The sequence below is a fragment of the Burkholderia sp. GbtcB21 genome (genome assembly GCF_019091065.1).
GTDB classification, from domain to species: Bacteria; Pseudomonadota; Gammaproteobacteria; order Burkholderiales; family Burkholderiaceae; genus Burkholderia; species Burkholderia pyrrocinia_C.
Genome location: NZ_JAGXKA010000011.1, coordinates 80029 through 193507 on the forward strand (window position 1 = coordinate 80029; position 113479 = coordinate 193507).

General features: G+C 67.5%; 103 protein-coding genes and 2 pseudogenes (2 of these 105 running past the window's edge). 44 read left to right on the forward strand and 61 right to left on the reverse strand.

Going from position 1 to position 113479, the window contains the following annotated elements:
* From KVT39_RS23315 to KVT39_RS23325, 3 genes are all read right to left on the reverse strand, one after another.
* Positions 1 to 296: the start of an OpgC domain-containing protein gene (locus KVT39_RS23315; RefSeq protein ID WP_105390575.1), read on the reverse strand. It extends 829 nt beyond the left edge of the window; only the first 296 of its 1125 coding nucleotides appear in the window; its start codon is at positions 294 to 296; its stop codon lies beyond the left edge, outside the window.
* Positions 297 to 737: 441 nt separating this feature from the next.
* Entirely contained in the window at positions 738 to 1637 is a 900-nt protein-coding gene (gene rarD / locus KVT39_RS23320; protein WP_131947986.1) for an EamA family transporter RarD, read from the reverse strand.
* A 16-nt stretch (positions 1638 to 1653) separates the two neighbouring features.
* A complete protein-coding gene (locus KVT39_RS23325; RefSeq protein ID WP_034181598.1) occupies positions 1654 to 1950 on the reverse strand; it encodes an acylphosphatase in 297 nt (98 codons plus the stop codon).
* A gap of 213 nt (positions 1951 to 2163) precedes the next feature.
* Here KVT39_RS23325 and hpnA point away from each other — a divergent pair, with 213 nt between their 5' ends.
* Positions 2164 to 3171, forward strand: a complete 1008-nt coding sequence (gene hpnA, locus KVT39_RS23330) for a hopanoid-associated sugar epimerase (RefSeq protein ID WP_217590304.1) — start codon at positions 2164 to 2166, stop codon at positions 3169 to 3171.
* 108 nt (positions 3172 to 3279) lie between these two features.
* A complete protein-coding gene (locus tag KVT39_RS23335) occupies positions 3280 to 4671 on the forward strand; it encodes a phage tail protein (RefSeq protein ID WP_217590305.1) in 1392 nt (463 codons plus the stop codon).
* Between the two features lie 120 nt (positions 4672 to 4791).
* Here the strand turns inward: KVT39_RS23335 and KVT39_RS23340 are convergent, their stop codons facing one another.
* A complete protein-coding gene (locus KVT39_RS23340) occupies positions 4792 to 5979 on the reverse strand; it encodes a glycosyltransferase (protein ID WP_131946591.1) in 1188 nt (395 codons plus the stop codon).
* 397 nt (positions 5980 to 6376) lie between these two features.
* Here KVT39_RS23340 and ispH point away from each other — a divergent pair, with 397 nt between their 5' ends.
* Both ispH and hpnH read left to right on the forward strand, forming a co-directional pair.
* Entirely contained in the window at positions 6377 to 7318 is a 942-nt protein-coding gene (gene ispH / locus KVT39_RS23345) for a 4-hydroxy-3-methylbut-2-enyl diphosphate reductase (RefSeq protein ID WP_034181594.1), read from the forward strand.
* Between the two features lie 12 nt (positions 7319 to 7330).
* Positions 7331 to 8491 carry an adenosyl-hopene transferase HpnH gene (gene hpnH, locus KVT39_RS23350; RefSeq protein WP_034181593.1) on the forward strand — a complete coding sequence of 387 codons (1161 nt, stop codon included), beginning with the start codon at positions 7331 to 7333 and terminating at the stop codon, positions 8489 to 8491.
* A gap of 222 nt (positions 8492 to 8713) precedes the next feature.
* On the opposite strand, the gene KVT39_RS23355 is transcribed toward hpnH, so the two are convergent.
* From KVT39_RS23355 to KVT39_RS23365, 3 genes are read right to left on the reverse strand one after another with little or no spacing between them, the layout of a single operon-like run.
* The gene (locus tag KVT39_RS23355; protein ID WP_217590306.1) at positions 8714 to 9202 is read right to left on the reverse strand and encodes a hypothetical protein; all 489 of its coding nucleotides are present in this window, start codon (positions 9200 to 9202) and stop codon (positions 8714 to 8716) included.
* A complete protein-coding gene (locus tag KVT39_RS23360) occupies positions 9199 to 9402 on the reverse strand; it encodes a hypothetical protein (RefSeq protein WP_217590307.1) in 204 nt (67 codons plus the stop codon). Before KVT39_RS23360 ends, KVT39_RS23355 begins: the two co-directional genes overlap by 4 nt.
* Positions 9403 to 9416: 14 nt before the next feature.
* The gene (locus KVT39_RS23365) at positions 9417 to 9794 is read right to left on the reverse strand and encodes a hypothetical protein (protein ID WP_034181817.1); all 378 of its coding nucleotides are present in this window, start codon (positions 9792 to 9794) and stop codon (positions 9417 to 9419) included.
* Positions 9795 to 10285: 491 nt separating this feature from the next.
* Here KVT39_RS23365 and KVT39_RS23370 point away from each other — a divergent pair, with 491 nt between their 5' ends.
* Together KVT39_RS23370 and KVT39_RS23375 are read left to right on the forward strand one after the other, a co-directional pair.
* Positions 10286 to 10639 carry a DOPA 4,5-dioxygenase family protein gene (locus tag KVT39_RS23370; RefSeq protein WP_072440019.1) on the forward strand — a complete coding sequence of 118 codons (354 nt, stop codon included), beginning with the start codon at positions 10286 to 10288 and terminating at the stop codon, positions 10637 to 10639.
* 119 nt (positions 10640 to 10758) lie between these two features.
* Entirely contained in the window at positions 10759 to 11190 is a 432-nt protein-coding gene (locus KVT39_RS23375; protein ID WP_217590308.1) for a nuclear transport factor 2 family protein, read from the forward strand.
* Positions 11191 to 11295: 105 nt separating this feature from the next.
* Here the strand turns inward: KVT39_RS23375 and KVT39_RS23380 are convergent, their stop codons facing one another.
* The 3 genes from KVT39_RS23380 to KVT39_RS23390 all read right to left on the reverse strand — a co-directional run bounded on the left by KVT39_RS23380 (position 11296) and on the right by KVT39_RS23390 (position 14410).
* Entirely contained in the window at positions 11296 to 11916 is a 621-nt protein-coding gene (locus tag KVT39_RS23380) for a hemolysin III family protein (protein WP_034181589.1), read from the reverse strand.
* 196 nt (positions 11917 to 12112) lie between these two features.
* A complete protein-coding gene (locus tag KVT39_RS23385; protein ID WP_006480280.1) occupies positions 12113 to 12319 on the reverse strand; it encodes a YbdD/YjiX family protein in 207 nt (68 codons plus the stop codon).
* Positions 12320 to 12331: 12 nt separating this feature from the next.
* On the reverse strand, positions 12332 to 14410 hold the full coding sequence (locus tag KVT39_RS23390; protein WP_034181588.1) for a carbon starvation CstA family protein: 2079 nt from the start codon (positions 14408 to 14410) through the stop codon (positions 12332 to 12334).
* Between the two features lie 269 nt (positions 14411 to 14679).
* On the opposite strand from KVT39_RS23390, the gene dapF reads away from it, so the two are divergent.
* Entirely contained in the window at positions 14680 to 15510 is an 831-nt protein-coding gene (gene dapF, locus KVT39_RS23395; RefSeq protein WP_217590369.1) for a diaminopimelate epimerase, read from the forward strand.
* 208 nt (positions 15511 to 15718) lie between these two features.
* Here the strand turns inward: dapF and KVT39_RS23400 are convergent, their stop codons facing one another.
* The 3 genes from KVT39_RS23400 to KVT39_RS23410 form a co-directional block, all read right to left on the reverse strand.
* A complete protein-coding gene (locus KVT39_RS23400; protein WP_034181586.1) occupies positions 15719 to 16147 on the reverse strand; it encodes a PRC-barrel domain-containing protein in 429 nt (142 codons plus the stop codon).
* A gap of 149 nt (positions 16148 to 16296) precedes the next feature.
* Entirely contained in the window at positions 16297 to 17427 is a 1131-nt protein-coding gene (locus tag KVT39_RS23405; RefSeq protein ID WP_034181585.1) for a 3-deoxy-7-phosphoheptulonate synthase, read from the reverse strand.
* A gap of 190 nt (positions 17428 to 17617) precedes the next feature.
* Entirely contained in the window at positions 17618 to 18934 is a 1317-nt protein-coding gene (locus tag KVT39_RS23410; RefSeq protein WP_217590309.1) for a lipase family protein, read from the reverse strand.
* A gap of 404 nt (positions 18935 to 19338) precedes the next feature.
* Between KVT39_RS23410 and KVT39_RS23415 the strand changes: the two genes are divergently transcribed.
* Genes KVT39_RS23415 through KVT39_RS23425 form a run of 3 tightly spaced genes read left to right on the forward strand, consistent with a single transcriptional unit; the run spans position 19339 to position 21612 of the window.
* Positions 19339 to 19893, forward strand: a complete 555-nt coding sequence (locus KVT39_RS23415; protein ID WP_105390637.1) for a hypothetical protein — start codon at positions 19339 to 19341, stop codon at positions 19891 to 19893.
* Positions 19894 to 19909: 16 nt separating this feature from the next.
* Positions 19910 to 20347: a hypothetical protein gene (locus tag KVT39_RS23420; protein ID WP_254640619.1), complete on the forward strand. Its 438-nt coding sequence runs from the start codon at positions 19910 to 19912 to the stop codon at positions 20345 to 20347.
* Entirely contained in the window at positions 20347 to 21612 is a 1266-nt protein-coding gene (locus tag KVT39_RS23425; RefSeq protein WP_217590371.1) for a hypothetical protein, read from the forward strand. Before KVT39_RS23420 ends, KVT39_RS23425 begins: the two co-directional genes overlap by 1 nt.
* Before the next feature lie 90 nt (positions 21613 to 21702).
* Here KVT39_RS23425 and KVT39_RS23430 read toward each other — a convergent pair whose 3' ends face one another.
* Positions 21703 to 22410, reverse strand: a complete 708-nt coding sequence (locus KVT39_RS23430) for a YceH family protein (protein ID WP_217590310.1) — start codon at positions 22408 to 22410, stop codon at positions 21703 to 21705.
* 433 nt (positions 22411 to 22843) lie between these two features.
* On the opposite strand from KVT39_RS23430, the gene KVT39_RS23435 reads away from it, so the two are divergent.
* The gene (locus tag KVT39_RS23435; protein WP_217590311.1) at positions 22844 to 23608 is read left to right on the forward strand and encodes an SDR family oxidoreductase; all 765 of its coding nucleotides are present in this window, start codon (positions 22844 to 22846) and stop codon (positions 23606 to 23608) included.
* Positions 23609 to 23633: 25 nt separating this feature from the next.
* On the opposite strand, the gene KVT39_RS23440 is transcribed toward KVT39_RS23435, so the two are convergent.
* The 3 genes from KVT39_RS23440 to KVT39_RS23450 are packed head-to-tail and all read right to left on the reverse strand — an operon-like array spanning position 23634 to position 26061.
* Positions 23634 to 24338, reverse strand: coding sequence for an MOSC domain-containing protein (locus KVT39_RS23440; RefSeq protein ID WP_217590312.1), 705 nt, complete (start codon positions 24336 to 24338; stop codon positions 23634 to 23636).
* Entirely contained in the window at positions 24335 to 25231 is an 897-nt protein-coding gene (locus tag KVT39_RS23445) for a dihydrodipicolinate synthase family protein (RefSeq protein ID WP_034181578.1), read from the reverse strand. The genes KVT39_RS23440 and KVT39_RS23445 overlap by 4 nt, the downstream gene beginning before the upstream one ends.
* Positions 25232 to 25281: 50 nt before the next feature.
* Positions 25282 to 26061 carry an aldolase gene (locus tag KVT39_RS23450; RefSeq protein WP_034181577.1) on the reverse strand — a complete coding sequence of 260 codons (780 nt, stop codon included), beginning with the start codon at positions 26059 to 26061 and terminating at the stop codon, positions 25282 to 25284.
* A gap of 134 nt (positions 26062 to 26195) precedes the next feature.
* On the opposite strand from KVT39_RS23450, the gene KVT39_RS23455 reads away from it, so the two are divergent.
* Both KVT39_RS23455 and hutC read left to right on the forward strand, forming a co-directional pair.
* Positions 26196 to 26738, forward strand: coding sequence for a helix-turn-helix domain-containing protein (locus KVT39_RS23455; protein ID WP_021158662.1), 543 nt, complete (start codon positions 26196 to 26198; stop codon positions 26736 to 26738).
* Positions 26739 to 26769: 31 nt separating this feature from the next.
* Entirely contained in the window at positions 26770 to 27507 is a 738-nt protein-coding gene (gene hutC, locus KVT39_RS23460; protein WP_034181575.1) for a histidine utilization repressor, read from the forward strand.
* Between the two features lie 50 nt (positions 27508 to 27557).
* On the opposite strand, the gene KVT39_RS23465 is transcribed toward hutC, so the two are convergent.
* Both KVT39_RS23465 and KVT39_RS23470 read right to left on the reverse strand, forming a co-directional pair.
* Entirely contained in the window at positions 27558 to 28406 is an 849-nt protein-coding gene (locus KVT39_RS23465; RefSeq protein WP_105390598.1) for a phytanoyl-CoA dioxygenase family protein, read from the reverse strand.
* Between the two features lie 45 nt (positions 28407 to 28451).
* The gene (locus KVT39_RS23470; RefSeq protein WP_217590313.1) at positions 28452 to 29243 is read right to left on the reverse strand and encodes an ABC transporter substrate-binding protein; all 792 of its coding nucleotides are present in this window, start codon (positions 29241 to 29243) and stop codon (positions 28452 to 28454) included.
* Positions 29244 to 29840: 597 nt separating this feature from the next.
* On the opposite strand from KVT39_RS23470, the gene KVT39_RS23475 reads away from it, so the two are divergent.
* Positions 29841 to 30701 (forward strand): LysR family transcriptional regulator, encoded by an 861-nt coding sequence (locus KVT39_RS23475; RefSeq protein WP_034181572.1) that lies wholly within the window; start codon positions 29841 to 29843, stop codon positions 30699 to 30701.
* Positions 30702 to 30755: 54 nt separating this feature from the next.
* Here the strand turns inward: KVT39_RS23475 and KVT39_RS23480 are convergent, their stop codons facing one another.
* The 3 genes from KVT39_RS23480 to KVT39_RS23490 all read right to left on the reverse strand — a co-directional run bounded on the left by KVT39_RS23480 (position 30756) and on the right by KVT39_RS23490 (position 33740).
* Positions 30756 to 31229, reverse strand: a complete 474-nt coding sequence (locus KVT39_RS23480) for a nuclear transport factor 2 family protein (protein ID WP_175749636.1) — start codon at positions 31227 to 31229, stop codon at positions 30756 to 30758.
* A 56-nt stretch (positions 31230 to 31285) separates the two neighbouring features.
* The gene (locus KVT39_RS23485) at positions 31286 to 32470 is read right to left on the reverse strand and encodes an amidohydrolase family protein (RefSeq protein WP_105390601.1); all 1185 of its coding nucleotides are present in this window, start codon (positions 32468 to 32470) and stop codon (positions 31286 to 31288) included.
* 70 nt (positions 32471 to 32540) lie between these two features.
* Positions 32541 to 33740 carry an amidohydrolase family protein gene (locus KVT39_RS23490; protein ID WP_217590314.1) on the reverse strand — a complete coding sequence of 400 codons (1200 nt, stop codon included), beginning with the start codon at positions 33738 to 33740 and terminating at the stop codon, positions 32541 to 32543.
* 539 nt (positions 33741 to 34279) lie between these two features.
* Here KVT39_RS23490 and KVT39_RS23495 point away from each other — a divergent pair.
* A complete protein-coding gene (locus KVT39_RS23495; protein ID WP_034181568.1) occupies positions 34280 to 34912 on the forward strand; it encodes a glycine zipper 2TM domain-containing protein in 633 nt (210 codons plus the stop codon).
* A gap of 424 nt (positions 34913 to 35336) precedes the next feature.
* Positions 35337 to 35846 carry a GNAT family N-acetyltransferase gene (locus KVT39_RS23500; protein WP_217590315.1) on the forward strand — a complete coding sequence of 170 codons (510 nt, stop codon included), beginning with the start codon at positions 35337 to 35339 and terminating at the stop codon, positions 35844 to 35846.
* Positions 35847 to 35910: 64 nt separating this feature from the next.
* Here KVT39_RS23500 and KVT39_RS23505 read toward each other — a convergent pair whose 3' ends face one another.
* Together KVT39_RS23505 and KVT39_RS23510 are read right to left on the reverse strand one after the other, a co-directional pair.
* Positions 35911 to 37911 carry a glycoside hydrolase family 28 protein gene (locus KVT39_RS23505; RefSeq protein WP_217590316.1) on the reverse strand — a complete coding sequence of 667 codons (2001 nt, stop codon included), beginning with the start codon at positions 37909 to 37911 and terminating at the stop codon, positions 35911 to 35913.
* Between the two features lie 262 nt (positions 37912 to 38173).
* The gene (locus KVT39_RS23510; protein ID WP_034181565.1) at positions 38174 to 38752 is read right to left on the reverse strand and encodes a CS1 type fimbrial major subunit; all 579 of its coding nucleotides are present in this window, start codon (positions 38750 to 38752) and stop codon (positions 38174 to 38176) included.
* A gap of 509 nt (positions 38753 to 39261) precedes the next feature.
* Between KVT39_RS23510 and KVT39_RS23515 the strand changes: the two genes are divergently transcribed.
* Positions 39262 to 40620, forward strand: coding sequence for an aspartate aminotransferase family protein (locus KVT39_RS23515; protein WP_105390605.1), 1359 nt, complete (start codon positions 39262 to 39264; stop codon positions 40618 to 40620).
* A 606-nt stretch (positions 40621 to 41226) separates the two neighbouring features.
* Positions 41227 to 42633 (forward strand): amino acid permease, encoded by a 1407-nt coding sequence (locus tag KVT39_RS23520; RefSeq protein WP_217590317.1) that lies wholly within the window; start codon positions 41227 to 41229, stop codon positions 42631 to 42633.
* A 20-nt stretch (positions 42634 to 42653) separates the two neighbouring features.
* Here KVT39_RS23520 and KVT39_RS23525 read toward each other — a convergent pair whose 3' ends face one another.
* Together KVT39_RS23525 and KVT39_RS23530 are read right to left on the reverse strand one after the other, a co-directional pair.
* On the reverse strand, positions 42654 to 43835 hold the full coding sequence (locus KVT39_RS23525) for a M20 aminoacylase family protein (protein ID WP_217590318.1): 1182 nt from the start codon (positions 43833 to 43835) through the stop codon (positions 42654 to 42656).
* A 29-nt stretch (positions 43836 to 43864) separates the two neighbouring features.
* Entirely contained in the window at positions 43865 to 45097 is a 1233-nt protein-coding gene (locus KVT39_RS23530; RefSeq protein WP_034181562.1) for a diaminopropionate ammonia-lyase, read from the reverse strand.
* A gap of 180 nt (positions 45098 to 45277) precedes the next feature.
* Here KVT39_RS23530 and KVT39_RS23535 point away from each other — a divergent pair, with 180 nt between their 5' ends.
* Complete coding sequence (locus tag KVT39_RS23535; protein ID WP_105390609.1) at positions 45278 to 45754, forward strand: Lrp/AsnC family transcriptional regulator; 477 nt, start codon at positions 45278 to 45280, stop codon at positions 45752 to 45754.
* 76 nt (positions 45755 to 45830) lie between these two features.
* Here KVT39_RS23535 and KVT39_RS23540 read toward each other — a convergent pair whose 3' ends face one another.
* The 7 genes from KVT39_RS23540 to KVT39_RS23570 form a co-directional block, all read right to left on the reverse strand.
* Complete coding sequence (locus tag KVT39_RS23540) at positions 45831 to 47552, reverse strand: tannase/feruloyl esterase family alpha/beta hydrolase (RefSeq protein ID WP_217590319.1); 1722 nt, start codon at positions 47550 to 47552, stop codon at positions 45831 to 45833.
* 28 nt (positions 47553 to 47580) lie between these two features.
* Positions 47581 to 48720: a porin gene (locus tag KVT39_RS23545; protein ID WP_217590320.1), complete on the reverse strand. Its 1140-nt coding sequence runs from the start codon at positions 48718 to 48720 to the stop codon at positions 47581 to 47583.
* A 67-nt stretch (positions 48721 to 48787) separates the two neighbouring features.
* The gene (mhpT, locus tag KVT39_RS23550; RefSeq protein ID WP_131946675.1) at positions 48788 to 49993 is read right to left on the reverse strand and encodes a 3-(3-hydroxy-phenyl)propionate transporter MhpT; all 1206 of its coding nucleotides are present in this window, start codon (positions 49991 to 49993) and stop codon (positions 48788 to 48790) included.
* Positions 49994 to 50279: 286 nt separating this feature from the next.
* On the reverse strand, positions 50280 to 50774 hold the full coding sequence (locus KVT39_RS23555; RefSeq protein ID WP_034181557.1) for a MarR family winged helix-turn-helix transcriptional regulator: 495 nt from the start codon (positions 50772 to 50774) through the stop codon (positions 50280 to 50282).
* Positions 50775 to 51003: 229 nt separating this feature from the next.
* The gene (locus KVT39_RS23560; protein WP_217590321.1) at positions 51004 to 52902 is read right to left on the reverse strand and encodes a feruloyl-CoA synthase; all 1899 of its coding nucleotides are present in this window, start codon (positions 52900 to 52902) and stop codon (positions 51004 to 51006) included.
* 91 nt (positions 52903 to 52993) lie between these two features.
* Entirely contained in the window at positions 52994 to 54445 is a 1452-nt protein-coding gene (locus KVT39_RS23565; protein WP_175749646.1) for an aldehyde dehydrogenase, read from the reverse strand.
* A 42-nt stretch (positions 54446 to 54487) separates the two neighbouring features.
* Positions 54488 to 55315 carry a p-hydroxycinnamoyl CoA hydratase/lyase gene (locus tag KVT39_RS23570; protein ID WP_131946678.1) on the reverse strand — a complete coding sequence of 276 codons (828 nt, stop codon included), beginning with the start codon at positions 55313 to 55315 and terminating at the stop codon, positions 54488 to 54490.
* Between the two features lie 170 nt (positions 55316 to 55485).
* Between KVT39_RS23570 and KVT39_RS23575 the strand changes: the two genes are divergently transcribed.
* Positions 55486 to 56379, forward strand: coding sequence for an amidohydrolase family protein (locus tag KVT39_RS23575; RefSeq protein WP_217590322.1), 894 nt, complete (start codon positions 55486 to 55488; stop codon positions 56377 to 56379).
* 90 nt (positions 56380 to 56469) lie between these two features.
* Here KVT39_RS23575 and KVT39_RS23580 read toward each other — a convergent pair whose 3' ends face one another.
* The 8 genes from KVT39_RS23580 to KVT39_RS23615 all read right to left on the reverse strand — a co-directional run bounded on the left by KVT39_RS23580 (position 56470) and on the right by KVT39_RS23615 (position 66264).
* Positions 56470 to 57372, reverse strand: coding sequence for an SMP-30/gluconolactonase/LRE family protein (locus KVT39_RS23580; protein WP_175749648.1), 903 nt, complete (start codon positions 57370 to 57372; stop codon positions 56470 to 56472).
* A gap of 58 nt (positions 57373 to 57430) precedes the next feature.
* On the reverse strand, positions 57431 to 58450 hold the full coding sequence (araH, locus tag KVT39_RS23585; RefSeq protein ID WP_105390615.1) for an L-arabinose ABC transporter permease AraH: 1020 nt from the start codon (positions 58448 to 58450) through the stop codon (positions 57431 to 57433).
* Between the two features lie 31 nt (positions 58451 to 58481).
* Entirely contained in the window at positions 58482 to 60029 is a 1548-nt protein-coding gene (araG, locus tag KVT39_RS23590) for an L-arabinose ABC transporter ATP-binding protein AraG (protein ID WP_105390616.1), read from the reverse strand.
* A gap of 20 nt (positions 60030 to 60049) precedes the next feature.
* Positions 60050 to 61063, reverse strand: coding sequence for an arabinose ABC transporter substrate-binding protein (locus tag KVT39_RS23595; protein ID WP_034181549.1), 1014 nt, complete (start codon positions 61061 to 61063; stop codon positions 60050 to 60052).
* Positions 61064 to 61136: 73 nt separating this feature from the next.
* Positions 61137 to 62066, reverse strand: a complete 930-nt coding sequence (locus tag KVT39_RS23600) for a Gfo/Idh/MocA family protein (RefSeq protein WP_105390617.1) — start codon at positions 62064 to 62066, stop codon at positions 61137 to 61139.
* A 25-nt stretch (positions 62067 to 62091) separates the two neighbouring features.
* Entirely contained in the window at positions 62092 to 63021 is a 930-nt protein-coding gene (locus tag KVT39_RS23605; RefSeq protein ID WP_152855798.1) for a dihydrodipicolinate synthase family protein, read from the reverse strand.
* Between the two features lie 50 nt (positions 63022 to 63071).
* Entirely contained in the window at positions 63072 to 64433 is a 1362-nt protein-coding gene (locus KVT39_RS23610; RefSeq protein ID WP_217590323.1) for an MFS transporter, read from the reverse strand.
* A 79-nt stretch (positions 64434 to 64512) separates the two neighbouring features.
* A complete protein-coding gene (locus KVT39_RS23615; RefSeq protein ID WP_034181546.1) occupies positions 64513 to 66264 on the reverse strand; it encodes an IlvD/Edd family dehydratase in 1752 nt (583 codons plus the stop codon).
* Positions 66265 to 66378: 114 nt separating this feature from the next.
* Here KVT39_RS23615 and KVT39_RS23620 point away from each other — a divergent pair, with 114 nt between their 5' ends.
* The gene (locus tag KVT39_RS23620; protein ID WP_034181545.1) at positions 66379 to 67329 is read left to right on the forward strand and encodes a LysR substrate-binding domain-containing protein; all 951 of its coding nucleotides are present in this window, start codon (positions 66379 to 66381) and stop codon (positions 67327 to 67329) included.
* A 120-nt stretch (positions 67330 to 67449) separates the two neighbouring features.
* On the opposite strand, the gene KVT39_RS23625 is transcribed toward KVT39_RS23620, so the two are convergent.
* Positions 67450 to 67926: an OsmC family protein gene (locus KVT39_RS23625; RefSeq protein ID WP_034181544.1), complete on the reverse strand. Its 477-nt coding sequence runs from the start codon at positions 67924 to 67926 to the stop codon at positions 67450 to 67452.
* A 135-nt stretch (positions 67927 to 68061) separates the two neighbouring features.
* Between KVT39_RS23625 and KVT39_RS23630 the strand changes: the two genes are divergently transcribed.
* Positions 68062 to 68703, forward strand: a complete 642-nt coding sequence (locus KVT39_RS23630; RefSeq protein WP_217590324.1) for a GntR family transcriptional regulator — start codon at positions 68062 to 68064, stop codon at positions 68701 to 68703.
* Between the two features lie 105 nt (positions 68704 to 68808).
* Here the strand turns inward: KVT39_RS23630 and KVT39_RS23635 are convergent, their stop codons facing one another.
* Positions 68809 to 69843 (reverse strand): LacI family DNA-binding transcriptional regulator, encoded by a 1035-nt coding sequence (locus KVT39_RS23635; RefSeq protein WP_131946690.1) that lies wholly within the window; start codon positions 69841 to 69843, stop codon positions 68809 to 68811.
* Between the two features lie 189 nt (positions 69844 to 70032).
* Here KVT39_RS23635 and KVT39_RS23640 point away from each other — a divergent pair, with 189 nt between their 5' ends.
* The 6 genes from KVT39_RS23640 (at position 70033) to KVT39_RS23665 (ending at position 76946) form a co-directional block, all read left to right on the forward strand.
* On the forward strand, positions 70033 to 71181 hold the full coding sequence (locus tag KVT39_RS23640; RefSeq protein WP_217590325.1) for an ABC transporter ATP-binding protein: 1149 nt from the start codon (positions 70033 to 70035) through the stop codon (positions 71179 to 71181).
* 9 nt (positions 71182 to 71190) lie between these two features.
* On the forward strand, positions 71191 to 73176 hold the full coding sequence (locus KVT39_RS23645; RefSeq protein WP_131946692.1) for a beta-galactosidase: 1986 nt from the start codon (positions 71191 to 71193) through the stop codon (positions 73174 to 73176).
* A 63-nt stretch (positions 73177 to 73239) separates the two neighbouring features.
* Positions 73240 to 74499 (forward strand): ABC transporter substrate-binding protein, encoded by a 1260-nt coding sequence (locus tag KVT39_RS23650; protein WP_131946693.1) that lies wholly within the window; start codon positions 73240 to 73242, stop codon positions 74497 to 74499.
* Positions 74500 to 74553: 54 nt separating this feature from the next.
* Positions 74554 to 75498, forward strand: coding sequence for a carbohydrate ABC transporter permease (locus tag KVT39_RS23655; RefSeq protein ID WP_217590326.1), 945 nt, complete (start codon positions 74554 to 74556; stop codon positions 75496 to 75498).
* A gap of 17 nt (positions 75499 to 75515) precedes the next feature.
* Positions 75516 to 76367, forward strand: a complete 852-nt coding sequence (locus KVT39_RS23660; protein ID WP_034181814.1) for a carbohydrate ABC transporter permease — start codon at positions 75516 to 75518, stop codon at positions 76365 to 76367.
* Positions 76368 to 76559: 192 nt separating this feature from the next.
* Complete coding sequence (locus tag KVT39_RS23665; RefSeq protein ID WP_217590327.1) at positions 76560 to 76946, forward strand: hypothetical protein; 387 nt, start codon at positions 76560 to 76562, stop codon at positions 76944 to 76946.
* 235 nt (positions 76947 to 77181) lie between these two features.
* Here the strand turns inward: KVT39_RS23665 and KVT39_RS23670 are convergent, their stop codons facing one another.
* From KVT39_RS23670 to glcC, 6 genes and pseudogenes are all read right to left on the reverse strand, one after another.
* On the reverse strand, positions 77182 to 77688 hold the full coding sequence (locus KVT39_RS23670; RefSeq protein WP_146120971.1) for a hypothetical protein: 507 nt from the start codon (positions 77686 to 77688) through the stop codon (positions 77182 to 77184).
* 149 nt (positions 77689 to 77837) lie between these two features.
* Positions 77838 to 78152, reverse strand: coding sequence for a hypothetical protein (locus tag KVT39_RS23675; protein WP_034181536.1), 315 nt, complete (start codon positions 78150 to 78152; stop codon positions 77838 to 77840).
* Positions 78153 to 78364: 212 nt separating this feature from the next.
* The gene (locus tag KVT39_RS23680) at positions 78365 to 78748 is read right to left on the reverse strand and encodes a hypothetical protein (RefSeq protein WP_034181535.1); all 384 of its coding nucleotides are present in this window, start codon (positions 78746 to 78748) and stop codon (positions 78365 to 78367) included.
* A gap of 151 nt (positions 78749 to 78899) precedes the next feature.
* A pseudogene (locus KVT39_RS38075) lies at positions 78900 to 79188 on the reverse strand (ATP-dependent helicase); the annotation flags it as partial.
* Positions 79189 to 79305: 117 nt separating this feature from the next.
* Positions 79306 to 79740 (reverse strand): annotated as a pseudogene (locus KVT39_RS23690) (DUF6306 domain-containing protein); the annotation flags it as partial.
* A gap of 252 nt (positions 79741 to 79992) precedes the next feature.
* A complete protein-coding gene (gene glcC / locus KVT39_RS23695; RefSeq protein WP_034181533.1) occupies positions 79993 to 80763 on the reverse strand; it encodes a transcriptional regulator GlcC in 771 nt (256 codons plus the stop codon).
* A gap of 230 nt (positions 80764 to 80993) precedes the next feature.
* On the opposite strand from glcC, the gene glcD reads away from it, so the two are divergent.
* From glcD to KVT39_RS23735, 8 genes are all read left to right on the forward strand, one after another.
* The gene (gene glcD, locus KVT39_RS23700; protein ID WP_217590329.1) at positions 80994 to 82493 is read left to right on the forward strand and encodes a glycolate oxidase subunit GlcD; all 1500 of its coding nucleotides are present in this window, start codon (positions 80994 to 80996) and stop codon (positions 82491 to 82493) included.
* A complete protein-coding gene (glcE, locus tag KVT39_RS23705; RefSeq protein WP_217590330.1) occupies positions 82493 to 83569 on the forward strand; it encodes a glycolate oxidase subunit GlcE in 1077 nt (358 codons plus the stop codon). The genes glcD and glcE overlap by 1 nt, the downstream gene beginning before the upstream one ends.
* Positions 83570 to 83588: 19 nt before the next feature.
* A complete protein-coding gene (glcF, locus tag KVT39_RS23710; protein WP_217590331.1) occupies positions 83589 to 84809 on the forward strand; it encodes a glycolate oxidase subunit GlcF in 1221 nt (406 codons plus the stop codon).
* Between the two features lie 20 nt (positions 84810 to 84829).
* A complete protein-coding gene (locus KVT39_RS23715) occupies positions 84830 to 85234 on the forward strand; it encodes a heme-binding protein (RefSeq protein ID WP_105390632.1) in 405 nt (134 codons plus the stop codon).
* Positions 85235 to 85562: 328 nt separating this feature from the next.
* Positions 85563 to 87737, forward strand: a complete 2175-nt coding sequence (locus tag KVT39_RS23720) for a malate synthase G (protein WP_217590332.1) — start codon at positions 85563 to 85565, stop codon at positions 87735 to 87737.
* A gap of 580 nt (positions 87738 to 88317) precedes the next feature.
* On the forward strand, positions 88318 to 89883 hold the full coding sequence (locus tag KVT39_RS23725; RefSeq protein WP_034181527.1) for a sensor domain-containing diguanylate cyclase: 1566 nt from the start codon (positions 88318 to 88320) through the stop codon (positions 89881 to 89883).
* 174 nt (positions 89884 to 90057) lie between these two features.
* Entirely contained in the window at positions 90058 to 91440 is a 1383-nt protein-coding gene (locus KVT39_RS23730; protein WP_034181526.1) for a cache domain-containing protein, read from the forward strand.
* Positions 91441 to 91472: 32 nt separating this feature from the next.
* On the forward strand, positions 91473 to 92117 hold the full coding sequence (locus tag KVT39_RS23735) for a response regulator transcription factor (protein WP_034181525.1): 645 nt from the start codon (positions 91473 to 91475) through the stop codon (positions 92115 to 92117).
* Positions 92118 to 92202: 85 nt separating this feature from the next.
* On the opposite strand, the gene KVT39_RS23740 is transcribed toward KVT39_RS23735, so the two are convergent.
* Positions 92203 to 92799 (reverse strand): phospholipid-binding protein MlaC, encoded by a 597-nt coding sequence (locus KVT39_RS23740; protein WP_034181524.1) that lies wholly within the window; start codon positions 92797 to 92799, stop codon positions 92203 to 92205.
* Positions 92800 to 93118: 319 nt separating this feature from the next.
* Between KVT39_RS23740 and KVT39_RS23745 the strand changes: the two genes are divergently transcribed.
* Positions 93119 to 95752, forward strand: coding sequence for an MMPL family transporter (locus KVT39_RS23745; RefSeq protein ID WP_105391291.1), 2634 nt, complete (start codon positions 93119 to 93121; stop codon positions 95750 to 95752).
* Positions 95745 to 96746, forward strand: coding sequence for a VacJ family lipoprotein (locus KVT39_RS23750; protein ID WP_034181522.1), 1002 nt, complete (start codon positions 95745 to 95747; stop codon positions 96744 to 96746). The genes KVT39_RS23745 and KVT39_RS23750 overlap by 8 nt, the downstream gene beginning before the upstream one ends.
* 111 nt (positions 96747 to 96857) lie before the next feature.
* Here the strand turns inward: KVT39_RS23750 and KVT39_RS23755 are convergent, their stop codons facing one another.
* From KVT39_RS23755 to KVT39_RS23775, 5 genes are all read right to left on the reverse strand, one after another.
* Positions 96858 to 97565, reverse strand: coding sequence for a phosphorylase (locus tag KVT39_RS23755; protein ID WP_034181521.1), 708 nt, complete (start codon positions 97563 to 97565; stop codon positions 96858 to 96860).
* A 3-nt stretch (positions 97566 to 97568) separates the two neighbouring features.
* Positions 97569 to 99542 (reverse strand): squalene--hopene cyclase, encoded by a 1974-nt coding sequence (gene shc / locus KVT39_RS23760; RefSeq protein ID WP_034181520.1) that lies wholly within the window; start codon positions 99540 to 99542, stop codon positions 97569 to 97571.
* An 11-nt stretch (positions 99543 to 99553) separates the two neighbouring features.
* Positions 99554 to 100807, reverse strand: coding sequence for a hydroxysqualene dehydroxylase HpnE (gene hpnE, locus KVT39_RS23765; protein ID WP_175749665.1), 1254 nt, complete (start codon positions 100805 to 100807; stop codon positions 99554 to 99556).
* Positions 100808 to 100820: 13 nt separating this feature from the next.
* A complete protein-coding gene (gene hpnD, locus KVT39_RS23770; protein WP_105391294.1) occupies positions 100821 to 101669 on the reverse strand; it encodes a presqualene diphosphate synthase HpnD in 849 nt (282 codons plus the stop codon).
* A gap of 289 nt (positions 101670 to 101958) precedes the next feature.
* Positions 101959 to 102291, reverse strand: coding sequence for a hypothetical protein (locus KVT39_RS23775; RefSeq protein ID WP_034181517.1), 333 nt, complete (start codon positions 102289 to 102291; stop codon positions 101959 to 101961).
* Positions 102292 to 102483: 192 nt separating this feature from the next.
* Here KVT39_RS23775 and KVT39_RS23780 point away from each other — a divergent pair, with 192 nt between their 5' ends.
* On the forward strand, positions 102484 to 103368 hold the full coding sequence (locus tag KVT39_RS23780) for an alpha/beta fold hydrolase (RefSeq protein WP_217590333.1): 885 nt from the start codon (positions 102484 to 102486) through the stop codon (positions 103366 to 103368).
* A 51-nt stretch (positions 103369 to 103419) separates the two neighbouring features.
* Here KVT39_RS23780 and KVT39_RS23785 read toward each other — a convergent pair whose 3' ends face one another.
* The 3 genes from KVT39_RS23785 to KVT39_RS23795 are packed head-to-tail and all read right to left on the reverse strand — an operon-like array spanning position 103420 to position 105342.
* Complete coding sequence (locus KVT39_RS23785) at positions 103420 to 104358, reverse strand: GGDEF domain-containing protein (protein WP_034181515.1); 939 nt, start codon at positions 104356 to 104358, stop codon at positions 103420 to 103422.
* Positions 104355 to 104981 carry a chemotaxis protein CheC gene (locus tag KVT39_RS23790; protein ID WP_034181514.1) on the reverse strand — a complete coding sequence of 209 codons (627 nt, stop codon included), beginning with the start codon at positions 104979 to 104981 and terminating at the stop codon, positions 104355 to 104357. The genes KVT39_RS23785 and KVT39_RS23790 overlap by 4 nt, the downstream gene beginning before the upstream one ends.
* Positions 104974 to 105342 carry a response regulator gene (locus tag KVT39_RS23795; RefSeq protein WP_034181513.1) on the reverse strand — a complete coding sequence of 123 codons (369 nt, stop codon included), beginning with the start codon at positions 105340 to 105342 and terminating at the stop codon, positions 104974 to 104976. The genes KVT39_RS23790 and KVT39_RS23795 overlap by 8 nt, the downstream gene beginning before the upstream one ends.
* Before the next feature lie 470 nt (positions 105343 to 105812).
* On the opposite strand from KVT39_RS23795, the gene KVT39_RS23800 reads away from it, so the two are divergent.
* The gene (locus tag KVT39_RS23800) at positions 105813 to 108056 is read left to right on the forward strand and encodes a hybrid sensor histidine kinase/response regulator (RefSeq protein WP_105391364.1); all 2244 of its coding nucleotides are present in this window, start codon (positions 105813 to 105815) and stop codon (positions 108054 to 108056) included.
* 66 nt (positions 108057 to 108122) lie between these two features.
* Here KVT39_RS23800 and KVT39_RS23805 read toward each other — a convergent pair whose 3' ends face one another.
* Positions 108123 to 108677: an NADPH-dependent FMN reductase gene (locus KVT39_RS23805; protein ID WP_217590334.1), complete on the reverse strand. Its 555-nt coding sequence runs from the start codon at positions 108675 to 108677 to the stop codon at positions 108123 to 108125.
* Between the two features lie 367 nt (positions 108678 to 109044).
* Between KVT39_RS23805 and KVT39_RS23810 the strand changes: the two genes are divergently transcribed.
* Positions 109045 to 109644 (forward strand): RNA polymerase factor sigma-70, encoded by a 600-nt coding sequence (locus KVT39_RS23810; RefSeq protein WP_111019232.1) that lies wholly within the window; start codon positions 109045 to 109047, stop codon positions 109642 to 109644.
* Entirely contained in the window at positions 109622 to 109837 is a 216-nt protein-coding gene (locus KVT39_RS23815) for a zf-HC2 domain-containing protein (protein ID WP_217590335.1), read from the forward strand. Before KVT39_RS23810 ends, KVT39_RS23815 begins: the two co-directional genes overlap by 23 nt.
* Positions 109838 to 109960: 123 nt before the next feature.
* Here the strand turns inward: KVT39_RS23815 and arsC are convergent, their stop codons facing one another.
* Positions 109961 to 110320 carry an arsenate reductase (glutaredoxin) gene (gene arsC / locus KVT39_RS23820; RefSeq protein ID WP_217590336.1) on the reverse strand — a complete coding sequence of 120 codons (360 nt, stop codon included), beginning with the start codon at positions 110318 to 110320 and terminating at the stop codon, positions 109961 to 109963.
* Between the two features lie 979 nt (positions 110321 to 111299).
* Here arsC and parA point away from each other — a divergent pair.
* Together parA and KVT39_RS23830 are read left to right on the forward strand one after the other, a co-directional pair.
* Positions 111300 to 111962, forward strand: a complete 663-nt coding sequence (parA, locus tag KVT39_RS23825) for a ParA family partition ATPase (protein ID WP_034181507.1) — start codon at positions 111300 to 111302, stop codon at positions 111960 to 111962.
* 23 nt (positions 111963 to 111985) lie between these two features.
* Positions 111986 to 113047: a ParB/RepB/Spo0J family partition protein gene (locus KVT39_RS23830; protein WP_217590337.1), complete on the forward strand. Its 1062-nt coding sequence runs from the start codon at positions 111986 to 111988 to the stop codon at positions 113045 to 113047.
* A gap of 92 nt (positions 113048 to 113139) precedes the next feature.
* Here the strand turns inward: KVT39_RS23830 and KVT39_RS23835 are convergent, their stop codons facing one another.
* Positions 113140 to 113479, reverse strand: partial view of a replication initiation protein gene (locus tag KVT39_RS23835; RefSeq protein WP_034181505.1) — the 3' end only. It continues 1028 nt past the right edge of the window; the window shows 340 of its 1368 coding nt (coding positions 1029–1368); the start codon falls outside the window, past its right edge; its stop codon occupies positions 113140 to 113142.

Sequence of the window (113479 nt, forward strand, 5' to 3'; positions counted from 1 at the left end):
AACGCGCGGTAGATCTGCATCGCGCGGCGCACGAACCGGCGCTGCGCGGCGCGCGCGCCCTGCCGTTCGGCGATCGCGCCGTACGCGCTCGCGGTCGCGAAGCCGCCGAGAAAGACGAACACCTCGGCCGCGTCGCACAGCGCGAACGCGTGCAGCGTCACGCGCGACAGCACGCTTGCGCCGATGTGATCGACGACGATCATCAACAGCACGAGCCCGCGGAAGAAATCGACTTCGATCAGGCGGCCGCTGCGCGACGGCTGGGCCGCGGCGGACGACGGCATGCTCAACGACATGAGCGCACCTGCGCAACGGCGGCGCAATCGGCGCCTGGGAATGCATCGGGAAGGAGAAGGCGAGCGCGATCAGCGGCGACGCGCGTATGCCCGCATCGCGCCAACCCGGCCGGCCAGGCACGGGGATGACCGTTCATTGGAAAGCTGCATACGAAGGGAAGTCGGTCAGGCCAGTCTAGTGGTCGATCGGGGGAGACCCTAAGTAACAAAGTGCAACCGAATCTTCTGTTCGATTACAACGACGAGGCCGGCAAAATGAAGCGGGCAGCGCCGCCAGATTGACGCCAGCGCGACGCCAGTTTGCGGTCAGCATCGATGCGTTCGATCACGGTTCGACCGCGGTTCGACCGCGGTTCGATCGCGGTTCGATCGTCGAGCGATACGCGATGCGCGGCACGTTCCGTGCGGCCGCCGCACCACGATCAGGATCGAGATCGAAACTTATCTGCGCGCGGGCAAGCGTCGCATCAGCATTGCGCTGTGCCACGCGGTCAGCGCGACGGCGACCCAGATTGGCCCATACGTCGCGAGCTTCGCGACGCTCAGCGTCTCGCCGAGCAGCAGCAGCGACACCGCGACGAGCAGCACGGGCTCGACGTAGCCGAGAATCCCGAACAGCGCCATCGGCAGCATCCGGCTCGCCTTCAGGTAGCTCGCGAGCGCGAGCGTGCTGAGCACGCCGAGCCCAGGCAGCAGCGCGACCCACAGCACCGGATTGCTCGCGACGCGCGTCGTGCTCGCCGCGACCATCGCGAACGCGACCGGGCACAACAGCACGATCTCGATCGCGAACGCGGCCAGCGAATCCGCGTTGATCCGGCGGCGCAGCACGAAATACGGCGGATAGCCGAGCGCGACGACGAGCGTCGGCCACGCGAACGCGCGCGTCGCCCACACTTCGTGCACGACGCCGAGCGCGGCGCACGCGACAGCCGCCCATTGCAGCGGGTCGAGGCGTTCGTGATAGTAGAAGCGGCCGACGAGCACCATCGTCAGCGGCAGCAGGAAATAGCCGAGCGACACCTCGAGCATGCGGCCGTGCAGCGGCGCCCACAGGAACAGCCACAACTGCAGGCCGAGCAGCGCCGCGCTCGCGGGCAGCGCGATCAGCAGACGCCAGTCGCGCATGCCGCGCCGCGCGAGGTCGGCGAGCGCGGGCCAGCGGCCGCGCAACGCGATCAGCGCGAGCGCGCCCGGCGCGGTCCACAACACGCGCCACGCGAAGATGTCGAGCCCGGTGAGCGGCGCGAGCAGCTTCGCGTAAACCGACATCAGCGCGAACAGCGTCGATGCCATCACCGACAGCATGAGGCCGCGCCCGGCGTCCGGATACCCCGTCATGGTTGTTGTGCGCCTGTTACTGCTGCTGGAAACGATCGAAGCGCCTTTCGGTCCGGCGTTCCTCGAACGTCACCTCGGTTACGCGCGCGGCCGGCGGCCCGTGGCGCAGCCACGCGAGCATCCGGTCGATCTGCGCGCCGGGGCCCTGGATCATCGCCTCGACGCTGCCGTCCTCGAGATTCGCGACCCAGCCGCGCAGCTTCAATGAATGCGCCTCGCGCACCGTTGCATGACGGAAGCCGACGCCCTGCACGACGCCGCGCACCCGCACGTAGTAGGTCTCGATCCGTTCGTCCAGTTCATTGCGGCTCATCGCGTCGCCCTCCCGTTGCATTCAAGCCCGGCATTGTAGTCGCGTCGGCCGCTTCGCACACGCGTGCGGCGGCCCGGCCGCGCGCCGCCACCGCGCCGCCACGGAAGCACGGCCCGCCGGGGCGCCGGCGTTGCGTCGCCGCACGCGCCGACCACGTACAATCTCGCCGACGCTCAACCGCCGCGCCGCTCGCGCGCGCCCTGAAGGAAACGCATGACTGATACCTCCCGCGATCTCGTTCTCGTCACCGGCGCATCCGGTTTCGTCGGCTCGGCCGTCGCGCGCATCGCGCAGCAGAAAGGCTATGCGGTGCGCGTGCTCGTGCGCCCGACCAGCCCGCGCACGAACGTCGCGGATCTCGACGCCGAGATCGTCACCGGCGACATGCGCGACGAGGCGTCGATGCGCGCCGCGCTGCGCGGCGTGCGCTACCTGCTGCACGTGGCGGCCGACTACCGGCTGTGGGCGCCCGATCCCGACGAGATCGAGCGCGCGAACCTCGAAGGCGCGGTCGCGACGATGCGCGCGGCACGCGCCGAAGGCGTCGAGCGGATCGTCTACACGAGCAGCGTCGCGACGCTGAAGGTCACGAGCGCGGGCGACCCGTCCGACGAAAACCGGCCGCTCGCGCCCGAGCAGGCGATCGGCGTCTACAAGCGCAGCAAGGTGCTCGCGGAACGCGCGGTCGAGCGGATGATCGCCGACGAAGGGCTGCCGGCCGTGATCGTCAACCCGTCGACGCCGATCGGCCCGCGCGACGTGAAGCCGACGCCGACCGGCCGCATCATCGTCGAAGCCGCGCTCGGCAAGATTCCCGCGTTCGTCGACACGGGGCTGAACCTCGTGCACGTCGACGACGTCGCGCACGGCCACTTCCTCGCGCTCGAACGCGGCCGGATCGGCGAGCGCTACATCCTCGGCGGCGAGAACTTGCCGCTGCAGCAGATGCTGGCCGACATCGCGCAGATGACGGGCCGCAAGGCGCCGACGATCGCGCTGCCGCGCTGGCCGCTGTACCCGCTCGCGGTCGGCGCCGAAGCGGTCGCGAAGTTCACGAAGAAGGAGCCGTTCGTCACCGTGGACGGGCTGCGGATGTCGAAGAACAAGATGTATTTCACGTCCGCGAAGGCCGAGCGCGAGCTCGGCTACCGTGCGCGCCCGTACCGCGAAGGGCTGCGCGATGCGCTCGACTGGTTCCGCTCGGCGGGGTACCTGAAATAACACAAAGCGGCGCGCGGCGCGCCGCCTTGCGCACTTTGTTACACGTCGCGCGCGGACCGGCACGTGTGCAGCGGGTAAAATCGCGGGTCTTACGCAGAGAAGACACGCATGAACCTGAACGATCAGATCGATTCGCTCAACGCGGGCGTCGATCAGCTCCTCCACGATCACCACGCCGCGCAGCAGGCGGCCCGCAGCGCGGAAGCCTTCGCGCGCGCCGCAGCAGCGGAAGCCCAGGCCGCGGCGCAACGTCACGCTGCCGCGGAAGCCGAAGCGCAGGCCGCTGCGCAGCGCCATACGGCGGCAGCCGCCGACGCCGAAGCCGCGCAGCAGCGCCACGCGGAAGCCGCCGCCGCCGCCGAAGCCGCCACCCACTGTCATACGGATGCCGCCGCGCAAGCCGAAGCCGCCGTGCAGCGCCATACGGAAGCCACCGCACGGACCGAAGCACTCGCGCAACGTCACGCGGATGCCGAAGCCGCATCGCAACGACACGCAGCGGCGATCGCCGAAGCGGAGGCCGCCGCGCAACGCCATGACGCCGCCGCGACCGAAGCCGGTGCGGCCGCGCAGCGCCATGCGGCAGCGACCGCCGAAGCCGAGGCCGCCGCGAAGCGTCACACGCAAGCGGCCGCCGAAGCCGAAGCGGCCACGCAGCGCCACACGGCCGCGATCGCCGAGGCCGAAGCGCTCGCGCAGCGTCACGCGGAAGCGATCGCCGAAGCGCAGGCCGCCGCGCAGCGTCATGCCGATGCGGCCGCCGAGGCCGAAGCCGTCACGCAACGCCACGCCGAAGCGATCGCGCAGGCCGAAGCCGCCGCGCAGCGCCACGCCGACGCCACCGCGCAGGCCGAAGCCCTCACGCAGCGCCATGCCGAAGCGATCGCGCAGGCCGAAGCCGCAGCACAACACCACGCGAAGGCCGTCGCCGACGCCGAGGCGCTGGTCGAGGCCGTCGTCAACGAAGCCGCGACAAACGCAGTTGCCGCCCCGGCCGTTGCCGCCGAAACCGTCGAACCGACACCGGCAGGCACGCCGACGGCGGAACCGGCTGTGAACGCATCCGCGTCGGCTGCAGCCGATGCAGCAGCCGACGCCGGAACCGCGATCGTTGCGCCGGCGCAAGCCGAAGCCGCGACTGAAACCGAAGCCGAAGCCGCCGCCGCCCCGGCCGACAAGGCGACGCTGCACGTGGCGCGTCCGTCGCAGCACGAACTCACGCTGACCATCAACGGCGAATCGATCACGCTGCATCCGGAGCAACTCGGTCAGTTGATCGAGGAACTCGCGCATGCGCGCGCGTCGATGCAGCCGGAGCCGCCGCCCGGCATCCCGGCCGGCTGGCGTTTCGTGACGACGAAGAACCCGATGATGGCCGTGCAGAAGCAGTCGAACGGCGACCGCCTGCTGGTCGCCCGCCACACCGGCTACGGCTGGGTTCCGTTCACGTTCTCGCCGGACGTCGTGGTCCAGATGTACATGATGCTGACCCAGCGGTAAGCACCGGCAAGCAGCACCGCCGAAAACAAAACAGCCCGACCGGTTTCCGATCGGGCTGTTTGCTTTCCGGCTGCCGGAACGGCAGCGTCCCGGTCCGCGCGCCGGCGGCGCGCGAAACGCTCAGCGATCCACCGGCGCCTGCACGCGCGCCTTCCACTGGCCGCCCTTGCCGCGCCAGTAGCGCCACGCGGACGCGAACGTCGCGCCGACGTAGAACAGCGCGACGAGCGGCAGCGCGGGCGCCCACAGCGGCGAGCGCCGGTAGTAGCGCAGCATCGGTGCATACGCGGCGCACATCGACGCCCACGCGAGCCACGCCGGCCACGCGCGCGCACCGTATGCGAGCGCCGCGACGGGCGGCACCAGATAGATGATCGCCATCCCGAGCAGCGTGCCGGCCAGCAGCAGCGGCGAATAGTGCAGCTGCGTGAACGCGGTGCGCGCGATCATGTTCCAGATGTCGCGCCAGCTGTCGTACGGGCGCAGCGACACGCTGCGGTCGGCCAGGTCGAGCCGGATCGGATGGCGGCCGCTGCCGCGATGCTTGATCTGCGCGGCGAGGCTGCAGTCGTCGATCAGCGCACCGCGGATCGACTCGATGCCGCCCGCTTCCTCGAGCGCCGTGCGCTTCACGAGCATGCAGCCGCCCGCGGCGCCGGCCGTCCGGTTGCGCGGATTGTTGATCCACGAGAACGGGTAGAGCTTCGCGAAGAAGAACACGAACGCCGGGATCAGCGCCTTTTCCCAGAACGAATCGCAGCGCAGCCGCACCATCAGCGACACGAGATCGCGGTGCTCGGCCTGCGCGCGCGTGACGAGCTGCGCGACGGCATCGGGCGGGTGGCCGATGTCGGCATCCGTCAGCAGCAGGTAGTCGGCCGGCAGGCCGAGCGTCTGCACCGCGGCGATCCCCTGCGACTGCGCCCATACCTTGCCCGACCAGCCGGCCGGCAGCGGCTTCGCGGCCAGCACCGTCAGCCGGTCGGCGCGGTTGATCGCGAGCGCCGCCGCACGGGCCGCGTCGGCGGTGCCGTCGTCGCTGTGGTCGTCGACGATGATCAGATGAAAGTCGCCTGGATAATCCTGCTCGAGCAGCGAAGTCGCCGCGCGGGCGATCACGTCGGCCTCGTTGCGCGCCGGCACGACCGCGACGACGGCCGGCCAGCCGGCGTCGGCCGCGGCGCCGCGCGCGTCGGGCGGCAGCGGCCGCGCCGGCACCGCGCGCCAGAAGCCGCCGCGCGCGACGAGCAGCACGATCCAGATCATCAGCGACAGGCCGGACACCAGGAAAGCGATCGCCAGCATCATCGGCGCGCCTCCGGCCGGACACCGGCATGTTGAATGGGGGTCAGGAACAAAACGCCCGAAACCGCGCGGGCGGCCGGGCAATACGCATAAGAATCGACGGTCATCGAATGGCCTTGAAATGAGCGCGACGCCGGGCAGCCGGAGCGGCCGCCCGCGAAACCGCGTAGTTTACTGGGTTCCGCGCGCGCCAGCGCCGACGCGGCTCTCCCGCAATTGCAACACGGACGACACGGCACCAGAGCAAGGACTTCCCGATAGGGTTAAAATGCGCGATTAATTCGGGGTTCCGGGGCCTGGTCTGGCCGGTTCGTTCCTGCCTTCATAACATCAAGCCGGGGCGATCGAGTTGGTGCCAGCTCCTCGAACCCCGGCGTCTGTCGTCGGAGTTCGCTCACTTATGCGAGTCATCCTTGCCCAGCCCCGCGGCTTTTGTGCGGGGGTTGTCCGTGCGATCGAGATCGTCGATCGCGCGCTGCAACAGCACGGCGCGCCGGTCTATGTGCGTCATGAGATCGTTCATAACCGGCATGTCGTCGAAAACCTGCGTAATAAAGGGGCACGATTCGTTGAGGAACTCGACGAGGTGCCGCACGGCGCTGTCGCGATCTTCAGCGCGCACGGTGTCGCCCAGACGGTCGAGCGCGATGCGGAAACGCGCGGGCTCGACGTGCTCGACGCGACCTGCCCGCTCGTCACGAAGGTGCACGTGCAGGGCCGCCAGTATGTCGCGGCGGGCCGCCGGCTGATCCTGATCGGCCACGCGGGCCACCCGGAAGTCGAGGGTACGATCGGCCAGATTCCGGCCGAGGTGATCCTCGTGCAGAGCGAAGCCGAAGTCGCGACGCTGACGCTGCCCGTCGATACGCCGGTCGCGTACATCACGCAGACCACGCTGTCGGTCGACGATACGCGCGGCATCATCGAAGCGCTGCAGCGCCGGTTCACCGACCTGGTCGGCCCGGACACGCGCGACATCTGCTATGCCACACAGAATCGCCAGGCCGCCGTGCGCGAGCTGAGCGAACAGGTTGACGTGCTGCTCGTCGTCGGCGCGACGAACAGCTCGAACTCGAACCGCCTGCGCGAGATCGGCACCGAAAGCGGTGTGCCGAGCTATCTCGTCGCCGACGGCTCGGAAGTGAAAGCCGAATGGTTTGCGGGCGTGCAGACGGTCGGCCTGACCGCCGGCGCGTCGGCGCCCGAAGAGATGGTCGAGGATGTAATCGGCGCGCTGCGCGCGCTGGGGCCCGTCGATGTCGCGACGATGGCGGGCCGTGAGGAAAAAGTCGAATTCAAGCTGCCGGCGAAGCTCACGCAAGCTGTCGCCCGCGAAGTTTAAGGAGGACATCCCTTGTCTATTCCGCTGCTCCAGCAAGTCCGTGTCGGCGCATACATCGTGCGCCAGCACCTGTCCGGCAACAAACGCTATCCGCTCGCGCTGATGCTCGAGCCGCTGTTCCGCTGCAACCTCGCGTGCAACGGCTGCGGCAAGATCGATTATCCGGATCCGATCCTGAACCAGCGCCTGTCCGTCGAGGAATGCCTGCAGGCCGTCGACGAGTGCGGCGCGCCCGTCGTGTCGATCGCCGGCGGCGAACCGCTGCTCCACAAGGAGATGCCGGAAATCGTCAAGGGCATCATGAAGCGCAAGAAATTCGTGTACCTGTGCACGAACGCGCTGCTGATGGAAAAGAAGATGGACGACTACGCGCCGAGCCCGTATTTCGTCTGGTCGGTCCACCTCGACGGCGACCAGCAGGCGCACGATCACTCGGTGTCGCAGGAAGGCGTGTACGACAAGGCCGTCGCGGCGATCAAGGAAGCGAAGCGCCGCGGCTTCCGCGTGAACATCAACTGCACGCTGTTCAACGATGCGGTGCCCGAGCGCGTGGCGAAGTTCTTCGACACGCTGGGGCCGATCGGCGTCGACGGCATCACGGTGTCGCCGGGCTACGCGTACGAGCGCGCGCCGGATCAGCAGCACTTCCTGAACCGCGACAAGACGAAGAACCTGTTCCGCGAAATCCTGAAGCGCGGCGAAGGCGGCAAGCGCTGGTCGTTCAGCCAGTCGTCGCTGTTCCTCGACTTCCTGGCCGGCAATCAGACGTACAAGTGCACGCCGTGGGGCAACCCGGCGCGTACGGTGTTCGGCTGGCAGAAGCCGTGCTACCTGGTCGGCGAAGGTTACGTGAAGACCTTCAAGGAACTGATGGAAACGACCGAGTGGGACAACTACGGCGTCGGCAACTACGAGAAGTGCGCGGACTGCATGGTCCACTGCGGCTTCGAGGCAACGGCCGTGATGGACACGATCGCGCACCCGCTGAAGGCGCTGCGCGTGAGCACGAAGGGCATCAAGACCGACGGCCCGTTCGCACCGGACATCTCGATCGCGAAGCAGCGTCCGGCCGAGTACGTGTTCTCGCGCCACGTCGAGATCAAGCTCGAGGAAATCCAGCGCGCCGGCAAGGGCAAGCTGCAGAAGCCGGCGAAGCCGGCAACGGCCGCTTAAGCGCGTTTCGCGTCGCGGGGGCTGCGCCTCCGCGCCGGCACGCGGGCATGAATGAAGCGCCACGGAGTTCGCTCCGTGGCGCTTTTGTTTTGGGCCGCTGGATTGTGCCCGCACCACGTTGCCGCGGCGGCCGCGCAATCGTCGACGTCGCGCGATTGCATCGGCCGCGCCGGTGCGGCCGGCCCTGTCTCCTCCATCCTCCCCGTGAAACCTGTCGCGGCACTACGCGACCAGCGATTCGGCCGCGTGCGCGCGCATCTTCTCCGCCGCGTTCGCGACGAGCGCCGGCTGGCCGCTCGTCGCGAACATGCAGACGTGACGCCACAGCTCGGCGAGCCGATGCCGCGTGAGCGTCGCGACGCAGGTGTCGTGCGCCACCAGCACGCGCTCGAGCACCGCGCACTCGTCGTCGCGCAGCGCCCAAGCGCCGCTTTGCGCCGCGCGCGCCACACCCGCATCGAGCGCACGCTCAGCGTCGACGCACAGGTCGATGTCCGCGTCCGCGCACACCGCGTCGTCGATCGCCAGGAACACCAGATAGACGCTCGTGCGCAACCGCATCAGCAGCGCCTCGTTGCCATGCTCGCCGCGCAGCGCGACGAGCGCCATGTGGCATTTCAGCGAGATGTCGCGTGCATGCGCGGGCGGCAGCGGCAGCAGCCATTCACGCGTCAGCGGCACGTGGCGACGGTTCTTCCGGCCGGCCTTCATGATTCGCGCTCGCCGGCGGCAGCATCGCTCGCCGCGAAATCCGGCCACGCGGCACGGCAGGCGATCGTGCCGCGGCCTGCATCGTGGTTGAGCTTCGCACGCCGTCGCGCGGCGCTGCGTTGCGGCGTTGCCCGCCCATCCGGCAACCGGCGCGGCGCCGACGCGCGCACGACGTCGGCGAATCGGGTCGGGCAAGCCATGCGCGTCTCCTGCATCAGAACGTGTTCTCGCCCTTCAGGTAGTACGCGGTCTTCACGAAGAACGCCTTGACCGGATGGCCGCCCTGCGCGTCGCGCGCGGCGCGCGCTTCCATCGCAGCCCGCTCCTCGCGCGACCGGTCGGGCACCGGATTGTGGACACGTTCGAGCGCACGCTGCATCGCGAGCGGATAGTTCTGGTTGCCGGCCGTCGTCGCGCGATAGCCGGCACGCGTCATCTGCATCAGTTGCGCGTCGGTTTCGGCGCGCGCCGCCGACCAGCTCAGCCGCGCGGCATTCGACTGCCAGTCGGAGCCGGCCGACTGCGCAAAGCTGACGGCGGGCAGCGCAACGAGTGCGCAGGAAAGAACAGCAACGGGAACGAGGGATCGCATGGTGGCCTCCAGATGGTTGTCCCCGCATCGATCGCGATCGTCGATGCGTTGAAACCATCGTATGTCGCGCCGCATTCCGCTTGAATAGCCGATTTCGCAATTGATATTTTCGGCTTCGCATTCGGCATGCGATCTGCGTCATTCGCGAATCCCGCCGAACCGGAATTTCCTTATTTCATTCAATTACCTGATTGTATTTTTGCGGGCGATCCGAAACGACGCGCGCACCGCCTTTTCAATTTCCGAAATGATGTGTTGCCTGTGCCACCCCGGCCAGCGCACGTGCCGGCGCGGCTTCCCGCGTGATATCGCGCATGCGGATACCACAAGCCCGGTTTCATCGGATCAAACGGTTCTTCTGATACAGGACAAATCATCGGCTTCGGATTGCCGGATCGCGACAGGACGCATACGGCAAGGACGCGCGATAATCATGCATCGGCCGTTTCGCACGGCGCCTCACGCATTCCCCTTTTTTATCGAGTCCTTCCATGGCTGCCCTCGACACCACCGCCATCGACAGTTGGCACGCGCACGTCTATTTCGATGCGGCCAGCCGCGACGCGGCCTGGGCGTTTCGCCAGGTCGTCGACGAACGGTTCGGCGCGGTCATCGAACTCGGCCGCTTTCACGAACGCCTCGTCGGCCCGCATCCGGCATGGTCGTACCAGATCGCATTCGACGCCGCGCGATTCGACGACATCGTGCCGTGGCTCGTGCTGAACCACGGCGCGCTCGATATCTTCCTGCATCCGAATACCGGCGACGACCTGCGCGACCATCGCGATTGCGCGGTGTGGATCGGCAAATCGTATGTGCTGAATCTCGACGCGCTGGCTGGATAAGGTCCGGCGCGCGGCCGCCTTCAACCAGGGCCGCATCCACGTTTCGGGCCGACGTGAAACGTCTCGCGGCGTCGCGCCAATACAGTGGGTTCCGTTATCGACACTTCAGGGAACCCGCCATGACACACGCCGACGCCGATGCCCGGCGCATCCATGAAAGCTGGCACGCCGCCGTTGTCGCTCGCGACCTCGATGCATTGATTTCGCTGTACGCGGGCGACGCGGTGCTCGAAACGCCGCTCGTCGTCGTTGCGCTGCCCGACCACGGCTCAGGCGTGCTGCACGGCAAGGCCGCGATCGGCGAATTCTTCGCGGCCGGCCTGCGCAATCCGGGCAACCGGCTCGGACGCTGGTACCGGACCGGGTTGTTCTTCTCGAACGGCCGCCAGCTCACATGGGAATATCCGCGCGAAACGCCGGAAGGCGACCAGGTCGATCTCGTCGAGGTGATGGATCTGCGCGACGGGCTGATCGCGCATCATCGCGTGTACTGGGGATGGGTCGGCTTTCTCGCGCTGCAAGCCGCGGCACCGGCGCCCGACCGCGCATGACGGCCGCCGCCGAGCGGGCCGCGCCCATACAGACCGCCGCGCGCCGACAGCGCATTCCCCGGACGCGCCCTTGCTTGTCGTCAGCGGCTCAACGCGGCATTCCACTCACGCGACATACATCGCGACGCTGACGAACTGGCACAGGCTGCCGGCCAGCACGAAAAGGTGCCAGATACCGTGCCCGTGGCGAATACGCTCATCGTTGATGAAGAAGTAAATCCCGGCACTGTAGATCACGCCGCCGGCCACGAGCCATGCGGTGCCCACCGGCGGCAGCGCATGGATCAGCGGGCGCACCGCGACGAGCGCGAGCCAGCCCATCAGCACGTACAGGATCATCGACAGCATGCGCGTGCGCCGCCCGAGCGTCAGTTCCTGCACGATGCCCAGCACGGCGAGCCCCCAGCTCACTCCGAACAGCGACCAGCCCCACGGGCCGCGCAACGTGACCAGCGTGAACGGCGTGTAGCTGCCGGCGATCAGCAGGTAGATCGCCGAATGGTCGCATTTCTGCAGGATCGCTTTCAGGCGCGGGTTGCGCACGCTGTGGTACGCCGTCGAGATCGCGTAGAGCAGGATCAGCATCGCGCCGTACACGCTGAAGCTCACCACCTTGTACGGGTCGCCTTCGAGCGCGCCCATCGTCACGAGCGCCACGAGGCCGGCCACCGACAGCACCGCGCCGACGAGATGGGAAATGCTGTTGAAACGCTCACCGACATGCACGACGTGTTCTCCTGCGGGTCCACCGGGGAAAAATGAGTTCTATGATACCGGCCACCGGACCTTGCCGTGCTGCGCGCCGGCAAACGACGCGGCGATACCCGCGATAGGCGCACCGCCCACCCCGCCAAAGAAAAAGCGCCGCGAAATCCATCGCGGCGCTTCCTTGTAAATCACCGAACCGTTTCACCGGCCCGGTTCAGCAGCACTTCCCTGCTCCCGACCCGTACCGCGCATTCTGACGCTCGCGGAAAAATTCCTCGTACGTCATCGGCTCGCGGTCCGGATGGGTTTCACGCATGTGCGCGACGTAGGTGTCGTAGTCGGGCAGGCCGACCATCAGCCGCAACGCCTGCCCGAGGTAACGCCCCGCACTGCGCAGGTCGCTGCCAAGATCGCTGAACATCGCGGCCTCCCCTTAACGTCCGCTGCCGAGCGCCTGCGCGGCCGGCATCGCTTCGTACGGCGTCTCGCGCACGGTCGGCTTCGACTCGCGGCGCGCGCGCAGCACGGCGATCGCGCCGTACACCGCGATGCTGATGACGACGAAGATGAACAGCCCGGCCAGCGCCGCATCGATGTAGTCGTTGAAGATGATCCGCTTCATCTGCGCGATCGACTTGGCCGGCGCGAGCACCTTGCCTTCGTCCACCGCGGCCTGCAGCTTCGCGGCGTGCGCGAGGAAGCTGACCTTCGGGTTCGCATCGAAAATCTTCTGCCAGCCGGCCGTCAGCGTGCAGATCAGCAGCCATGCCGTCGGCACGATCGTCACCCATGCATAGCGCTCGCGCTTCATCTTGAACAACACGACGGTGCCGAGCACCAGCGCGATCGCGGCGAGCATCTGGTTCGAGATGCCGAACAGCGGCCACAGCGTGTTGATGCCGCCGAGCGGATCGACCACGCCCTGGTACAGGAAGTAGCCCCACGCGGCCACGCACAGCCCGGTGGCGACCAGGTTCGCGGGCAGCGACTCGGTGCGCTTGAGCGCCGGGTGGAACGTGCCGAGCAGATCCTGCAGCATGAAGCGGCCCGCGCGCGTGCCGGCGTCGACGGCCGTCAGGATGAACAGCGCCTCGAACAGGATCGCGAAGTGATACCAGAACGCCATCATCGCTTCGCCGCCGATCACCTGGTGCAGGATGTGCGCCATGCCGACGGCCAGCGTCGGCGCGCCGCCCGCGCGCGCGATGATCGTCGTTTCGCCGACGGCCTTCGCGGTCTGCGTGAGCATGTCGGGCGTCAGCACGAAGCCCCACTGCGTGACGGTGTTCGCGACGGCTTCCGGCGTCGAGCCGAGCACGGCGGCCGGCGCGTTCATCGCGAAGTAGATGCCCGGCTCGATCACGCACGCGGCGACCAGCGCCATGATCGCGACGAACGATTCCATCAGCATCGCGCCGTAACCGATGAAGCGCGCGTTGGTTTCGTTGTCGATCAGCTTCGGCGTCGTGCCCGACGAGATCAGCGCGTGGAAGCCCGACACCGCGCCGCATGCGATCGTGATGAACAGGAACGGGAACAGGTTGCCCGACCATACCGGGCCCGTGCCGTCGACGAACTTCGTCAGCGCGGGCATCTTCAGTTCCGGCGCGACGACCAGGATGCCGATCGCGAGGCCGAGGATCGTGCCGATCTTCAGGAACGTCGACAGGTAGTCGCGCGGCGCGAGCAGCAGCCACACCGGCAGCACCGATGCGACGAAGCCATAGCCGATCAGGATCCACGTGAGCTGCGTGCCGCTGAACGTGAACCATGCGGCGAGCGCGGGCGAATCGTGCACGGTCTGGCCGAACGCGATCGACGCCATCAGCAGCACGAAGCCGATGATCGACACTTCGCCGATGCGGCCCGGACGGATGTAGCGCGTATAGACGCCCATGAACAGCGCGATCGGAATCGTCGCGGCGACGGTGAACGTGCCCCACGGCGAATTGGTCAGCGCCTTCACGACGATCAGCGCGAGCACCGCGAGGATGATCACCATGATCAGGAACGCGCCGAACAGCGCGATCACGCCGGGCACCGTGCCGAGCTCCATCTTGACGAGATCGCCGAGCGAGCGGCCGTCGCGGCGCGTCGAGATGAACAGCACGATGAAGTCCTGCACCGCGCCGGCGAACACGACGCCGGCCAGGATCCACAGCATGCCGGGCGTATAGCCCATCTGCGCGGCGAGCACGGGCCCGACGAGCGGCCCCGCGCCGGCGATCGCGGCGAAGTGATGGCCGAACAGCACGTACTTGTTGGTCGGCACGTAGTCGAGGCCGTCGTTGTACTTGACCGCCGGCGTCATCCGCAGCCCGTCGAGCTGCATGACCTTGCTGGCGATGAAACGGCTGTAGAAGCGATACGCGATCAGATACACGCAGACAGCGGCGATCACGATCCAGAGGGCACTGACGCGCTCGCCGTGCGCGAGTGCGATCGTTCCGAACGAGAACGCGCCGAGCAGCGCGACCGCGATCCAGAGCAGGGTACTGGAAGCCCGATTCATGGCGTCTCCTGGTCTCCAATGTGGTTTTGATGGCATGCGGCGAAGTGGCCGCACACGCGTGACGTCGATGCGTCGTGCCGCGGTCTTGCAAAGGCCGCGGCAATGGGCCGTAGTATTCCGTGCGACGGGGGCGGCTTACAAGCGGATAACTACGTATGCGGGGCTACGTAAAATTACGTAGATCGCGCCGCATCTACCTTATCCGGCCGCGATTGATCGCGCCCGGCAAGCCACGTACAGTACTTGCCTGCCTCGATTCCGGAACCGCCATGCCGATCCGATTTCAGAAGATGAACGCGAATGGCGATGACTTCGTCATCGTCGACCTGCGCGGCGATGATCGGGAATACACACATGCGATCGACCGCGACCTCGTACGGCGCATCGGCGACCGGCATCGCGGCATCGGCTTCAACCAGCTCGCGGTGCTATCGGACTGCGACGACGCGGCCGCCCGCGTCGCGTTCTGGAACCCCGACGGCTCAATGCTCGATACCTGCGGCAGCGCGACGCGCGGCGTCGCATGGAAGCTGATGCGGGAAACCGGCGCGGCGTCGGTCGTGCTGCGCACCAACCGCGGGCGCCTGCTCTGTTCGCACGATGCGCACGGGCTGATCACGGTCGAGATGGGCGCGCCCTGCGTCGACTGGCAGGACGTGCCCGTCGCCGCAGCCGTCGACACGCTCGCCCTTCCGCTGCCCGGCGCACCGGCCGCGTGCAACATGGGCAATCCGCACTGCACGTTCTTCGTCGACGATCTCGGTACAGTCGATATCGAAACGCTCGGCCCGGCGATCGAAACGCATCCGCTGTTTCCGCTGAAAACCAACGTGCATTTCGTGCAGGTGATCGGCCGCTCGCATATCCGCCTGCGCATCTGGGAGCGCGGCGGCAGCGTGCCGCTCGGTTCGGGCTCGTGTTCGTGCGGCGCGGTGGTCAACGGCATCCGGCGCGGGCTGCTCGACCATACGGTGCGGGTGGAATGCGACGGCGGCGACGTCGCCGTTCAATGGGACGGCACCGGCAGCGTGTTCCTGAGCGGGCCGGTTGCGTTCGGTTTCGATGGGGTGTGGGTGGACGGGAAGATGCCGGCAAGCTGAGCGCCGGCATTCGTGCTGCGGCGTGAATCGCGATACCGATTCGCGCCGGATGCACAGCGGCAACGCAGCCGCATCGTCATCGATCGTCGACGCAATCCGTTCGCCGCCATGATGTAGCGCCCGGCCTCCGACGATCGCGCCGACGCGCGGGAGCAGCCATCGCCCGCGGTCGGACTGCCCCGGCGCAGCGCGCGCCGGGCCGCATCGATCAGTGCTTGTCGTCGATCTTCTTCGGCTTCGGCGGCGACGGCACCTTCGTGTACTGGAACGCCGGCGTCGCCTTCAGCGCATCCTTCGTCGCGCCCGGCAGGTAGATGTTGCCGTTGCGCACGTCGAGCGACGCGATCGGCACCGCGACGTCATGCGCGGCCACGCCGAGGAAACCGCCGGCCGACACGATCGCCGCCGACACCGAGCCGTCCGGCGCGACGATCAGGTCGCGCACGGTGCCGACCTTCTGGTTCGCGTCGTTGTAGACGGCCTTGCCGAGCACGCTCTTCTTCACGCTCCAGCCTTCGAGCAGCGCCTGCGATTGCTCGACGGTGACGCTGAGCGGCTGTGTGCCGGCGATCTGCGCGTGTGCGCTGACGCTCGATGCGAGGATGGTTGCTGCGATGAGGGTTTTGTAGAACGCCATGCTTTTATGCACTCCGGTGAATTGTTGTCGATATCCGCGGCCGGCCTAGCCGCCTGCGTGCGCGACACATCGCACCGGCCCATGTTAGCGCCACTCGCGAGATGCTGCATCGAACGCGATGACGCAGCACTCATGTCGGCGCCGCCCCTTCACGCATTCCGCGAATACACCCGCCGATGCCGCACCGCCTCCGCCAGCACGTCGAGCACCGGCTCCGTCTGCGTCCAGCTCAAGCACGCATCGGTGATCGACACGCCGTACTGCAACGGCACGCCCGGCTTCAGATCCTGCCGCCCGGCCTCGAGATGGCTCTCGACCATCACGCCGACGATCCGGTGCTCGCCCTGCGACAGTTGCCGCGCGAGATCCTGCGCGACGTCGATCTGCCGCTCGTGCGACTTGTTCGAGTTCGCATGCGAGCAGTCGACCATCACCTGCTCGCGCAGCCCGGCCTTGCGCAGCACCGCGCAGCATTCCTCGACATGCGCGGCATCGTAGTTCGGGCCGGTCTTGCCGCCGCGCAGGATCACGTGCGCGTCGTCGTTGCCGCGCGTCTCGAAGATCGCGGCCATCCCCATCTTCGTCATCCCCATGAACGCATGGCTCGCGGCCGCGGCGACGATCGCGTCCGACGCGACCTGCACGCCGCCGTCGGTGCCGTTCTTGAAGCCGATCGGACAGCTCAGCCCCGACGCGAGCTGGCGATGGCTCTGGCTCTCGGTCGTGCGCGCGCCGATCGCGCCCCACGCGATCAGGTCGGCGATGTACTGCGGGCTCAGCAGGTCGAGGAATTCGGTCGCGGCCGGCAGGCCGAGCGCGTTGACGTCGAGCAGCAGCTGCCGCGCGGCGCGCAGCCCTTCGTTGATGCGGAAGCTGCCGTCGAGGCGCGGATCGTTGATGTAGCCCTTCCAGCCGACCGTCGTGCGCGGCTTCTCGAAGTAGACGCGCATCGTGATCAGCAGGTCGTCCTTCAGCGCATCGGCCGCAACTTTCAGGCGGCGCGCGTAGTCGAGCGCCTGGTCGTGATCGTGGATCGAGCACGGGCCGACGACGAGCAGCAGCCGGTCGTCGCGGCCGTGCAGGATGTCGCCGATCGCGCGGCGCGTATCCTCGACGAGCGTCTGCGTGGCGGCCGGCACCGGCAACTCGTCGAGCAGCAGCGCCGGCGAAATCAGCGGACGCACGGCGCCGATGCGGACGTCGTCGATGCGCGTGGTGTCCTGCGTCGCGTCGGCGCTGCCTACCTCGCGATCGTGGGAAGGATTGTCGAGGTTCTGCATGGTGATTCTCCGGGGGACGTCTGGAATGATGTGCAGGCTCGATTATGGCACCCGGGAGAGGCGGCAGCCGGGTGTGGCGGGGGAATGCATGTGACGGCGGTCAGGGTCGTGCGACAGACGGCAGGCGCGGGATGCAAAAAGGGCGATCCGCAGCGGATCGCCCTGCCCTTCACCGCGTCGCCCCGCGCGTCTAGTGCGGCGTCTCGGGCGCCAGCGAATTGCTCGGCAGCAGCGCCGTCAGCCAGCAATTGCTCGGCGCGGCTTTCCCGTTGAAGCGGTCATAGAGCCACGGCAGCATGCCGGCCACCCAGGGCGCGATCGCGCCCACATGTTCGAGCGGATACTCGGTGTATGTGACCGGCGTGCCGCCCGCGCAGAACTTCTGCGCAAGCGCGCGCACGTCGTACGCAAGCATCACGCCGTCGCCCACCTGGCTGCCGAACGTGCCGTCGAGCGCGCCCGCCGTGCCCTGGCCGATAAACATCGGGATCGTCGGCGACGCGGCCAGCCCCGCATTCACCTTGTTCGCATACGTCACATACACCGGAATGCTGTTGATGTCGTTCGCGTATTGCGGCTTGAACAGCGTCGCCCAATGCAGGCCCGTGTACTTCGGCAGGATGTACCCGAGCGACTGGCTCTGGATGTCCTTGAACACGGCGACGCCGGTGTCGCTGAGATAGGGCGTCAGGTCGAAGCCGTATCCGCGCGACAGCCCGGCGAGCGCGGCCGCGGCGACGCCGCCCCAGACGATGCTGCCGTCCACATAGCGCAGATTGTGCGCGGGGTCGACCAGCACGCCGCCTTCCGCCGCGCCGACGAGCTGCCTGTTGATGTCGGGCGCATAGCTCGGCGCGAGTTGCGCGGCCCAGTTCGTCGCGATCGCCCCGCCGGAATAGCCGATCATCGCGACCTTGCTCGACGGATTCAGGCCGGTCGACGGCGTATTGAGCGCCGCGCGGATCGAATCGAGCGTCGTCATCCCGTATTCGGGGCCAGCGGCAAAGTCCGCCGTCTGGCCTTCCGTATCGGGCACGATGATGTTGTAGCCCAGCAGCAGCAGTGTCGACAGCGGAATCGATTCCGCGCTGTAGAACAACGTGCCCACGTTGATGACCTTCGTGACGTCGCGGTCGCCGGCGATCACCTGCGACGGTTCGTCGTACGGGTTCAGCGAATCGTAGGCCGACTGGTACGAGATGGCCTGGCCGTTGCTGACCGCGCTCCGGATCACGGACGTCACGTTGACGACGGGCTGGTTCCGCGCGTTGTTGGTGCGATACAGCAGCTGCTGCGCGGTCAGCGCGGTCGGAATGCCGGCCACGTGATAGGTGACGTTGCGCGTCTTCAGCACCGTGCCCGGTGGAATCGATGCCAATGGCGTGGCGCCGGTGTACGTATAGAACGGATCGGACACGGTCGGCGTACCGGCGCTGGCCAGCGGTGCGGCGAAGGCCAGTGCAGCGGACACGGCGGCCGCGGCAATCATCAAACGTCTGGAGGACATGGGTGGAGGCCCCTTGGATATCCTGCTTTCATCGAAGGAAGTTCGGCGGTGTTGCAGACCATCGCGATTGCCGCTTCAAAACCGTTTCCGTGCCATCGACTGTCTCCTGTGAATGAATGATCCGGTTTGTTTTGAATCTGTAATTTTAGTAGGAGTACAAACCGGATGAATTGAAGCACAACGCGAACGCGTTCGATGTGCGTTTTCCGTTGTTTGAAGGTAAACGCCTAAATCCGCCGCAACGCGATGCTGGCGCCCCGGCCGTTCGGCCGACTGCCCGCACCCGGATGAAGTGCCGTACGATCACGGCTGTCCGTTACCGAAGCGGCCCGTCGTGCGATGCGGGTCGCGCGGCGCACCGCCTGCCTGTGACCGATCGTTTCCTGCCCAACCGACACGCCACGATGACCGTATCCGAACTGCTCCGTGCCATCCGCCAACCCTATATCGACCTGCTCGCGAAAGCGGCAGCTCAACCGGCCGTGATCGTCGAACCGGCCTACCGGCAGGCCGACGGCGCGCTGGCCACCGAAGGGCCGCTCGCGCTGCCGTGCCGGGCCGACACGATCCCGGCCGAAGGCGACGCGGCCGGCCAGCCGTCGATGGTCGATTCGACCTCGCAACTGGATTTCGAGCCGTTCGCGTTCGACCTCGAAACGGCGGCCGTGTCGATCCGCCCGTTCGTGTGGGACTGGGCCGCGATCGAGGCCGACGGCCTCGACGAAAGCGCGGCGATCGACGCGCTCAAGACATGGTTCTTCGCGTGGTTCGATGTGGACGACGAGAACACGCCGGCCGAAGACGGGCTGCATGGCATCGTTCACTACCTGTCGGAACCGGTTCGCACGGAACAGGGGTGGCGCGTCAATGCGGATCTCGGTTCCGCGCCCGAGACGGCTGTCGAGGATCTGCTGTTCCGGCTCGTCGATGCGGGGGCTACGCGGATCAGTGTCGGTTAAAAAGCCGCTTTATCTCTTGCACACCACCATCATGAAAAAAGCTCTTGCCGCGGTACTGCTCTGTATTTCGTTGCCGGCGCTCGCCAAGGTTTCCACCGAAGTGTTCTGTTTCACATCGGACGGCGACAAACCCGTGCGCTTCGAGATGCGCACCTATTACGACGATGCGGTCAATTGGACGGGCGGCATGGTCCGGTACGCGAAATCGAAAACGGCCCTCCCGCTGGTGATCGAACACGAAGAGGACGAAGTGCTCGCCGAAGACCGTCCGCACCAGTTCACGACGACCTGGGTCGAAATGGTCGACGGCAAGATCAACGGGAGATACGAAATGATGTCGCAGGGCGCCAACATCTATTCGATGATCTACACCAATGCGCGCACCGGCAAGAAAACCGCGTTCGGCAGGGCGCTGGATGTCGATGCTTCCGAACAAACCGGGTGCCGCTGGTGATGCGCCCGTTTATCCGGATCGCATGGGTGCTGATCGCGTTGCGCGCGGGCGTGTCGGATGCCGCGCCACGCACGGTCTACGAGGGAACGCTGCAAGGCGCGGGAGCCGTCGTGATGGAACTCGACAACCTCCCGGCCGCGGACGGAAATCTCTCCGGTCGCTATTTCTATGTGCAGTTCGGCGTCGATATTCCGCTGCACGGCACGCCCGCGCAACTGGTCGAACCGCTCGTGCGCACGCAGTTGCCGGACGACGCACGCAACACATCGGGATTCCGCGAGCGTGCCGATTTCGATCATGCCACGGCAACCTGGCGCGGCACGCGAGACAAGGACGGCTACCGCGGCCGCTGGACCGAAGCGCGCTCGGGCAGGTCGCGCACCTTCACGTTGCGCCGCGTCGCAGAATACGATCCCGACGCGGTAGCGCCCGGCTCCGTCGAAGCCATCACCGATCTCTCCGCAGGCGGCGTCGGAAGCGGCATCGCGCGCAGCGCGGACATCGACATGAAGCACGCACCTTATGCAACGCTGAAGCTCGCAGGGCACGCACGGCCAGTTGGCTCCGAGATCGGCGACGACACGGTTGCGTACCGGATGTGGAGCGACCCGCGCACGGTGCTGGCCTATCCGCGGCTGAGCCGCCATCCCGATCCGGCCGTGATGGCGCGGGTCAACCATCTGCTGGAGCAGCGGCACTGGCAGATGAATCTCGCTGCGCTCGGATGCGCGTCGACACGCTATACAGACGACGGGCCGGCAGCCGGAACGCTCGGCGGCTATGACGACGAGCACGTGACAGTCACATGGCTGTCGCGCGCGGCATTGGGCATAGTGGAATCGGGCAGCACGTTCTGCGGCGGCGCGTACCCGGACAATCACTACGATCCGGTCACGTTCGACCTGCTGCACGGCGCGTATCTCGACTGGAATCGCGTGATCGACGCGGCTACGCCAAGCAAGGACGGCGACACGGAAACGAGCGCCACATTGATGCGCTTCATCGCGCAGCGACGTGACAAGGCCGAGCCGGGCGAACGGCCGACGGACGGCTACGGCAATTCGCTGTCGTGCGCCGACGTGTTCCCCCAGTATCTTGCGTTCGAACTCGATGCGCCCGACAAGCTGTCGTTCGCCGTATCCGGTATCGGCCACGCGGCGGGTGCCTGTCTCGGGCCACAGCTCGACGCGCCATTTGCGGCGCTCGCGCCGATCCTGAAGCCTGACGGTGCGCGTTATCTCGTACCAGGCGTCAAGCTGAAGTAACGCTGCGGTACGTAGCGGTATCCGCATCGCGCATCGGCCCGGCCACGCAGCGACGAGGCCGGTCGATGCGCAAGCACCGCAGTCATTGTGTCAAGACGCGTCGCCCTGCGCGTCGACGTCGATCCCCAGTTCGCTGGCCATCCGCTGAACCAGCGCATTCAGTCGTGCCACTTCATCCGCGAGGCGTTTCTGTTCGGCCTTCAGCGCCTCGAATTCGGAAGGTGGCACGGAATCCGCGCCGCCGCCATCCGCACCCGCGAAGTCGGCCACGTTCACCTCGCCGCACATCAGGTGCATCCAGCGGTTCTCACGCGCGCCCGGCGCACGCGGCAGCCGGACGACGAGCGCCTGCGCGCGCGCCGCGAGTTCGTCGAGAAACGCCTCGACCGACGAGATATCCGCGAAGCCGTGCAGGCGCGCGCTGTTCAGGCGCAGCTCGGCGGCCGTCTGCGGGCCGCGCAGCAGCAGAATGGTCAGCAGCGCGATCGCCTGGCTCGGGATGCCGAGCACGCGGTTCATGTTGTGCTCGAAGCGCGGCACGCGGCTGCTGCTGCCTTCCATCACGAGGCTCAGGTGCTTCAGCCCGTCGAGCGCGGTCGTGACCTCGTCCTCGCTGACGTTCATCACCGGCGAGCGTGCGGTTTTCTGGTTGCAGCCCGCGGTCAGCGCATTCAGCGACAGCGGGTAGGTGTCCGGCACCGTGTGCTGTTTCTCGACGAGCACACCGAGAATGCGGGCCTCGAGAGGCGTGAGTTCGCGAAGGGCGCGTGGCGTGGGCGTATCCGGCGTGGTGTTCATGGTGGCTTCGCAGCGTGCAGCAGGTGAGGGGAAACGGTCGCGGCCCGTCCGGCATCGCGAACGGGCGAGCCATATGATAGCTCGCGACGCATGGCCCGGCGCTGCTCGCCGTGCCGGCGCGCGCACTTGCCGCAGTCGCTTTCGTCCAACGTATTAGCCTCCCGGTGCCAAGCGGCGATGCATGCGTACGGCACTCGCGAATTCGCGCTCCACACACGCCGCAGCCCGCGGCGCAGTCACGGAATCATGCCCGCGTTTGCGCGACACGCATGCCGGCGCTACGATAGGCGTTCACGCGGACATCCGCGGCGCCGCGCGCAACCGCCTCTGCACATCAATACCACGCATCACCCGCCCAACACGCACTGCTGCCGCGCCTGCGCGCCGCTCGTCGACACCGCCCACCTTTTCACCCAATCACCCGTTCGCCACCATGACTGCATCCTCTTCCGCGCCGCACGTGCGCGCCATCGTCACCGGACACACGCGCGGTCTCGGCGCATCGCTCGCCGAACAATTGCTGCAGGAAGGCATCGCCGTGCTCGGCGTGTCGCGCAGCCGTCATCCGTCGCTCGCATCGCAAGCCGGTGACCGCTTCGCCGAAGTCGAACTCGACCTGTCGGACGCGTCGGCCGTCGCGACCTGGCTGGCCGGCGACACGCTGCGCAGCTTCGTCGACGGCGCATCGATCGTGCTGCTGTTCAACAACGCGGGTATCGTCGATCCGATCGGCCCGCTCGCCGCGCAGGACCCGGCGATCGTCGCGCGCGCGGTCGGCCTGAACGTCGCAGCGCCGCTGATGCTGTCGGCCGCGCTCGCGCAGGCGGCATCCGCCACGACCGAATGCCGGATCCTGCACCTGTCGAGCGGCGCGGCGCGCAATGCGTACGCGGGCTGGAGCATCTACTGCGCGACCAAGGCCGCACTCGATCACCATGCGCGCGCGGTCGCGCTCGACGCGAACCACGCGCAGAGAATCTGCAGCGTCGCGCCGGGTGTCGTCGATACGGGCATGCAGGCGACGATCCGCTCGACCAGCGAAGACAGCTTCCCGATGCGCGAGAAGTTCGACCAGCTGAAGTCGAGCGGCGCGCTCGCGACGCCCGAGGCGGCCGCACGGCAGTTGATCGGCTATGCGCTGAGCGATGCGTTCGGCTCCACGCCGACGGCCGACGTGCGGGAATTGCCGGCCAGGTAAGCCGTGAGCCACGGGCCACTGCCCGTCATCCCTCGAGCCGTTTCGTCCAGTCTTCGACCTGCCGCTCGGTCCGGCGCTTTTCGAGCATCTTGCGCCAGCCGGGCGGCAGCACCGGGACGTCACACAGCGCGTCGAGCGCGGCCATGTCGAGCGTGCGCCGGTACAGCACATCGAGCACCGTCGACAACGGCCATTGCGGAAAGCTGCGCTCATGCAGCGCCAGCACGTCGCCCGGCGCCACCCAGCCTTCGTGCAGCACGCGGTAGTACCAGCCGGTCCGGCCGCTTTGCTGCACGAGCGCGGCCATCCGCGGATGATCGAAGCGCGCGTTGAGCTTCCAGCACGGCTGCCGCGACTGCGTCACCTGAAGCACGGCGCCGCCCAGCGCGAACACGTCGCCAATGCACACGTCGTGCTCGGTCACGCCATGCGTCGACAGGTTCTCGCCGAACGCGCCCGATCGAGCGAGCACGTCGCGCGCGCCGATCTGCGCGGACCACCACGCATAGTGATCGTGCGCATAGTGGTGAACCGCCTTGTCCGGCCCGCCGTGATGCCGCGCATCGGCCTGCTCGTCGCCGGCGAAGCCGAGCGCGCCCAGCCACAGACGCGAATCGACCGGCCGCTTGTCGATCGCGCTCGCGTGCGGCGTGCCGGCCAGCGGTCGGCTCGTGCCGATCCGCACCGCGCCGATGGCAACCGCGATCGCCGGCCGTGCTTCATCGTTCATGCCGGCACACCATCCGCCAGTGCCGCAAGCAGGCGTTCGAGTTCGCGCGTGCGCGTTTCGCCAAGCGGCAGCAGCGGCTTCCTCGGTTCGCCGGCGTCGAAGCCGCGCAGGCGCAATCCGGCTTTCACGGTCACCGGCAGCCCGCCGTTGACGATGAACTGCAGCAACGGCAACTGCGCATGAAAGGCCGACCTGGCGCGCGCCAGATCGCCCGCGCGCATCGCGTCGACCAGCGCGAGCGGCAACGCGGCGTTCAGGTTCGGCGCGGCCGTGCACCATCCGGCCGCGCCCGCGGCCAGCGCGGCGAGCGCCATCGGATTGCTGCCGTTGTAGAACGGGATCGTGCCATCGCTCAACTGCGCGAGCCGGTGCATCCGGCCGATGTCGCCGGTGCTCTCCTTGACCATCGTGACGTTGTCGACGGTCCGGCAGATCGTCGCGATCAGGTCGGGCGACATGTCGACGCCGCTCGTCGCCGGGTTGTTGTACAGCATGATCGGAATGCCGATCGCGTCGCCGATCGCGCGGTAGTGCGCGACGATCTCGTCGTTGCCGAGCTTCCAGTACGACACCGGCAGCACCATCACCGCATCGGCGCCGGCCTGTTCGGCGATGCGCGCGCGGCGCACCGCGCCCGCCGTGGTGAGATCGGAGATGCCGACGACGGTCGGCACGCGCCGGCGCACCGCGCGGATCGACGCGGTGGCAACCGCCTCCCATTCTGCGTCGGACAGGTACGCGCTCTCGCCGGTACTGCCCAGCGGGGCAATCGCATGAACGCCGTCGGCGATCAGGCGCTCGATCAGCGCATCGAGCGTTTTCAGGTCGACGCCGCCGTCGACGGAAAACGGCGTGACCGGGTAGGCAATGATGCCTTGCAGCAGGATAGACATGTTGTGTATTCCTCAATGATGAGTGAGCGCGACGGAAGCGACGCGCTCGTTCAAGCGATGCAGTCGCGATGCGTGCGCAATGCGCGGCGCGCGTAATAGTCGAACGTCACCGCATCGCGCTTCGGTTTCGAAATCCAGTCGTGCGCTTCCCGCGCCAGCGCCGGCGGTACCGGCTTGATCTCGCCGGCCGACATCGCGAGCAGTTGCAGCTTCGCGGCCCGCTCGATCAGCAGCGCGAGGATGCACGCTTCCTCGATCGTCTTGCCGACCACGAGCTGGCCGTGATGCGACAGCAGGATCGCGCGCTTGCTGCCGAGCGCCTTCGAGATGATTTCGCCTTCCTCGTTGCCGACCGGCACGCCGGGCCAGTCCTTCAGGAACGCGCAATCGTCGTATAGCGGGCAGGTATCCATGTGCGACACGACGAGCGGCTGCTCGAGCATCGACAGCGCCGCGACATGCGCCGGATGCGTGTGGATGATGCAGTTCACGTCCGGGCGCTCGCGATAGATCCACGTGTGGAACCGGTTGGCCGGGTTCGGAATGCCTTCTCCGTCGACGACGTCGAGATCCTCGTTGACGCGCAGCAGGTTCGCAGCCGAGATTTCGTCGAAGCCGAGCCCGAGCCGCTGCGTGTAGTACGTGGCGTCGCCCGCGCGACAGGTGATCTGCCCGGCCAGGCCGGAATCGTGGCCCGCGTCGAACAGGATCCGGCACGTGAGCGCGAGCTTCTGCCGCGCGGACCAGCCGCTGTCGCCCACCTCGTTCTCAAGACGCCGCTCCGCCAGCGCGACCAGCGCCTCTTTCGTCAAATTCAGCGTTTCCGCCATGTTCGCCTCCTGAATGGGTCGGATGTGTCGCGTCGCCCGAAGTCGTTTCCACCAGGGTTTGCGACACTCGATCCATTATATGACACAACGTGTCATGCGTTACAATCGGTTTTTCGAAGGACACCTGGCGCCCCATGACGATTCGCCTGAAGCTGCTCAGAAAACAGAAGGGCTGGACGCTCGATGTGCTGGCCGACGAGACCGGCCTCACCAAGAGCTACCTGTCGAAAGTCGAGCGCGGCCTGAGCGTGCCGTCGATCGCGGTCGCGCTGAAGCTGTCGAAGGCGCTGAATGTCGACGTCGAACAGTTGTTCTCGGAAAGCCGCAATCGCGAGCTGATCACCGTCACGCGCGCCGGCGAGCGCACGGCGATGGGCGCCGCGGCCGACAGCCACGCGCACCGCTTCGAAAGCATCGCGGCCGGCGTCGCGCCGAAGAAGATGCTGCCGTTCGTCGTGCACCCGCCGCACGAGTTCGTCGCGTCGACGTTCCGCGAGCACGAAGGCGAGGAATTCCTGTTCGTGCACAAGGGGCGTGTCGAAATCGAGTTTCCGAACGAGACGGTGCAACTCAAGACCGGCGATTCAGTCTATTTCAACGCACTCATCCCGCACCGCACGCGCAGCCTCGGCGCCGCGCAGGCGGAGATCCTGGTCATCGTCAGCCACGACGACTAGACTCGTCACTTTTCCGCGCAAGGATCTTCCGATGGTCACAAAGGCCACCGCACCGTTCCAGCAGATCAAGACGCTCGTTCGCCAGAACGTCGAGTCGGGCGACTGGCGCCCCGGCGACCGCATTCCGTCCGAGCTCGATCTCGCCGCGCAGTTCGGCGTCGCGCGCATGACGGTCAACCGCGCGCTGCGCGAACTGACCGAGGAGGGCGTGCTGAAGCGCATCGCGGGCGTCGGCACCTTCGTCGCCGAGGCGAAGCCGCAGTCGAACCTGCTGATGATTGCGCATATCCGCGACGAAATCCGCGCGCGCGGGCACGAATACCGCTGCCGCGTGCTGAGCCGGTCGAGCGAGCCCGCATCGTTCGACGTCGCGGCCGCGTTCGGCCTGCCGGTCAACACGCCGGTCTTTCATGTGGTGTGCGTGCACGAGGAAAATGGCCGCCCGATCCAGCTCGAGGATCGCTACGTGAACCCGGCCGCCGCGCCCGGTTTCATCGACCAGGATTTCCAGGTCGAGCCGCCATCCGAGTACCTGTACAACAACGTGTCGCACTACGAACTGGAAATCGAGCACGTCGTCGACGCGTCGCTGCCGACCGGCGAACAGGCGCGGCTGCTCGACATGCGCGCCGACGAGCCGTGCCTCACGCTCACGCGCCGCACCTGGACGGACGGGCTGCCCGTCACGTTCGTGCATTTCCTGCATCCGGGCAACCGCTACCGGCTCGGCTCGCGCTTCAAGCCGGGCGCCGGGCGCCACCCGACCTGATCCTTCGTCACACGCAGACACGCTGATACACAAAAAAAAACGCGCGGCGGTCAGATCGCGCCGGCCTGCCCCGCGCCGCGCGACCACACGACCGGAAACAGCGGGTGTTCGAGCGGCGCGCCGTCGGGCAGTTGCTCCGCGAGCCCGGGGAAATCGGGCGACGTTTTCCAGCGGCGCGGCGCGTGACGGATATCGTCGCCGACGAAGCGGATCGAGAACGCGCGCCGGCGGTTCTGCGTACCGCCCGACGCATGCAGCGTGAGCATCCGGAAGCACACCATGTCGCCGGGCTCGAGCGCCCAGTGGCGGATCGGAAACGCCGCGCGATCGGCTTCGATGTCGGGCAGGTCCGCAAGGCTGCCTTCCGGAAACCACTTCGCCTCCTTGTCCATGAACGTGCGCGGCATCAGCCACGGCCCGCGATGCGAGCCCGCGACGAATTCCAGCGTCGATTCGAGCGGCACCGGATCGACCGGAATCCACATGCTGACGTTGTCGTCGCCTTCGATGTTGTAGTACGGCTGATCCTGGTGCCACGGCGTGCGCTGCCGCGTGCCGGGTTCCTTCACGAGCAGGTGGTCGTGATGCAGCCGCACGTGCTCCGTGCCCATCAGCGCGGCGGCCACCGACGGCGCCGGCGAGCGCACGATGAAGTCGCGGTACGCGTCGTTGTGCTGCCAGTTGCAGAAATCCTCGAAGAACCAGCCCGGATCGTCGGGCCTGCTCGCGACTTTCGCGCGCTCGCTCGGCTGCGCGAGATTCGCGTCGATGCCGGCCCGGAGCGCGGCCACTTCGTCGGGCGAAAAGATGCCCTTGATGCAGACCGCGCCTTCCTCGCGGAACGCGGCGATCAGTTCGGGCGTCACGGCTTGCGCGACGCGGTCCTGGATACTCGTCATGGTTTGCCTGTCGATTGAGTGAATCACGGGGTCGCGGTGCGGCGCTCACGGCTTCGCGCCGTAGATGTCGAAATCGAAGTACTTCGCGGCGATCTTCTGGTACGTGCCGTTCGCGCGGATCGCGACGATCGCGTCGTTCAGCCGCTTCTTCATGTCGGCGTCGCCCTTGCGCAGCCCCATCGCGACGCCGTAGCCGGTGATGCGCGCGTCGGTCACGTCGGGGCCCGCGAACGCGTAACCCTTGCCGCGCGATGTCTTCAGGAACGAGTAGCCGGCCTGCGTCTTGTCCTGGAAGGTCGCGTCGAGGCGGCCGTTGACGAGATCCTGGTACACCTGGTCCTGGTTCTGGTTCTGGTACGAGACGATCGTCACGCCCTTGGTCGCCCATTCGGCCTTCGCGTACGCCTCCTGCGTCGTGCCCTGGTCGATCCCGATGCGCTTGCCCGCGAGCGACGCCGCGGTCGGCAGCAGCTTCGAGCCGACCGGCGCGACGAGCGCGGCCGGCGACGCATACAGCTTGTTCGAGAAGTCGATCTGCTTGAGCCGCTCGTCGGTGGCCGTCATCGCGGACATGATCACGTCGAACTTGCGTGCGCGCAGCGCCGGAATCATCCCGTCGAAGCCCTGCTCGACCCACACGCACTTCGCACGCAGTTCCTCGCAGATCGCATTGCGCAGGTCGATGTCGAAGCCGGCGAGCGAGCCGTCGGGCTGCTTCGCCTCGAATGGCGGATACGTGGGATCGATGCCCCAGCGGATCGTCGACGTATCCTGCGCGAACGACACGAGCGGCGCAAACGCCAGCGCGGTAACGAAGAGCTTTGCAGTGCGGTTCATGGCGGGTCCTTGATGGTCTCGACGCGGCGGGCGAGCGCCGGCGTCCGGTGGATCGCACCGTGCCGGGATGCCGGCGCGGAGCGGTGCGCGAAAGACGGGGACTTCGATGAAACTGCGGTGCAGTCTAGACTGCTTGATTTTTGAGCGCAAGCGCTGGGAACGCGGGTGAGGGGGATTGAGGACGGGCGGGGGGCGGGAAGGAAGGGATGGGGCTTGAATTTTGGCTGCATTGCCGGGAGTTTCGGGTGTTTACCCTGTGCGACGCATGCCTGCCAAAGAGCGTGTTTTTACCGATATCGGCGGGATGGCGATGTCTATACTGGCGGGTAGCGTGAAGTCCTGTCCGATACGGATTCGGCTGTATTGATGATGCGACCTATACCGCGACGAAAATCCCCCGAGACGAAAATTTGCCCAACCGTGCGACCCTGCCCGTCGCGCGCATCGACCTGCGCGCCGCGCTCGAGCAGCGTGCCCACTTCACCCGCGACGCCGCACCAAGTCCGGCGAAACCGCGATTGCCTGCGACATCCGACCATGTTAAAAGTCGTCGCACGCATTTTAGAATGAAATAGTCGAATCCGCAAAAGTGTATAAATGAATAGACCTCTGTTCGACCTCGACCTGCTGCGCGCGCTCGTGATGGTCGCCGACTGCGGCAGCTTCACGACCGCCTCCGCGCGCCTGCACTCGACGCAGTCGACGGTCAGCCAGAAGGTGCGCCGGCTCGAGGAAATCGCCGGGCACCGCCTGCTCGACCGCGGCACGCGCGACGTGCGGCCGACCGATGCGGGCGTGACGGTGCTCAGCTATGCGCGGCGCATGCTCGCGCTGAACGACGAGATGCAGGAAGCGCTGTCGGGGGCGACGGTCGCACTGACGATCCGGCTCGGCGTGCCCGACGATTTCGCGGCGGGCCGCACGACCCATGCGCTCGCCGCGTTCAATCGCGAACATCCGCAGGTCAAGCTCGAAGTGACGTGCGGGCTGAGCCGCGACGTCAGCGCCGCGTACGACCGAGGCGAGCTCGACCTCGTACTGATCAAGCAGCGCCGCGACAGCCGCGAGGCCGTCGTGCGCTGGCCCGAGAAGCTGCGCTGGATCGACAGCGCGAAGCATCCGTCGATCGATCTCGACCCGGTACCGATCGTCGTGTTTCCGCCGCGCGGGCTCTATCGCGACGACATGATCAAGGCGATCGAGGAGCGCGGTCGCCGCTGGCGGATCAGCTTCACGACGTCGAGCCTGAGCGGCATCCAGGCCGCCGTCGCCGACGGGCTCGGCATCAGCGTGCTGCCGGCACGCGTGGTGACGGACGAGCACACCGTGCTGACCGCGAAGCAGGGTTTCGCGCCGATCGAGCACATGGACATCGCCATCCTGCATCGGCCGACGGCCGACCCGATGGTCAGCGAGCTGACGAAGACGCTCGCGGCGATGCTGGAGCACGAGGAATAGTCGCGCGGCGGGGTTCGTTCAGGATGGAGGAAGGGGCCGCACGCTCCGGACAACTCAGAACATCGTGTTCCCGTTCGCGGCCTGTTCGGGCACCGGCTGGTTGACGTCCCAGTGCTCGACGATCTTGCCGTTCTCCAGCCGGAAGATGTCCATGATCGCGCTGCCGCGCGTGCCGGGTTCGCGCACCGCGTGCACATGCAGGATCACGTAGTCGCCGTCGACGAACGAGCGTTTGATCTCGCTGTGCGACTGCGGATACTTGTCGCGCAGGAACGCGACGAACTTGCGAAAACCGTCGCGGCCGTCGGCCGCGTTCGGGTTGTGCTGCACGTAGCGTTCGCCCACATACGCGAGCGCGGCGTCCGCGTCTTTGTCGTTCAGGCCTTTTTCGTAGAACGCGAGCACGGTCCGCCGATTGGCCTCCTGCTGCGCGTCGTTCGGGCCGGCCGCCACCGCATGCGCGGCGTTCACGGCGAACAGGGCCGCCGCCATCCATCGTGCGGCCCGTGCCGCTGTCGTGCGTCGCATCGTCGTCTCCCGGGAAATCCGGCTGAAAACCGGATCATACCGGCGCGACACGGCGCTCAGACCAGCGCGCCGTTGCGCGCGACGATCTTCCCCGACGACACGACGACCCGCCGCACCGGCCGCGCGACGACCGCCTCGGCGAACGTCAGCGCATCGACGAGCACGACGTCCGCACGGCTGCCCGGCTGCAGCCCGTAGTCGACGAAACCGCAACCGCGCGCGGCGCTGTGCGTCACGCAGTCGAGCGCGACTTCGAGCGCGTCGTCGCGACGGAAATCGTTGCGCATGCCGATCAGCATCGCGCGTTCGAGCATGTCGGGCGAACCGTACGGCGTCCACGTGTCGCGCACGCCGTCGTTGCCGCCGATGACGGTCACGCCCGCCGCGCGGCACGCGGCCACCGGCGGCACCGGCACATCCGCCGGCGCGGTCGTGACGATCGCGACGCCGAGTTCGGCCATCCGTGCGAGCAGCGCATCGCGCTCGCGTTCGGCAAGATCGCCGAGACAGAACCCGTGGCTGATCGTGACCTTCCCGTGCATGCCGTGCGCGGCCGTGCGCTGCAGGATCAGGTCGAGCGAGTACGCGCCCATCGACGCACGCTCGTGCAGGTGGATGTCGAGCCCGCGGCCGTGGCGCTCGGCGATCGCGAACAGCACGTCCACCGCCTCGACCGGATCGCCTTCGATCGCGCACGGATCGAGCCCGCCGAGCAGGTCGGCGCCGGCGCCGAGCGCGTCGGACAGCAGCGCGTCGGTGCCCGGCCGCTTGAGCACGCCCGATTGCGGAAACGCGACGATCTGGATGTCGACCTGCCCGCGCAGCGTCTCGCGCGTCGCGAGCACGCCGTGCAGGTGCCGCAGCCCGGCTTCGGTATCGACGTCGACGTGCGTGCGGATGCGCGTCGTGCCGGCCGCGAGAAATGCGCGCGCCAGCGCGAGCGACGCGGCGCCCGCGTCATGGCCGCTCGTCGCGCGATAGTGCCGTTCGTTCTCGATGCGGTCGACGAGGCGCGGCCCGACCTGGTTGCGATACCACGGCATCCCCCAGTGCGTCTTGTCGAGGTGCGTGTGGCCTTCGACGAGGCCAGGCAGCGCGAGCGCGCCCGCGCCGTCCTCGATCGTGCAGCCGGCGGGCGCGTCGAGCGACGGGCCGACGCGCGCGATGCGATCGCCTTCGATCAGGATGTCGAGCGCAGCGTCGGCGCTCGTGCGGACATTGCGGATCAGCAGGTTCGTCATGTCGGTTCCGGGGTGGTCGGTCAGTGCGAGGCGGGCACGGCACTTCACGCGCTGCCCGCGGTCGGGTCGGTCAGCGCGTGAAGCGCAGCGCGGGGGCGAACGGCGCACCCGTATCGCTTTCGCCGCGGCGGAACACCCAGCGCTCGGCCGGCACGCCCGCGACGGCCGCCGCCGCATTCGGCGCGCGCACCGCGACGAACGTCGCGTCGCAGCCGACCGCGATTCCGTAGTTCTCCTTGCCGATCACGCGCGCGCCGGCGTGCGTCGCCATATCGAGCGCGACGCCGAGCGCTTCGTCGGTGTAGAAGCCCGACCGATAGCCGACCATCATCGCGCGCTGCAGCATGTCGCCATTGCCGTACGGCCACCACGCGTCGCGGATGTTGTCGTTACCCGCGAACACGTGCACGCCCGCGTCGCGCAACTGCCGCACCGGCGGAAACGCGCAGTCTCCCGGCGCGTTCGTCAGGATCGACACGCCTGCTTCGGCAAGCGCCGCCGCCGTGCGCTGGACGTCGTCGTAGCCGACTTCGCCGAGCGCATATGCATGGCTCACGTTCACGCGCCCGCCGAGCCCCACCGCTCGCGTGCGCGCCGCGATCCGCAGCAGTTGCGCGATGCCCGTCTCGCCCGGTTCGTGCAGGTGGATGTCGATCTTCGCGCCGCGCTTCTCGGCGATGCCGAACACGATGTCGAGCTGGCCGTCCGCATCGCCGTCGAGCGTCGTCGGATCGATCCCGCCGACCACGTCCGCACCTTCGCGCACGGCCGCGTCGAGCAAGTCGGCGGTGCCCGGGCACGTCACGACGCCGGCCTGCGGAAACGCAACGAGTTCGATGTCGACGATCCCGCGCCATTGTTCGCGCGCGGCCATCACGGCCTGCAGGTTCGACAGGCCCGTCGTCGCATCGACATCGACGTGGCTGCGCATCGCGACCGTGCCGAATGCGGCGGCCTGCGCGATCAGTGCGTTCGCGCGCTCGACGATCGGCGGCGCAGCCGCGAGCTGGCGCTTCTCGACCGCGAGACGCTCGCGCAGCGAGCCGACCGGTTCGTGCGGCACCCAGCGATCGCCGACGAAGCTCTTGTCGAGGTGGATGTGGCCGTCGACGAAGCCGGGCAGCACGACGCGGCCGTCGAGGTCGATCGTCCGAGCGCCGGGCGCGGCCGTGCAATCGGCGCCGATCGCGGTGAAGCGGCCGTCTCGGACGACGAGGTTGATGGGCTGTCCGCCGGCGTCGACGGCGTTGATGAAGATTCGATCGGTCATGGCTCGGAATGTGGGGCGGTCGCTGCGCGACACCGGCGCGGACAGGGGGAGGAACCGCAGCCGGCGCGGCGCGACCGTTGGCAGGGAATCCGGCCACGATATCGGACGCCACCGCCCGAGGCCAATTAAATGTCGCGATGCCGCGCATTCGATTTCGCGATGGGCGGCACAGACGCCACGCCAGCAAGGTGCGGCGGCGGGGTCCGATCTCGTCGGAGACGGCCTGCATGCCGATGGCCCGTCGGGAGGCGTCGCGGAAGCCGAGGTTTGGGGTGCCGGAATCGAAGGGCCGACCGCCTCGAAAGATACGCCGCCGGACCGCTGTCGGTGCGCGTCGTCGAAGCTGCCGAACGGGCGCCGCCGCCATTGCCGGGGCGTTGTGCAACTGCCCCGCGCAAGCCGCGATTTACGCGGCAACAGACTTTACACGTTGTTACCCGGCCGCACCGGACGCGCATCCGGCCATTACTTATACTCACGCCGAGTTCGCCACCCGTCCGGGTTCCGCCGGCGAACACGTTGCCGATGCAGGAAACATCATGATGCGCATTCCTTCCACGAAGACCGTTCTGTTCGCCACGCTCGTCGCCGTGGCGGCGCTTCCGCTGACCGCCTGCGTCGCGCCGGGTTATTACGGCGCGCAGCCGGGCTATCCGCAGCAGCAATACGCGACGCCCGGTTATGCGCAGCCCGCGTATTCGCAACCGGGCTACGTGCAGCAGCAACCGTACGATCAATACGGCAACCAGCCGCAATACGGGTCGCAGCCGTATGACCAGTACGGCAATCAGCAACAGCAATACGGCAACCAGTACGGCAACGGCTACGGCACGCAGTACGGCACGGTCGCGAACATCCGGCCGGTCAGCGGCTCGGTCGGCCCGTCGGGCGTCGCCGGCACCGTCGTCGGCGCGCTGATCGGCGGCGTGCTCGGCAACCAGGTCGGCCGCGGTCACGGCCGCGAGGCCGCCACCGTGATCGGCGCCCTCGGCGGTGCGGTCGCGGGCAACCAGATCGGCCAGCAGATGGGCGCGGCGCAACCGCCGAGCAGCTACCGGATCGACGTGCAGGTCAGCGACGGCTCGACGCGTTCGTTCGACGTGCAGTCGCCGGGCAACCTGCGGCCGGGCGATCGCGTGCAGATCAACGGCAATCAGTTGTCGCGGTATTGATGCCGATTCGGTGCGCCTGACCTGAGCGGGCGCATCCGGCGCGTTCGATGTCGTGTGCCTGTTCGGCGCGCCGGCACGCCTGCTTCACGTGATCCTCATCCCTCGTGCCGGCGCGACGCGCATGACGCGCCGCCGGTACTCTCGCAGTCCCTCCACCTTCGCGTCAGCCTCCAGCGCGACGCGTCGCACAGCCGTTCCACCGCTCGCCTGCACAGACCAACCGCGTCGCAATCACATGCGCTCGGCACCGAACGCGATGCGCGTTAACCGCGCGACGCGATCCGAGGACCAAGGCGCGGCCGGCATGCACGTCGCATCGAACGCCGCCACGCGTCATCCGGATTCCGATTAGCATAGGCACGATGCATCGCGCGGCCGCGGCAACCCGCGCCGGCATGCACAGCCCTCCACAGGAATCCCCTCGATGACGATCACGACACGCCTGCTCGACGCGACCGACGCCGCCCGTTTCCAGACCCTTCGCCTGCGCGCAGTCGACACCGCGCCCACGTCTTTCCTGCCCACGCTCGACGAAGAATCGCAGGTGCCGGTCGGCGAATTCGCCGCGCGCATCACGCCGACGCACGCGCAGGCCGTGTTCGGCGCGTTCGACGGCGACACGCTCGTCGGCATCACGGGCGTGCGCCGCGATGCGCGCGCGAAGATCGCGCACAAGGCGACGATCTGGGGCGTGTTCGTCGATCACGCGTATCGCGGGCGCGGCATCGCGCAGGCACTGCTCGAAAGCGCGACCGAGCATGCAGCGCACGCGTGGCAGTGCAAGCAGCTGATGCTGTGCGTGAACGAAGTCAACGGCACCGCGGAGCGGCTGTATGCGTCGCAGGGGTTCGTCCGGTTCGGCACGGAACCGCGCTCGCTGTTCGTCGACGGGCGGTTCTACGACGAGCATCACATGGTCAAGACGCTGGCTTGACGCGTTCAATCATGCTTGCGTTCGCGTGCATCGACCGCCGCACGCGAACGCCCTTTACCTCAAGTCACCGCTTGTCGGTAATCGTCGTGTTGACGATCTGCCCGGCGATCGTCACGTTCGTCAGCGTCAGCGCGCTCACGTTGAACGCATAGATCGGCCCCGGCGACGTGACCGTCGGCGTGCCCGACGCGACCGGCGTGCCGAAGTCGCAATTGCTGATCGTCACGCCGGAGATCGGCTGCACGGCCGGCGCGGGCGGCGTGCCGTTGTAGTCGAACGCAACGGGCCCCTGCGCGACGATCGCCTGGAAGCACGACGCGGTCACGCCGTTCAGCGTCACGTTGCTCGCCTTCACATCCGAGATCGTCACGTTCTGCACGACCGGCGCGCGCGTGCGCACCGCGTCGTTCGCGGGCTGGTAATCGCAGTCGAACGTGACGATGCCGCCCTGCGCGGCCGACGGGTTGCCGGCCGACGGCGTGACGACGCCGAGCGGCACGCTCGCGTTGACCGGGCTGCCCGCGAGCAGCGCGCTGCCGTAGCCGCCGCCCTTCAGCGTCACGCCGTTCGGCAGCGTGACGCCCTTCACGTGGAAGTCCTTCACATAGCCGCCGCGATTCATGTTGGTCTTCACGCGAATCGCGATGTTCAGCGGGTTGGTCTGCCAGTTCGCGTTCAGCATCGACAGGTTGGTCGCATAGATCTGCTCGACGCCGCCGCCCATTTCGCTGCCGAGCGTGATGCCGCCGTGCCCGCTGTTCATCGTGCAGTTGCGGATCAGGTGCCGCTTCGCGGGCCCGTATTCGGTGTCGCGGTCCTTGCCGGACTTGATCGCGATGCAGTCGTCGCCGGTGTTGAACGTGCAGTCCTCGCACAGCACGTCGGTGCACGCGTCCGGATCGAAACCGTCGTTGTTCGGGCCGATGCTGTTGGTCGTCACGCCGCGAATCACGACATTGCGGCTCGCGGTCGGATGGTGCTGCCAGAACGGCGTGTTCTGCGTCTGGTAGTTCGCCATCAGCACGTTGGTGCAGCCGATGAATTCGACCATGCACGGCCGCAGGTAGTGGCCGAGGCCGAAGATGCGTTTCTCGACCGGCACACCGGCCTCGGACAGCGCCGGCAGGTAGTTCTGGTCCAGCTGCCACGGCGTGACCGGCGACGTGAGCAGCGCGTAGAGCGCGTCGGGAATCGCGGGCGCGACGATGCGCAGGTCGACGTTGTTCGGATTCGCATAGGCCTGGCTCGGCACCGACGCGCCTGCGCCGTACGCGCCCGACGAGCCCTTGTAGGTCCACCAGCAGACGCTGCCGGCCCCGCTGCCGGAGAACGGCGTCATCGCCTGCCCGTTGAGCACCGACGTCGGGCCTTCGCCCGTCAGCGCGATGTTCGTCGCGTTGCGCGCGTAGACGGGCGCACCGTAGTTCAGGCAATCGTTCGCCTGCCAGCGGCTGTAGTACAGCCGGCCGTTCGCGCCGCAATCGACCGGGCCGTCCTTCGCGTAGTCGGCCGGGTTCGGGCTGAAGTAGATCGTGCAGTTCGCGCTCAGGTGGAACGTGACGTTGCTCTGCAGCACGATCGGCCCCGCGCAGTACCAGTTGCCGGGCGGCACCACCACGCGCCCGCCGCCTTCGCGGCGGCACGCGTCGATCGCCGCGAGAAACGCCGGGCGCGAATCGAACGCGCCGGGCGCGGTCGTCAGTTCGGAACCCGGGCTCACCGGAGATTTCGCGACGTTCGTGTACGGGGACGTTTGCGCGACCGTCGCGCACGGGCGCGCGCCGTAATGCGTCACGTCGAAGTCGCGCCCGCGCAGCGCGAGCCGCGACACATGCGCGAGCGATGCGGCGATGCGCGCCGCCGCGCCATGCTCGCCCCAGACGAGATCGACCGCCGACGCATTGGGCATGTGGCCTCCCGCAAACGCCCGGGTCGCCGCGAGCGGTCCGCCGAGCACGGCGCCGCCGGCGAGCGCGCCGCTCCAGCCGATGAATGCGCGGCGCGACACCGGCTTCGACGACGGCGATCGGGCAGACGAAGACGAACGGCGGCTGTTTGCGGCCATGGGCACTCCTTCAGTGTATGGGGTATCGACGCGCCGGACGGCGGATCGCTATTTATACGTCGTCGTATCACAATGCGCAGTCTAAATGCGATCGAAGCCGCACACGTATTTGTCGTTTACCCTGTTTTTACTGAGTTAATGCCGCTGATGTGTGCGCCCACTCACATCAGAGAACGTATCGTTAGAGATATGTTGTCGTATGTTTATGCGCAAAAACCTCAGCTGAAACGCCCCGGCCGACGACGTCCGCCGGGGCACCGACCTACTCGCCTGCCGCCGCTACCGCACCCGGTGCCGGCTCGCGCCCGGCCGAAGCTGCCGGTTCGAACATCAGCACCAGATCGCCGTGGTAACTCCCGTTGGTCGAGGCCGCCCCACTGACGGCCGGCAGATGGGCGCTGACTTTCAGGTTGCGGGTTTCGTCGTAGCCGTCAAAACCGTCGCGCGCGGGTTTCACCAGCGTGAGCGTGCGAGCGGCGCCGGATGCGATTTCCGCGTCGCCCGCCTTGCCCGTCAGCACGACCTTCGCGTTGGCCATCTCGTCGCGACCGTTCGACAGCCGCAGCGGCTGCAACAGCGTGACGTTGATATCGGGGTTCGTCGTGCGCACGCGGATCGGCAGCGTCGTGGCGAAGCTCTGCCGCGCACGGTCCGTCGCGTTCAGTTCGACCACGTCGTACCACGCGGAATTGTCCGGTTTCGACACGAACAGGCTGTCGCCGATATGCGCCGTCAGCGTGATCTTCTTGACGACCGCTTGCGGCGACGTCGGACCTGCGTGAGCGATGCCGGTCAATGCGCCGCACACGGCGAGTGCGGCAAGATGTTTTCCGATCTTCATTGTGTTGCCCCGCATTCTGGATGATTGAAATCCGATCGCCGAAAAGCCGGCCCGCTTCGAGCTCACGATCCCGCCATTTCAGCAAAATCCGGTATTCGCTTATCTCGAAATTAACAAGCAAATCCCTGCGGAATTCGAAATACCCAGCCGTATACGCGACCGATCGAGTCGACCGGATGCATTCGCAACCGCGTATCAGATTCCCCCCGTCAGCCAGCAACGACCGACTCTGACGAACACCTCGCGTCACGGCGTGCAATAACGATAGGCCACGAAAGTCCGGATAAATATCCATGGAAACCTTCACGGTTCTTTTCAGCTTCCATTTACCAGTGCCATCTCCAAATCAAATAACACTCGCGCGGAAAACGCCTGCTTTCAGGCGCGGCAATGTCATCGTCGGTCGCAACGGATATTCGCGCTTCCGATCGCCTCGGTAATTCCGCCCCTGTTCAGCCCCCCGCCGCCTGCGCTATCGTTTCCTCATCTTCACTGCCCCGGAGCCCCACTTGCCTTCCCGCCACGGAGTCGACCTCATCCGCGCCCGCGCACTGTTCGAACGCGAGCGCCGTGCGTTCACCGAAGCCATGCCGGCGTCCCGCGCCCTGTCCGCGGAAGCGTCCGAGCACCTGCTGTTCGGCGTGCCGTTGCACTGGATGCAGGACTGGTCGACGCCGTTCTCGCTGTACGTGAAGGAAGCGCGCGGCGCGACCTTCACCGACGTCGACGGCCATCGCTATGTGGATTTCTGCCTCGGCGATACGGGCGCGATGTTCGGCCATGCGCCGGAACCCGTCGCACGCGCACTCGTCGAGCAGGCCACGCGCGGCTACACGACGATGCTGCCGAGCGAGGACGCCGCGTGGGTGTCGCGCGAGCTCGCGCGCCGCTTCCGGCTGCCGGTCTGGCAGTTCGCGCTGAGCGCGAGCGACGCGAACCGCTTCGTGCTGCGCTGGGCGCGCGCGGCCACCGGCCGCAACACGATCGTCGTGTTCAACGGCTGCTATCACGGCACGGTCGACGACGTGTTCGTCGATCTCGTCGACGGCCGCCCCGTGCAGCGCGACAGCCTGCTCGGGCAGTCGTACGACCTGCTCGCGAACACGCGCGTCGTCGAATTCAACGATCTGGACGCGCTCGAGGCGGCGCTGAAGCATGGCGACGTCGCATGCGTGCTCGCCGAGCCCGCGATGACGAACATCGGCATGGTGCTGCCCGATCCGGGCTTCTGGGATGCGGCGCGCGAACTGACGCGCCGCCACGGCACGCTGCTCGTGATCGACGAGACGCACACGATCAGCAGCGGCCCGGGCGGTTACGCGGTCGCGCACGATCTCGAACCGGACATGCTGGTGGTCGGTAAACCGATCGCGGGCGGAGTGCCGTGCGCGGTGTACGGGTTCAGCGCCGAATTCGCGGAACGCGCGAAGCAGGCGAAGCTCAACGCGCCGCCCGGCCATTCGGGCATCGGCACGACGCTCACCGCGAACATGCTCGCGATGCATGCGATGCGCGCGACGCTGGCCGAAGTCGCGACCGACGCCGCGTATGCGCACATGTTCGAACTCGCCGCGCGGCTGGCCGCCGGGCTCGAACAGGCGATCGCGAAACACGGGCTGCCGTGGTGCGTGACGCGCATCGGCGCACGCACCGAATTCCAGTTCGCGCCCGTGCCGCCGCGCAACGGCACGCTTGCCGGCGCGCAACTCGACAGCGAGCTCGAACACATCGTGCACCTGTATCTGCTGAATCGCGGCGTGCTGATCACGCCGTTCCACAACATGATGCTCGTGTGTCCGCAGACGACGAACGACGACGTCGACACACTCGTCGCGCAATTCGACGCGTGCCTGGGCGAACTGGTGTGACGTGACGCGCGTCCGGCTCGCCGGCACGCGCGAGCCGGACGCCTGCTTCCGGTGATGACTTCGGCAGATCCGTCGGATCGACCTGCATGCCGGGCATGCTGTCGGGCACGCGCCGGAGCAGCGGTCGGCCGAAACATGACGGCGGGGCTACGTGCCCGCCGTGCAATAAACTGGAATATCGGTTTATCGACAGTCAGAGTTTGTTCACAAATGCCGGCCGCCAGTACTTTTTCCTGAAATCGTCAATTTTTCGATAACAACAACTCATCCTCCGCCGCTAGCATAACCGTCGACACAAGGCTCCATCAGAGAGCCGATTTCCCTATTTGATGGAGACGCAGCTCGATGCAATACCCGATCCTTTCCATTCATTCGCACTCCCTATTTCCCATTCGCGCCGCGTACCGACTCGCTTGCGCGTTTCATCCGTTTCATCGTTAACCGACAACCGCCCCGACCATCGCGCCTGCCCGGCCCCGCACCGAAAGCGACCGGCACGGCTGACCGCGGCCATCTCGATCGCGCGCGAATCCGGCAAAGTCGTTCCGCGCTTGCGAACCCGTCGCGCCACCTTTCCCTTCCCTCAAATTCAAAGAGAGTGTCCTGATGCAACGAAACGAATCAGATCTACATCGAGGTCTCGGACAACGGCAGATGCGCCTGATGGCACTCGGCGCCGCTATCGGCGTCGGCTTGTTTCTCGGCTCGGCCAACGCAATCAAAATGGCCGGGCCCGCCATCATTCTTTCGTACATCATCGGCGGCGCGGTCATCTTCGTCATCATGCGCGCGCTGGGTGAAATGGCCGTGCACGAGCCCGTTGCCGGATCGTTCAGCCGCTACGCGCGCAATTATCTCGGCCCGCTCGCCGGCTACCTCACCGGATGGAACTACTGGTTTCTCTGGCTGGTCACGTGCATCGCGGAAATCACCGCGGTCGGCATCTACATGGGTATCTGGTTTCCCGACGTGCCGCGCTGGATCTGGGCGCTCGCCGCACTGGGCATGATGGGCTCCGTCAATTTATTGACGGTCAAGGCATACGGCGAACTCGAATTCTGGTTCGCGCTGATCAAGGTCGTGACGATCGTCGTGATGATCGCCGTCGGTCTCGGCATGATCGTGTTCGGCTACGGCAATCATGGCGTGCCGACCGGCATCTCGAACCTGTGGGCGCACGGCGGCTTTCTCCCGAACGGCATGCAGGGCGTCATGATGTCGATGCAAATGGTCATGTTTGCGTACCTCGGCGTCGAAATGATCGGCTTGACGGCAGGCGAAGCGGCCAATCCGCAAAAGTCCATTCCGAACGCGATCAACTCCGTGTTCTGGCGCATCGTGATCTTCTACGGCGGCGCGCTGTTCGTCATCCTGTCGATCTACCCGTGGAACGAGATCGGCACGCAAGGCAGCCCGTTCGTGATGACGTTCGAGCGGCTCGGCATCAAGACCGCCGCCGGGATCATCAACTTCGTCGTGCTGACTGCCGCGCTTTCGTCGTGCAATGGCGGCATCTTCAGTACCGGCCGCATGCTGTACAGCCTGGCGCAGCAGGGGCATGCCCCGCGCGCGTTCGGCGTGACGACCGCCGGCGGCGTGCCGCGCCGGGCGATTCTCGTCTCGGCGGCCGCCTTGCTGGCCGGCGTGCTGCTGAACTACCTCGTTCCCGAGAAGGTCTTCGTCTGGGTCACGTCCATCTCCACGTTCGGCGCGATCTGGACCTGGGGCGTGATCCTCGTTACGCAGATGAAATTCCGCCAGTCCCTCGCACCGAGCGAACAGCGCACGCTCGGCTTTCGCATGCCGTTCTGGCCTTACGGCTCGTGGTTCGCGTTGGCGTTCCTCGCATTCGTGATCGGCTTGATGGCGTACTTCCCCGATACGCGCGTCGCACTGCTCGTCGGCCCGGCGTGGCTCGCGCTGCTGGTCGCCTTCTACTATGGGCTGAAGCTCGAATCCGCGGCGCCGTCGAATGCGGGCTCAACCCGGCGGAGTGAGCGCCAGCGCGCCTGACCTCTGCACGACGCGTATCGTCAGGACCGCAACGCCAGCCGCGCCACTTCCGCGAAGTAGCGCGCGCCGACCGGCAGGATCTCGTCGTTGAAATCGTACGTCGCGTTATGCAACGGCACGCCGCCTCGATCGGCCGCGTCGCCGTTGCCGATGAACACGAAATTGCCGGGCACGGCCTGCAGGAACGCGCCGAAATCCTCGGAGATCATCATCGGCTGCACGTCGGCATTCACCGCGCCGGCGCCTGCGATATGCGCGGCGGCCTGCACGGCCGTGTCGACCCACTCCGGGGAATTCACCGTCGGCGCGAACTCGTGCGTGTAGTCGAACGTGCAGGCCGCGCCGTGCGTGCGGCAGATCCCTTCGCTGATCTCGCGCATCCGGGTTTCCAGCAGCGCCTGCACGTCGCGCGAATAGCTGCGCGTGTCGCCCTTGATCGTCACGGTCGACGGCAGCACGTTGCGCAACCCGTCGGTGATGAATTCGGTGCACGAGATCACGGCCTGCCGGCCCGGATCGAGATTGCGCGACACGATCGTCTGCAGCGCGAGCACGATCTGCGCGCCGATCACGATCGGATCGATGCCCATGTGCGGGCGCGCCGCATGCGTACCGCGCCCGTCGATTCGGATCACGAAATTGTCCTCGCTCGCCATGATGCCGCCCGCGCGCGTCGAGAACGTGCCCGCGCGCATGCCAGGCATGTTGTGCGCGCCGAAGATCGCGTCGACCGGAAAGCGCTCGAACAGCCCGTCGGCCATCATCGCCTTCGCGCCGCGGCCATGCTCCTCGGCCGGCTGGAAGATGAAGCGCACCGTGCCGTCGAAGTCCTTCCGTTCGGCCAGCAGTTGCGCCGCGCCCAGCACCATCGACATGTGGCCGTCGTGCCCGCACGCATGCATCTTGCCGGGCGTGCGCGACGCGTGTTCGCGGCCCGGCGCGTGCTCGGCGATGTTCAGCGCGTCCATGTCCGCGCGGATGCCGATCGCGCGTTGGCCGGAGCCCACCGTCAGATTCGCGACGAGCCCCGTGCCGCCGATGCCGCGATGCACGTCGAGCCCGAGCGTCGTCAGAATGCGCGCGACGTAGTCGGACGTGTTCACCTCTTCGAAACCCGTCTCCGGATGCTGGTGCAGATGGCGGCGCCAGATCTTCAGTCGCTCCTGCAGCGTGCTTTCTTCGATTGCGTCGATTGCATCCATTGCGCTTGCCTCGTCGGTCGTTTGGTCGTTCAGGCCGCTACCGCCGCGCGGTTCAGCCAGTCGCGCTGCCGCGCGAGCACAGCGTCGGCCGTGTCGCCGACGCAGCGCCGGTACACGGACGGCGCCGTCGCGCCTTCGGTATTGATCGCCAGCACGCGCGAGCTTGCGTCGAGCCGCGCCTGCCGCGCGAGCGCAGGGTTGCGCATCAGCACTTCCAGCCCCGCAATACCGGCCGCGCCCGATTCGCCGGCGACGAGCGGCACGTCCCGTTCGCTGCCGGCCGCGAGGCCGCGCATCGCCTGCACGGCATCTTCATCGTCGATCAGCATGAAATGATCGATGCACAGCTCGAGGAAATCCCATGCGAGCGGCGACGCCTCGCCGCACGCGAGCCCGGCCATCACCGAATCTACGCTGCCGGTCGCCTTCGCCGCGCGCCCCGCGAGCGCGCTCTGGTACAGGCAATCGGCCTGGCGCGGCTCGACGACGATGAAATGCGGCCGCTGCGCGCCATCGCGCTCCCACAGGTAACTCGCCACGCCCGCGGCGAGGCCGCCCACGCCGCCCTGCAGCAACACGTGCGTGAACGGCCGCCCGTCGTCCTGCGCCGCCTGCTCGGCAGCCTCGGCGGCGATCACGCCGTAACCCTGCATCACGTCGCGCGGAATCGCTTCGTAGCCGTCGTACGACGTATCCGACACGACGTACCAGCCGTTCGCCTGCGCAAGCTGCGCCGCGCAGACGACCGACTCGTCGTAGTTCCCCGCGATGCGCACGATCCGCGCGCCGTACGCCGAGATCGCGCGTTCGCGCTCGGCGTCGACATTCGCGTGCAGCACGATCACGCAGCCGCAGCCGATCGCGCGCGCGGCCGCGGCCAGCGCACGGCCGTGATTGCCGTCGGTCGCGCTGATCACCGTCAGGTCGGCGAGCTGCGCTGCGTAGCGGCCGGTGACCAGCCCGTGCGGATCGAGATCGTGGGTGCGCCGCAGGCGCTTCACGAGCCGCACCAGCGCGATCGGCGCGCCGAGCGCCTTGAAGCTGCCGAGCGGCGAGCGGCACGACTCGTCCTTCACGCTGACGCTCGCGACGCCGAGCCGCGCGGCGAGGTCGGGCAGCGCGCGCAGCGGCGTGCGCGCGCTGCCGACGAGCGGCCAGTGCGACAGCCACGCGCCGCTTTCGTCGGCCGACGCGATGTTCATCACGCGGCGCAGCGCGTCGGGATAGGCGGCGCGCGACGCGCGGGGGTTGTCGATCAGCATGGCGAAAGGCTCCGGAGCAGGACCGCGCCGGCGGTCCGTCGGGTGGGTCGGATCGGGCAAGCGCGGGTTGCGTTCGCCGTCGATCCGAAAAATAATATTGCGTATGCCGGTCAATAAAATCGCCAAATCGGCTGCCCGGACGCAAAAATTTCTCATTCTTTCGAGGTTTCGCGCACCATCATGACGACCCCACTCGATGCGTTCGATCGCAAGCTGTTGATGGAAGTGCAGCGTGACGCGCAGACGCCGCAAAGCGAACTCGGCGCACGCGTGAATCTGTCGACGGCGGCGGTGAACCGGCGCTTGAAGCGTCTCGCGGAAGACGGCGTGATCGAGCGCTATACGGCCATCGTCGCGCCTGAAAAGGTCGATCATCCGCTGACGATCGTCGTGAACGTCGAGGTCGAGAGCGAGCAGATCGACCTGCTCGACGCGATGAAGCGGACCTTCGAGCTTTGCCCGCAGATCCAGCAGTGCTACTACGTGACGGGGGAATGGGATTTCGTGCTGATCCTCGCCGTGCGCAACATGGATCAGTACAACGCGCTCACGCGCGAGCTGTTCTTCGCGAACAACAACGTGAAGCGGTTCAAGACGCTCGTGAGCATGAGCCGCGTGAAGGTCGGGCTCGAGGTGCCGATCGAACCCGGCGAGTGAATCCGGCTGTCGCGTGCGGCGGCGAAACGCCCGGCGCGCGACTGCACGCGCCGGGCGCATCCCATCCACGGCTACGTCAGCGGCAACTGAAGCTCGCCGCCGAGTTCACGTCACCGGAGCCGTTGTAGCGCGCCACCTGCGGATACGGGCACAGCGGGCGCGTACGCCCCGCCCCCCACGATGCGGGCACATCCGCACTCGGCAACGCGTTCGTCGCATCGCGCGCGGCAGCCACGATCGCGGCGGGCGCCTGCCCCTGCTCGACCCACGCGACGAGCGGCGTCAGCATGTCGAACTGGTCGGCCGCCGGCCCGCCCGCACAGTGGTTCATCCCGGGCACCGGATAGAAGCGCGCGAAGCTCGACGCATCGCCGCCGTTCGCCTGCGCGACCCGCTGGTACCAGTCGCTCGTGTCGTTGGACGAGAACACCGGGTCGCCCGTGCCGTGATAGACGAGCAGCTTCGCGCCGCGCGCCTTCAGCGCGGACAGGTTCGTCTCGTCGGGCGGCGTCATGAACGACCACGCGGATTGCGTGTACACGCCGCTGGTCGCGAAGATCGCCGGCGCGTCGTTGTCCATGTCGAAGCCGAGCGCGAAACCGGGCAGGTTCGCGAGCGTCGCGGTGCTTTTCGGCGGCGACATGAACGTGAACGCCATCGCGGCCGGATCGAGCGTGATGGAGTTCGACTGCTTCCACGCGGCCCAGCCAACGCCGGCTACGCCCGGATCGTACGGAAAGCTCGCATAGAGCGCTGTGCCCGCGCTGTTGCGCGCACCCGCGAACACGTTCCCGAGCGCGGTTTTCTGCGCGGTCGTCAGGCATGCGCCGATGCGCGTGCCGTTCGCGCAGGTCGGGATATCGGCTTCGACGCTGAAGTGCGCCTGGCAAGCGGCGACGTCCTGCACCATCCCGTCGGCCGCGCCGTCGAGCGCATCGCATTTGTCGAGGATCTTCGCGCCGACGAACCGGCGCTCCGTGTCGGTGAAGCCGCTGCGGATATCCGGCAGCCCGTTCGATCCAGTCGCCGACGCGATCTTCGCGAACTGCTGCGCGCCGTACATCTCGCCGATCGCCGCCTTCGGCAAATGGAAACCCGGATCGCCCGCGATGATGCCGTCGTAGTCGGCCGGGTTGCGCACCGCCGTGACCATCGCGTGACGGCCGCCGTTCGAGCAGCCGCCGAAATAGCTGCGGTCGGGCGCCTTCCCGTAGGCGAGACGGATCACCTGCTTCGCCATCGGCGTCAGCGCATCGACGGCGCCATAACCGTAGTCGATCCGCGCCTGCGGATCGAGGCCGAACAGCGGATTCTGCGCGCCGCTGTGCCCGGAATCCGAGCTGATCACCGCGAAGCCCTGGTTCAGCGCATCGGTCAGCGGCCCGCCGCCGCCGATCTCGCCGGTCGCGGTCACGACGTTGCCGTCGAGGCCGCCGTTCGCCTGGTAGAAGAAGCGGCCGTTCCACGCCTTCGGCAAGCGCATCTCGAAGCCGATCGCATAGGTGTTGCCGTCGACCGTGCTCACGCGCTGGTTCATCTTGCCTTCGATCACGCAGTGCTCGGCGATCGGCTTGCCGGCCACCGTCAGCGCGCCGGCGGCCGCGGTCGCAACCGACGTGAACGACGTGTTCGCATACGCGAGCTTCGCGGCGAGCGCGTCGCAGGTCTGCGCCATCGCGGCCGGCGTCGCGGCGCTCAGGTGCGTGGGGGTTGAGCTTACCGAATCGTCGCCGCCGCAACCGGCGAGCATCGCCGCGGAGATCGGTGCAATGCAGAGGAATGCAGATTTTCTGTTCAAGATACCTCCCGTTCGTCAGGTTGCCGGATCAGAACATGTGCTTGACGCCGACCATCGCGCCGAGTTGCCCCATACCCGCGCCGGGCGTCGTGCCGGGGCCGCCGCCGCTGACCGCGTAGCGCGCATGCGCGCTGTTCCACAGATACGAGCTTTGCGCGTAGACCGACGTGCGCTTCGTCAGCAGGTAGGTCGCGCGCAGCGTTGCCATCGTCGCGCGCGTGTCGTGCGCGCTGTTGACGATCCGATAGCCTTCGCCGTCGACGATGAAGTCCGGCTTGACCGCATACGACGCCCCGACGAAGAACAGATCCGAATGCGCGCCGGGCGCAGCCGGCGAACCGGTCGACACACGCCGCCCGATCCAGCCCGCGCCGATTCGTGCGCCCGCCGCCTGCGCATACGCGCTCACGTGCACGCGCGCGTCCTTGCCCGCGCTGCTCGTGAAGGCGACCGGCGCGACGCCGTCGAAGAAGTTCGCGGCCGCGCCGGTGCCGCCGCGCTGCTCCTCGTACGACGCCGCCGCGCCGAAATACGCGCTGTCGTACTTGAGCATCGCCGACCAGTTGCGGCATTCGACCGCGTGGCCCGGCACCTGCCCCGCGCACGTGCCCTGCCCCGGCGAGTTGCCGGTGCCGGCGCTGTCGCGCCCGAACGAATAGGCGGCGCCGAACGTCACGCCGCGATACGTGCCGAGGTAAGTCACCGCGTTGTCGGCGCGGCCGTTCGGCACGTACGCGTCGAACGAACCGAGCCCGTAGATGTCGGGGCCGATGATGTCCGCGCCCTGCAACGCGAGGTAGGTCATCGTGTACTGGCGGCCGAACGCGAGCGTGCCGAAGCCGCCCTTCAGCCCGACGAATGCCTGCCGGCCGAACAGCCGACCGCCCTGGCCGAGATCGCCGCCGCGCACGTTGAAGCCGCTTTCGAGCACGAACACGGCCTGGTAGCCGCCGCCGAGATCCTCGCTGCCGCGCAGGCCCCAGCGCGACGGCATCTCGCCGGTCACGCCCGGCATCCGTACCACGTGGTCGCCGGCCGCGTTCGCGTGCGATACGTATTCGACGCCGGTGTCGATGATCCCGTACAGCGTCACGCTCGATTGCGCGTGCGCGCTCGTCGCGGCCAGCGCGCATGCGCCGGCTGCCAGCAAGGCTTTGGTGTGCTTCATGGTTGGTGTCTCCAGACCTGCGTCGATATCGCGCTCTGCCGGCGCTCGTGGGTGAAAGTAAGCAAACTCAGTCGTGTGCCTGCGGCCGCCGGATCAGCACCAGCGCCGCGACGGCGGCGACCAGCGTGACGGGGATGCTCGCGCCGATCACGACCGACGCGCTGCGGCCCATCGCGAGCAGCTGGGCAGCCGCGAGCGGGCCGACCACGGAGCCGAGCCGGCCCACCGCGACCGCGGAGCCGACGCCGGTGCCGCGCATCGCGGTCGGGTAGTACATCGCGGCCAGCGCATACAGCACCGACTGGCCGCCGACGACGAACATCCCGGCCGCGAACGCCGCGGCGGACAGCCATACGATCCCGGGCGCGATCGCGAGCGCGGCAAGCGACAGCACGATCCCCGCATACATGCCGCCGACGACCCGCGACGGCCGCATCCGGTCCATCGACATGCCGATGCCGAGCACGCCGAGGCCGCTGCCGATGTTGAAGAAGATCTGCACGATCCCGGCCTGGCTGCGCGCGAGCCCCTTGGCCGCCATCAGCGACGGCAGCCAGTTCAGCAGGAAATACAGCACGATCAGCGTGCAGAAATAGCTGAGCCAGAGCGCGAGCGTGGTGCCCGTGCGTGCGCCGCCGAACAGCGTGTGCGCGACGCTCGGGCGCGCGGCGCCCGATGCGCTGACGTCGAGGAACGCACGCGATTCCGGCAACAGCGCGAGCAGCAGCGGGGCGAGCAGCAGCGGCCCGACGCCGCCGACGTAGAAGATGTGCCGCCATTCGGTGTCGCCGGCCAGCAGCACGCCGATCAACGACGCGATCACGCCGCCGAACGGAATGCCGCAGTACATCACGGCAACCGCGCTGCTGCGCGAGCGCGCGTCGGCCGCTTCGGACGACAGCGCGATCAGGTTCGGCATCGCGCCGCCGAGGCCGAGGCCGGTCAGCGCGCGCACGACGACCAGCATCGCGAAGCTCGACACGTGCGCGGTCGCGATCGACAGCAGCCCGAACAGGCAGACCGATGCGATCAGCACGTGCTTGCGGCCGATCCGGTCGGCGAGCCACCCGCCGAGCATCGCGCCCGGCAGCAGGCCGAACGTGCCTGCGCTGAACGCGAGCCCCATCTGCGAAACCGTGAGCCCGAACTCGTGAGCCATGCGCGGCGCGGCGACGCCGACCGACTGCAGGTCGAGCCCCTCGAGCAGCGCGATCGCGAAACACAGACCGAGCGTCGTCGCGACGGCCGGCCTCTCGGCAACGGAAGTGTCCATGTCGTCTCCAAACCTTGTACTGCGCGTCATGCCGAAACGCATGCGCGGTGTCTTTGTCGTGATCGGACCATGCATCAGACATTATCAGGTAGCCTGATTCATTGTCCGAAATAAAATCCGCGCGACCAGCCGGTCGTGCGGACCGTCATCCCATCGAAGGACGGAATGATTTAATAACAGGTAACCTGATATTTCAAGTGTGTGATGCGCCGGTGTTAACCCGCAACGCGCGCGGAAGCCGGCCAGGCAAGGCCGTGCGGAACGACGAAAGAAACGAAAGCGCGGCTCAGTCGCGCAGGTTGCGCACGAACAGCTCGAGCGTGCGCTGGACCTGCGCGGCGTCGGCGGCGGTCAGGTCGTCGCCGAGCATCCGGCGCTCGAGCGGCCGCAGCACCCGTTCGCATTCGCGCAGGATCGCCGAGCCCTCGTCGGTCAGGCGCAGCAGGATCACGCGGCCATGATTCGGATCGGCCTCGCGCGTGACGAAGCCGCGGGCCGCCATCGCGACCATCACCTCGTTCGCGGATTGCGGCGTGATGAACGAGCGCACCGCGAGCTGCGCATTGGACAGCGCGCCGCGCGCCTCGAGTACCGACAGCGCCGTGTATTGCGCGAGCGTCACGCCGAGCGGTGCGAGCGCATCGCTCATCTGGCGGCGCAGCAGCCGATCGAGATTGCCGATCAGGTAGGTCAGCCGCTGCTGGGCACGCATGGGCGGTTTGGCCTCGGTGGCACGGGCAGCGCGTTTCGCGCCGGCCGGTTTGACGGGTGTCGAACTCATGAAGGTGTCGGGAGGAAGATCGCGGGCCATCTTACCTCACGCGGCCCGCATGGCGGGCACGCTCGCATCGCCCGCATCGCGGCGATCGGCGCACTGTACGCAACACAGACCCGATTCGGCGGTTTCGATCGTGGTTTACCCGCTGATCGACCAGGAGCGCGCCGCCGCGCTGCCGTGCCGACCGCGTGCCGCACCGCCGCCACATGGCGGTGCGGCACGACGCTCGACCTCAGCGCGCCGCGCCTGCAACGATCACGCCCGCATCGGCCGCGTCGTGCGCATACATCGCTTCGATCAGCGCCGCGCGCTGCGTCAGCACCGCACGCTGGTTGATCGAACCCTTGTCGGTGATTTCGCCGAGATCGAGCGACGGCGGCGTGTCGAGCAGGCACAGCCGCGTGATGAACGTCGCGCTGCCGGTCGCGTCGCGGTTCAAGCGCTGCAGCAGGTCCGCAAAAAACGCGCGCACGGCCGGCGCCTGCAGCACGGCGCGCACGTCGGCGTCCGGCCCCGCGCCGGCGAGGCGGCGGCAATCGTCGATGCGCGGAAAGATCATCGCGCCGACGTCGTCGCGGTTCATTCCGGTCACGACCGCGTCCTGCACATACGGCGCGCCGTTCGACACGATCCGCGCGCGCATCGGCCCGACGCTCACGAAGGTCCCCGTCGACAGCTTGAAATCCTCGGCAATGCGGCCGTCGAACATCAGCCCGATCTCCGGACGCTGCGGGTCGACGAAGCGCACCGCATCGCCGCTGCGGTAATAACCTTCGTCGTCGAACACCTCGCGCGCGTCGTCGCTGCCTGCGCGCCAGTAGCCGGCCATCACGTTCGGCCCGCGAAAGCGCGCCTCGAGCTTGCCGTCGACCGGCACCAGCTTCGCGTCGCAGCCGGGCGCGGGCAGGCCGATGTAGCCGGCGCCCGACATCGGCCCGGTGGTGAACATGCACGACGGCGCGGCCTCGGTCATCCCGAGGCCGGCCATGATCCGGATCCGCTCGCCGCAGTGCGCGAGCGTCACGCGCTCGAGCCGGTCCCACGCGGCCTGCGACAGCCCCGCGCCCGCGAAGAAATACATCTTCACGCGCGAGAAGAAGGTCGCGCGCAGCGCCGCGTCCGTTTCGAGCGCGACAGTCAGCTCCTCCCAGCCCTTCGGCACGTTGAAGTACACCGTCGGCGCGATCTCGCGCAGGTTGCGCAGCGTCTCGTCGAACTTGCCGGCGACCGGCTTGCCGTCGTCGATATACAGCGTGCCGCCGTTGTACAGCGCAATCCCCACGTTGTGGCTGCCGCCGAACGTGTGGTTCCACGGCAGCCAGTCGACCAGCACCGGCGGCTCGATGCCGAATTGCGGAAACGTTTCGAGCAGCATCTGCTGGTTGCTGCACAGCATCCGGTGCGTGGTCGGCACCGCCTTCGGCAGCCGCGTCGAACCGGACGTGAAGAGAAACTTGGCGATCGTATCGCCGGTGATCGCATCGTGCGCGGCGTCGACGCTGCCCGGCACGGTGTCGAGCAGCGACGCGAGGCGCGTGACGCCTCGCATCCCGTCCGCCGCCGACACGACCACGCGCTCGACGTCGGGCGGCACCGTCGCATCGAGCGCGGCGCGGAATGCATCGCCGTCCGCGGCAAACACCAGCCCCGGCGTCAGCAGCGCCAGCGCATGGCGGAGCTTGCCGTAGTCGCTCGACACGAGCGAATACGCGGGCGACAGCGGCGCATACGGAACGCCGGCCCACAGCGCGCCGAACGCGACCTGCAGGTGTTCGAGATCGTTGCCGGACAGGATCGCGACCGGCCGCTCGGCCGACAGCCCGCGATCGAGCAGCGCCTGGCCGATCGCGCGTGCGCGTTCGAGCATCTGCGCATAGCTGATGCCGATCCACGCGCCGTCGGGGCCGCGCCGCGCGACGAGCCAGCGGTCCGGGTGCGCCTGCGCGCCGCTGACGAGCCGGTCGGTCAGCCGGCGCGGATACGCGCCGAGCGCGGTCGATGCACGCAGGGTCCAGCAGCCGTCGCGTTGCGCGATGTCGGGCGGTGCCGCGCCGATCGCGACGGGGCGGTAGCCGGCGGGGGCGGGCTGCGCGGCGGCGATGCCGTGCAGTTGGGTCGGATCCGCATCCAAGGTCTGTCTCCAGTCGGTTCCGCCGGCGCGCTCGCGGCGCGCGGCGGGAACTTCATTGTGTCGTTGTCGTTGCCGCTGCGCGGCGGCCCGCTCAGATCGGGTAGTGGCGCGGCGCGGTCTGCACGGTGATCCAGCGCAGGTCGGTGAATTCGGCGATCGACGCCTTGCTGCCGAACCGGCCGTAGCCGCTCGCCTTCACGCCGCCGAACGGCATCTGCGCCTCGTCGTGCACGGTCGGGCCGTTGATGTGGCAGATGCCCGACTCGATCCGTTTCGCGACCTGCATCGCGCGTGCGATGTCGCGGCTGAACACCGCGGCCGACAGCCCGTATTCGCTGTCGTTCGCGGCCGCCAGCGCCGCTTCGTCGCCGTCGACGCGCTGCACGGTCACGACCGGCCCGAACGATTCGTCCGCATAGAGCTTCATGTCGCGCGTGACGCCGTCGACGATCGTCGGCTGCATCACCGCGCCGTCGACTTCGCAGCCGAGCGGCAACGCCGCGCCGTGCGTGCGCGCGTCGGCGACCAGCGCCGCGATGCGCTGCGCGGCCGCCGCGCTTTCCAGCGTGCCGAGCACGACGCCCGGTGCGGCCGGATTGCCCGCCTTCAGCGTACGCGCCTTCGCGACGAGCCGCTCGACGAACGCATCGGCGACGTTCCGGTCGACGATCACGCGCTCGGTCGACATGCAGATCTGGCCCTGGTTGAAGAACGCGCCGAACGCGACCGCATCGACCGCCGCATCGAGATCCGCGTCGTCGAGCACGAGCACCGGCGCCTTGCCGCCGAGTTCGAGCAGCGCCGGCTTCAGGTGCTGCGCGGCGAGCGTCGCGACGATCCGGCCGACGCGCGTCGACCCGGTGAAGTTGACGCGCCGCACCGCCGGGTTCGCGATCAATCGTTCGACGATCGCCGGTGCGTCCTGCGGCGCATGCGTGATCACGTTGACGACGCCGTCGCCGAGCCCCGCGTCATGCAGCACGCTGCCGATCAGCCGGTGCACGCCCGGGCAGCCTTCGGATGCCTTCAGCACGACCGTGTTGCCGCACGCGAGCGGCATCGCGAGCGCGCGCGTCGCGAGGATCACCGGCGCGTTCCACGGCGCGATGCCGAGCACGACGCCGCACGGCTGGCGCACGGCCATCGCGAGATTGCCCGGCACGTCGGACGGGATCACCGCGCCGTCGATCTGCGTCGTCATCGCGGCGGCCTCGCGCAGCATGTTCGCCGCGAGCATCACGTTGAAGCCGTACCAGTTCGCCATGGCGCCGGTTTCGGCACGGCCGATCTCGATGAATTCGCCGGCGCGCGCGTCCATCCGGTCGGCCGCCGCGAGCAGCCGCCGGCGGCGCTCGGTCGGCGCGAGCGCCGCCCACGCGGGGAACGCGCGCGCGGCCGCCGCGACCGCGGCATCCGCATCGTCGAGCGTCGCCGCGGCGGCGCGCGACGCCACCTGTCCCGTCGCCGGATCGATCCGGTCGAACGTGCCGCCATCCGACGCGCCGCGCGACACGCCGTCGATCAACAAACTCACTTCGTGCATTTCGCTGTCTCCGCTCAGTCCGGTTGCATGCAGCGTCGCGCGTCAGCGCTTGTACGCCTGCAGGCCCGGCTTGATGCTCTTGTCGTCAAGGAACTGCTTGAGGCCCTGCTCGCGGCCGCCTTCCGGATCGCGATAGTTCGCCTGGTCGAGCTTCGCGTACAGGTAGTCCTCGTTCTGCTCCCACGTCAGTTCGCGGCAGCGCTTGAAGCCGTGCTTCGCATTGCGGATCACGACCGGATTCTTGTCCAGCAGCTTCGCGGCGAGCGCAAGCACTTCGTCGCGCAGTTGCGCACGCGGCACGCTCTTGTTGACGAGCCCCATCTTCGCGGCCTGCGGCCCGGTGAAGGTATCGCCGGTCATGATGTAGTACAGCGCCTCGCGATGCCCGACCGTATCCGCCATCGCCTTGCTGACGAGGTTGCCCGGCGGGATGCCCCAGTTGATCTCCGACAGGCCGAACACGGCTTCGTCGGCCGCGATCGCGAGATCGCACGCGACGAGCGGCGAGAAGCCGCCGCCGAAGCACCAGCCGTTGACCATCGCGATCGTCGGCTTCGAATACATGCGCAGCAGTTGCCACTGCCAGCGGCTCGCGTCGCGGCGGATCTTTTCCTGCAGGATCTCGGGGCCCGCGTCCACTTCGCGGAAATACTCCTTCAGGTCCATCCCCGCCGTCCATGCGTCGCCCTCGCCGGTCAGCACGAGCACCTGCGCTTCGGCGTCGAGCTCGACCGTTTCCAGCACGTCGATCATTTCCGTGTTCAGCGTCGGGCTCATCGCGTTGCGCTTGTCCGGACGGTTCAGCGTGACCCACGCGATCCCGCCCTCGACCGCGACCTTCACCGTTTTCCAGCGACCTTCGTAACTCATCTTCGTTCTCCAATGACAGTGCCGCCCTACGCGACTCCACGCCAATTTACTATCAGGTAGCCTGATATGTAAAGTAGAATGGAAGCGGCTCGGGACAAACCCCTAAACGGGCACTAACGCGCGGTTTCGCGCCGCGCGGCGCCTGCGCTTCACGACATGAGGAGACACGCTTGGACATCCGCAACCTGATCGCCATCGACACGCACGTGCATGCCGAAGTGTCGTGCTGCCAGCCGCCCGACCTGTTCGCGAAGGCATTCGACGACGCGGCCGACAAGTACTTCGGCACGGTGCTGAAGCAGGGCCGCCGGCCGACGATTCCGGAGACGATCGCGTATTACCGCGAGCGCCGCATCGGCTTCGTGATGTTCACCGTCGACTGCGAGACGAACATCGGCCGGCGCCGCATTCCGAACGAGGAGATCGCGCAATTCGCGCAGGACAACGCCGACGTCATGATCGCGTTCGCGAGCATCGACCCGCACAAGGGCCGCTTCGGCGCGCGCGAGGCGCGCCGCCTGATCGAAGAACACGGCGTGAAGGGCTTCAAGTTCCACCCGACGATGCAGGGGTGCTTTCCGAACGACCGGCTCGCGTATCCGATCTACGAGGTGATCGCCGAACACGGGCTGCCGGCCGTGTTCCACAGCGGTCATTCGGGGATGGGATCGGGCATGCGCGGCGGCGGCGGGCTGCGTCTGAAGTACTCCGAACCGATCCATCTCGACGACGTCGCGGCCGATTTTCCGGACATGAAGATCGTGATCGCGCACCCGTCGTGGCCGTGGCAGGAGCAGGCGCTGTCGATCGCGCTGCACAAGCCGAACGTCTACATCGATCTGTCGGGATGGTCGCCGAAATATTTCTCGCCGGAGCTGATCAAGTACGCGAACACGCTGCTCAGGCACAAGGTGCTGTTCGCATCGGATTTTCCGCTGATACGGCCGGATAGATGGCTGGAGGATTTCAACGGCGCCGGGTTTCGGCCCGACGTGCACCCGCTGATCCTGAAGGACAACGCGGTGGCGTTGCTGGGGCTGGAGCTCGACGCGCCGCGCGAGTGACGCGCCGAATGGTGAATGCGCCGATCGAGGCGCGGCGGCCGGCGCGGTCATGCGCCGACGGCGCGTCCGCCGGCCGCGCCGTCGTGGCGCTCAGCTTGCGCGCTTCGGCATGAACCGCGCGGTCGGCAGCCCCGCATGCCGCGTCTGCGCGACGAACACGCCGCCCGCATGCGCGTCGCTTGCCAGCGCGTCGTCGCTCAACCCGACGCGCGCGCTCGTCACGTACAGGCGGCCTTCGCCGTCGAGCGCCGCGCAGCTCGGCTGCGCGGTCGGCACGTCGACGCGCTCCGTCTCGACGCCATCCGGCCCGTAGCGCACCACCCGCCTGCCGCCCCACTGCGCGTTCCACAGGCCGCCGTCGCGATCGATCGTCGAGCCGTCCGGGTCGCCGTCCGCATCGGTCAGGCGCGCGAACGGCCGCACGTTCGCGACGTCGCCACCCGCGCGGTAATCGCAGACGAAAATCTCGCGCACCAGCGAATCGCAGAAATACATCTTCGAACCGTCCGGCGAGAACGCGATGCTGTTCGCGATCGCCGCCGGCGGCAGCGCGAGCCGTTCGAGCGTGAGGTCCGGATTGAGCCGGTAGAAGCCACCAACCGCGCGCGGCGGCTCGCCGCCTTCGTCCTTCATCCCGAACACGAACGCGCCGAACGGATCGCAGCGCCCGTCGTTCAGCCGGGTCGGCAGGTCGGATTCGACGTCGACGATCCGCGTGAACGCGCCGCTGCGCAGGTCGAAGAACGCGAGATGCGTCGCGAGCCCGACGAGCAGCACGTCCGGATCGTCGGTCAGCGCGAAACACGCGAGCCGCTCGGGCATCGGCCAGTGCGCGAGGTCGGAACCGTCCGCGCGGCATCGCCACAACCGCGCGCCTTCGATGTCCGTCCAGTACAGCGCGTGTGTCGCATCGCACCACGTCGCGCCTTCGCCGAGCGTGTTGCGGCTGTCGGCCAGCAGCGTCGCCGACGCGGCCGGATGAGTCTGTTGCATGCCGTCTCCCGATATCTGTCGCATATATCCATCGCTTTCGCGGGCGACGCGCTGCCGGTCAGATCTTCATCGCGCGCCGCTGGTTGCGACGATACTGGTCGAACAGCACCGCTAGCAACAGAATTCCGCCGCGTATCAGATATTGGTAAAACGTCGGCACGTTCAGCAGGCTCATCGCATCCTGCACGGAGCCCATGATCAGCACGCCGACCAGCACGCCGGAAATCGTCGCGACGCCGCCCGTCAGCGACACGCCGCCGAGCACGCACGCGGAAATCACGCCGAGTTCGAGGCCGACCGACGTCTTCGGATCGCCGAGGCTCATCCGCGACGCGAGCATCACGCCGGCAAAGCCCGTCACGAGCCCCTGCAGCACGAACACGGTGATCTTGATGCGCATCACCGGCAGCCCCGCGAGCAGCGCGGCCTCGCCGTTGCCGCCGACGGCCAGCACGTTCTTGCCGAACACTGTCTTGCGCAGCAGGAAGCCGAACACGACGAAGCCGATGATGTTGCTCCAGATCGGATACGAGATGCCGAGGAACGAGCCGGACCCGAGTTCGAAGAAACGTTCCTCGGAGATCATCACCGCGTCGCCGCTCGACGTGATGAACGCGAGCCCGCGCACGACTTCCATCATCGCGAGCGTGACGATCAGCGAGTTGATCCGGTAGCGCGCGATCAGCACGCCGTTCACGAGCCCGACCGCGCCGCCGGCGAGCACGCCGGCCACGATGCCGAACAGCACGCTGTGCGTCGCGGTGATCAGCGTCGACGCGACGACGCCCGAGAACGCGACGATCGACGCGACCGACAGGTCGACCTCGCCGAGCGCGAGCACGAACATCATCGTCACCGCGATCGAGCCGATCAGCGTGACCGACAGCAGCAGGCCCTGGATGTTGCGCGGCGTGAGGAAGTCCGGCACCGTCAGCGACAACGTCGCGAACAGCACGAGAAACACCATCACGATGCCGGAGCGGTTGATCAGTTGCCACACGCCGCCGTGCGCCCTCATGGGCGCGGCAGCGGCATCGGGGGACGGGGAAGTACGTTGGGGTTGCATTGCCTGGCTCATGTCTCTTTCATTCCGGTTGAACAGCACGCCGCTAGCGCGGCAGCGCGAGCTTGATCAGCGCATCGGGCGTCGCCTGCGCCTTCTCCACTTCGCCCGCGATCCGTCCTTCCTTCATCACGATGATCCGGTCCGACACGCCGATCACTTCGGCCAGATCGCTCGACACGAGGATCACCGTGCGGCCCGCTTCCGCGAGTTCGTAGAACAGGTTGTAGATTTCCGCGCGCGCGCCGACGTCGATGCCGCGCGTCGGCTCGTCCATCAGGAATACGTCGATGCGCTCGGCCAGCCAGCGCGCCAGCACGACCTTCTGCTGGTTGCCGCCGGACAGCGCGCCGATCGGCGTGTCGCCGTCGCGGGTCTTGATCGCGAGCCGCTCGATGTAGCGTTGCGCGAGCTCGCGCTCGCGCCGCGCGTCGAGCAGCATGCGCGCCGGGCTGAAATGCCGGCGCGCGCTGATGTTCAGGTTGTCGGCCACCGACGCGATCGCGACGATGCCTTCCTGCTTGCGGTCTTCCGGGCACAGCGCGATGCCGGCGCGCACCGCGTCGCGCGGGCTGGCAAACGCGACGCGCCGCCCGCCCAGCTCGACGTGCCCGGCACTCGGGCGCACCGCACCGTACAGCAGCTTCATCAGCTCCGAACGGCCCGCACCGACGAGCCCGAAGAAGCCGACGATCTCGCCGCGCCGCGCGGTGAACGACACGGGCTCCGACAGCCCGGGCCCCGCCAGCCCCTTCGCCTCGATCAGCACGTCGCCGGCCGCGCGCGGCCGGTAGCCGTACACGTCCTCGATCGAACGGCCGACCATGCAGCCGATCAGCCGGTCGCGGTCCAGATCGGCGACCGAATCGAACGTGTCGATCCGGCGGCCGTCGCGAAACACGGTCACGCGGTCGCACAGTTCGTAGACTTCCTCCATCCGGTGCGTGACGTAGATGATCGCGCGGCCTTCCGCGCGCAGCGCGCGGATGATCCGGAACAGCTGCGTGGTCTCGCGCGCGGACAGCGAGCTCGTCGGTTCGTCGAACGCGATCACGCGTGCGTCGCGCATCAGCGCCTTGCCGATCTCGATCATCTGGCGCTGGCCGATCGACAGATACTTCACCGGGATGCCCGGATCGATATGCTCGCCGAGCCGCTCCAGCGCATCGAGCGCACGCGCGGCGAGCGCGCGCTCGTCGACCACGCCGAGCCGGCTCGGCAACTGCCCGAGCATCAGGTTCTCGGCGACCGTCAGCTCGGGCACCAGATGCAGCTCCTGGTAGATGATCGCGATGCCGGCCTCGAGCGCGGCGCGCGTCGACGCGAAACGCTGCACCGTGCCGTTCAGCGTCAGCGTGCCGGCCTGCGGCTGGTTCACGCCGGACAGCACTTTCAGCAGCGTCGATTTCCCCGCGCCGTTCTCGCCCATCAGCCCGTGCACTTCGCCCGCGCGCACCGACAGCGACACGGCGTCGAGCGCGCGCACGCCCGGAAACGTCACCGTGATGCCGTCGAGCGCGAGCAGCGGGCCGGCGGCCGCGCCGGCTTCAGCGTCGTCGCTGCGGGACACGGCCGTCATCGTCTGCGTCGTCATTGCGTTTTCGCCCCGCGTGCTCAGATACCGAGCTCGGCGCGCACGGCCTGCCAGTTCGCGCGCGTCATCAGCTTGCCGCTCGTCTGCGTATCGGCCGCCGGCGTCTTGCCGTTGCGGATCCAGTCGACGAGGTTCTGCGTGCTGTCCTTGCCATGGTTCGTCGAGCTGACCGCGATCGTCCCGTAGAAGCCGGTCGGCTCCTTCTTCTGGAACTCGGCGAACGCTTCGCCCGCGCCGTTGATGCCGACGCCGATCACGTCGGCCGCCGGGATGTGCAGCTGTTCGGTCGCGCGCACCGCGCCGAGCACGGTTTCCTCGTTCAGCGCGTAGACCACCCATTTCTTCACGTTCGGATGCCGCGCGAGCACCGGCGCGGCCGCGCTGAAGCCGCCTTCGTCGTCGGTCGTCTTCTGCGGCGCGTCGAAGATGTTCTCCTTGCGGAAGCCGTTCGCGAGCAGCGCCTGCGTCGCGCCGTCGGTGCGCAGCTTCGCGGTCGGCAACTCGTAGTTGGTGATCCGCAGCGCGCCGACTTCCTCGGGCTTCCAGCCGCGCCGCTTCATCTCGTCGGAGATCGCCTGGCCGACCTGGTTGCCGATCTTGATCGCCGACATCCCGAGGTGCGGCACGTTCGCGAGCGGCTTGCCGCTCGAATCGACGAGCTGGTCGTCGACCGTCACGAACTTCATGTTGTAGCGCTTCGCGCGCGACGCAATCGCCGGGCCGAGGCGCACGTCGGGTGCGCAGATCACGAAGCCCTGCGCGCCCTGCGAACCGAGGTTGTCGATCGCGGCCAGCACCTTCTCGCCGTCGGGCGTGCCGATCTTCACGACCGAGAAATTCTCCTTCTGGCCGAGCGCGGATGCCGCGTTCTGCTCGTTGATGAACCATGCCTGCTCGGGCATCTTCACCAGGAAGCCGATCTTCAGCGGCGCGTCGGCGCGCGCGGCGCCCTGCATGCCGAGCGGCGCGATGCAAAGCGCGGCCAGCAGCGCGCGCAGGGTGTGTCGGCGAATCGTGTGAGTCGTGCGGGTCATGTGGTGTCTCCTGGTATCGATTTGGGTCTTCATCATTTGTCGTGCGCGGTCGCGGCGAAGCGCGCCGGCACGTTCAGCGGCCGAACGCGTCGGTCTGGACGCGCCGGCCGAACAGAAACGCGTCGGCGACGAGCCGCAGCGGCCGCACGTCGACGTCGCTTTCGCCACGCGCGATCAGCGCGCGGAACTGCGCGTAGAGCGCAGGATACTCGCGCTCGGGGCCGATCTCGACCGGCTCGCCGTTAATCGACAATTGCGCGCCGCCGCGACTGATCGCGAGCACGCCGTCGGCCGTATCGACCGCGATCTCCCATTGCTCGACCGGGCCGTGCCGCCAGTCGAATTCCGCGCGCACGGGCACGCCGTCGGTATCCGCGCAATCGAGTTCGGCCGCGATCGGCGTCTGCACGTCGCTCGGCACGAACAGCGTCGCCTCGCGCAGCACGAGCTCGCGCGGCAGGATCCGCGTGACGATCGACAGCGCGTTGATGCCCGGATCGAACACGCCGAGGCCGCCGGGCTCCCAGATCCACTGCTGCCCCGGATGCCAGCGCCGCACGTCCTCCTTCCAGCGCACCTGCACCGCGCGGATCGTGCGCGTTGCGAGCCACGCGCGTGCGGGCTCCACCGCGCTCGCGCAGCGCGAATGCCAGGTCGCGAACAGCGTGAGGCCGCGCTCGCGCGCGAGCGCCTCCAGCACGGCCACTTCGCCGAGCGTCGCACCCGGCGGCTTCTCGAGCATCACGTGCTTGCCGGCTTCGAGCGCCGCGCGCGCCTGCGCGTAGCGCACCTGCGGCGGCGCGCACAGCGACACCGCGTCGAGTTCGCGCTCGGCGGCCAGCAGCGCGCGGAGATCCTGATAGTTGCGTACACCGGCGACTTCCGCGTGGCGGCTCGCGCACGCAGTCAGCGCGAAACCCGGTTCGGCGGCGATCGCCGGAAGATGCTGGTCGCGCGCGATCTTGCCGATCCCGACGACGCCCAGCGAAACCTGCTTGCTCATCGTGCGTTCCTCCTTCGCGAATCGCTCAGTGCGCCCAGCGCAGCACGAGCGGATCGAGCCGGCGCGCGATCGCGAGCAGTTCCGCGCGCGTGTCCGGATGCAGTTCCGGCATCGGATGCCGCGGCCGCTCGCACGCGATCACGCCGCCTTCGCGCATCAGCGCCTTCGCGGTGAGGATCCCGGACTGGCGGTTCTCGTGATTGATCAGCGGCAGCCACGCCTGGTAGCGCGCGTACGCGTCGTCGTGGCGCCCTTCGCGCCATGCCTCGAGGATCGGCCGGATGCCGTCCGGAAACCCGCCGCCCGTCATCGCGCCGGTCGCACCCGCATGGAGATCGGCGAGCAGCGTGATCGCCTCCTCGCCGTCCCACGGCCCCTCGATCGCATCGCCGCCGAGCCGGATCAGCTCGCGCAGCTTGTTCGCCGCACCGGGCGTCTCGATCTTGAAGTACGCGACCTGCTCGATCTCCCGCGCCATCCGCGCGAGGAACGGCGCCGACAGCGCGGTGCCGCTCGCGGGCGCGTCCTGGATCATGATCGGGATCTCGATCGCGTCGGACACGCGCGCATAGAAATCGAAGATCTGCGCTTCGGGCACGCGGAACGTCGCGCCGTGATACGGCGGCATCGCCATCACCATCGCCGCGCCGAGCTGCTGCGCGCGCAGGCTGCGCGCCGCGCACACCTGCGTGCTGTAGTGCGACGTCGTGACGATCACCGGCACGCGGCCCGCCACGTGTTCGAGGATCGTGCGCGTGAGCACGTCGCGCTCGTCGTCGGTGATCGCGAATTGCTCGGAGAAGTTCGCGAGGATGCACAGCCCGTCCGAGCCCGCGTCGATCATGAAATCGACCGCGCGCTTCTGGCTCGCGAGGTCGAGCTCGCCGGTGTCGGAAAACGTCGTCGGGACGACGGGGAAGATGCCGCGATAACGCGGCGTGCTGCTCGATGTCATGGTTCGGTCCTGCATCGGTCGAAGCGGCGTTCAGCCGGAAAACAAAGCGTTCAGGATTCGCGGGCGAGCGCGCCCGCGGCCGGCTGCGGCGCGCGCAGCGTCGCGCGGACCACGAACGTGATCAGCACCGCGAACAGCAGCGTCGCCGCGAGGAAATACAGGCCGGCCGCGAGGCTGCCGGTCGCCTGCTTGATCAGGCCGATGCCGTACGGCCCGACGTAACCGCCGAGATTCGCGAGCGAATTGATCGCGGCGATACCCACCGCCGCGCTCGTCCCGCTCAGGAATTCGCCGGGCAGCGCCCATACGACGGCCTGGATCGAGTAAAGCGAGAAAGCCGTGAGGCAGATGAACAGGAACTGCAGTGCAGGCTGCCGCACCCATGCGCTCGCTGCCATCGTCAGCGCCGCGGCGGCCGACACGACGACGATGTGCCAGTAGCGTTCACGCGTGCGATCCGAATGACGCGGCACGACCAGCAGCCCGACCACCGCGAACAGGTACGGCACGGCGGACAGCAGGCCGGTGGCCGCGTCGCCCGCGCCGAACGCGTGAATGATCGTCGGCAGCCACAGCGACAGCCCGTAGATGCACAGCGGGAACGGCAGGAACAGCGCCGCGAGCAGCAGCACGCGCCGGTCGGCCAGCGTGGCGAGCGGATTGCGGTGCGCGTCGGGGCGGTACGTGTCGCGATCGGCGGCGAGCTGGCGCGCGATCCAGCGCCGCTCGTCATCGTTCAGCCAGCGCGCGCGGTCCGGCGCTTCGGGCAGCAGCCGCAGCGTCGGCCACACGAGCAGCACGGCCGGCAGGCCGCTGACGACGAACAGCGTCTGCCAGTTCGACAGCCCGAACAGCCCGTGCGTCGACAGCAGCCAACCCGCGAGCGGCCCCGTCACGATGCCGGCAATCGGCTGCGCGAGCACGAGCAGCCCGATCACGCGTGCGCGGCCGCGCATCGGAAACCACTGCGTGAGGAAATACAGGATGCCCGGATACAGGCCGGCTTCGGCCGCGCCGAGCAGGAAGCGCAACGCATAGAAGCTGGCCGGCCCCTGCACGAGCGCCATCGCCATCGTGATCACGCCCCACGTCGCGAGAATGCGCGCGAACCACACGCGTGCGCCGAAGCGGCCGAGCGCGAGATTGCTCGGCACCTCGCACAGGAAATAGCCGATGAAGAACAGGCCCGCGCCGAGCCCGTACGCCGCGTCGCTCAGGCCGACGGCCGCGTTCATGTACAGCTTCGCGAAGCCGACGACCGTGCGGTCGACATAGGCCACCACGTAGATCAACGCGAGAAACGGCACCAGCCTGCGCGTGAGCGTGCGCATCAACTGCCGTTCGTCGACGGCGGCCGACGGGCCGGATTGAGCCGCGGCCGGTGTCGCGGACGGGTGCTGCGTCGTCGTCATCGTGTCTCCATGGGTGGGCTGCGCCGGCGTCGTCGCCGGTCTGCCCTGCTTCACCTGTGCTTCGCTTCTCGCTCGCCGCTCAATGCGAATGGCTCGGCACGTCCGCGCCGCGCGTGCCGACCAGGAAGTCGAGGTCGCACCCCTCGTCGGCCTGCAGCACGTGATCGATATACAGCCGCGCGTAGCCGCCCTTGCCGAGCTGGCCGGCCACGCCCGGCGCCGCGGTCGGATCGACGTCCGACAGGCGGCGCTGCAGTTCGTCATCCGTGATGTCGAGATGCAGCGTGCCGGCCTCGCAGTCGAGCTCGATCCAGTCGCCGTTGCGCACCGCCGCGAGCGGCCCGCCGGCGGCAGCCTCCGGCGCGACGTGCAGCACGACCGTGCCGTACGCGGTGCCGCTCATCCGCGCGTCGGAAATCCGCACCATGTCCTTCACGCCCTGGCGCAGCAGCTTCGGCGGCAGCCCCATGTTGCCGACCTCGGCCATGCCCGGATAACCGCGCGGCCCGCAGTTCTTCAGCACGAGCACGGAGCTCGCGTCGACGTCGAGCGCTTCGTCGTTGATCGTGGCCTTGTAGTGTTCGAGGTTCTCGAACACGACCGCACGGCCGCGATGCTTGAGCAGCTCGGGGCTCGCCGCCGACGGCTTCAGCACCGCGCCGCGCGGCGCGAGATTGCCGCGCAGGATGCGGATGCTGCCGTCCGCGATCAGCGGCCGGTCGAGCGGGCGGATCACTTCGTCGTCGTAGTTCGGCGCTTCGCGCACGTTGTCCCACAGCGACTTGCCGTTCACCGTCAATGCGTCGGGGTTCGGCAGCAGCCCGCCTTCGCCGAGCCGGCGCAGCACCGCCGGCAGCCCGCCCGCGTAATAGAACTCCTCCATCAGGAAGCGGCCCGACGGCATCAGGTCGACGATCGTCGGCGTGTCGCGGCCGATGCGCATCCAGTCCTCGAGTTCGAGCGGCACACCGATGCGGCCCGCGATCGCCTTCAGGTGAATCACCGCATTGGTCGAGCCGCCGATCGCCGCGTTCGCGCGGATCGCGTTCTCGAACGCGGCGCGCGTCAGCACCTTCGACAGCACGAGCCCTTCGAGCGCCATCTCGACGATGCGGATGCCCGACATGTGCGCGAGCACGTAGCGGCGCGAATCGACGGCCGGAATCGCCGCGTTGTGCGGCAGCGTGACGCCGAGCGCCTCGGCCATGCACGCCATCGTCGACGCGGTGCCCATCGTGTTGCAGGTGCCGGCCGAGCGCGACATGCCGGCTTCGGCCGACAGGAAGTGATGCAGGTCGATCTCGCCGGCCTTCAGCGCCTCGTGCAGCTGCCACACGGCCGTGCCCGAACCGATGTTCTTGCCTTCCAGCTTGCCGTTCAGCATCGGCCCGCCCGACACGACGATCGCCGGCACGTCGCAGCTCGCCGCGCCCATCAGCAGCGCGGGCGTCGTCTTGTCGCAGCCGGCGAGCAGCACGACCGCGTCGATCGGGTTGCCGCGAATCGCCTCCTCGACGTCCATCGACGCGAGGTTGCGCGTGAGCATCGCGGACGGCCGCAGGTTCGATTCGCCGTTCGAGAACACCGGGAACTCGACCGGGAAACCGCCCGCCTCGGAGATTCCGCGCTTCACGTGCTCGGCGAGCTTGCGGAAGTGCGCGTTGCACGGCGTCAGTTCGGACCACGTGTTGCAGATGCCGATGACCGGCCGGCCGTCGAACTCGTGATCGGGGATGCCCTGGTTCTTCATCCAGCTCCGGTACATGAAGCCGTTCTTGTCATTCGTGCCGAACCATTGGGTGGAGCGCAGCCTGGGTTTTGTTGCCGACATCGTCAGTCCTGTGGTGACGGGATACCGGCGCAGTCTAGGCAGAATTTTGATAACTCGCTAATGACGTTTTGAGCGATTACGATATCGATTCCGATATCGATATAAACCCGTACGATGACTGACGCCAGCCCGTGGGGCAACCGCAGCCGCCTGAAGACCCGCCAGCTCCTGCTGGTCGTCGCGCTCGCCGACGAAGGCAGCATTCATCGCGCGGCGGCCGCGCTGAACATGACGCAGCCGGCCGCGTCGAAGCTGCTGCGCGAACTCGAGGAATCGATCGGCGCGGTGCTGTTCGAGCGCCTGCCGCGCGGGATGCGGCCGACGCTGTACGGCGACGCGCTGATCCGCCACGCGCGCGCGGCGCTCGGCAGCCTCGACCAGGCGCGCGAGGAACTGGCCGCGCTGAAGGCCGGCCATCTCGGGCATGTGGCGGTGGGCGCGATCACGTCGCCCGGCCTGCGGCTGGTGCCGCCGGCCGTCGCCGCCGTGAAGGGCACGCATGCGGGCCTGCACGTGTCGGTCGAGATCGACACCAGCAACGTGCTGCTCGAACATCTCGCGCAGGACAAGATCGACATCGTGCTCGGCCGGCTCTCCGCCGAACACGACAAGCTGCGGCTGCGCTACGAGCCGCTGATCGGCGAAACGGTGGCGGCGGTCGTGCGGCCCGGCCATCCGCTGCTCGCGCAGGCGCCGCTGTCGCTCGCGGACGTGCAGCGCGCCGCGTGGGTCGTGCCGCCGGCCGGCAGCGTGCTGCGCCATCGCTTCGAACTCGTGTTCCAGCGTGCGAGCCTCGCGCCGCCGGCGAACCTGGTCGAGACGTCTGCGCTGCTGTTCATCACGCAGCTGCTCGAACAGAGCGACATGATCGCGGTGCTGGCCGAGGACGTCGCGCGCTACTACGCGCGACACGGGATCGTCACGGTGCTGCCGCTGGAGATGGATTGCCGGATGGACGATTTCGGGATCATCACGCGCACCGACCGGCTGCATTCGCCGGCCGTCACGGTGATGGCCGATGCGATCCGGGCGGCTGCGCGGGAGGTTTACGGCGTCTCGCTGTGACGCGGTGGCGAGGGGTGTTGCCCGCTCGCGTCGGTTTCTTCTTCGTGCACGACGCGGGGCGCCATGCCTGCATTGCCGGGGTAGTAGAAAAGCTTCATCGTGCTTTCCATCGCCAACGCGTCACGCCGCTGCGAACTCGATCACCGGTTCGCAGCGGATCGGGAAGTTGACCGAGTTCGCGATATAGCACTTTTCGTGCGCATCGTGATGCAGACGTTCCGCCCGCTCGCGATCGTCGCCGGCCTGGATGGTCACGTGCGGGCGCAGCACGATTTCGGTGAAGCGCCCCTGCTCGGGACTGTCGAGCATCGTCCCTTCCGCGTTGTCGACATACGCGAGCACGCGGATACCGGCCTCGGCGCACAGATGCAGATACCAGAGCTTGTGGCACGCCGATGCCGACGCCAGCAGCAGGTCTTCCGGGTTCCAGCGCGACGCGTCGCCACGGAAGGCCGCATCCGACGAACCGGGAATGTCCGGTTTCGAACCGGCGCGGATCACATGATCGCGGCCGTACTCGCGATACCCCGACGTGCCGGTGCCGCGGTTGCCTGTCCACTGCACCGCGACGCGATACTTGTGTTCGCCAGATGCCATCTCGCTCTCCATTGATGTCGGTTGCTTCCACCGGGCCCGATTTCATTTTATGAAGCCCGCCAATGGCCGCCATTTTGGCACCGGAATTCCGTTTGGTATACCATTATTCCAAAATGAAGTGAGGAACACCCTGGCATGAAAGCCAAACTCGACTCCACGGCGGACGCAGTCGCCGCATCGCTGCGGGACATGATCATCAACGGCGAACTGGAAGCCGGCGAGCGGCTCGTCGAACGCGAACTGGCCGACCGCTTCGGCATCAGCCGGATTCCGATGCGCGAAGCGATCCAGCGTCTGGAACGCGAAGGATTGCTGGATATCTTCAGGAATCGCGGTGCCGTCGTGCGCATGCTGAGCGCGTCGGACGTGCAGGAAATCTACGATCTGCGCGCGCTGCTCGAAGGCGATGCGATTTACCGGAGCGTGAAGCGGCTCGACGACGAAACGCTCGCGCGCGCCGAACTCGTCCATCGCCTGCTCGGCGATGCGACCGTGCCGCGCCGGCAAGGAGAACTGAACCGCGAATTCCACGCGTTGCTGTATTCGTGCTGCGGCAACGCGCGGCAGTTGAAGACGATCGGCGAACTGCGCAGCCAGGTCGAACGCTACGAGCGCCTGCAGGCCACGCTGCTCGCGGATACGCCGTCATTCCAGGTCGAGCACGACGACATCCTGCAGGCGTGCCGCGAGCGCAATGCGCGCGCCGCCCGTTCGATGACGGTCGCGCATCTCGAATCGGCCAGAAGCATCGTGATGCGGCTCGTCGAAGGCGGTTGAGGCCTGCGCTGCGTTTGCGGTTTTTCACACCGCACGCGGCTGCGCGCCGGGCCGCGTCGATTGCGTCGGCAAACTCGAAGCACTCAGTACAACCACGCGCGATATTTACCGCGTCGTGCGCCCACTCGGCACGCGGCCTGTCGTACCGCGCACCACCAGCCGCGGCAGCGACGCGGTCCGCACGCGCGACGCATCGTCGCTGCGGCCGCCCGCCTCGCGCAGCGCGTTGAGCAGTTCGACCGCGAGGCCGGCGGCTTCGGCGGTCGGAATCGCGACGGTCGTCAGCGTGGGCCGCGTGTCGCTTGCCAGATGGATGTCGGTAATGCCGACGATCGACAGGTCGTCGGGCACGCGCCTGCCGCGATCGGCCGCCGCATGCATTGCGCCGATCGCCGGCAGGTCGTTGGTGGCGACCAGCGCGGTCAGCCGCGGATGCGCGTCGAGCAGCCGGCCCGCCGCGCGCACGCCGCCTTCGATCGAATCGTGCTCGGCCGCGACGATCGACGCGTCGAGCCCCGCTTCGCGCATCACGTCGACGAAGCCATCGTAACGCGCCGCCTGCACGCCGCTCGCTGCTCCGCCGACGATCACGCCGATGCGCTCGTGCCCGAGTTCGAGCAGATGCCGCGTCGCAATCCGCCCCGCTTCGCGGAAATCGATGGCCACGCACGGCAATCCGTCGGGCGGCGCGTCGGGCCGCTCCCACAGGCACAGCACGACCGGCACACCGCGGCGCGCGACGTCGAGCAGATCCGGCAGATGCAGGTTCGCGTTGGTCACGAGAATGCCTTCGGAGATCGTGCCGGCGATCTGGTCGAGGTACGCGCGCCCCTGCAACGGATCTTCGTTCGTATTGCAGACGATCAGGAACTGTCCGTTGCGGCGCACCGCGCGCTCGACCGCCAGCGCGAACTCCGGATAGAACGGGTTCGCGATGCTCGACACCATCAGCGCGACCGTCGGCGCGCGCCCTTCCGCCAGCGCCCGCGCGGCGAGATGCGGCCGATACCCGAGCGCCCGCACGGCTTCCAGCACCCGCGCACGCGTGGCCTCGCCCACCCGTCCGCGGTCGCGCAGCACGTTCGATACCGTCGCGGCCGTCACGCCGGCGCGGCGTGCAACTTCATCCAGTGTCGCCATCGTTTGCTCACTATATGAGACGTCGATCCAGTATTTGCTTCGCTCACCGAAGCGGCGCACTATCGCCGCACACCTTGCCGCCCGACCATCGGGCGCGACTCGGCCGCGATCGCATCGCCTCTTTTTTTGATCGCGATGATTAAGCGCTTAACCATGTGTGACGGCGCATTAGAACATGGAGCGGAGACAATGGCGAGCATCTCGATGCGGCGCGTGCAGAAAGCCTATGGCGATCACGCGCCGGTCATTCGCGACGTCGATCTGGAGATCGGCGCGCACGAGTTCTGCGTGTTCCTCGGGCCGTCCGGATGCGGCAAGTCGACGCTGCTGCGCATGATTGCCGGGCTCGAGGACCTGAGCGCGGGCGAGCTGTCGATCGACGGCCGCCGCGTCGACGACGTGCCGGCCGCCGAGCGCGGCGTCGCGATGGTGTTCCAGAGCTACGCGCTGTTTCCGCACATGACGGTCTACGAGAACATGGCGTTCGGGCTGAAGCTCGCGCGCGTGCCGAAAGCCGAGATCGACCGGAAGGTGCGCGATGCCGCGCGCATCCTGCAGCTCGACACGCTGCTCGAGCGCAAGCCGAAAGCGCTGTCGGGCGGCCAGCGGCAGCGCGTCGCGATCGGCCGCGCGATCGTGCGCGAGCCCGGCGTGTTCCTGTTCGACGAACCGCTGTCGAATCTCGACGCGGCGCTGCGCGGCCAGACCCGCATCGAGATCGCGCGGCTGCACCGGCAGTTCGAACGCGCGAGCGTCGTCTACGTGACGCACGACCAGACCGAAGCGATGACGCTCGCCGACAAGATCGTGCTGCTGCACGCCGGCGCGGATACCGCGCAGCACGGCAGCATCGCGCAGGTCGGCGCACCGCTCGACCTCTATCACCATCCGGCCAGCCGATTCGTCGCCGGCTTCATCGGCTCGCCGCGCATGAACTTCCTGCCGGCCGTCGTCACCGCATCCGATGCCCGCCGCACGACCGTCACCGTCGCGCTTTCCGGCGAAACCTTCACGCTGCCGCGCGACGGCTCCGCGCTCCACGCCGGCGCAACCGTGACGCTCGGCATTCGCCCCGAGCACCTGACGCTCGGCGCCGCACGCGACGCGACGACGCTCGTGCGCGACGTCGCGCTCGTCGAACGCCTGGGCGAACAAACCTACGTGCATCTCGACCAGCCCGGCGGCACGCCGCTGATCGCGAAGTTGCCCGGCGACGCGCAGGTACACAGCGGCGAACGCGTGCACGTGCATGCGCCGGCCGCGGCCTGCCATCTCTTCACCGACGACGGCCGCGCGGTGCCCGCGTGTGCCGACGTCAACGTCCATCACTACGCTTAAGGATCGCGTATGCGCCTCGGAGTCTGCTATTACCCGGAACACTGGCCGGAATCGATGTGGGCGAACGATGCCCGCCGGATGAAAGCGCTCGGCATCGAGCAGGTGCGGATCGCCGAATTCGCATGGAGCCGCATCGAGCCGTCGCCGGGCGAATACGACTGGGGCTGGCTCGACCGCGCGGTCGACGTGCTCGGCGCGGCCGGCCTCGAGATCGTGATGTGCACGCCGACCGCGACGCCGCCGAAATGGCTGGTCGACCGTCATCCCGACATCCTCGCGATCGGCGCGGACGGCCGGCCGCGCGCGTTCGGTTCGCGCCGCCACTACGACTTCTCGTCGCCGACCTATCTCGAAGCGTCGCGCCAGATCTGCACGGCGGTCGCCGAACGCTACGGCCGCCACCCGGCCGTGCGCTACTGGCAGACCGACAACGAGCTGGGTTGCCACCAGACGGTCGTCAGCTACTCGCCGGCCGCGCTCGTGCGCTTTCGCGAATGGCTGAAGGCGCGCTACGGCACGATCGGCGCGCTGAACCGCGCGTGGGGCACCGTGTTCTGGAGCATGGAGTATCGCCACTTCGACGAAGTCGATGCGCCCGTCGGCACCGTGACCGAGGCCCATCCGTCGCATCGCCTCGACTACCGGCGCTTCGCGTCCGACGAAGTCGCGCGCTATCACCGGATGCAGGTCGACGTGATCCGCGCGCACTCGCCGGGCCGGCCCGTCGCGCACAACTTCATGCAGCTGTTCACCGAGTTCGACCACTACGAGGTGGCGCGCGACCTCGACATCGCGACGTGGGACAGCTATCCGCTCGGCGCGCTCGAGGAACAATGGTTCGCGCCCGACGTGAAGGCACGCTGGCTGCGTACCGGCCATCCCGATTTCGCGTCGTTCAATCACGACGTGTATCGCGGCATGTCGAAGCTGCCGTTCTGGGTGATGGAGCAGCAGCCGGGGCCCGTGAACTGGGCGCATTGGAACCCCGCGCCGCTGCCGGGCATGGTGCGCCTGTGGAGCTGGGAGGCGTTCGCGCACGGCGCCGGCTGCGTGTCGTACTTCCGCTGGCGGCAGGCGCCGTTCGCGCAGGAGCAGATGCATGCGGGCCTGCACACGCCGGACGACCAGCTCGACGAAGGCGGCCGCGAAGCGCAACGCGTCGCGCGCGAGATCGCGGCGGTGCACGATGCCGGCGCGGATGCGGACGCTCCGGTGCGCGCGCCCGTCGCGCTGATCTACGACTACGAGGCGAAGTGGCTGTTCGAGGTGCAGCCGCAAGGCGCCGATTTCCACTACCCGCGCTTCGCGTTCGAGTACTACTCGGCGCTGCGCTCGCTCGGCTTCGACGTCGACGTGGTCTCCGTGCATGCGCCGCTCGACGGCTATCGGCTCGTGGTCGTGCCGCCGCTGCCGATCGTGCCGGACGATTTCGCGGCGCGGCTCGCCGCATCGGGCGCACATGCCGTGTTCGGGCCGCGCACCGGCTCGAAGACCGTCGATCTGCAGATTCCGCCGGCGCTGCCGCCCGGCCCGCTCGCGTCGATCCTGCCGATCCGCGTGTGGCGCGTCGAATCGCTGCGGCCGAACGTGACCGAACGGATCGACGGCACGCTGCGCGACGGCTCGCCGCTCGCGGGCGATGCGCGCCACTGGCGCGACTTCGTCGAGCTGCACGACGACACGCGCAGCGTCGTGCGTGCACGCTTCGCCGACGGTCATCCGGCCTGCGTGTCGCATGGCGCGCTGCACTACTGGGCCGCACTGTTCGACGACGCGACCACCGCGCGACTGTTCGCCGATGTCGCGGCCGAAGCGGGCCTCGCGCCGACGCCGCTCGGCGACGGCGTGCGCGTAAGCCGGCGCGGCGGCCTGACCTACGTATTCAACTATGGAAGCACGCCGCACACGATCGACGCGGTGCCGCCGTCCGCGTTCGTGCTCGGCGCCGCGCAGGTCGAGCCGCAAGGCGTCGCCGTGTATCGAAGCCGTTCGTAGCACCCGCCACTGGCGCCGCGACGCGCCGGTCACGCACAACGACACCCAGGAATGGAGACAACCATGACACATCGCCCCCTTCGCGCCGCCGCCCGGCTCGCCGCGGCCGCCGCCATCGCGTTCGCTTCGTTCGGTGCCGCCGCGCCGGCGAGCGCCGGCACGCTGACCGTCAACATCGCGTTCAAGGGCGCCAGCCAGCGCGCGGTCTGGCAGTCGACGCTCGACGCGTTCCACAAGGCGCATCCCGACATCGACGTGAAGGCGACCTTCGTCGACGAGGAAGCGTACAAGGTGCAGCTCCCCGCGTGGCTCACGACCGTCGCGCCGGACGTCGTGAACTGGCACGCGGGCGAGCGGATGGCGTACTACGCGAAGCGCGGGCTGTTCGAGGACCTGAGCGGCGACTGGACGAAGAACGGCTGGGGCGCGATGTATGCGTCGACGCGCGACGCATCGTCGTATAACGGCAAGCAGTACGCGGCGCCGACCGTCTATTACTCGTGGGGGCTGTTCTACCGCAAGGACCTGTTCCGCAAGGTCGGCATCGCCGACGAGCCGAAGACCTGGGACCAGTTTCTCGATGCGTGCAAGAAGCTGAAGGCAGCCGGCATCACGCCGGTCGCGCTCGGCGGCCGCGACGCGTGGACGCTCGCCGGCTGGTTCGACTATCTCGACCTGCGCGTGAACGGCAACGCGTTCCACCAGCAGTTGATGGCCGGCGACGTGCCGTACACCGACCCGCGCGTGAAGAAGGTCTACACGACGTGGAAATCGCTGATCGATGCCGGCTACTTCATCGACAACGCGCTGTCCTACGATCTCGACGGCGCGCAGCCGTTCCTGTTCCAGGGCAAGGCCGCGATGATGCTGATGGGCACCTTCATCGCAGCGGGTTTCCCGCCGAACGTGAAACAGGAAATGGGCTACTACCGCTTCCCGATCATCGACCCGAAGGTGCCGACCGCCGAGGACGGCCCGGTCGAATCGCTGCACATCCCGACGAAAGCGAAGAACAAGGCCGACGCGCACACGTTCCTCGCCTTCGTGGAAACGCCCGAGATGGGCGCGAAGCTCGCGGAGGGCCTCGGCTCGCTGTCGGCCAACAGCAAGTCGCCCGAGCCGGCCGATCCGATCTCGCGCATCGGCTTCCGGATTCTTGCCGACACGAAGGGCGGCGTCGCGCAGTTCTACGATCGCGACATGACGAAGGAAATGGCCGACGAGGGGATGAAGGGCATGCAGCAGTTCCTGGCCGATCCCGCGCAGCTCGATACGGTGCTTGCGCAGCTCGAACAGACCCGCAAACGGATCTACAAGAAGTGACCGCGTGACCCAGCCGGCGGCCCTGTGCCGCCGCGTCAGTACAGGAGGCTTGCCGTGTCCAGTCCGATCACGTCCACCCAGCCCGCCGGCGCCGCGCCGCCGCCGCGCGGGGCATCCGCCGCCGCGCTGCCCGCGCGCCGCCCGTCGCCTGCCGTGCGGCGGCAACGGCGCGCCGCGTGGCTCTTTCTCGCGCCGGCCTGCGCAATGGTTGCCGTCTATGTGATCTGGCCGATCCTGTCGACGCTGTCGCTGAGCCTGTACAACTGGGACGGGATGACCGAGCGCAGCTTCGTCGGGCTCGCGAACTACGTCGAACTGCTGCACGCGCCGACGTTCTACACCGCGCTGCGCAACAACGTGATCTGGCTCGCGCTGTTCATGCTCGCGCCGCCGCTCGGCCTCGCGCTCGCGCTGTATTTGAACCAGGCGGTCGGCGGCATCCGGCTCGTGAAATCGCTGTTCTTCGCGCCGTTCGTGCTGTCCGGCGTGGTCGTCGGCCTGATCTTCTCGTGGTTCTACGATCCGACCTTCGGGTTGCTCGCGCTGCTCGCCGGGCACGGCATCCCGGTGCTCGGCGATGCGCGCTACGCGACGCTCGGCATCGTATTCGCCGCGCTGTGGCCGCAAACGGCGTACTGCATGATCCTGTACCTGACCGGCCTCACGTCGGTCAACCCGGAACAGATCGAGGCGGCGCGGATGGAAGGCGCGCGCGGCTTCGCGCTGCTGTGGCACGTCGTGCTGCCGCAACTGCGGCCGACCACCTTCATGGCGATCGTCGTCACGGTGATCGGCGCGCTGCGCAGCTTCGACCTGATCTCGGTAATGACGAGCGGCGGCCCGTTCGAGAGCTCGACCGTGCTTGCGTATTACATGTACGACCAGGCGATCAAGTACTACCGGCTTGGTTATTCCGCGTCGATCGCGGTCGTGCTGTTCGCGATCATGCTCGTCTACATCGTGTTCCAGTTGCGCCGCATGCTGCGCAACGAGCAATAACCCGACCGGTGGCCATCATGTTTCCGACTCCCGTTGCCCAATGGAAGCCCGTCTCGCGCAGGCTGTACAAGCTGTCGCTGCCCGTCGCGCTGCTGATCTGGCTGCTGCCGATGATCGCGGTGTTCGTCACGTCGGTGCGCTCGACCGAGGAACTGGTCGAAGGGCACTACTGGGGCTGGCCGCGACACTTCGCGATGGTCGAGAACTATCGCGACGCGCTGACGACGTCGCCGATGCTGCATTACTTCTGGAACAGCGTGCAGATCACCGTGCCGTCCGTGCTCGGCTCGATCGCGCTCGCGTCGATGGCCGGCTTCGCGCTCGCGACCTACCGGTTTCGCGGCAATGCCGCGCTGTTCGGCACGTTCGTCGCCGGCAACTTCGTGCCGGTGCAGGTGCTGATGATTCCGGTGCGCGACCTGTCGCTCCGGCTCGGCGTGTTCAATACCGTCGAAGCGCTGATCCTGTTCCACGTCGCGTTCCAGACCGGCTTCTGCACGCTGTTCCTGCGCAACTTCATCAAGCAGCTGCCGTTCGAGCTGATCGAGGCCGCACGCATCGAGGGCGCGGGCGAATGGACGGTGTTCTGGCGGATCGTGCTGCCGCTGATCCGGCCGGCGCTCGCGGCACTCGCGATCCTCGTGTTCACGTTCGTGTGGAACGATTACTTCTGGGCACTGTGCCTCACGCAAGGTGACGAAGCCGCGCCGATCACCGCGGGCGTCGCGGCGCTGAAGGGGCAATGGACGACGTCGTGGAACCTCGTGTCGGCCGGCTCGATCCTCGCCGCGCTGCCTTCTGTCGCGATGTTCTTCGCGATGCAGAAGCATTTCGTCGCGGGGCTCACGTTCGGCGCGACGAAAGGCTGAACGCGCGCCGCTCGCGTTTTCGTATCTCCCCCTCCGCATCGTGAGGTTGCCCGCTTCGGCGGGCTTTTTTTGTTGCGGATTGGGTTGAATCCGCAACCCTAAGCGGTCAATCAGGTTTGCCGCTAACGGCCCATCAGGCTTTGGCGCTGGTAGGATTCACGTCTGGCTGGATGAATCGGAGCGAATCAGCAAATGAAATTCGAGATCGAAGGGAAAGCGGAAATCATCTCGCCAACTCCACGACAGATCACCCGATTGCTGCAATCGCTGCGAAGCTATGGCAAATCTTCTTATGCATCGTTGACTGACGCTCGTGGTAACTACGTGCAGGTAGCGGGCGGCGGTGCTAGTTGCATGATCGAGCGTTACGAATTTGATGCGCAGCGGTGGAGGGCATTCCACGACAAACCGTCACCCGTGCGCGCCGATGGAACCGTCTTGGTTTTCCGGGCGGGCAACATTCCGATGCGCTCAGATGAATGGTTCATGGCCGACCAAGTTGTCGAAGTATTTCTGGCCTTCTTAAACGGTGTCCCATACCCACCATTTGTTCATTGGCGACCAGCGCCGGGCCTTTAAGCAACAGAATGCAGACGCCGGGAGGCGAGTTGGGCGGCTTCTGTACCTCAGTACTGTCGTCGATTCGAAGCTTGAATTCGACTGACCGAAGCTGGCCGAACCCGGAAGTTCGTCGCCGATCGGAGAACAGCTAGCCCTCTCGCGACGCAGAACCTCCGTAGCTGACCCGCTGCGGTCAGTGGTATCGACCGATAGCCGTCGTTCATTCGCTTCTAAACATCTGCGCAGTCACCATTTAGCTGCTTGTAATGCGTACCCCTTCGCTTCTTAAGCGCTGCAGAAACTGATTCCGTGCCACAGATGCGCTAGCCCAAAGATCGACAAGATCCCCCTCCCAAAGAAGAAATGTGGCTCTTAGCGGTATGTAGATGTATGCGCTCATGCCGCAACGAAGCACTGTGGCGCAACACCCAAGCACGTCATCTGCTTCGCTGGCCTCGAAGAGTTGGCCAAAGCCGTCCCACGGGTTTAGCTTGCCGGAGCATGTCGATTCCATTTCCTCCAATAGTGAATTCTCAAGCTCCCCATACCTCGACCAATCCGTGACCTGGAGCAAACAGGTTCTCGGCGGCTCAAGATAGCTGCGAATGCCGTCGACAATCACGGAAGCTGCCCCATCATTTTCCGGCACTGCGAATTGCAAATACGATGTGTGGCCTAGTCCGGCCTTCCCGTACGGCGCTTCAATACATTCTTCGTTTTTCAGCCACGTCGAACAATCGGAAGGGGACAGCGATTTCATGTCGGTACCCGAGCATGTTGCGCAAGTAGGAGGTAGATCCAATTGTCGACCAATTAAGTGGTCGCGTCTAACGTCTGAAATTGGCCGCAAGCAGGCTCGTGCCAAACGATACGGCCATGCATTTAAGGTCTAAGGCTGGCGCGAGATCGTTACGACGCGCTGCTATCCATCACGAGCAACGGGTTTAACACCTGTATGATCTCGGCCTGACCGATGACTCGTGGCCCCTCGGCAACGTCCAGTACGCGGCCGGTCCAGAGCGTATGTGGATAGGCCTCTGGTGTAACCAGCCAGACCTCGGCCAAGCACTGCTCACGTGTCGCCACGCTGCGTCCCTCCGCGAACTCGTGATGGGCTGACGACCAATAGTTCGGCCGGATTTTGTAGATCGGACGATAGCCTGTCCGGACATGCTTTACCGTGCCCTCGTGTGTAAGCGCGGTCAGCATGAACATCACCAGCAAGTCAGGTAGTCGGGTTGGGCGACTCAAGTAGTGGTTCCTAAAAGCTTGTACAGAAGAACGACATGCAAATTGTCGCCGATCCAGACGTCGTTGTCGGTTGACCGCTCCTGGCCGGATGCCGCCCGACGCGTTCGGCTGTAGCCGACCCATTGCTGCCGGTCGAGCCGTTGTACCTCCGAGGGCGAGTGTCGGAGCACAACGGTGCCCAATGGTCAGAGATCTCCGCGCACTTCACCGGTTCCCAGCACGCTCCGCTGCCGGTTGACTTCCGCCCAAAGCTCGTCGCTGTCGTCGTCGCGCAGCACGACCATCCAGTCCAGTTGATCGTCGGTCACGCCGAAGTACTCGAGAATTTCCCGCCGAACCGCACCGACGAACTGCGCGTATTCCGGGGTCGCCTGCGCCTGCGCGTGCAGGGCGTCGTATGCTGCATCGTCCGCGCCGCCGCCGTGCTCGTCGATATAGCGCGAGATCCACTGGTCGCGTTCGTGGTCGTAATCGGCCTCGGCGCGCATCGCTTGCACAGCCGTGTAGAAATCCAGTTGGGCAAACGCGGCGATCGCCGCCGTTGTCGCCTCGTCGAATGTCGTCGTCATTCCATCTCTCACTTCAGTCATGGCACATCATCGGTAACGCCGGGAAGCCCCTATCGCGGGCGGTTTCAGGTCGTTAGCGAGAAAACCGGCAGTCCTGTTCCGCCCCCCGTATTCGTTCACTGCATCGGACGGGTCATCGTATCAGGCACTTTTAACGGGAAGGATTCAGGCTACCCGGACGGTTTACCAGGTTTGCCCGACCACCAGCCGATTTGCCTGCCGGCTTCCCCGCCCGCGGCTTGCCGGCCGGTTTGCTGCGCGGCTTCTGCACGCTGAACGGGCTACCGATGGTGTAGTCCGTTCCCGTGCCGACGACTGGCTTCGCAGCGCCCAGACTTGCGCTTGCCTTCACCACCTTGCGTATGCGGCTTCTTGCCCGGCGCTTGCTTGGCGACCGGCGCAGCTTGCGGCACCTTGGGCTTCTTCGGTTTCCTTGGCCTGCACCGGCGTGGGTGTCTGGTAATCGAGGCCCCGCAGATTACGCAGCAACGGCTCGATCAGGCCAAGCAAGGCAAAAGACATGGACGTGTTTCGGGCCAAAACCGCAATTCTAGCGGTTACTGCGCCGGCCAAGCTCCGCCCGTGCCCCCGCGCAACCGCACATCCACCGCGCCGATATTCTTCTCGTGTGCGACCAGCATCAGCGACAGCGCATGATGCATATCCCGATCGGCGAGCGTCGGCAGCAACGTCTGCAGCTTGCGCACGACCCAGCGCTGGCCGCGATTCAGGAACGCCATGCGCTCCGCCAGATCGTCGATCGCCATCGCTTTCTCGTAGAACGCGCCGGTGGCGCGCGTTGGAACCGCGTCGAGCGACCGGATCGCGTCGACGAGCACGCCGCACCAGTGCGCTTCGTCCTGACGGATATGTGCGATCAGCCGATGCAGTTCGGGGGCATCCGTCACTTCGGCCGCCGTCTCGGAAGCGACACGCGCGCCCGCGCGCTCAGCCTCCAGCAGTTCGTCGAGCGCCGCCAGCAGCGCGGTGCGGCCTTCATGCGGAATCTGGACGGCGCGGGCGTCGGGCCCGTCACCACGCGTCGGAATCGACATGCGGCATCCTCCTTTCAGTATCGGCGGCGCGTCACGCTCGACGGCTCGAAACGCGTGTCGCGCGGATGTGCGCAGGTCATGACGAGGCGCACATCCAATAGATCACACTGTGACATATTAGATTGTGGCGCCGCATCGTCAACGCACTTTGCTTGACTCACATCATCGCGCGAACGATCCGGCGCCCGCTCACGTCCACCCTTCAAGCCGCAACGTCGAACGCACGAGCCGCTGCTCCTCCTGCTCGATCTCGCGCAGATACTCGACGCACTGGCGGATATGTTCGCTCGCGGCCTTGCGCGCCTGCTCGGGCAGCCGCCCCGTGACCGCGTTGTAGAGCCGCGCATGCTGCCGGTCGATCTGCTTCTTCAGCGGCTCGCGGTGATAGAGGTTGTTCACCGACGCGAACACCGAACTGAGCAGCAGGTCGGTCAGCGACTGCAGCGTGTTGACGAGCACCGGGTTGTGCGACGCCTCGCAGATCGCGAGATGGAACGCGTGGTCGAGCTTCGCGCGCGCGGCGGGATCGAGATCCTGCGCGTCGGCCGCCGTCATTTCGTCGTAGCGACGCTTGATCAGGATGAAATCGGCCGACGTGCCGCGCAACGCGGCGAGCCGCGCGGCCTCGGCCTCGAGCATCCCGCGCACCTCGAACAGGTCGTACAGCGTGCGCGGCTGCGAGCCGAGCAGATGCATCATCGGCGTGATTTCGCGCTGCGGGGTCAGGCTCGCGACGAACGAACCCTTGCCGTGCATCGTGTCGATGATCCCGCGCGCGTGCAGCAGCTTCATTCCTTCGCGCACGGCCGTGCGCGATACGCCGAGCTTCTCGGTCAGCCGCCGTTCGGACGGCAGCGCCTGCCCGGCCTTCAGCACGCCGTCGACGATCAGCTTCTCGATCCGCTCGGCGACGACGTCGGCCACGCGCCGCGCCGGCCCCTCTCGATCCTGCATTTCCATACTGGTACGACCACTTTTGACGAATATCCCCGATTTTCGCACGAACCCTTGTCCTGATTCGGTTTTCTGGTTCTCCGCGTGACAGCTTCCGGGTGCCTTTATAAAAACTGGTACGACCACATGGAAGACGTCTGGACATGCGTGCCTGGCCCGCCAAGAATCCCGTCCATCCGGCGTGTCGCGCATCGCGCGGCCGCCCGCATGGTGGAGATGGAGACGGAGACAGACCCATGAGTTTCATCTACGACGAACGGATCGACGGCCCGCTGGCGACCGTCGGCCGCGACACGCTCGTCGCCGCGCTGCACGCGGCGGCGCCCGGCCTCGACGTGCTGCACGAACGCGAGGCGCTCAAGCCGTTCGAATGCGACGGCCTCGCCGCGTACCGCACGGTGCCGCTCGCGGTCGTGCTGCCCGACACGGTCGAGCAGGTGCGCGCGGTGCTGCGCGTCGCGGCCGCGCACGGCGTGCCGGTGGTGGCGCGCGGCGCGGGCACGGGGCTGTCGGGCGGCGCGATGCCGCTCGAAAAAGGCATCCTGCTCGTGATGGCGAAGTTCAACCGGATTCTCGACATCGACCCCGACGCCGGCACCGCGCGCGTGCAGCCCGGCGTGCGCAACCTCGCGATCTCGCAGGCGGCCGCGCCGCACGGCCTCTACTACGCGCCCGATCCGTCGTCGCAGATCGCGTGCTCGATCGGCGGCAACGTGGCCGAAAACGCGGGCGGCGTGCACTGCCTGAAATACGGGCTCACGGTGCACAACATCCTGAAGATCGAGATCCTGACGATCGACGGCGACACGCTCACGCTCGGCGCCGACGCGCTCGACGCACCGGGCTTCGACCTGCTCGCGCTGTTCACCGGCTCCGAAGGCATGCTCGGCATCGTCACCGAAGTGACCGTGAAGCTGCTGCCGAAACCGCCGTGCGTGAAGGTGCTGATGTCGAGCTTCGACGACGTCGCCGAGGCGGGCGCGGCGGTCGCGCGGATCATCGGCGCGGGCGTGATTCCCGGCGGCCTCGAGATGATGGACAACCTCGCGATCCGCGCGGCCGAGGATTTCATCCACGCGGGCTACCCGGTCGATGCGCAGGCGATCCTGCTGTGCGAGCTCGACGGCGCGGCGAGCGACGTCGACGAGGATGCAGAACGCGTCGCCGCGCTGCTGCGCGACGCGGGCGCAACCGAAATCCGCGTCGCGCGCGACGAGGCCGAGCGGCAGCGCTTCTGGGCCGGCCGCAAGAACGCGTTCCCCGCGGTCGGCCGCATGTCGCCCGACTACTACTGCATGGACGGCACGATCCCGCGCCGCGAGCTGCCGCGCGTGCTCGAAGGGATCGCCGCGCTGTCTGCCGAATACGGGCTGCCGGTCGCGAACGTGTTCCACGCGGGCGACGGCAACATGCACCCGCTGATCCTGTTCGACGCGAACCGGCCCGGCGAGCTCGACCGCGCGGAAGCGCTCGGCGGCCGAATCCTCGAGCTGTGCGTCGCGGCGGGCGGCAGCATCACCGGCGAGCACGGCGTCGGACGCGAGAAGATCAACCAGATGTGCGTGCAGTTCAACGCCGACGAAATCACGTTCTTCCACGCGGTGAAGGCCGCGTTCGATCCGCAGGGGCTGCTCAATCCCGGCAAGAACATCCCGACGCTGCACCGCTGCGCCGAATTCGGCGCGATGCACGTCCATCACGGCAAGCTGCCGTTTCCCGAACTGGAGCGCTTCTGATGCGACGCGAAATCGAATCGATCGACGACAGCGCAGCGCTCGTCGCCCAGGTCGACGCCGCGATCCACGACCGCCAGCCGCTGCACATCCGCGGCGCCGGCACGAAGGCGTTCCTCGGCCGCCCCGTCGAAGGCCGCACGCTCGACGTGCGCACGCATCGTGGCGTCGTCGCGTACGACCCGACCGAGCTCGTCGTCACCGCGCGCGCGGGCACGCCGCTCGCCGATCTCGAAGCGATGCTCGACTCGGCCGGCCAGATGCTGCCGTGCGAGCCACCCGCGTTCGGCGGCGCGGCAACGGTCGGCGGGATGTTCGCGGCGGCGCTGTCGGGGCCGCGCCGTCCGTGGGCCGGCGCGGTGCGCGACTTCGTGCTCGGCTGCCGCGTGATCACCGGCCACGCGAAGCACCTGCGCTTCGGCGGCGAGGTGATGAAGAACGTCGCGGGCTACGACGTGTCGCGTCTGCTCGCCGGCAGCTTCGGCTGCCTCGGCGTCGTGACCGAGGTATCGATGAAGGTGCTGCCGAAGCCGCGCGCGACGGGCGATCTCGCGTTGCCGCTCGCTGCCGGCGAAGCCGTGCAGCGCGTCGCCGCGTGGCGGCGCGCGGGGCTGCCGCTCGCGGGCGCGTGCCACGCGGACGGCGTGCTGCGCGTGCGGATCGAAGGCGGCGAGGGCTCGGTGAAGGCCGCGCGCGACACGATCGGCGGCGACCGGATGGACGACATCGACGACGCGTTCTGGGCACGGCTGCGCGATCTCGCGCTGCCATTCTTCGACGATCCGCGCCCGCTGTGGCGCGTATCGGTGCCGGCCGCCGCACCGCTCGACGCGTTGCCCGGCGCGCTGCTCGCCGACTGGGGCGGCGCACAGCGCTGGCTGAAGAGCGATGCCGCGCCGGCCGACGTGCAGCGGCTCGCCGCGCAATGGGGCGGCCACGCGACCTGCTTCACGCTGGGCACGACGCACGAGCCGTTCCAGCCGCTGCCGGGCGCGCTACTGCGCGTGCACCGGCAACTCAAGGCGCAACTCGACCCGCACGCGATCTTCAATCCCGGGCGCCTGTACGCCGACCTCTGACCTTCGAAGCGACCCGCCGATGCAAACCAATCTCAGCGAAGCAAGCAAGACCCTCGCCCGGGCCGACGAAGCGGAAGCGATCCTGCGCGCGTGCGTGCACTGCGGCTTCTGCAATGCGACCTGCCCGACCTACCAGATGCTCGGCAACGAGCTCGACGGGCCGCGCGGCCGCATCTACCTGATCAAGCAACTGCTTGAAGGCGAGCCGTGCGGCGAGCGCACGCAGCGGCATCTCGACCGCTGCCTGACCTGCCGCAACTGCGAGACGACCTGCCCGTCCGGCGTGCGCTATCACACGCTGCTCGACATCGGCCGCGCGGAAGCCGAGAAGCGCGCGCAGCGGCCCGCGCGCGAGCGCCTGCTGCGCGCGGGGCTGCGTCACGTGGTACCGCGCCCGGCGACGTTCGCCGCGTTATTGAAGGCCGGCCGCGCGCTGCGCCCGCTGCTGCCCGGCGCGCTGCAGGACAAGATCCCGGCCGCCGTGCCCGCGGCCGCGCCGCGCCCGGCCGTGCGTCATGCGCGGCGCGTGCTGATGCTCGAAGGCTGCGTGCAGCCCGCGCTGTCGCCGAACACCAATGCGGCCGCCGCGCGCGTGCTCGACCGGCTCGGCATCAGCGTGAGCCCGGCGCGCGAGGCCGGCTGCTGCGGCGCGACCGAATATCACCTGAACGCGCAGGACGCCGGCCTCGCCCGCGCACGCCGCAACATCGACGCGTGGTGGCCCGCGATCGAAGCCGGCGCGGAAGCGATCGTGCTGACGGCGAGCGGCTGCGGTGCGTTCGTCAAGGAATACGGCGACCTGCTGCGTTCCGACCCCGTCTATGCGGAGAAGGCGCGCCGCGTCGGCGCGCTCGCGCGCGATCTCGCCGAGGTGATCGCGGCCGAGCAGCTCGACGCGCTGGCCGATGCGACGCCACGCCGCGTCGCGGTCCATTGCCCGTGCACGCTGCAGCACGCGCAGCGTCTCGGCGGCGCGGTCGAAAGCATCCTGACGCGGCTCGGCTTCGATCTGACGAATGTCGCCGACGGCCACCTGTGCTGCGGCTCGGCCGGCACGTATTCGCTGACGCAGCCCGAACTCGCGACGAAACTGCGCGACAACAGGCTCGATGCGCTGGAAGCCGTGCGGCCGGACCTGATTGTCACGGCCAACGTCGGCTGCCAGACTCACTTGAACAGCGCGGGCCGCACGCCCGTGCGCCACTGGATCGAGCTCGTCGACAACCGACTGATCAACTGACCTGGTTCCGGAGGACATCCATGCAGACGAAACCCGAACTCGAACTCGCCGATGCCGACCGCATGCTCGCCGCCGCCCGCGCGGAAGCGGAACGCCACGGCTGGGCCGTGTCGATCGCCGTCGTCGACGACGGCGGCCACCTGCTCGCGTTCGCGCGGCTGAACGGCGCATCGCCGGCCAGCGCGACCATCGCGCAGGACAAGGCGCGCGCAGCGGCGCTCGGCCGTCGCGAGACGAAGGCTTATGAGGATATGATCAACGGTGGCCGCACCGCGTTTCTCAGCGTGCCGCTGACGGGGTTGCTCGAAGGCGGCGTGCCGGTCACGGTCGGCGGCCGGATTGCGGGCGCGATCGGCGTGTCTGGCGTAAAGTCCGAGCAGGACGCGCAGATCGCCCGCGTCGGCACACAAAGCGTCGCGACATAAAGGAGGGCCTGCTCACGCTAATAACGGGCTTGCGCTGGCCACCAGAAGGGCCGAGCGCAAGGACTGCGACGAAGCGAATACTCGACGTATTCGCAAGGAGCATGACGCAGCGATCGGCCCTTCTGGTGGCCAGCCCCACAAATGGTTTTTTTAAATCACGGGAACGAGCCTTGCCGGCCGCATTGCGGCGTCGCGCGTCGCTTGTTTGGCTCGGCCAAACGGCGCTCCTTGCTCCTTGCACTACGACCGGCAAGGCTCGTTCGCAAGCCCGTTATTAGCGTGAGCAGGCCCTCTAGCCGCGCGCGCATTTTTCCCCGGGAGGATAACGATGATCGACCAAGCAGGACTGCAAGTCGCGCCAGCGCTGAGCCAGTTCATTGAAAACGAAGCACTGCCGGGCACCGGCATCGACAAGGCCGCATTCTGGAGCGGTTTCTCGGCCCTGGTGCACGATCTGGCGCCGCGCAACCGCGAACTGCTCGCGGAACGCGACCGCCTGCAGCAGGAACTCGACACCTGGCACCGCGCGCACCCCGGCCCCGTGCGCGACCACGCCGCTTATCGCGCGTTCCTCGAAAAAATCGGCTACCTCGTGCCGGTCCCGTCGAACGTCGCGGCAGCCACCGCGAACGTCGACAGCGAGATCGCCACGCAGGCCGGCCCGCAGCTCGTCGTACCGCTGTCGAACGCGCGTTATGCGCTGAACGCCGCGAACGCCCGCTGGGGCAGCCTGTACGACGCGCTGTACGGCACCGACGCGCTGCCCGAGGACGGCGGCGCCGAACGCACCGCGACCTACAACCCGACGCGCGGCCAGCGCGTGATCGACTACGCGCGCAACGTGCTCGACAACGCGGCGCCGCTCGCGAGCGGCTCGCACGGCGACGCGCTGCGCTATCGCGTGCAGGACGGCCAGCTCGCCGTCGAAACCGCGAAGGGTGTCGTGCATCTCGCACAGCCGGCGCTGTTCGTCGGCTACCAGGGCGCAGCCGGCGCACCGTCCGCGATCCTGCTGAAGCACAACGGCCTGCACATCGAGATCCAGATCGACGCGTCGACGCCGATCGGCCGCGCCGATCTCGCGAACGTGAAGGACGTGGTGCTCGAAGCGGCGGTCAGCACGATCATCGACTGCGAGGATTCGGTCGCGGCGGTCGACGCCGACGACAAGGTCCAGCTCTACCGCAACTGGCTCGGCCTGATGCAGGGCACGCTGGTCGAGGAAGTCGCGAAGGGCGGCAAGAGCTTCACGCGCCGCCTGAACGCCGACCGCGACTACACGACGCCCGACGGCGGCACGCTGTCGCTGCACGGCCGCTCGCTGCTGTTCGTGCGCAACGTCGGCCACCTGATGACCAACGGCGCGGTGCTCGACCGCGACGGCAACGAAATTCCGGAAGGGATCCTCGACGGCGTCGTCACGACGCTGTGCGCGCTGCACGACCTGAAGGCGAAGCGCAACTCGCGCACGGGTTCGATCTACATCGTGAAGCCGAAGATGCACGGCCCGGTCGAAGTCGCGTTCGCCGATACGCTGTTCGCGCGCATCGAGGATCTGTACGGCCTGCCGCGCAACACGCTGAAGATGGGCATCATGGACGAGGAGCGCCGCACCAGCGTGAACCTCGCCGCGTGCATCGCGGCGGCCGCCGCGCGGGTCGCATTCATCAACACCGGCTTCCTCGACCGCACCGGCGACGAGATGCACAGCGCGATGGAAGCAGGCCCGATGATCCGCAAGGGCGACATGAAGTCGTCGGCCTGGATCACGTCGTACGAGCGCAACAACGTGCTCGCGGGCCTGTCGGCCGGCCTGCGCGGCCGCGCGCAAATCGGCAAGGGCATGTGGGCGATGCCGGACCTGATGCACGCGATGCTCGAGCAGAAGATCGCGCATCCGCGCGCGGGTGCGAACACCGCGTGGGTGCCGTCGCCGACCGCCGCGACGCTGCACGCGCTGCACTACCACCTCGTCGACGTGCAGGCCGTCCAGCAGGCGCTCGAAAAGACGCCGTACGCGAGCGAGCGCGACGCGCTGCTCGAAGGCCTGCTGACCGTGCCGGTCGTCGAGCGTGCCGAATGGAGCGAAGACGAGATCCTGAGCGAGGTCGAGAACAACGCGCAGGGCATCCTCGGCTACGTCGTGCGCTGGGTCGAACAGGGCGTCGGCTGCTCGAAGGTGCCCGACATCCACGACGTCGGCCTGATGGAAGACCGCGCGACGCTGCGCATTTCGAGCCAGCACATCGCGAACTGGCTGCGCCACGGCGTGATCACCGAGGCCTTCGTGCTCGACGTGTTCAAGCGGATGGCGCGCGTCGTCGACCAGCAGAACGCCGGCGACCCGAACTATCGCCCGATGGCGCCCGGCTACGACCAGTCGACCGCGTTCAAGGCCGCGTGCGCGCTCGCGCTGCAGGGCACGTCGCAGCCGAGCGGCTATACCGAGCCGCTGCTGCACCGGTTCCGGCTCGCGTTCAAGGCGCAACAGCACGGCGCCTGAGCATGCGCATGCGGGCCCGTCCCGCATGCCGGCTCCGCGAAACGGGCGGCCCTCATCGCCGCCCGTTTTTTCATTTTTACGTTCGCGCGACCGTTGAAACCGTATGTTGAAACCGTATGTTGAAACCGATAATCGGAACATATCGCGCGCTTTCAAGTTTTGCGTGCGCCGGCCATTAATCCGTCTGAATCGGCGGCCGTACGCCGCACGCTTGCACCCGCCACGCGGCAAAACCTTGCGCAGTAACGCTCTGCCCAATATTTGCAAGCCCGGGATTTCACGGTAATTTGACCCTGATCAACGGGTCGCAACATTTTCCGCGCACGCGAATGCGCGCGTTATACTCCGTTGAATCCGCGCCGCCCGATTCGTCGGATCGTCGAATCGCGGCAGATGCCGCCAATGAATACGTGATTTGCCGATATATCTGGCCGCGATTACCGATAATCGGTGTCCATTTTCTCCGCCGGGGCGGGAAGAAGGCGCCGGAAGGCGCCGCACACCGTATCGCTGCCGACACGTCATACGAACAATCGCATCGGCCCGCCGCCTGGCGACGATGCCCATCGATCCACGGACCATGGCAGAAACCGACTACGCAATGCCCAGCGAATCCGGCCGGACAAGCCGTGTCGCCGCTCATCTGCGCCGGTTCCTGCTGCCGCACCTGATCTTCTATACGGGGCTGCTGATCGCGCTGGTCCTGCTGCTCCTGTGCGGGATCCTGCTGTACGAAGGCCGCATCGACGCGCGCGACCGCTCGCGCACGATGCAGCAGAACCTCGCGCTGATGGCGTCGTGGGACATCGAGCGCAACATCGAGATCTATTCGCTGTCGCTGCAGGCCGTCGTCGACGGCGCGAACGACCCCGCGGTCACTGCGCTGCCGATGCCGCTGCGCCGCCAGGTGCTGTTCGACCGCGCGACGACGGCCAAGTACCTCGGCGGCATCTACGTGCTCGACGCAAAGGGCGACATCGAGGTCGACGGCAAGAGCGACGTGCCGCGCAAGGTCAACTTCGGCGACGAGCCGTATTTCACCATCCACCGCGACCACCCCGACGTCGGCCTGTACGTGAGCAACCCGTACCATTCGCGGCTGCGCGGCGGCTCGCCGAGCATCGCGCTCAGCCGGCGAATCACGAAGCCCGACGGGTCGTTCGGCGGCGTCGCGGTGATGTCGATCCGGCTCGAATATTTCCAGAACCTGTTCTCGCGCCTGTCGCTCGGCGACCGCGGCTCGGTCGCGTTGATCAACACGCGCGGCCTGATGCTCGCGCGCGAACCGTACGACCCGAAGATCGTCGGCCGCGACATCAGCCGCGCCAGCACGTTCCGGCATTTCATGACCGCCAGCGAAGGCAGCTTCGCCGACACCGCGACGATCGACGGCGTGCGGCGCCTGTACGTGTTCCGGCACCTCGATCACCTGCCGCTCATCGTCATGGTCGCGCGCTCGGAAGCGGACACCTACGCCGCGTGGTACGACCGTGCGATTCCGATCGGCTCCGCGATGGTCGCGCTCGCGATCGGCTTCGTCGGCCTGTCGCTGCTGCTCGACGTGCAGCTGCGCAAGCGTCATCGCGCGGAAACCGAGCTGCAGGCGCTCGCGCGCACCGACGGCCTCACGGGCCTCGACAACCGCCGGATGCTCGACGTCACGCTCGCGCGCGAATGGCGCCGCGCCGCGCGCTCGCAGCATGCGCTGTCGCTGCTGTTCATCGACGTCGATTATTTCAAGCACTACAACGACACGCAGGGCCACCAGGCCGGCGACGACGCGCTCGCCGCGGTCGGCCATTGCATCGGCGGCTGCCTGCGCCGCCCGGCCGACTATGCGGCGCGCTACGGCGGCGAGGAGTTCGTCGTGGTGCTGCCCGACGTCGACACCGACGGCGCGGTGACGATCGCCGAGACGATCCGCACGGGCATCCTCGATCTCGGCATCCGGCACGACGCCGGCACGGCCGGCCGCCTGACGGTGAGCATCGGCGTGACGACGAGCTATCCCGAACTCGACGACGACATGCAGGCCGCGCTGAAGCTCGCCGACGATGCGCTGTATCGCGCGAAGGAAGGCGGGCGCAACCGCATCGTCGTCCTGACGGCCGCGTCTCCCGACAATCTCGAGTCGCGGCGGGCCTGAGCGCCCGGACACCCGAGCCGCGGCGGGGCGGCCGCCCGGTCGCAGCCGCCCGCGTGCAAAATCGTCGACAATGTCGGCTCGATACGCCGCCGCGCGGCTGACGCGCCCGGCCGGCCCGCACCTGGCCGGCCGCACCTGGCCGGCCACACCGGTTCACGGCCGCTTCGCACCACCATGAGACTCAAGGCAAAGATCTTCCTTCTGGCCATCGTGCCGTTCCTGCTCGCGATCGCCGGCATCGGCTTCGGCGTGCGCCAGCAGGCGACCTCGCTCGCGCGCACGCAGCACGCAACGATCCAGGCCGCATACCTGTCGAGCAAGGAAGTCGAGCTGAAGCACTACGTCGAGCTCGCGACGAGCGCGATCATGCCGCTCTACGACGCGAGCGGCCGCAATGCGCGCGACGACGCGCTGCTGCGCACGCAGGCGCTCGCGATGCTGCAGAAGATGGATTTCGGGCCCGACGGCTATTTCTTCGTGTACGACCTGCACGGCAATTCGCTGATGCATCCGCGCGAGCCCGAGCGCGTCGGTCACAACTTCTGGTCGATGCGCGATCCGCAGGGCGCACTGACGATCCAGAAGCTGATCGGCGCGGCGTCGCACGGCGGCGGCTACGTGCGCTACGCATGGCAGCGGCCGTCGACGGGCCGCGTCGCGCCGAAGCTCGGCTACGTCGTCGCGCTCGAACGCTGGGGCTGGATGGTCGGCACGGGTATCTATCTCGACGACGTCGACACCGCGCTGCAGCGCATCGACGCGCGCGCGTCCGCCAATATCGAGCGCACGATGAGCTGGCTCACCGCGATCGCGCTCACCGGCGCGGCGGCGATCGCCGTGTGCGCGCTGGTGCTGAACGTCAGCGAGTCGCGCAGCGCCGACGCGAAGCTCAAGCTGCTCGCGCAGCGCGTCGTCGAATCGCAGGAGCAGGAGCGCGCACGACTGTCGCGCGAACTGCACGACGGGATCAGCCAGATGATGGTGTCCGCGAAGCTGATGCTCGAATCCGCGCTCGCGCGCTTCGAACGCGGCACGTCGCGCGTGCCCGAGGCCGAGCAGGCGCTCGTGTCGGGCGTCGGGCGGCTCGGCGATACGCTGCGCGAAGTGCGGCGCATCTCGCATGCGCTGCGTCCGTCGATGCTCGACGATCTCGGTCTCGCGGCCGCGCTCGAGCAGCTGGTCCGCGAACTCGGCGCCGAAAGCGGCATCGACATCGGCTATACGCAGGTCGCGCACAGCGGCACGCGGCCGCTGCCCGAGGCCGTCAACACCGCGCTGTTCCGGATCGCACAGGAAGCGCTCAGCAACATCGTGCATCATGCGCAGGCGTCGCGCGCGGCCGTCACGCTCGACGTCGGCGCCCAATCCGTCACGCTGACCATCGCCGACAACGGCTGCGGCTTCGACGCCGAACGCTCGCAGGCCGACGCGCGCCGCGGCATCGGCCTGCGCAACATGCGCGAGCGCCTCGACGCGCTCGGCGGCATGCTGACGATCACGTCGCAGGTCGGCCACACGATCGTCGCCGCGCGCGTGCCGCTGCGCAGCGCCGCGTGACGACGCGCCCCATAACAGGAGACCTTTCACGCATGAGCGCCCCCGACACCGCCCGGCCCGCCGCCCGACTGCTGCTCGTCGACGATCACCCGCTCGTGCGCGACGGCTTGCGGATGCGGCTCGAAGCGGCCGACCTGTCCGTGGTCGGCGAGGCCGGCAACGCCGACGAGGCGCTCGCGCTCGCCGCGTCGCTCGAACCCGATCTCGCGCTGATGGACGTCGGCATGAACGGGATGAACGGCATCACGCTCGCGGGCGTGTTCCACGAGCGCTTTCCCGGCATCCGCGTGCTGATGCTGTCGATGCACGACAACCTCGAATACGTGACGCAGGCCGTGCGTGCCGGCGCGAGCGGCTACCTGCTGAAGGATTCGCCCGCGAGCGAGATCGTCCGCGCGATCGGCGCGGTGCTGGCCGGGCAGACGTTCTTCAGCGAAGGGCTCGCCGCGCGGATGATCCACGCGAGCGCGACCGCGTCGCCGCTCGATCGCCTGACGCCGCGCGAACGCGACATTCTCGATGCGCTGGCCGAGGGACTGTCGAGCAAGCAGATCGCGCAGCAGACGGGGCTGTCGGTGCGCACGGTCGAAACGCACCGGCTCAATCTGAAGCGCAAGCTCGAGATCGAAGGGCAGGCCGAGCTGATCAAGTTCGCGGTCGAGCATCGGCGGCGGTAGGGTAGCGCGACACCGCGATCCGCAACGAAAAAGGGCGCCCGAGGGCGCCCTTCATGCATCCGGACCGCGAGCCGCGCAGCGGCCGTCAGTTCGTCCGCGAATTGTGCTTCTGCAGATACGCGATCAGCCCGTCGATCCCGCCCGACGCGAGCTGGCTCTTGAACTGGCCCTGGTAGACCTGGATCAGCCACGCGCCCGACATGTCGATGTCGTAGATCTTCCAGTCGTTGCCGACCTTGCCGAGCCGATAGCCGACCGACTGGCTGTCGCCCGGCGTCGTCACCGTCGACTGCACGAGCGCGTCGGCGCCCGACGCGCCGCCGGCCTTGAACGAGAACTTCGCGTCCTGGCTGCCGAGCTGCGCGAGCGACGCAGCGTAGGTGCGCGTCATCAGCAGCCTGAACTGCTTGTACAGCTCCTGCTGCTGTTGCGGCGTCGCCTGCTTCCATGCGTCGCCGACGGCGATGCGGGTCGTGCGCTCGAAGTTGGTCGCGGGCAGGAAGCGCTGCTCGACGACCTGCGTGACCTTCGCCATGTCGCCGCCGCGTGCGGCCGGATCGGCCTTCATCGCGGTAACGGTGCCCTCGACCGCATTGCGGACGATATCGACCGGCGCGCTCTGCGCGAAAGCGGAAACCGACACGGCGGCGGCCGCGACGAAAGCAAACAGATGACGTTTCATACGATTATTCGCACTCGATGGGAAAAAACGACCGGCTCTTTGCATCGGCCGGTGCAGCAAAGTATACCGGGCCTGACGCCCGGCTGCCGCGCCGTGACCGACTGTTACCTTTCAGCGGCATTTGTCACAGGCACGGGCAACAGGCGGCGCAGCACCGATTATGTAAATGCCTACCGACAAACCGGCCGGCCGCCCGCGCCGATTCCGCCGCCGCGAACAAATCTCCTTCCCGCCCCGAAACCCGCAACGTCACGTCAGTCGCCACGCCGCGCCGGTATACTTGGCTACTTTGCCCTTGCCAGCCGCTCCCCACCGCCACATGGTGACAAATCTCATCGTCCGACTCGTTGCGTGGTCGGTGCGCCGTCCCGTCTGGGTCGTCGTCCTGTCGCTCGTCATCGCTGCCCTCAGCGGTGTCTACGTCGCGCAGCATTTCAAGATCAATACCGACATCAGCAAGCTCGTCGATGCGGAACCGCAATGGGCTGCGCTCGGCCAGGCCGTCGATAAAGCGTTCCCGCAACGCAACGGCACGATCCTCGCGGTCGTCGAAGCGCCCGCGCCCGAATTCGCGAATGCCGCCGCGCATGCGCTGACCGAAGCGCTGCAGAAGCAGGCCGAAGCCGGCCGCATCGGCCAGGTCGCCGAGCCCGGCGGCGGGCCGTTCTTCGAGCATAACGGGCTGCTGTTCCTGTCGCCGCAGGAAGTCTCCGATACGACGTCGCAGCTCGCGAGCGCGCGCCCGCTCGTCAACGAACTCGCGAAGAACCCGAGCCTCACCGGGCTCGCGACGACGCTGGCCACCACGCTCGGCCAGCCGCTCCTGACCGGCCAGGTGAAACTGCCGGCGATGGCGAAGCTGCTCGCGCGCAGCGCCGCGACGGTCGACGACGTGCTGGCCGGCAAGCCGGCCGCGTTCTCGTGGCGCGCGCTGGTCGACAGCGATGCCGCGCGGCAGCCCGCGCGTGCATTCGTCACCGTGCAGCCCGTGGTCAACTACGGCGCGCTGAAGGCCGGCGCGGAAACCAGCCAGGTGATTCGCGAAGCTGCCCGTTCGCTCGACCTCGAAAAGCGCTACGGCGCGGCCGTGCGCCTGACCGGCGAACAGCCGCTCGCCGACGACGAATTCGCATCGGTCGAGGACGGCGCGGCGCTCAACGGCGTGCTCACGCTGCTCGCCGTGCTCGTCATCCTGTGGCTTGCGCTGCGCTCGAAGCGGATGATCGGCTCGGTGCTCGTCACGCTGTTCGTCGGCCTCGTCGTAACCGCCGCGCTCGGCCTCGCGATGGTCGGCTCGCTGAACATGATCTCGGTCGCGTTCATGGTGCTGTTCGTCGGCCTCGGCGTCGATTTCTCGATCCAGTACGGCGTGAAGTACCGCGAGGAACGCTTCCGCGACCAGCGCATCGATCACGCGCTGATCGGCGCCGCGCACTCGATGGGCATGCCGCTCGCGCTGGCCACGGCGGCCGTCGCGGCGAGCTTCTTCTCGTTCATCCCCACCGCCTATCGCGGCGTGTCCGAACTCGGCCTGATCGCGGGCGTCGGGATGTTCGTCGCACTGCTGACCACGCTCACGCTGCTGCCCGCGCTGCTGCGCCTGTTCGCGCCGCCGGGCGAATCGAAGACGCCGGGCTTCCCGTGGCTCGCGCCGGTCGACGATTTCCTCGATCGCCATCGCAAGCCGATCCTGATCGGCACGCTCGCGGTCGTGATCGGCGCGCTGCCGCTGCTCGCGTTCCTGCGCTTCGACTTCAACCCGCTGCACCTGAAGGATCCGAACAGCGAATCGATGGCGACGCTGCTCGCGCTGAAGGATTCGCCCGAAGCGGCCGTCAACGACGTCACGCTGCTCGCGCCGTCGCTCGCCGAAGCCGATGCGGCCGCGAAGCGTCTCGACGCGCTGCCCGAAGTCGGCCGCACCACCACGCTGTCGACCTTCATTCCCGCCGACCAGCCGGCCAAGCGCGCAGCGATCGCCGCGGCCGCGAGCGACCTGCTGCCTGCGCTGACGCAGCCGGCCGCGCCGCCCGCGACCGACGCGCAGCGCGTCGCCGCGCTCAAGCGCGTGTCGGATCTGCTCGGCTATGCGGCGGAAGATCACCCGGGCCCGGGCGCGGCCGCCGCGCAACACCTGTCCGCGTCGCTCGCGAAGCTTGCCGCCGCCGACAGCGCGACGCGCGACCGCGCCGAGCGCGCATTCTCCGATACGCTGCGCATCGCGCTGAACCAGCTCGCCGCGCTGCTGCAGCCGCAGGACATCACGCGCGAATCACTGCCGCCGCCGCTCGTGCGCGACTGGGTCGCGCCGGACGGCCACGCGCTCGTGCAGATCTCGCCGAAGGTGCCGAAGGGCGTCGACCCGAACGACGACACGATGCTGCGCCGTTTCGCGCAGACCGTGAAGGCCGCGGAACCGGGCGCGACCGGCGGGCCGATCTCGATCCTGCATTCGGCCGACACGATCATCAACGCGTTCCTGCATGCGGCGCTGTGGTCGATCATTTCGATCACGATCCTGCTGTGGGTCACGCTGCGCCGCTTCGGCGACGTGCTGCGCACGCTGGTGCCGCTGCTCGTGTCGGGTGTCGTGACGCTCGAGATGTGCGTCGTGCTCGGCATGTCGCTCAACTTCGCGAACATCATCGCGCTGCCGCTGATGCTCGGCGTCGGCGTCGCGTTCAAGGTGTATTTCGTGATGGCGTGGCGCGCGGGGCAGACGGGATTGCTGCACTCGAGCCTCACGCATGCGGTGCTGTTCAGCGCCGCGACGACGGCGACCGCATTCGGCAGCCTGTGGCTGTCGCACCACCCGGGCACGTCGAGCATGGGCAAGCTGCTCGCGCTGGCACTGACCTGCACGCTGATCGGCGCCGTGGTGTTCCAGCCCGTCCTGATGGGCAAACCGCGCGTCAAACGCGCCAAGAACCAATCGCAAGGAATCAATGAATAAGGTGCGAATCATCGCGGCGACCGTCGCCGCCAGCGCGATGCTGACCGGCTGCGCGACGGGACCGAACCGCAATCCCAACGACCCGTTCGAGCCGATGAACCGGACGATGTACAAGATCAACGACACCGTCGATTCCAACATCGCCGTGCCGATCGCGAAGGGTTACCAGAAGATCACGCCGACGCCCGTGCGCACCGCGATCAGCAACTTCTTCTCGAACCTCGGCGATCTCGGCAACATGGCGAACAACCTGCTGCAGTTGCGCATCACTGATGCGACGCAGGATCTGATGCGCGTGACGATGAACTCGCTGTTCGGCGTCGCCGGCCTGATCGACATCGCGACGCCGGCCGGGCTGCCGAAGCATCACCAGGATTTCGGCCTGACGCTCGCGCGCTGGGGCGTGCCGTCCGGCCCGTACCTCGTGCTGCCCGTGTTCGGGCCGAGCACGATCCGCGACGGCGTCGGCCGTGCGGTGGACGTGCGCTTCAACCTGCTCAACTACATCGAGCCGGCCGCGCGCAACCCGATGTACATCGCGCAGTTCATCAGCGCGCGTTCGGACCTGCTCGGCGCGACCGACCTGCTGAAGCAGGCCGCGCTCGATCCGTATTCGTTCGTGCGCGACGCGTACCTGCAGCAGCGCAAGTCGCTGACGTATCGCAGCCAGTCGTCGTCGGCCACACTGCCGAACTACAGCGAGCCGGGCGAATCGGGCGCCGTGCCGGCCGCGACGCCGGCCGTGCCGGGGCTGCCGAACTACGAGGATCCGGGCGCATCGGATGGCGCATCGGGCGCCGCGCCGAACAACGCGCCGGCCGCGCCGGGGTTGCCGCAGTACGACGATCCGGGTGCGGACAATGCGATGCCCGCGAGTGCACCTGCTGCGGCGCCGGCAGCGGCATCGTCGAGCTCCGCGACGACGCCGGCGCCGGCCGCCGACGTCACGCCGGCCGCGCCGGCAATGCCCGCAAGCAGTCCGGCCGCGCAGTAACGCTGCAACGGCGACCGCCGCAAAGACAAAGAGCGCTGCATCATGCAGCGCTCTTTTTTTGTTCGCTAAAAACGAGAGAGAGAAGGGAAAGAGAAATGCGGCGCGCGCCGCTCAGACGATCCGCATCGCACCCGCACGCTCGAATGCGTGCCGCGCCTGGATCAGCGTCGTGCGCGCCGCGCGCGCATCGCTCGCAACCTGCAGCAGCGGGCCGAGCTGCGACGGCTGCTTCAGCAACTCGCGCAGGATCGGCAGGATCGCCGTGCTGCCGTCGTCGCGCAGGCCGGCCGTCGCCGCGCGCGGCAGCGTGCGCCACGCCGGATCGACGATCGCGCGGCACACCGCGAACGGCACGCCGCGCGCAGCCGCGAAGGCCGCCGCGATATGCGACTCCATGTCGACGGCGAGCGCGCCCTTCGCATGGTGCAGCGACGCCTTTTCCTGTGCGCTGACGACCGGCGCGCCGACGGCCGCGATCGTGCCGCGCGTGACGCGCGCCCATACCGGCGTGTCGTGCAGCGCGGCGACAAGCCGCGCGCTCCAGCCCGCATCGGTCTCGACGCGGCCGAACGGCCCGTCGATCGCGTTCGCGATCACGAGCGCGCCGGGTTCCAGGTCGGGCGCAAGCCCGCCCGCCGTGCCGAAGCTCACGATGCCCGCGCAACCGTGCGCGGTCGCGTCGGCCAGCGCGCGCTCGAGCCGGTCGGCCCGCGCGGCGAACACGGCCTCTACGCCGTCGCCGCGCGCGATGCGTGCCTCGAACGCCATCCCCGTCACCGCGATGACGGGCAATGCGCCGTTGTGCCGTGATGCGCCCACGCGTTACATCCCGACCGTGACGCGCGTCGCGTTGTCGCGCTTCAGGTTGCGGTAGCGCGCGAGCGCCCACAGCGGGAAGAACTTGCGATAGCCGTGGTAGCGCAGGTAGAACACGCGCGGGAAGCCGGTCGCCGTGAAGCGCGTCTCGTCCCACAGACCCTCTTCGTTCTGCTCGGCGATCAGGTAGTCGACGCCGCGCGCAACGGCCGGGTTGTTCACCTCGCCGGCCGCCATCAGGCCGAGCAGCGCCCAGGCCGTCTGCGACGCCGTGCTCGGCGCCTGCTCGAAACCGCGGTAGTTCAGCTTGTAGCTGTCGCCATCCTCGCCCCAGCCGCCGTCCTTGTTCTGGATCGACAGCAGCCACTGCGCGCCGCGCTTCATGCGCGGATCTTCCGGCCCGAGGCCGGCCGCGTTCAGCGAGCACAGCGCGGTCCACGTGCCGTACACGTAGTTCATCCCCCAGCGGCCGTACCAGCTGCCGTCCGGCTCCTGCTCCTTCAGCATGTAGTCGAGCGCGCGGCGGGCCGGCTCGCTGTTCGCGGCCGTCTCGCCGAGCTGCGACAGCATCGACAGGCAGCGGCCCGACACGTCGGAGGTCGGCGGATCGAGCAGCGCGCCGTGATCGGAGAACGGGATGTTGTTCAGGTAGTACTGCGTGTTTTCCGGCTCGAACGCGCCCCAGCCGCCGTCGCTGCTCTGCATGCCGACGACCCATTCGCGTGCGCGCGCCATCGATTCGCGGTACGCGTCCGACTGCCTGAGCTTCTGCGCGCGGTCCATCGCCATCACGACCACGGCCGTATCGTCGACGTCCGGGTAGTGCGCGTTCGCATACTGGAACGCCCAGCCGCCGGGCCGCACGTTCGGGCGGCGCGAGATCCAGTCGCCGCGCACGTCGAGGATCTGCAGCGGACGCAGCCAGTCGAGGCCGCGCAGCACGGCTTCCTCGGCGCGCGCATCGCCGGTTTCGAGCAGCGCGTGCGCCGCGAGCGACGTGTCCCACACCGGCGACAGGCACGGCTGGCAATACGCTTCGTCCTCCTGCACGACGAGCAGCTTGTCGAGCGCCTTGCGCGCGATCGCGCGATTCGGATGATCCTCCGCGTAGCCGAGCACGTCGTACATCATCACTGCGTTGGCCATCGCCGGATAGATCGCGCCGAGGCCGTCCTCGCCGTTCAGGCGCTCGTCGACGAACGACACGGCCTGGCGGATCGCGCGTTCGCGCGTATAGCTCGGGAACAGGCCGTCGACCGCGCGCAGCGCATGGTCGACCACGCGGAAGAACGCGAACCAGCCGGCGCTCTGATGGCCCTGGCGCGGCAGCAGCCCGGCGTTGACGGGCGGATCGATGAACAGCTCGTCGATGCGCACGCCGCGCGGGTTCTTCGCGAGCGGGCGCTTCGCGTTCAGCACGAGCAGCGGCACGATCACGGTGCGCGCCCAGTACGACACCTTCGACAGGTGGAACGGGAACCACTGCGGCAGCAGCATGATCTCGACCGGCATCATCGGCACCGCGCGCCACGGAATCGCGCCGTACAGCGCGAGCTGGATGCGCGTGAACACGTTCGACATCTCGGCGCCGCCCATCGCGTGGATCGCCTTGCGCGCGCGCTGCATGTGCTCGGCGTTCTCGTCGTCGCCGATCACCTTCAGCGCGAAATACGCCTTCACGCTCGCGCTGATGTTCGGCGCGCCGTCGGTAAACAGCGGCCAGCCGCCGTCCGCCTGCTGGATGCGGCGCAGATACCGGCCGATCTTCTGTTCGAGCTCGAGGTTCGGCGTCTCGCCGAGATAGTGGACGAGCAGCACGTATTCGGCGGGAATCGTCGAATCGGCTTCGAGTTCGTAGACCCAGTGTCCGTCCGGGTTCTGCGCGGCCAGCAGCGCGTCGGTCGCACGCGCGACGGCCGCGTCGACGCCGGCCGGCGCAATGCCGGCGGACAGGGTAGCCATTTCGGTGAGATCGTTCATCGGTCCCTCTGTTATTGCGTCTGGAGCACGTCCGCGGCCAGTTGGCCGGAACGGATCGCGCCCTCGATCGTGGCGGGCAAGCCGGTGGCAATCCAGTCGCCCGTCAGCACAAGATTGGTCCAGCGCGTACGCACGGCCGGACGTTTCATTTCCTGCGACGGCACCGCCGCAAAGCCCGCGCGCGGCTCGACGACGAGCTGCCACGCGGGGATGGTTTCCGGGTTCGCGCCGGTCACGCGCGCGACGTCTTCCCAGATCCGCCGCGCGAGCGTGTCGTGCGGCATGTCGAGCCAGCGGCCCGCATCGCGGATCGTCGCCGCGAGCTGGCCGCCGCCGGCGCGCACCGCATCGACGACGCCGTTGACGACGGTCGTCTGCAGCGAGCTGCCGGCCGGCGGCTCGACCGCGAAATACGCGGTCACGACCGCGCTGAATGTATCCGGCGCGGTGAGTTCCGGTACGAGCGGCAGCGCGACCTCGGGCGGCACGGCCAGCACGACCGCGTCGCCCGGCGCGAGATCGACGCGCTCGCCGCCGATCACGGCCGCGTCGACCGCATTGCCGTGCGCGCCGAACTCGAACGCGTCGAGCCGCGAGTTCAGCCGGATCTGCGCGCCGCCGTGCTGCAGCATCCGCAGCGCCGGTTCGACGAATGCGCTGCCGAGCCCGTGGCGCGCGACGAGCGGACGGCAGCCGGGGCCGCCCGCGGCAAACGTGCTGCACAGCACTGCGCGCGCGAGCTCGGCACTCGCGTGGCGCGGCTCGACGTTCAGTATCCCGAGCCAATACGGCCGCAGCCAACGATCCCACAGCACGCCGTCGCATCGCATCGTCTGTGCGAGCGAGCGGCCCGTGCGCGCGAACGCGAGCGGTGCGAGCGCGAGGTAGTCGAGCGGTGTCGTGCCCGGCGCGCGCGACGCGGCATCGAACAGCCACGACGGCCAGCGCCCGTTGCCGAAGCGCAGCGTCCAGCGCTGCTGCGACGCGACGTCGACGACCGGGAATTCAGGCAGCGCGGGCCCGACCAGCTGATCGGCCGCGCCGATCGCGCGCAGGTAGCGCTGCGTGGCCGCCTGCCCCGCGAAGACCACATGCAGCCCGCTGTCGAGCGTCGTGTTCAGCGTCCCGTCGAACCACGATCGGCAGCGGCCGCCCGCATGCGCGTGCGCATCGTGCAGCACGATGTGCCGCCCTCGGCGTTGCAGCTCGACCGCGGCCGACAGGCCCGCGAGTCCGGCACCGATCACGTGGACGGTTCTGGGCATCGACTCGGTCGACTCAGAACAGCGCGTAGCGCGCGGCGATCATCAGCATGCGCGCTTTCGGCTTGCGCAGCGGCGCGCGCGGGGCGGCAAAGCCGCGTGCGATCGCGGCTTCGAGAATGCAGCGATACGCGCCCGACATGATGCGCGGCGCCTTCACCTGCGCACGCGGGCAGGTATCCATCACCGCGTCGGCCTGGCGGAAATGCTCGAGCGCGCGCTCGACGAGCGTCGCGCACACGCGCGGCAGCGCCGGATCGCGCACGATCGTCGCCGGATCGGCGATCGCGATGCCTTCGCGCGCAAGCAGCTCGCGCGGCAGGTAGCAGCGGTTGATCGCCGCGTCGTCGTCGATGTCGCGCAGGATGTTCGTCAGTTGCAGCGCGCGGCCGAGGTGGTGCGACAGCTCGATCCCTTCGGCTTCCGGCATCCCGAAAATCCTCACCGACAGCCGGCCGGCCGCGCTCGCCACGCGATCGCAAAAGAGGTCGAGCGTCGGCTCGTCGGGTGCGCAGATGTCTTCTACCGCGTCCATCGCCATCCCGTCGATCATCGCGTGGAAGTCGTCGCGCTGCAGGTTGAATGCGCGGATCTCGCGATCGAGCGCGGCCAGATGGCGCGGCGGGCGGCCCGCGAAGCACGCGTCGATGTCCGCGCGCCAGCGGTCGAGGCCCGCGGTGCGCTCGGCGCGCGGCAGGTCGCTGTCGGCGATATCGTCGACCGCGCGGCAGAACGCGTAGACCTGGAACATCGCATCGCGCTGCACGGCCGGCAGGATGCGCATCGCAAGATAGAAAGAGCTGCCCGATGTGACGGCAGCGGCGTCGGTTTCTTGTTCGTCCACGACGGAATTGGAAACGGCCAAGACAAGCTCCACGGAGACACCCACGCGGGGCGATTGAAGAAGCCATGCCCGGCTGGGATGGTCAGGGTGTCAAATGCGTGCGAGATATGCGAACGATCGACACAGACAGGCACAAATTACCGGCCGGAAGCCGGAATTGGGCGAAAGTATAGCAATCTTTGAAGTTTGATGGCGGACACGCGCCATGCCCGGCGGGGCGCCGGGAGCCGTTGGCGGGCCGGCGCGGCCGGCCTCGGCGGGAACGGGCACCACATGGCATCAGCGGGCATCAGCGGGCGCCGGCGGCCCGTCAGCCGTAAACGATATCGCGCTGCAGGTCGAGCGCAATGAGCCCCATTTCGCGGGTGAGCTGCAGCATCGAGCGGCGTTCGAGGCGCGAGCCCATGAAGCTCGTCACGCGACCGTCGGGCTCCACGGTGAACTGGAATACCGCGCCGCCCGTGCCGAACCACGCGCCCGGCACGTCGGGCGACTCCTGCCAGTCGATCTGCTCGAACACGCGCGCGATCCCCGCGCGCACCAGGTCGCCAGGGCCGATCGGCGGCGCGATGTCGCCCAGGTCGTCGAGCGAATAGGGGCCGGGTTTGTCCGGCTTCCGGTAGAAGAGATAGTCGACGTTCATGGGGCGCAATCGCGAGCAAAGCAACAAATTAGCGCGCTTCGGCTCAAATTCATATCGGATCCGGACGAAATGTGGCCTGCGCGAGACAAGAGGGACGGATCGCCGGTTACCGCGCAATCGTGCCATGCGTTCGCGCTTGGATACGCACGGGTTCGTCTAAGATGACAGCTTTCCCGAAAAAACACGAACACCATGGAGACGAACATAACCGCCCCCCAGCAGGCCGACCATCCCGTGTTCGTGCTCGTGCATGGCGCCTGGCACGGCGCGTGGTGCTACGCGCACGTCGCTACCGCGCTGGCCGCGCGCGGCTACCTGTCGATCGCGCGCGACCTGCCCGCGCACGGCATCAACGCCCGCTTCCCCGCGTCTTATCTCGAACGGCCGCTCGACAAGGACGCGTTCGGCGCCGAGCCGTCGCCGGTCGCGAACACGACGCTCGACGATTACGCGACGCAGGTGATGCAGGCCGTCGACGACGCGTATGCGCTCGGCCGCGGCAAGGTCGTGCTGGTCGGGCACAGCATGGGCGGCCTCGCGATCACGGCGGCCGCCGAGCGCGCGCCGGAAAAGATCGCGAAGATCGTCTATCTCGCGGCGTTCATGCCGGCCTCGGGCGTGCCGTGCCTCGACTACGTGCGCGCGCCCGAGAACAAGGGCGAGATGCTCGGCGCGCTGATGCTCGCGAGCCCGCGCGTCGCCGGTGCGCTGCGCATCGATCCGCGCAGCGGCGACGCCGCGTATCGCGACACGATGAAGCGCGCGCTGTACGACGACGCACCGCAGGCCGATTTCGAGGCCGTCGCGAACCTGATGACCTGCGACGTGCCGGCCGCGCCGTTCGCGACCGCGATCCCGACGACCGCCGTGCGCTGGGGCGCGATCGACCGTCACTACATCAAGTGCCTGCAGGATCGCGTGATCCTGCCCGCGCTGCAGCAGCGCTTCATCGACGAAGCCGACGCGTTCGCGCCCGGCAACCCGACCCACGTGCACCAGCTCGACAGCAGCCATTCGCCGTTCGTGTCGGAGGCGGCCGTGCTGGCCGGCGTGCTGGCCGACATCGCGAAAAGCTGAGCGCGGCACGCGCGGGGCGAAGCCGCTTCGCGCGATGCGGGGCGGGCGCGCCTACGCGTAGGCGACCGAACGATCGCGCCCGAGCCGCTTCGCGCGATAGAGCGCGGCGTCGGCCTCGCTGACGAGCACGTCGCTGGTCGGCGCGCCCGTTCTCGCGCACGCGCCGCCGACGCTCGCCGTCACCGGCACGCTGACGCCCTCGGCATCGACCGGCGAGCTGCCGATCGCGTCGCGCACCTTGTCGGCCACCAGCATCGCCTCGTCGAGATTCGTGCACGGCAGCAGCAGCGCGAATTCCTCTCCGCCGAAACGGCCGAACGTATCCTGCGCGCGCACGATCGACGCGACGCGGCGCGCCGTCTCGCGCAGCACGGCGTCGCCGGCCGCATGCCCGAAGCGGTCGTTGATCGTCTTGAAGTGATCGAGGTCGAACAGCAGCACCGACATGTCGCCGCCGTAGCGCTGCCAGCGCGCGAATTCGTCGCCGAGCCGCGCCTCGAAGAAGCGCCGGTTCGCGATGCCGGTCAGGCCGTCGCGATTCGCGTGTTCGCGCAGCTTCGCGACCGCTTCCTCGCGCTCGCGCTGCATCACGCTCACATGCGTGACGTCGGAGATCGTCACGCACACGGCCTCGACCTCGCGGCCGCGCGTGAGCGGCATGAACGTGCAGTCCTGCTGCATGTAGTCGACGCCGCCGGTGATCGGCCGGTCGTGCTCGAAGCGGAACAGGTAGGGCCGCTGCTCCCACGAGCTGAACGCGAAGCTGCCGAGCTGGAACACGCTCTCGAGTTTGCGCGACAGCCATGCGCGCGGCAGGTCCGGAAAGCAGTCGAACAGGTTGCGGCCGATCACGTCGGCGGCCGGGATGCCGCTGTGGTCCTGCATGAAGCGATTCCACATCAGCACGCTCATCGAACGGTCGAGCACGAACAGGCCGAAGCCCACCCGCTCGATCACGAGGTCGCTCAGCGACGGCGCGGCGGCCGTCATAGCGCGGACAGCAACGCGTCGAGCGCGTCGCCCATCAGCCGGATCGAATCCTCGGCCATCAGCATCACGAAGTGGGCACGGAACGCATGATCCTCGAGTCCGAAGTTCACCTCGAGCAGCAGCGCGACGCTCCACGCGAGCTCGGGCGGCTGGAATACGTCGTCGAACGACACGTTCGAACCGAGCAGCCCCGGCGGAAAGAACACGGGCTTGCGGCCGAGCTCGTCGAGGATCGACGCGACGCATGCGCCCATCAGCACGTTCGCGACGTCGAACATGAGCTCGTCCGGCGTCGCCATCCCGCCGTACACGCCGTCGCCGAACGTGCGGTCGACGATCGTCATGAGCCGCGCGACGCCCGCGCTGCGGCACAGCACGATCGCCTCGCCCTTGATGTCGGAGCGGAAGCCCTGGCGCACGGCGGTCACGTTGTCGTGAATGCCCGTCATCTCGCGCAGCGCGTCGCCCGCGTCGGCCGCTTTCACGACGCGCACGCGCGGCACCGACAGCTCGATGAAGCGCCCGAGCAGCAACGCAAGCCGCGCGGCGGCGCGGCCCATTGCAAGGTTGGCGATTTCCTGCAACGCGTCGCGTTGCTCCGCCGTGAACACCGATTCAGGCATACAACCCATACTCCTTGAGAATGGGCAGCAATGCGTCCGACGTCACGGGCTTGGCAACGAATGCGATCGCGCCCAATTCGCGCACGCGTGCTTGCGCCTGCGGCTGGATATCGGCGGATACCACGATCACGAACGTGTTCAGATCTTCGTGGCGCAGTGTCTCCAGGACCTGATATCCGCTCATGTCGGGCATCGTCAGGTCCAGAAACATCACGGAAGCTTTGCCGTCACGATAGAGCGCCAGGGCCTCGCGACCATTCGCTGCATACGCGACGTCAACGTCCCAGTCTCCCGGCAACGCCTTTGTCAGAAGTTTGCGAGCGAGCAGCGAATCGTCGGCAATTACAATCGGCAAAGGCATGGGGCGATGCGGTATACGGAGTGGTCTCTCTCGCGTTAACGGCCGCGCGGCGCACTTCTTGAGGCGCCATGCGTTCGGGCGCAGGCAACCGCCTGGCGGCCGTGCACGGGCGCCGCGACGCAGGTGCGCGCGACGCACCGCGCGGCGAACGCCGGCGGGCGCATATATCTGTCATAGGGAAAGCAAGGCGCGATTCTCGGAGTAAACCGAAGTCGGTGCAACTCGCCATTTTCACCATTTCGAACAGAATCGATCCGATCGCGCGTCATTCCGAAAACAGCCGCAACCATTTTTGAGATAAGTACGCAAAATTTTTCCTTGTGTACGTTTGCGCTGCCGGATTCGTCGCGTTTTCAATCCGACAATTTCCCCCTGTCGGAATCGACGGGATCGTGCTCGTACGGCGCGGTGCGGCGGGCCGTCGCAACTCGTTTATGATGGCAGGCACCTCTGCCTCACCCGCTGCTTCGATGACGTCCGACCGGCCTGCCGACTCCCACGCCCCCGCCTCCGCTCCCGCCGACGACTGGCAGGACGACGGCACCTACGCGTCCGGTGCGCCCGAGCACGATTTCGCAGTTCGCCGCGTGACGCTGATCGTGCTGCTCGTCGCGGCGATCGTGCTGCCGTGCATCTACGTGGTGGTGATGGCGTACAACGACCTGAAGGCGCGCGAGGCCGCCGCGAGCGACGTGACGATGCGCACCGTGCGCGTCGCCGAAGAGCACGCGCTCAAGGTGTTCGACCTGAGCGAAACCCTCGATGCGCGCATCGTCGATCTCGTGCAGGACATGGACGACGCGACCGTACGCAACAGGGAATCCGACATCCACGAAGCGCTGAACACGATCGGCGGCGGCTACCCGCAGGTGGCCGCCGTGTCGATCTTCGGCGCGAGCGGGATGCTGCTCGCCAACAGCCTCTACTATCCGGCGCCCTATGCGTCGATCGCGAACCGCGACGACTTCGCCGGCATCCGCGACGGCAAGGTCATCGAACACATCTCGCGGCTGATGATGGGGCCGCTCAAGCTCGAGAACATTCCCGTGTTCAACACGGGCGTCGCGCGGCGCCATAGCGACGGTTCGTTCGCCGGGATGGTGTCGATCGCGCTGAAATCGTCGTATTTCAACGCGTTCTACCGCGACCTGCTCGGCGGCGCGAGCACGCCGATGACGATGGCGCTCGCGCGCTCGGACGGCGCGGTGATCGCATCGTATCCGCCGCCGCCGTCGCTCGCGCATACCGATCGCACGGCCACGTTCGGCGACGCGCGCAACGATCCGCGCGCGGGCGTCGTGCGCGTGCGCCACGACGGCGCAAGCAGCGAGATCGTCGCGTACCGCCAGGTCGGCAGCTATCCCGTCTATGTGTCGTGCGCCTACCGCACGTCGGCGATCTGGCATGAATGGTACGAACACCTGAGCGTGCTGTTCATCTCGATGTTCGCGCCGTCGATCGCGCTGTGGTCCGTGATCTGGCTGTCGCTCAAGCGGCTGAAGGCGGAAGAGGAGGCGTGGGACCGCTGGCAGGCGGAAGCGTCGATGCGGCGCTCGATCGAATCGGCGTACCGGCAGTCGCGCAAGATGCAGGCGCTCGGCAACCTCGTCGGCAGCGTCGCGCACGACTTCAACAACCTGCTGATGATCATCTCTAGCAACGTGCAGATCGCGCGGCGGCGCGGCGTCCAGCATCTCGACAAGGAACTCGGCGCGATCGAACGCGCGCTGAAGAACGGGCAGTCGCTCACGCGCCAGCTCCTCGGCGTCGCGCGCAAGCAGCCGCTGCACAACGAGACGATCGACATCGGGCAATGGGTCGGCACGTGCCGCGAGCTGCTGAAGACATCGCTCGGTTCGAAATCGTCGCTGGTCGTCGCGATCGAGCCCGGCGTCTGGCCGATTCGCGTCGACGTTGCGGAACTCGAGCTCGCGGTGATCAACCTCGCGGTCAATGCGCGCGACGCGATGGCGACCGGCGGCCGCTTCACGGTCGGCGCGCGCAACGTGACGCTGCGCCGCGAGGACGGCTTTCCGCTGACCGGCGATTTCGTGCAGATCTCGCTCGACGATACGGGTTCGGGCATGGCGCCCGACGTGCTTGCGCGCGCGTTCGAACCGCTGTTCACGACGAAGGCGCAGGGGATGGGGACGGGGCTCGGGCTGCCGCAGGTGTTCGCGTTCTGCGAACGCTCGGGCGGCCTCGCGACGATCGACAGCGCGGTTGGCGCCGGCACGTCGGTGCGCCTCTACCTGCCGCGCGCGCGTGCCGAGGACGTCGTCGTGCGGCCGCAGGCCGTCGTGCAAGACGCAAGCGCGCTCGCCGGGCTGCACGTGCTGCTCGTCGAGGACAACAGCGAAGTCGCGGCCGGCACCGAAGCGCTGCTTTCGCTGCTCGGGCACCGCGTGACCTATGCGCCCACCGCCGACGACGCGTTGCGCCTGATCGAAGGCGCGGCCGCGAACGACGCGTTCGACCTCGTGATTTCGGATATCCACATGCCGGGCCGCCTGAACGGCATCGACCTCGCCGAAGCGGTCGAGAAGCGGCCGGGGAAGCTGCCCGTGATTCTCGTCACGGGTTATGCGGAGGAGCTCGACCGCACGCGCACCGTCAACGTCCGCGTGCTGTCGAAGCCGTTCGACATCGCGCTGCTCGACGAGATCCTGCTGGGCATCCGCGAAGCGCGCGACGCGCGGCACACCGGCACGTGACCCGCTGCGTGCGGGCCGGCGCCGGCGTCGGCGGCCTGAACGGCCGCCGCGATCGGGCCGAAGTCGTCAGGCCGCCTTCAGCAGGCGCACCCAGCCCGCGTAGCGGTCGACGAAGCCCTGCAGGAACTTGCGGGTGTCCTCGCTGACGATCTGGCCCTGCTCGTCGATGCGCGCCGGGTCGTGCTTGATGAACATCTCGGGCTGCCCGAGCGTCTTCACGTCGAGGTACGCGAGCACGTTGCGCAGGTGCTGCTGCGCGAGCGCCGTGCCCGTCGCGCCCGGCGACGTGCCGAGCACCGCGCCCGGCTTGCCCGACCACGAGTTGGAACCCCACGGGCGCGAGCCCCAGTCGAGCGCATTCTTCAGCACGCCCGGCATCGACCGGTTGTACTCGGGCGTGACGAACAGCAGCGCATCGGCGACTTCGATCGACTGCTTGAAGCGCTTCGCGACTTCCGGGAAATCCGCGTCGTAGTCCTGGCTGTACAGCGGCAGTTCGCCGATCTCGACGAACTCGAACGAAAAATCGGCGGGGGCGAGCGAGATCACCGCGTGCGCGAGTGCGCGGTTCGACGAAGCGCGGCGCAGGCTGCCGACGACGACCGCAATACGATAGGACATGACGTTCTCCTTCCGGTGAGTGAGGAATCGGTTCGATTGCTTCCGAACAGGTGACAAAGGTCTGTTTATAGGCAAGCCAGCCCGCGAACCGCCCGACGGGGCCGTCCGGCCGACTTTCCACAAGGTTTTCCACAGAAATTGTGGATAACTCGACCGTTATGTTCTGATGTTACAAACCACCCGCCGCGCGGCGTCGTCGACGCGCGACACGGGTTTCGGCAAGCATAGCGCAGCGCGCCGGCCGGTTTCGCGAATTCGTGACGGAACATACGTTGCAGGCCGGCAGCGCGCCCAGTAAGCTGCTTGCACCGCTATGCGCCCGCCCTGTGGCGCAAGCGCGATCGCCTCGAGACATTGCCACCCCGACATGCCGTCCGCGTACGACGACCCCGTTTATCTCGCGCAACTGCGGCGCGACCTGCTGCGCTTCGCGCGACTCCAGCTCCGCGATGCCGACGCGGCCGAAGACGCCGTGCAGGAAGCGCTGACCGCCGCGTGGTCGCACGCGGGCGATTTTGCGGGGCTGTCGGCCCACAAGACCTGGGTGTTCGGCATCCTGCGCAACAAGCTGATCGACGTGCTGCGTGCGCGGCAGCGGACGGTGAGCCTGTCCGCACTCGACGCCGAGCTCGATGGCGAATCCGTGCTCGATCGCGAGCTGTTCAAGGAAAACGGGCACTGGGCCGCGCATGCGAAGCCGCGGCCATGGCCGCGCCCCGAGACGCTGTTGCAGCAGCAGCAGTTCTGGGCGCTGTTCCAGGCCTGCCTCGATCACCTTCCGGAACAGATCGGGCGGGTGTTCATGATGCGCGAATTCCTCGACGTCGAGATGACGGACATCTGCAGCGAATTGACGCTGACGACGAATCATTGCAGCGTGCTGCTGTATCGGGCGCGCACGCGCCTGCGAACCTGCCTGAGCGAAAAAGGACTGACGACCGAAGATGCTGCCGGGGAAATGTACTGACGTGACGCGATTGCTGTCGGATGCGCTGGACCGGCATCTGACCTTGCATGAACGCCTGCAGGTGCGCGTGCACCTGCCGACCTGCAGTGGCTGCAGAGCCTATCGCGGGCAGATCGCACTGCTGCGGATGGCCGCGAAAGCGGCGGCGGGGCGGGAACCGGGCGACGACGACACGTCGTCCGGGGCAGGCTAGATCCGGGCCGCGTTGCCGCTATTGTCCGGGCGGCGGGTGGCGCGCTGCCCGGCGATCCGACCTGCTTCGATTGCTGGCGTGCACGCCGGGATGATGCAATAAGAAAAATACGCCGAACAAGAATTATTCGAACAGCGCCTGCACCGATTCGGGCGGCCGGCCGATGGCCGCCTTCCCGCGATAAACGACGATAGGACGCTGCAGCAAAACCGGATGAGCGGCGATTGCCTCGTAGGCTTGCGCATCGGTCAAATCCGCACGTGCCAGATCCAGTGTCTTGTACGGCTCCTCGCCGTCGCGCAGCATGTCGCGAACCGGGCGGCCGAGTTGCCGATGCAGCGCTTCCAGTTCCTCGACCGTCAGCGGCATCTTCAGGTACTCGACGACGTTCACCGGCGTGCCGGTCGTGTTCAGCGTCTCGACCAACGCAAGCGTCTCGCGCGATTTAGAGCATCGGGGGTTGTGGTAGATCGTGATCATCATTCAGGCCTGGATGGGAGAGGGCTGTATTGTAGCCAGTCTGGATCGGGGGTTTCGGCGTGGGCGGCAAGTGGGGGTAGCGGTGTGGGGATTCGATGCTTTGGAGAGGCTGGTTGGCGGGAAGGTGCTGCCAGCGACACGGGCCTCGGGCGAAGCGATGCGTCGGGGGTTGGCTTCAACGGGGTGACGTGTTTATGCGCATAAAGTCGTGCGGCCCGCTATCTCGCGGCAAGGATAAGGATTCGCAAGCCGGCGCATCATGATGGGCGTTTCGGGTGGCAAAGAGCGCAGGTATAGCGTGGTACGTCGATTGGTTTATGCGCATAAAGCCCGTGATCGCTCGGCAGGGTATCGGAGTTCATCGCGCCGACGAGCGTCGACAGTCACGGCACCGGAGCGATCGGTCGCATCGATGTACTGCCGTGTCAGGGCATCCCGGCTTGCCGAATTGATGCGGGGTAGGCACGTGATCGCTCGGTACTCGCCATCCATCGACCGCGGTTTATGCGCATAAACGTTGCGGCTCAGTATGGCGCGACGCCGACGCTCATAGGCTCAATGGCACACCTCCCGAGTTGCGTATCTGACCGGGGCGGACAAGATCACGCCCGCGCTCGCGGAATGCCTCGCTGTCCTGCCGCACGGTTGGTCTGCCGCGGTCGCCGCAGAGTTTATGCGCACAAACTCACCCGCTCGCAAGCACGACCACCCACCACCGTCACGCGAAAGGACAGCGCACTTCGATCTCGCCAGCACTCACTGCGCGTACCAACGACGCACGTCGTGATGACGCAACCGTCATGTGGCTCGTCAACGTCCGCAGACATCATCCACGCCATCCGATACGTCGCCGATCATCACCGGTCCGTTTATGCGCATAAACCGATAGCCCGAATGGCTAACGCGTAGTTGTCGAACGACAATTTCATTGAAATATAAATATCGTCCTGTAGAATTCCAACGACCAAAATAGGAGTGAAAATTGGCCGCGGAAATCATTGCAGTCACTCAACAAAAAGGTGGCGTAGGCAAAAGCACGATTGCCATGCACCTCGGCGCCGCGTTCCATGAAAAAGGGAAGCGCATCCTCGTTATCGACGCAGACCGTCAAAACACCCTGGTTCACTGGTCGAGTGCATCCGGCGACAGCGACACCGGCATTCCGTTTCCGGTCGTCAACCTTGCCGAAGCCGACGGCCAGATCCATCGCGAGATCAAGAAGTTCATCAACGACTACGACATCATCGTCGTCGACTGTCCGCCGTCGATCACCGAGAAGGTATCCGGCGTTGTCCTGCTGGCCGCATCGATTGCGGTGATCCCGACTTCGTCGTCGCCGGCCGATTACTGGTCGAGCGTCGGGCTGGTCAAGCTGATCCAGCAGGCGCAGGTCATGAACGAAGACCTCCGCGCGGTTTTCCTGCTGAACAAGACCGAAGAGAAGCGCATGCTGACCCGCGAGCTCAAGCGCGCGCTCGAAGAGCTCGGCTTCCCGTTGCTGAAGACGCAGATCCCGACGCGGGAAGCGTACAAGCAGGCGATGGCGCTCGGTCAGACCGTGCTGCAGATGAACGATCGCGGCGGCAAGCTCGCCGCCGCCGAAATTCGCGCATGTGCCGACGAAATCGTCGCCATGCTGCCCTGACTTTATGCGCACAAAGGAGTCACATGAAACCTTCCCAATTTGCAAAAGGATTCCAAGCGCGCCCGGATATCACGACGAGCGAGAAGCGCACGGCGCTCGATCGGCTCAATGCGATTGACGGCATCGTCAAGTCCGAGACGCCCGCCGCGGCACCGACCAAATCCGCGAAGAAAGACACCGCACCGCCGCTCGCTCCGGAGCTCACGCTCGATCCGTCGATCGACGAATCGCAGCAATATCGCGCATGGCGCCTCGAGAACCGCTATGCCCCCGGGCAGGTGATCGAGCTGTCGCTGAAGGCAATCAAGCATAGCCCGTTCAATCCGCGGCACTTCTATCTGAAGTCGTCGATTGCCGAACTCGCGGTCAACCTCGCGAAGCAAGGGCAGCAGCAGGCGATCCACGTGATTCCGGATTACGACAATCCGGGTACGTATTTCGTCAGCGACGGTGGCCGTCGCGTGCGGGCGCTGAAGGAAGCAAACAAGGAATCGGTAAAGGCGATCGTGATCGACGTGCCGATCGGTATCCAGAGCTACAAGCTCGGCTACGATCTGAACGTCCAGCGCGATTCGCAGACGGTGTTCGACAACGCCGTCGTGTGGCGCCGCTTCCTCGACGACAAGCATTTCCAGAGCCAGAAGGAGCTCTCCGAGCATCTCGGCCTCGACGAGTCGACGGTGGCCGTCGCGCTGTCGATCGGCAAGTTGCCGGAAGCCATCATGCAGGAAATGGTCTCGCGTCCCGATCGCTTCGGTTCGAACATGGCGTATCAGGTCGGCCGCTATCACAATGCGCGCGGCACCGAGGCCACGCTGCGGCTGATCAACAAGATCGTGTCGGACGATCTCAGCACGCGCCAGGTGTCGGACATCGTCAAGGGCCGCGTCGCTGCGCAGGAGACGCCGAAGGCCGCGAGCCGTCAGCGCTACGCGCAGCGTCTCGAGATCAAGCTCGGCGGCAAGTCGGTCGGCGACCTGAAGTCGTATGGCGAAGACCGCATCGAATTGCGCCTGCGCGGCCTCCCGAAGGACAAGCGCGACGCGATCCTCGAGCAGCTCGAGCGGATGCTGTTGTCGGAGTGATGGAAGCGGCCGGCAAGGCCTGGTGAAGACGCCGGGCCCGCCCGGCCGAGCAGGCGGCCGGCGGCAGGCCCGTCAGCGGGCTTGAGCGGGCCTCAGGCGGCCCGCGACTGATTCAGCGTGAACGACAGCAGGTCGCCGTCCGTCGGCTCGCCCCAGGTCTTCTGGGCCAGCCAGTCGAAAAAGGCCGTCTCGGCCAGCTTGGAATCGAGGCCGCGCTTGCGCCAGTCGTCGCGCAGATGCGAGCCCATCGTCGGCAGCGCCTCCGACTCGAACGACTCGCGTGCCACTTCGCGCTCGGCGTCCCCCTGCTCCTCGTACAGCACCTTCGCTTCCTTGCGACGGAACGCCGAGAACTCGCTCAGCAGGCGCGCCTTCAGGTCGTCCGGCTGCGCCGCCGCGACCTTCGCGGACGGCGTGCCGGCAGGCAGCGCG

Excerpts from the sequence above, each read along its gene's own strand:
- rarD (WP_131947986.1), bottom strand. The coding sequence starts at position 1,637 with ATGACGGGGTATCCGGACGCCGGGCGCGGCCTCATGCTGTCGGTGATG.
- KVT39_RS23325 (WP_034181598.1), bottom strand. The coding sequence starts at position 1,950 with ATGAGCCGCAATGAACTGGACGAACGGATCGAGACCTACTACGTGCGG.
- hpnA (WP_217590304.1), top strand. The coding sequence starts at position 2,164 with ATGACTGATACCTCCCGCGATCTCGTTCTCGTCACCGGCGCATCCGGT.
- KVT39_RS23335 (WP_217590305.1), top strand. The coding sequence starts at position 3,280 with ATGAACCTGAACGATCAGATCGATTCGCTCAACGCGGGCGTCGATCAG.
- KVT39_RS23340 (WP_131946591.1), bottom strand. The coding sequence starts at position 5,979 with ATGATGCTGGCGATCGCTTTCCTGGTGTCCGGCCTGTCGCTGATGATC.
- ispH (WP_034181594.1), top strand. The coding sequence starts at position 6,377 with ATGCGAGTCATCCTTGCCCAGCCCCGCGGCTTTTGTGCGGGGGTTGTC.
- KVT39_RS23355 (WP_217590306.1), bottom strand. The coding sequence starts at position 9,202 with ATGAAGGCCGGCCGGAAGAACCGTCGCCACGTGCCGCTGACGCGTGAA.
- KVT39_RS23360 (WP_217590307.1), bottom strand. The coding sequence starts at position 9,402 with ATGGCTTGCCCGACCCGATTCGCCGACGTCGTGCGCGCGTCGGCGCCG.
- KVT39_RS23365 (WP_034181817.1), bottom strand. The coding sequence starts at position 9,794 with ATGCGATCCCTCGTTCCCGTTGCTGTTCTTTCCTGCGCACTCGTTGCG.
- KVT39_RS23370 (WP_072440019.1), top strand. The coding sequence starts at position 10,286 with ATGGCTGCCCTCGACACCACCGCCATCGACAGTTGGCACGCGCACGTC.
- KVT39_RS23375 (WP_217590308.1), top strand. The coding sequence starts at position 10,759 with ATGACACACGCCGACGCCGATGCCCGGCGCATCCATGAAAGCTGGCAC.
- KVT39_RS23385 (WP_006480280.1), bottom strand. The coding sequence starts at position 12,319 with ATGTTCAGCGATCTTGGCAGCGACCTGCGCAGTGCGGGGCGTTACCTC.
- KVT39_RS23390 (WP_034181588.1), bottom strand. The coding sequence starts at position 14,410 with ATGAATCGGGCTTCCAGTACCCTGCTCTGGATCGCGGTCGCGCTGCTC.
- dapF (WP_217590369.1), top strand. The coding sequence starts at position 14,680 with ATGCCGATCCGATTTCAGAAGATGAACGCGAATGGCGATGACTTCGTC.
- KVT39_RS23400 (WP_034181586.1), bottom strand. The coding sequence starts at position 16,147 with ATGGCGTTCTACAAAACCCTCATCGCAGCAACCATCCTCGCATCGAGC.
- KVT39_RS23405 (WP_034181585.1), bottom strand. The coding sequence starts at position 17,427 with ATGCAGAACCTCGACAATCCTTCCCACGATCGCGAGGTAGGCAGCGCC.
- KVT39_RS23410 (WP_217590309.1), bottom strand. The coding sequence starts at position 18,934 with ATGTCCTCCAGACGTTTGATGATTGCCGCGGCCGCCGTGTCCGCTGCA.
- KVT39_RS23415 (WP_105390637.1), top strand. The coding sequence starts at position 19,339 with ATGACCGTATCCGAACTGCTCCGTGCCATCCGCCAACCCTATATCGAC.
- KVT39_RS23425 (WP_217590371.1), top strand. The coding sequence starts at position 20,347 with ATGCGCCCGTTTATCCGGATCGCATGGGTGCTGATCGCGTTGCGCGCG.
- KVT39_RS23430 (WP_217590310.1), bottom strand. The coding sequence starts at position 22,410 with ATGAACACCACGCCGGATACGCCCACGCCACGCGCCCTTCGCGAACTC.
- KVT39_RS23435 (WP_217590311.1), top strand. The coding sequence starts at position 22,844 with ATGACTGCATCCTCTTCCGCGCCGCACGTGCGCGCCATCGTCACCGGA.
- KVT39_RS23440 (WP_217590312.1), bottom strand. The coding sequence starts at position 24,338 with ATGAACGATGAAGCACGGCCGGCGATCGCGGTTGCCATCGGCGCGGTG.
- KVT39_RS23445 (WP_034181578.1), bottom strand. The coding sequence starts at position 25,231 with ATGTCTATCCTGCTGCAAGGCATCATTGCCTACCCGGTCACGCCGTTT.
- KVT39_RS23450 (WP_034181577.1), bottom strand. The coding sequence starts at position 26,061 with ATGGCGGAAACGCTGAATTTGACGAAAGAGGCGCTGGTCGCGCTGGCG.
- KVT39_RS23455 (WP_021158662.1), top strand. The coding sequence starts at position 26,196 with ATGACGATTCGCCTGAAGCTGCTCAGAAAACAGAAGGGCTGGACGCTC.
- hutC (WP_034181575.1), top strand. The coding sequence starts at position 26,770 with ATGGTCACAAAGGCCACCGCACCGTTCCAGCAGATCAAGACGCTCGTT.
- KVT39_RS23465 (WP_105390598.1), bottom strand. The coding sequence starts at position 28,406 with ATGACGAGTATCCAGGACCGCGTCGCGCAAGCCGTGACGCCCGAACTG.
- KVT39_RS23470 (WP_217590313.1), bottom strand. The coding sequence starts at position 29,243 with ATGAACCGCACTGCAAAGCTCTTCGTTACCGCGCTGGCGTTTGCGCCG.
- KVT39_RS23475 (WP_034181572.1), top strand. The coding sequence starts at position 29,841 with ATGAATAGACCTCTGTTCGACCTCGACCTGCTGCGCGCGCTCGTGATG.
- KVT39_RS23480 (WP_175749636.1), bottom strand. The coding sequence starts at position 31,229 with ATGCGACGCACGACAGCGGCACGGGCCGCACGATGGATGGCGGCGGCC.
- KVT39_RS23485 (WP_105390601.1), bottom strand. The coding sequence starts at position 32,470 with ATGACGAACCTGCTGATCCGCAATGTCCGCACGAGCGCCGACGCTGCG.
- KVT39_RS23490 (WP_217590314.1), bottom strand. The coding sequence starts at position 33,740 with ATGACCGATCGAATCTTCATCAACGCCGTCGACGCCGGCGGACAGCCC.
- KVT39_RS23495 (WP_034181568.1), top strand. The coding sequence starts at position 34,280 with ATGATGCGCATTCCTTCCACGAAGACCGTTCTGTTCGCCACGCTCGTC.
- KVT39_RS23500 (WP_217590315.1), top strand. The coding sequence starts at position 35,337 with ATGACGATCACGACACGCCTGCTCGACGCGACCGACGCCGCCCGTTTC.
- KVT39_RS23505 (WP_217590316.1), bottom strand. The coding sequence starts at position 37,911 with ATGGCCGCAAACAGCCGCCGTTCGTCTTCGTCTGCCCGATCGCCGTCG.
- KVT39_RS23510 (WP_034181565.1), bottom strand. The coding sequence starts at position 38,752 with ATGAAGATCGGAAAACATCTTGCCGCACTCGCCGTGTGCGGCGCATTG.
- KVT39_RS23520 (WP_217590317.1), top strand. The coding sequence starts at position 41,227 with ATGCAACGAAACGAATCAGATCTACATCGAGGTCTCGGACAACGGCAG.
- KVT39_RS23525 (WP_217590318.1), bottom strand. The coding sequence starts at position 43,835 with ATGGATGCAATCGACGCAATCGAAGAAAGCACGCTGCAGGAGCGACTG.
- KVT39_RS23530 (WP_034181562.1), bottom strand. The coding sequence starts at position 45,097 with ATGCTGATCGACAACCCCCGCGCGTCGCGCGCCGCCTATCCCGACGCG.
- KVT39_RS23535 (WP_105390609.1), top strand. The coding sequence starts at position 45,278 with ATGACGACCCCACTCGATGCGTTCGATCGCAAGCTGTTGATGGAAGTG.
- KVT39_RS23545 (WP_217590320.1), bottom strand. The coding sequence starts at position 48,720 with ATGAAGCACACCAAAGCCTTGCTGGCAGCCGGCGCATGCGCGCTGGCC.
- mhpT (WP_131946675.1), bottom strand. The coding sequence starts at position 49,993 with ATGGACACTTCCGTTGCCGAGAGGCCGGCCGTCGCGACGACGCTCGGT.
- KVT39_RS23555 (WP_034181557.1), bottom strand. The coding sequence starts at position 50,774 with ATGAGTTCGACACCCGTCAAACCGGCCGGCGCGAAACGCGCTGCCCGT.
- KVT39_RS23565 (WP_175749646.1), bottom strand. The coding sequence starts at position 54,445 with ATGCACGAAGTGAGTTTGTTGATCGACGGCGTGTCGCGCGGCGCGTCG.
- KVT39_RS23570 (WP_131946678.1), bottom strand. The coding sequence starts at position 55,315 with ATGAGTTACGAAGGTCGCTGGAAAACGGTGAAGGTCGCGGTCGAGGGC.
- KVT39_RS23580 (WP_175749648.1), bottom strand. The coding sequence starts at position 57,372 with ATGCAACAGACTCATCCGGCCGCGTCGGCGACGCTGCTGGCCGACAGC.
- araH (WP_105390615.1), bottom strand. The coding sequence starts at position 58,450 with ATGAGCCAGGCAATGCAACCCCAACGTACTTCCCCGTCCCCCGATGCC.
- araG (WP_105390616.1), bottom strand. The coding sequence starts at position 60,029 with ATGACGACGCAGACGATGACGGCCGTGTCCCGCAGCGACGACGCTGAA.
- KVT39_RS23595 (WP_034181549.1), bottom strand. The coding sequence starts at position 61,063 with ATGACCCGCACGACTCACACGATTCGCCGACACACCCTGCGCGCGCTG.
- KVT39_RS23600 (WP_105390617.1), bottom strand. The coding sequence starts at position 62,066 with ATGAGCAAGCAGGTTTCGCTGGGCGTCGTCGGGATCGGCAAGATCGCG.
- KVT39_RS23605 (WP_152855798.1), bottom strand. The coding sequence starts at position 63,021 with ATGACATCGAGCAGCACGCCGCGTTATCGCGGCATCTTCCCCGTCGTC.
- KVT39_RS23610 (WP_217590323.1), bottom strand. The coding sequence starts at position 64,433 with ATGACGACGACGCAGCACCCGTCCGCGACACCGGCCGCGGCTCAATCC.
- KVT39_RS23615 (WP_034181546.1), bottom strand. The coding sequence starts at position 66,264 with ATGTCGGCAACAAAACCCAGGCTGCGCTCCACCCAATGGTTCGGCACG.
- KVT39_RS23620 (WP_034181545.1), top strand. The coding sequence starts at position 66,379 with ATGACTGACGCCAGCCCGTGGGGCAACCGCAGCCGCCTGAAGACCCGC.
- KVT39_RS23625 (WP_034181544.1), bottom strand. The coding sequence starts at position 67,926 with ATGGCATCTGGCGAACACAAGTATCGCGTCGCGGTGCAGTGGACAGGC.
- KVT39_RS23630 (WP_217590324.1), top strand. The coding sequence starts at position 68,062 with ATGAAAGCCAAACTCGACTCCACGGCGGACGCAGTCGCCGCATCGCTG.
- KVT39_RS23635 (WP_131946690.1), bottom strand. The coding sequence starts at position 69,843 with ATGGCGACACTGGATGAAGTTGCACGCCGCGCCGGCGTGACGGCCGCG.
- KVT39_RS23640 (WP_217590325.1), top strand. The coding sequence starts at position 70,033 with ATGGCGAGCATCTCGATGCGGCGCGTGCAGAAAGCCTATGGCGATCAC.
- KVT39_RS23645 (WP_131946692.1), top strand. The coding sequence starts at position 71,191 with ATGCGCCTCGGAGTCTGCTATTACCCGGAACACTGGCCGGAATCGATG.
- KVT39_RS23650 (WP_131946693.1), top strand. The coding sequence starts at position 73,240 with ATGACACATCGCCCCCTTCGCGCCGCCGCCCGGCTCGCCGCGGCCGCC.
- KVT39_RS23660 (WP_034181814.1), top strand. The coding sequence starts at position 75,516 with ATGTTTCCGACTCCCGTTGCCCAATGGAAGCCCGTCTCGCGCAGGCTG.
- KVT39_RS23665 (WP_217590327.1), top strand. The coding sequence starts at position 76,560 with ATGAAATTCGAGATCGAAGGGAAAGCGGAAATCATCTCGCCAACTCCA.
- KVT39_RS23670 (WP_146120971.1), bottom strand. The coding sequence starts at position 77,688 with ATGAAATCGCTGTCCCCTTCCGATTGTTCGACGTGGCTGAAAAACGAA.
- KVT39_RS23680 (WP_034181535.1), bottom strand. The coding sequence starts at position 78,748 with ATGACGACGACATTCGACGAGGCGACAACGGCGGCGATCGCCGCGTTT.
- glcC (WP_034181533.1), bottom strand. The coding sequence starts at position 80,763 with ATGGAAATGCAGGATCGAGAGGGGCCGGCGCGGCGCGTGGCCGACGTC.
- glcD (WP_217590329.1), top strand. The coding sequence starts at position 80,994 with ATGAGTTTCATCTACGACGAACGGATCGACGGCCCGCTGGCGACCGTC.
- glcE (WP_217590330.1), top strand. The coding sequence starts at position 82,493 with ATGCGACGCGAAATCGAATCGATCGACGACAGCGCAGCGCTCGTCGCC.
- glcF (WP_217590331.1), top strand. The coding sequence starts at position 83,589 with ATGCAAACCAATCTCAGCGAAGCAAGCAAGACCCTCGCCCGGGCCGAC.
- KVT39_RS23715 (WP_105390632.1), top strand. The coding sequence starts at position 84,830 with ATGCAGACGAAACCCGAACTCGAACTCGCCGATGCCGACCGCATGCTC.
- KVT39_RS23720 (WP_217590332.1), top strand. The coding sequence starts at position 85,563 with ATGATCGACCAAGCAGGACTGCAAGTCGCGCCAGCGCTGAGCCAGTTC.
- KVT39_RS23725 (WP_034181527.1), top strand. The coding sequence starts at position 88,318 with ATGGCAGAAACCGACTACGCAATGCCCAGCGAATCCGGCCGGACAAGC.
- KVT39_RS23730 (WP_034181526.1), top strand. The coding sequence starts at position 90,058 with ATGAGACTCAAGGCAAAGATCTTCCTTCTGGCCATCGTGCCGTTCCTG.
- KVT39_RS23735 (WP_034181525.1), top strand. The coding sequence starts at position 91,473 with ATGAGCGCCCCCGACACCGCCCGGCCCGCCGCCCGACTGCTGCTCGTC.
- KVT39_RS23740 (WP_034181524.1), bottom strand. The coding sequence starts at position 92,799 with ATGAAACGTCATCTGTTTGCTTTCGTCGCGGCCGCCGCCGTGTCGGTT.
- KVT39_RS23745 (WP_105391291.1), top strand. The coding sequence starts at position 93,119 with ATGGTGACAAATCTCATCGTCCGACTCGTTGCGTGGTCGGTGCGCCGT.
- KVT39_RS23750 (WP_034181522.1), top strand. The coding sequence starts at position 95,745 with ATGAATAAGGTGCGAATCATCGCGGCGACCGTCGCCGCCAGCGCGATG.
- shc (WP_034181520.1), bottom strand. The coding sequence starts at position 99,542 with ATGAACGATCTCACCGAAATGGCTACCCTGTCCGCCGGCATTGCGCCG.
- hpnE (WP_175749665.1), bottom strand. The coding sequence starts at position 100,807 with ATGCCCAGAACCGTCCACGTGATCGGTGCCGGACTCGCGGGCCTGTCG.
- KVT39_RS23775 (WP_034181517.1), bottom strand. The coding sequence starts at position 102,291 with ATGAACGTCGACTATCTCTTCTACCGGAAGCCGGACAAACCCGGCCCC.
- KVT39_RS23780 (WP_217590333.1), top strand. The coding sequence starts at position 102,484 with ATGGAGACGAACATAACCGCCCCCCAGCAGGCCGACCATCCCGTGTTC.
- KVT39_RS23785 (WP_034181515.1), bottom strand. The coding sequence starts at position 104,358 with ATGACGGCCGCCGCGCCGTCGCTGAGCGACCTCGTGATCGAGCGGGTG.
- KVT39_RS23790 (WP_034181514.1), bottom strand. The coding sequence starts at position 104,981 with ATGCCTGAATCGGTGTTCACGGCGGAGCAACGCGACGCGTTGCAGGAA.
- KVT39_RS23795 (WP_034181513.1), bottom strand. The coding sequence starts at position 105,342 with ATGCCTTTGCCGATTGTAATTGCCGACGATTCGCTGCTCGCTCGCAAA.
- KVT39_RS23800 (WP_105391364.1), top strand. The coding sequence starts at position 105,813 with ATGACGTCCGACCGGCCTGCCGACTCCCACGCCCCCGCCTCCGCTCCC.
- KVT39_RS23805 (WP_217590334.1), bottom strand. The coding sequence starts at position 108,677 with ATGTCCTATCGTATTGCGGTCGTCGTCGGCAGCCTGCGCCGCGCTTCG.
- KVT39_RS23810 (WP_111019232.1), top strand. The coding sequence starts at position 109,045 with ATGCCGTCCGCGTACGACGACCCCGTTTATCTCGCGCAACTGCGGCGC.
- KVT39_RS23815 (WP_217590335.1), top strand. The coding sequence starts at position 109,622 with ATGCTGCCGGGGAAATGTACTGACGTGACGCGATTGCTGTCGGATGCG.
- arsC (WP_217590336.1), bottom strand. The coding sequence starts at position 110,320 with ATGATGATCACGATCTACCACAACCCCCGATGCTCTAAATCGCGCGAG.
- KVT39_RS23830 (WP_217590337.1), top strand. The coding sequence starts at position 111,986 with ATGAAACCTTCCCAATTTGCAAAAGGATTCCAAGCGCGCCCGGATATC.